This window comes from Achromobacter sp. 10T422, from assembly GCF_056394065.1.
Window position 1 is genome coordinate 112106 of record NZ_JBFTHD010000002.1, and the last position, 115343, is coordinate 227448.

At 63.9% G+C, this 115343-nt stretch carries 97 protein-coding genes (2 of these 97 running past the window's edge); 59 read left to right on the forward strand and 38 right to left on the reverse strand.

The genetic code is table 11. From position 1 onward, the window contains the following. The 7 genes from AC1DB0_RS04705 to AC1DB0_RS04735 form a co-directional block, all read left to right on the forward strand. Nucleotides 1-258, forward strand: partial view of a DUF808 domain-containing protein gene (locus AC1DB0_RS04705; protein ID WP_054424209.1) — the end only. 660 nt of this gene lie to the left of the window's left edge; the window shows 258 of its 918 coding nt (coding positions 661-918); its start codon lies off the left edge, out of view; the stop codon is at nt 256-258. A 207-nt stretch (nt 259-465) separates the two neighbouring features. Then, nucleotides 466-1335 carry an alpha/beta hydrolase family protein gene (locus AC1DB0_RS04710; protein WP_054424207.1) on the forward strand — a complete coding sequence of 290 codons (870 nt, stop codon included), beginning with the start codon at nt 466-468 and terminating at the stop codon, nt 1333-1335. A 61-nt stretch (nt 1336-1396) separates the two neighbouring features. After that, nucleotides 1397-2341, forward strand: a complete 945-nt coding sequence (locus AC1DB0_RS04715; protein ID WP_006223711.1) for an ABC transporter permease — start codon at nt 1397-1399, stop codon at nt 2339-2341. Continuing rightward, complete coding sequence (locus tag AC1DB0_RS04720) at nt 2338-3159, forward strand: ABC transporter permease (RefSeq protein WP_054424205.1); 822 nt, start codon at nt 2338-2340, stop codon at nt 3157-3159. The genes AC1DB0_RS04715 and AC1DB0_RS04720 overlap by 4 nt, the downstream gene beginning before the upstream one ends. Then, nucleotides 3156-4811 carry an ABC transporter ATP-binding protein gene (locus AC1DB0_RS04725; RefSeq protein ID WP_476757731.1) on the forward strand — a complete coding sequence of 552 codons (1656 nt, stop codon included), beginning with the start codon at nt 3156-3158 and terminating at the stop codon, nt 4809-4811. The genes AC1DB0_RS04720 and AC1DB0_RS04725 overlap by 4 nt, the downstream gene beginning before the upstream one ends. 83 nt (nt 4812-4894) lie before the next feature. After that, nucleotides 4895-5515, forward strand: a complete 621-nt coding sequence (locus tag AC1DB0_RS04730; RefSeq protein WP_476758613.1) for a GntR family transcriptional regulator — start codon at nt 4895-4897, stop codon at nt 5513-5515. 198 nt (nt 5516-5713) lie between these two features. After that, nucleotides 5714-7267: an ABC transporter substrate-binding protein gene (locus tag AC1DB0_RS04735; RefSeq protein WP_054424199.1), complete on the forward strand. Its 1554-nt coding sequence runs from the start codon at nt 5714-5716 to the stop codon at nt 7265-7267. Nucleotides 7268-8316: 1049 nt separating this feature from the next. On the opposite strand, the gene AC1DB0_RS04740 is transcribed toward AC1DB0_RS04735, so the two are convergent. The 5 genes from AC1DB0_RS04740 to AC1DB0_RS04760 all read right to left on the reverse strand — a co-directional run bounded on the left by AC1DB0_RS04740 (nt 8317) and on the right by AC1DB0_RS04760 (nt 17183). Continuing rightward, nucleotides 8317-9879 (reverse strand): ABC transporter substrate-binding protein, encoded by a 1563-nt coding sequence (locus AC1DB0_RS04740; protein ID WP_054424197.1) that lies wholly within the window; start codon nt 9877-9879, stop codon nt 8317-8319. A 35-nt stretch (nt 9880-9914) separates the two neighbouring features. Then, nucleotides 9915-11051 carry a C45 family autoproteolytic acyltransferase/hydolase gene (locus AC1DB0_RS04745; RefSeq protein ID WP_175169574.1) on the reverse strand — a complete coding sequence of 379 codons (1137 nt, stop codon included), beginning with the start codon at nt 11049-11051 and terminating at the stop codon, nt 9915-9917. Nucleotides 11052-11416: 365 nt separating this feature from the next. Then, entirely contained in the window at nt 11417-12889 is a 1473-nt protein-coding gene (locus tag AC1DB0_RS04750) for an efflux transporter outer membrane subunit (RefSeq protein ID WP_175169579.1), read from the reverse strand. A gap of 2 nt (nt 12890-12891) precedes the next feature. Then, nucleotides 12892-16056, reverse strand: coding sequence for an efflux RND transporter permease subunit (locus AC1DB0_RS04755; RefSeq protein ID WP_476757730.1), 3165 nt, complete (start codon nt 16054-16056; stop codon nt 12892-12894). Continuing rightward, on the reverse strand, nt 16053-17183 hold the full coding sequence (locus tag AC1DB0_RS04760) for an efflux RND transporter periplasmic adaptor subunit (RefSeq protein ID WP_476757729.1): 1131 nt from the start codon (nt 17181-17183) through the stop codon (nt 16053-16055). The genes AC1DB0_RS04755 and AC1DB0_RS04760 overlap by 4 nt, the downstream gene beginning before the upstream one ends. A 138-nt stretch (nt 17184-17321) precedes the next feature. On the opposite strand from AC1DB0_RS04760, the gene AC1DB0_RS04765 reads away from it, so the two are divergent. After that, complete coding sequence (locus AC1DB0_RS04765) at nt 17322-17987, forward strand: TetR/AcrR family transcriptional regulator (protein WP_476757728.1); 666 nt, start codon at nt 17322-17324, stop codon at nt 17985-17987. A gap of 107 nt (nt 17988-18094) precedes the next feature. On the opposite strand, the gene AC1DB0_RS04770 is transcribed toward AC1DB0_RS04765, so the two are convergent. Continuing rightward, a complete protein-coding gene (locus tag AC1DB0_RS04770; RefSeq protein WP_054424185.1) occupies nt 18095-18475 on the reverse strand; it encodes a VOC family protein in 381 nt (126 codons plus the stop codon). A 125-nt stretch (nt 18476-18600) separates the two neighbouring features. Here AC1DB0_RS04770 and AC1DB0_RS04775 point away from each other — a divergent pair, with 125 nt between their 5' ends. The 11 genes from AC1DB0_RS04775 (at nt 18601) to AC1DB0_RS04825 (ending at nt 34520) form a co-directional block, all read left to right on the forward strand. Next, nucleotides 18601-20571, forward strand: a complete 1971-nt coding sequence (locus tag AC1DB0_RS04775; protein WP_054424183.1) for a BCCT family transporter — start codon at nt 18601-18603, stop codon at nt 20569-20571. A gap of 158 nt (nt 20572-20729) precedes the next feature. Continuing rightward, nucleotides 20730-21863, forward strand: coding sequence for an efflux RND transporter periplasmic adaptor subunit (locus tag AC1DB0_RS04780; protein WP_476757727.1), 1134 nt, complete (start codon nt 20730-20732; stop codon nt 21861-21863). A 13-nt stretch (nt 21864-21876) separates the two neighbouring features. Then, nucleotides 21877-24978, forward strand: coding sequence for a MexW/MexI family multidrug efflux RND transporter permease subunit (locus tag AC1DB0_RS04785; RefSeq protein ID WP_476757726.1), 3102 nt, complete (start codon nt 21877-21879; stop codon nt 24976-24978). Nucleotides 24979-24988: 10 nt separating this feature from the next. Continuing rightward, nucleotides 24989-26602 carry an efflux transporter outer membrane subunit gene (locus AC1DB0_RS04790; RefSeq protein ID WP_476757725.1) on the forward strand — a complete coding sequence of 538 codons (1614 nt, stop codon included), beginning with the start codon at nt 24989-24991 and terminating at the stop codon, nt 26600-26602. 57 nt (nt 26603-26659) lie between these two features. Continuing rightward, on the forward strand, nt 26660-27325 hold the full coding sequence (locus AC1DB0_RS04795) for a helix-turn-helix transcriptional regulator (protein ID WP_054424177.1): 666 nt from the start codon (nt 26660-26662) through the stop codon (nt 27323-27325). Next, the gene (locus tag AC1DB0_RS04800; protein ID WP_476757724.1) at nt 27322-28218 is read left to right on the forward strand and encodes a LysR family transcriptional regulator; all 897 of its coding nucleotides are present in this window, start codon (nt 27322-27324) and stop codon (nt 28216-28218) included. Before AC1DB0_RS04795 ends, AC1DB0_RS04800 begins: the two co-directional genes overlap by 4 nt. A 195-nt stretch (nt 28219-28413) precedes the next feature. Further along, nucleotides 28414-29916, forward strand: a complete 1503-nt coding sequence (locus AC1DB0_RS04805) for an ABC transporter substrate-binding protein (RefSeq protein WP_476757723.1) — start codon at nt 28414-28416, stop codon at nt 29914-29916. A 163-nt stretch (nt 29917-30079) separates the two neighbouring features. After that, a complete protein-coding gene (locus tag AC1DB0_RS04810; protein WP_447981183.1) occupies nt 30080-31879 on the forward strand; it encodes a gamma-glutamyltransferase family protein in 1800 nt (599 codons plus the stop codon). A gap of 111 nt (nt 31880-31990) precedes the next feature. Continuing rightward, nucleotides 31991-32965, forward strand: coding sequence for a diacylglycerol/lipid kinase family protein (locus AC1DB0_RS04815; RefSeq protein ID WP_425286139.1), 975 nt, complete (start codon nt 31991-31993; stop codon nt 32963-32965). After that, nucleotides 32962-33756 (forward strand): metallophosphoesterase family protein, encoded by a 795-nt coding sequence (locus tag AC1DB0_RS04820; protein WP_054424169.1) that lies wholly within the window; start codon nt 32962-32964, stop codon nt 33754-33756. Before AC1DB0_RS04815 ends, AC1DB0_RS04820 begins: the two co-directional genes overlap by 4 nt. Beyond that, nucleotides 33753-34520, forward strand: coding sequence for a phosphatase PAP2 family protein (locus tag AC1DB0_RS04825; RefSeq protein ID WP_454668403.1), 768 nt, complete (start codon nt 33753-33755; stop codon nt 34518-34520). The genes AC1DB0_RS04820 and AC1DB0_RS04825 overlap by 4 nt, the downstream gene beginning before the upstream one ends. Here AC1DB0_RS04825 and AC1DB0_RS04830 read toward each other — a convergent pair. From AC1DB0_RS04830 to AC1DB0_RS04840, 3 genes are read right to left on the reverse strand one after another with little or no spacing between them, the layout of a single operon-like run. Continuing rightward, the gene (locus AC1DB0_RS04830; protein WP_054424165.1) at nt 34491-34928 is read right to left on the reverse strand and encodes an NAD(P)-binding domain-containing protein; all 438 of its coding nucleotides are present in this window, start codon (nt 34926-34928) and stop codon (nt 34491-34493) included. The two genes, AC1DB0_RS04825 and AC1DB0_RS04830, sit on opposite strands and share 30 nt — an antisense overlap. Continuing rightward, a complete protein-coding gene (locus tag AC1DB0_RS04835) occupies nt 34925-35368 on the reverse strand; it encodes a PaaI family thioesterase (protein WP_054424163.1) in 444 nt (147 codons plus the stop codon). The genes AC1DB0_RS04830 and AC1DB0_RS04835 overlap by 4 nt, the downstream gene beginning before the upstream one ends. Further along, the gene (locus AC1DB0_RS04840) at nt 35365-35982 is read right to left on the reverse strand and encodes a TetR/AcrR family transcriptional regulator (RefSeq protein WP_342066156.1); all 618 of its coding nucleotides are present in this window, start codon (nt 35980-35982) and stop codon (nt 35365-35367) included. The genes AC1DB0_RS04835 and AC1DB0_RS04840 overlap by 4 nt, the downstream gene beginning before the upstream one ends. A 459-nt stretch (nt 35983-36441) precedes the next feature. Here AC1DB0_RS04840 and AC1DB0_RS04845 point away from each other — a divergent pair, with 459 nt between their 5' ends. The 17 genes from AC1DB0_RS04845 (at nt 36442) to AC1DB0_RS04925 (ending at nt 55532) form a co-directional block, all read left to right on the forward strand. After that, nucleotides 36442-37557, forward strand: coding sequence for a porin (locus AC1DB0_RS04845; protein WP_476757722.1), 1116 nt, complete (start codon nt 36442-36444; stop codon nt 37555-37557). 298 nt (nt 37558-37855) lie between these two features. Further along, nucleotides 37856-38215: an NADH-quinone oxidoreductase subunit A gene (locus tag AC1DB0_RS04850; RefSeq protein ID WP_006217959.1), complete on the forward strand. Its 360-nt coding sequence runs from the start codon at nt 37856-37858 to the stop codon at nt 38213-38215. Between the two features lie 42 nt (nt 38216-38257). Beyond that, nucleotides 38258-38734: a NuoB/complex I 20 kDa subunit family protein gene (locus AC1DB0_RS04855; protein ID WP_476758614.1), complete on the forward strand. Its 477-nt coding sequence runs from the start codon at nt 38258-38260 to the stop codon at nt 38732-38734. 75 nt (nt 38735-38809) lie between these two features. Further along, nucleotides 38810-39436: an NADH-quinone oxidoreductase subunit C gene (locus AC1DB0_RS04860; protein WP_054424158.1), complete on the forward strand. Its 627-nt coding sequence runs from the start codon at nt 38810-38812 to the stop codon at nt 39434-39436. Between the two features lie 3 nt (nt 39437-39439). Continuing rightward, nucleotides 39440-40696 carry an NADH-quinone oxidoreductase subunit D gene (locus tag AC1DB0_RS04865; RefSeq protein ID WP_006217962.1) on the forward strand — a complete coding sequence of 419 codons (1257 nt, stop codon included), beginning with the start codon at nt 39440-39442 and terminating at the stop codon, nt 40694-40696. A gap of 47 nt (nt 40697-40743) precedes the next feature. Continuing rightward, the gene (nuoE, locus tag AC1DB0_RS04870; protein ID WP_006217963.1) at nt 40744-41238 is read left to right on the forward strand and encodes an NADH-quinone oxidoreductase subunit NuoE; all 495 of its coding nucleotides are present in this window, start codon (nt 40744-40746) and stop codon (nt 41236-41238) included. Then, entirely contained in the window at nt 41235-42602 is a 1368-nt protein-coding gene (gene nuoF, locus AC1DB0_RS04875; protein WP_054424156.1) for an NADH-quinone oxidoreductase subunit NuoF, read from the forward strand. Before nuoE ends, nuoF begins: the two co-directional genes overlap by 4 nt. A gap of 15 nt (nt 42603-42617) precedes the next feature. Next, the gene (gene nuoG / locus AC1DB0_RS04880) at nt 42618-44945 is read left to right on the forward strand and encodes an NADH-quinone oxidoreductase subunit NuoG (RefSeq protein WP_476757720.1); all 2328 of its coding nucleotides are present in this window, start codon (nt 42618-42620) and stop codon (nt 44943-44945) included. Then, the gene (gene nuoH, locus AC1DB0_RS04885) at nt 44945-46018 is read left to right on the forward strand and encodes an NADH-quinone oxidoreductase subunit NuoH (protein ID WP_054424153.1); all 1074 of its coding nucleotides are present in this window, start codon (nt 44945-44947) and stop codon (nt 46016-46018) included. The genes nuoG and nuoH overlap by 1 nt, the downstream gene beginning before the upstream one ends. A gap of 21 nt (nt 46019-46039) precedes the next feature. After that, nucleotides 46040-46528, forward strand: coding sequence for an NADH-quinone oxidoreductase subunit NuoI (nuoI, locus tag AC1DB0_RS04890; protein WP_006217967.1), 489 nt, complete (start codon nt 46040-46042; stop codon nt 46526-46528). 17 nt (nt 46529-46545) lie between these two features. Next, a complete protein-coding gene (locus AC1DB0_RS04895; protein WP_100857380.1) occupies nt 46546-47202 on the forward strand; it encodes an NADH-quinone oxidoreductase subunit J in 657 nt (218 codons plus the stop codon). Continuing rightward, on the forward strand, nt 47199-47507 hold the full coding sequence (nuoK, locus tag AC1DB0_RS04900) for an NADH-quinone oxidoreductase subunit NuoK (RefSeq protein ID WP_006217969.1): 309 nt from the start codon (nt 47199-47201) through the stop codon (nt 47505-47507). Before AC1DB0_RS04895 ends, nuoK begins: the two co-directional genes overlap by 4 nt. 17 nt (nt 47508-47524) lie before the next feature. Further along, nucleotides 47525-49573: an NADH-quinone oxidoreductase subunit L gene (gene nuoL / locus AC1DB0_RS04905; RefSeq protein WP_342066157.1), complete on the forward strand. Its 2049-nt coding sequence runs from the start codon at nt 47525-47527 to the stop codon at nt 49571-49573. Continuing rightward, entirely contained in the window at nt 49570-51072 is a 1503-nt protein-coding gene (locus AC1DB0_RS04910; protein WP_054424147.1) for an NADH-quinone oxidoreductase subunit M, read from the forward strand. The genes nuoL and AC1DB0_RS04910 overlap by 4 nt, the downstream gene beginning before the upstream one ends. A gap of 9 nt (nt 51073-51081) precedes the next feature. Continuing rightward, complete coding sequence (gene nuoN, locus AC1DB0_RS04915; RefSeq protein ID WP_054424145.1) at nt 51082-52566, forward strand: NADH-quinone oxidoreductase subunit NuoN; 1485 nt, start codon at nt 51082-51084, stop codon at nt 52564-52566. A 13-nt stretch (nt 52567-52579) separates the two neighbouring features. Next, on the forward strand, nt 52580-52909 hold the full coding sequence (locus tag AC1DB0_RS04920) for a DUF2818 family protein (protein ID WP_054424143.1): 330 nt from the start codon (nt 52580-52582) through the stop codon (nt 52907-52909). A gap of 346 nt (nt 52910-53255) precedes the next feature. After that, nucleotides 53256-55532, forward strand: a complete 2277-nt coding sequence (locus AC1DB0_RS04925) for a TonB-dependent receptor (RefSeq protein WP_476757717.1) — start codon at nt 53256-53258, stop codon at nt 55530-55532. A gap of 72 nt (nt 55533-55604) precedes the next feature. Here the strand turns inward: AC1DB0_RS04925 and serB are convergent, their stop codons facing one another. Both serB and mfd read right to left on the reverse strand, forming a co-directional pair. Then, nucleotides 55605-56462: a phosphoserine phosphatase SerB gene (gene serB / locus AC1DB0_RS04930; protein ID WP_054424138.1), complete on the reverse strand. Its 858-nt coding sequence runs from the start codon at nt 56460-56462 to the stop codon at nt 55605-55607. A gap of 23 nt (nt 56463-56485) precedes the next feature. Beyond that, nucleotides 56486-59950, reverse strand: a complete 3465-nt coding sequence (gene mfd, locus AC1DB0_RS04935) for a transcription-repair coupling factor (protein ID WP_476757716.1) — start codon at nt 59948-59950, stop codon at nt 56486-56488. A 47-nt stretch (nt 59951-59997) separates the two neighbouring features. Between mfd and ispD the strand changes: the two genes are divergently transcribed. The 3 genes from ispD (at nt 59998) to AC1DB0_RS04950 (ending at nt 63446) form a co-directional block, all read left to right on the forward strand. After that, nucleotides 59998-60681, forward strand: a complete 684-nt coding sequence (gene ispD / locus AC1DB0_RS04940) for a 2-C-methyl-D-erythritol 4-phosphate cytidylyltransferase (RefSeq protein WP_054424136.1) — start codon at nt 59998-60000, stop codon at nt 60679-60681. Beyond that, nucleotides 60678-61163, forward strand: coding sequence for a 2-C-methyl-D-erythritol 2,4-cyclodiphosphate synthase (gene ispF, locus AC1DB0_RS04945; protein ID WP_342066161.1), 486 nt, complete (start codon nt 60678-60680; stop codon nt 61161-61163). The genes ispD and ispF overlap by 4 nt, the downstream gene beginning before the upstream one ends. A gap of 138 nt (nt 61164-61301) precedes the next feature. Next, nucleotides 61302-63446, forward strand: a complete 2145-nt coding sequence (locus AC1DB0_RS04950; protein WP_476757715.1) for a DUF4344 domain-containing metallopeptidase — start codon at nt 61302-61304, stop codon at nt 63444-63446. Between the two features lie 106 nt (nt 63447-63552). On the opposite strand, the gene AC1DB0_RS04955 is transcribed toward AC1DB0_RS04950, so the two are convergent. The 4 genes from AC1DB0_RS04955 to risA form a co-directional block, all read right to left on the reverse strand. Beyond that, nucleotides 63553-64071: a carboxymuconolactone decarboxylase family protein gene (locus AC1DB0_RS04955; protein ID WP_006223770.1), complete on the reverse strand. Its 519-nt coding sequence runs from the start codon at nt 64069-64071 to the stop codon at nt 63553-63555. Between the two features lie 74 nt (nt 64072-64145). Next, nucleotides 64146-64694, reverse strand: coding sequence for a peroxiredoxin (locus AC1DB0_RS04960; protein ID WP_006217982.1), 549 nt, complete (start codon nt 64692-64694; stop codon nt 64146-64148). Nucleotides 64695-64753: 59 nt separating this feature from the next. After that, nucleotides 64754-66148, reverse strand: coding sequence for a sensor histidine kinase RisS (gene risS / locus AC1DB0_RS04965; protein WP_054424126.1), 1395 nt, complete (start codon nt 66146-66148; stop codon nt 64754-64756). Between the two features lie 34 nt (nt 66149-66182). Continuing rightward, nucleotides 66183-66917, reverse strand: a complete 735-nt coding sequence (gene risA, locus AC1DB0_RS04970; protein WP_003813882.1) for a response regulator transcription factor RisA — start codon at nt 66915-66917, stop codon at nt 66183-66185. A gap of 131 nt (nt 66918-67048) precedes the next feature. Here risA and tsaB point away from each other — a divergent pair, with 131 nt between their 5' ends. Beyond that, nucleotides 67049-68317 carry a tRNA (adenosine(37)-N6)-threonylcarbamoyltransferase complex dimerization subunit type 1 TsaB gene (gene tsaB, locus AC1DB0_RS04975; RefSeq protein WP_175169591.1) on the forward strand — a complete coding sequence of 423 codons (1269 nt, stop codon included), beginning with the start codon at nt 67049-67051 and terminating at the stop codon, nt 68315-68317. Further along, entirely contained in the window at nt 68314-69414 is a 1101-nt protein-coding gene (locus AC1DB0_RS04980; RefSeq protein WP_476757714.1) for a uracil-DNA glycosylase, read from the forward strand. Before tsaB ends, AC1DB0_RS04980 begins: the two co-directional genes overlap by 4 nt. Before the next feature lie 109 nt (nt 69415-69523). Here the strand turns inward: AC1DB0_RS04980 and lplT are convergent, their stop codons facing one another. Continuing rightward, on the reverse strand, nt 69524-70837 hold the full coding sequence (lplT, locus tag AC1DB0_RS04985; protein ID WP_054424120.1) for a lysophospholipid transporter LplT: 1314 nt from the start codon (nt 70835-70837) through the stop codon (nt 69524-69526). A 264-nt stretch (nt 70838-71101) separates the two neighbouring features. Here lplT and smc point away from each other — a divergent pair, with 264 nt between their 5' ends. From smc to ligA, 3 genes are read left to right on the forward strand one after another with little or no spacing between them, the layout of a single operon-like run. Further along, complete coding sequence (smc, locus tag AC1DB0_RS04990; protein ID WP_054424118.1) at nt 71102-74635, forward strand: chromosome segregation protein SMC; 3534 nt, start codon at nt 71102-71104, stop codon at nt 74633-74635. A gap of 46 nt (nt 74636-74681) precedes the next feature. Then, nucleotides 74682-75764 carry a cell division protein ZipA C-terminal FtsZ-binding domain-containing protein gene (locus AC1DB0_RS04995; protein ID WP_054424117.1) on the forward strand — a complete coding sequence of 361 codons (1083 nt, stop codon included), beginning with the start codon at nt 74682-74684 and terminating at the stop codon, nt 75762-75764. Next, entirely contained in the window at nt 75764-77866 is a 2103-nt protein-coding gene (ligA, locus tag AC1DB0_RS05000; protein WP_454668410.1) for an NAD-dependent DNA ligase LigA, read from the forward strand. The genes AC1DB0_RS04995 and ligA overlap by 1 nt, the downstream gene beginning before the upstream one ends. 229 nt (nt 77867-78095) lie before the next feature. On the opposite strand, the gene AC1DB0_RS05005 is transcribed toward ligA, so the two are convergent. The 4 genes from AC1DB0_RS05005 to msrB all read right to left on the reverse strand — a co-directional run bounded on the left by AC1DB0_RS05005 (nt 78096) and on the right by msrB (nt 80210). Then, nucleotides 78096-78872 carry a peptidylprolyl isomerase gene (locus tag AC1DB0_RS05005; protein WP_054424114.1) on the reverse strand — a complete coding sequence of 259 codons (777 nt, stop codon included), beginning with the start codon at nt 78870-78872 and terminating at the stop codon, nt 78096-78098. Nucleotides 78873-78889: 17 nt separating this feature from the next. After that, a complete protein-coding gene (locus AC1DB0_RS05010; RefSeq protein WP_054424111.1) occupies nt 78890-79159 on the reverse strand; it encodes a BolA family protein in 270 nt (89 codons plus the stop codon). Between the two features lie 76 nt (nt 79160-79235). Then, complete coding sequence (locus AC1DB0_RS05015) at nt 79236-79811, reverse strand: septation protein A (RefSeq protein ID WP_054424109.1); 576 nt, start codon at nt 79809-79811, stop codon at nt 79236-79238. Next, complete coding sequence (msrB, locus tag AC1DB0_RS05020) at nt 79812-80210, reverse strand: peptide-methionine (R)-S-oxide reductase MsrB (RefSeq protein WP_054424108.1); 399 nt, start codon at nt 80208-80210, stop codon at nt 79812-79814. A gap of 52 nt (nt 80211-80262) precedes the next feature. Here msrB and AC1DB0_RS05025 point away from each other — a divergent pair, with 52 nt between their 5' ends. The 7 genes from AC1DB0_RS05025 (at nt 80263) to AC1DB0_RS05055 (ending at nt 87448) form a co-directional block, all read left to right on the forward strand. After that, complete coding sequence (locus AC1DB0_RS05025) at nt 80263-80940, forward strand: energy-coupling factor ABC transporter ATP-binding protein (protein WP_054424106.1); 678 nt, start codon at nt 80263-80265, stop codon at nt 80938-80940. After that, nucleotides 80937-81533, forward strand: a complete 597-nt coding sequence (locus AC1DB0_RS05030; RefSeq protein ID WP_054424104.1) for an energy-coupling factor transporter transmembrane component T family protein — start codon at nt 80937-80939, stop codon at nt 81531-81533. Before AC1DB0_RS05025 ends, AC1DB0_RS05030 begins: the two co-directional genes overlap by 4 nt. Nucleotides 81534-81572: 39 nt before the next feature. Then, entirely contained in the window at nt 81573-82130 is a 558-nt protein-coding gene (locus AC1DB0_RS05035; RefSeq protein WP_054424102.1) for a biotin transporter BioY, read from the forward strand. A gap of 349 nt (nt 82131-82479) precedes the next feature. After that, nucleotides 82480-83643, forward strand: a complete 1164-nt coding sequence (locus AC1DB0_RS05040) for an ABC transporter substrate-binding protein (protein WP_054424101.1) — start codon at nt 82480-82482, stop codon at nt 83641-83643. A 165-nt stretch (nt 83644-83808) separates the two neighbouring features. Continuing rightward, on the forward strand, nt 83809-84846 hold the full coding sequence (locus tag AC1DB0_RS05045) for a branched-chain amino acid ABC transporter permease (protein WP_054424099.1): 1038 nt from the start codon (nt 83809-83811) through the stop codon (nt 84844-84846). A gap of 5 nt (nt 84847-84851) precedes the next feature. Continuing rightward, nucleotides 84852-86690, forward strand: a complete 1839-nt coding sequence (locus tag AC1DB0_RS05050; RefSeq protein WP_476757713.1) for a branched-chain amino acid ABC transporter ATP-binding protein/permease — start codon at nt 84852-84854, stop codon at nt 86688-86690. After that, nucleotides 86687-87448, forward strand: coding sequence for an ABC transporter ATP-binding protein (locus AC1DB0_RS05055; RefSeq protein ID WP_476757712.1), 762 nt, complete (start codon nt 86687-86689; stop codon nt 87446-87448). Before AC1DB0_RS05050 ends, AC1DB0_RS05055 begins: the two co-directional genes overlap by 4 nt. 65 nt (nt 87449-87513) lie before the next feature. Here AC1DB0_RS05055 and AC1DB0_RS05060 read toward each other — a convergent pair whose 3' ends face one another. The 14 genes from AC1DB0_RS05060 to fdxA all read right to left on the reverse strand — a co-directional run bounded on the left by AC1DB0_RS05060 (nt 87514) and on the right by fdxA (nt 101408). Continuing rightward, on the reverse strand, nt 87514-87912 hold the full coding sequence (locus tag AC1DB0_RS05060; protein WP_476757711.1) for an ASCH domain-containing protein: 399 nt from the start codon (nt 87910-87912) through the stop codon (nt 87514-87516). Next, a complete protein-coding gene (locus AC1DB0_RS05065; RefSeq protein WP_476757710.1) occupies nt 87909-90104 on the reverse strand; it encodes a phosphocholine-specific phospholipase C in 2196 nt (731 codons plus the stop codon). Before AC1DB0_RS05065 ends, AC1DB0_RS05060 begins: the two co-directional genes overlap by 4 nt. A gap of 75 nt (nt 90105-90179) precedes the next feature. Then, the gene (locus AC1DB0_RS05070) at nt 90180-91025 is read right to left on the reverse strand and encodes a branched-chain amino acid aminotransferase (protein WP_476757709.1); all 846 of its coding nucleotides are present in this window, start codon (nt 91023-91025) and stop codon (nt 90180-90182) included. Between the two features lie 142 nt (nt 91026-91167). Continuing rightward, entirely contained in the window at nt 91168-92211 is a 1044-nt protein-coding gene (locus AC1DB0_RS05075) for an ABC transporter substrate-binding protein (protein WP_454668412.1), read from the reverse strand. A gap of 121 nt (nt 92212-92332) precedes the next feature. Continuing rightward, a complete protein-coding gene (locus AC1DB0_RS05080; protein WP_346552961.1) occupies nt 92333-93316 on the reverse strand; it encodes a branched-chain amino acid ABC transporter permease in 984 nt (327 codons plus the stop codon). Then, nucleotides 93313-94200: a branched-chain amino acid ABC transporter permease gene (locus AC1DB0_RS05085; protein ID WP_054424084.1), complete on the reverse strand. Its 888-nt coding sequence runs from the start codon at nt 94198-94200 to the stop codon at nt 93313-93315. Before AC1DB0_RS05085 ends, AC1DB0_RS05080 begins: the two co-directional genes overlap by 4 nt. Nucleotides 94201-94297: 97 nt before the next feature. Next, nucleotides 94298-95512, reverse strand: coding sequence for an ABC transporter substrate-binding protein (locus AC1DB0_RS05090; RefSeq protein ID WP_476758615.1), 1215 nt, complete (start codon nt 95510-95512; stop codon nt 94298-94300). Between the two features lie 61 nt (nt 95513-95573). After that, nucleotides 95574-96284: an ABC transporter ATP-binding protein gene (locus AC1DB0_RS05095; protein ID WP_054424080.1), complete on the reverse strand. Its 711-nt coding sequence runs from the start codon at nt 96282-96284 to the stop codon at nt 95574-95576. Next, the gene (locus tag AC1DB0_RS05100; protein WP_054424078.1) at nt 96281-97054 is read right to left on the reverse strand and encodes an ABC transporter ATP-binding protein; all 774 of its coding nucleotides are present in this window, start codon (nt 97052-97054) and stop codon (nt 96281-96283) included. The genes AC1DB0_RS05095 and AC1DB0_RS05100 overlap by 4 nt, the downstream gene beginning before the upstream one ends. 353 nt (nt 97055-97407) lie before the next feature. Next, nucleotides 97408-98043: an endonuclease III gene (nth, locus tag AC1DB0_RS05105; RefSeq protein WP_054424076.1), complete on the reverse strand. Its 636-nt coding sequence runs from the start codon at nt 98041-98043 to the stop codon at nt 97408-97410. After that, complete coding sequence (gene rsxB / locus AC1DB0_RS05110; protein ID WP_476757707.1) at nt 98040-98684, reverse strand: electron transport complex subunit RsxB; 645 nt, start codon at nt 98682-98684, stop codon at nt 98040-98042. The genes nth and rsxB overlap by 4 nt, the downstream gene beginning before the upstream one ends. Before the next feature lie 111 nt (nt 98685-98795). Continuing rightward, on the reverse strand, nt 98796-100022 hold the full coding sequence (locus AC1DB0_RS05115) for a polyhydroxyalkanoate depolymerase (protein WP_054424072.1): 1227 nt from the start codon (nt 100020-100022) through the stop codon (nt 98796-98798). 212 nt (nt 100023-100234) lie between these two features. Continuing rightward, on the reverse strand, nt 100235-101035 hold the full coding sequence (locus tag AC1DB0_RS05120; protein WP_342066170.1) for a ferredoxin--NADP reductase: 801 nt from the start codon (nt 101033-101035) through the stop codon (nt 100235-100237). A 49-nt stretch (nt 101036-101084) separates the two neighbouring features. Further along, on the reverse strand, nt 101085-101408 hold the full coding sequence (fdxA, locus tag AC1DB0_RS05125; protein WP_054424067.1) for a ferredoxin FdxA: 324 nt from the start codon (nt 101406-101408) through the stop codon (nt 101085-101087). Nucleotides 101409-101565: 157 nt separating this feature from the next. Between fdxA and pncB the strand changes: the two genes are divergently transcribed. Together pncB and AC1DB0_RS05135 are read left to right on the forward strand one after the other, a co-directional pair. Beyond that, the gene (gene pncB / locus AC1DB0_RS05130) at nt 101566-102741 is read left to right on the forward strand and encodes a nicotinate phosphoribosyltransferase (RefSeq protein WP_054424065.1); all 1176 of its coding nucleotides are present in this window, start codon (nt 101566-101568) and stop codon (nt 102739-102741) included. Nucleotides 102742-102807: 66 nt separating this feature from the next. Beyond that, on the forward strand, nt 102808-103158 hold the full coding sequence (locus tag AC1DB0_RS05135; protein ID WP_006218017.1) for a RidA family protein: 351 nt from the start codon (nt 102808-102810) through the stop codon (nt 103156-103158). A 91-nt stretch (nt 103159-103249) separates the two neighbouring features. On the opposite strand, the gene AC1DB0_RS05140 is transcribed toward AC1DB0_RS05135, so the two are convergent. Continuing rightward, nucleotides 103250-103759: an NAD(P)H-dependent oxidoreductase gene (locus tag AC1DB0_RS05140; RefSeq protein WP_427951305.1), complete on the reverse strand. Its 510-nt coding sequence runs from the start codon at nt 103757-103759 to the stop codon at nt 103250-103252. Continuing rightward, a complete protein-coding gene (locus AC1DB0_RS05145) occupies nt 103756-104589 on the reverse strand; it encodes a M90 family metallopeptidase (protein ID WP_346552971.1) in 834 nt (277 codons plus the stop codon). Before AC1DB0_RS05145 ends, AC1DB0_RS05140 begins: the two co-directional genes overlap by 4 nt. 105 nt (nt 104590-104694) lie before the next feature. On the opposite strand from AC1DB0_RS05145, the gene AC1DB0_RS05150 reads away from it, so the two are divergent. Further along, entirely contained in the window at nt 104695-107037 is a 2343-nt protein-coding gene (locus AC1DB0_RS05150) for a RelA/SpoT family protein (protein WP_476757706.1), read from the forward strand. A gap of 42 nt (nt 107038-107079) precedes the next feature. Here AC1DB0_RS05150 and AC1DB0_RS05155 read toward each other — a convergent pair whose 3' ends face one another. Beyond that, on the reverse strand, nt 107080-108393 hold the full coding sequence (locus AC1DB0_RS05155; protein ID WP_054424057.1) for an MFS transporter: 1314 nt from the start codon (nt 108391-108393) through the stop codon (nt 107080-107082). Between the two features lie 94 nt (nt 108394-108487). Here AC1DB0_RS05155 and argE point away from each other — a divergent pair, with 94 nt between their 5' ends. The 5 genes from argE to AC1DB0_RS05180 all read left to right on the forward strand — a co-directional run bounded on the left by argE (nt 108488) and on the right by AC1DB0_RS05180 (nt 113597). Next, nucleotides 108488-109681, forward strand: a complete 1194-nt coding sequence (gene argE / locus AC1DB0_RS05160; protein WP_276529725.1) for an acetylornithine deacetylase — start codon at nt 108488-108490, stop codon at nt 109679-109681. A gap of 148 nt (nt 109682-109829) precedes the next feature. Next, nucleotides 109830-111029 (forward strand): tryptophan synthase subunit beta, encoded by a 1200-nt coding sequence (trpB, locus tag AC1DB0_RS05165; protein ID WP_054424698.1) that lies wholly within the window; start codon nt 109830-109832, stop codon nt 111027-111029. 4 nt (nt 111030-111033) lie between these two features. Continuing rightward, a complete protein-coding gene (gene trpA, locus AC1DB0_RS05170; RefSeq protein ID WP_054424056.1) occupies nt 111034-111897 on the forward strand; it encodes a tryptophan synthase subunit alpha in 864 nt (287 codons plus the stop codon). A gap of 36 nt (nt 111898-111933) precedes the next feature. Further along, complete coding sequence (gene accD / locus AC1DB0_RS05175) at nt 111934-112809, forward strand: acetyl-CoA carboxylase, carboxyltransferase subunit beta (RefSeq protein WP_476758616.1); 876 nt, start codon at nt 111934-111936, stop codon at nt 112807-112809. Between the two features lie 239 nt (nt 112810-113048). Continuing rightward, nucleotides 113049-113597 carry an acyloxyacyl hydrolase gene (locus tag AC1DB0_RS05180; RefSeq protein ID WP_054424052.1) on the forward strand — a complete coding sequence of 183 codons (549 nt, stop codon included), beginning with the start codon at nt 113049-113051 and terminating at the stop codon, nt 113595-113597. Between the two features lie 131 nt (nt 113598-113728). Here AC1DB0_RS05180 and AC1DB0_RS05185 read toward each other — a convergent pair whose 3' ends face one another. Beyond that, nucleotides 113729-115343, reverse strand: the 3' portion of a protein-coding gene (locus tag AC1DB0_RS05185; protein WP_476757705.1) for an Rne/Rng family ribonuclease. It continues 1517 nt past the right edge of the window; 1615 of the gene's 3132 nt are visible here — the last part of the coding sequence; its start codon lies beyond the right edge, outside the window; the stop codon is at nt 113729-113731.

Genomic DNA, 115343 nt, shown 5'->3' on the forward strand with positions numbered 1-115343 from the left:
GTGGGGGCGGCGCCTTATTTGATGAAGACCCTGTCGGTCGTTGGCACTGCCGCCATGTTCATGGTGGGCGGCGCCATCCTGACCCACGGCATCGCGCCGGTGCATGCCGCCATCGAACACGCCGCCGCCGCGGTGGGCGGGGGCAGCGTGGTGCAAGCGTTGACGTCCACCGTGCTCAACGCTTTGTTCGGCATCGTGGCGGGCGCCGTGGTGCTGGGCGTGGTTAGCGTGGCCAAACGGCTGTTCAAGAAAGGCTGACGTTTCGGGCGGCCACCCTTTCCGGGTGGCCCTGCCATCAATACATTTGTCTGCATCCGGTTGGCGCATCCCGCCAGCCTAGGGAATCCCCTGCCTTGTTGCGTCGAAACCGCTGCGCCTAAAATTGGCGCCAATTTATGTGATTATTGTTTCGACCACCGGCATCCGCCATGCGTCCGCCCACGCGGCCATGGCAAAGAGGAAATCATGCAGTCCAACGCAGCTATCGCTCTTCAACCCGACGCCGCGCTCGCGCGCGCCATGTACGACCTGGGCCACAGCACCGTCTTCGCAGCCCGCACCGACCCGCGCTTTTCGTATTGCATGTATGTGCCGCCGCATATCGACACCGCCAAGCATCCGATGGAGCTGGTCGTCATCATGCACGGCACTGGCCGTGCCTTTGTGGAATACCGCGACGCGTTCGCTGAATTCGCGCGCTGGAACGATTGCATCGTGCTGTGCCCGCTGTTCCCCGTGGGCCCGCTGGGCGACGGCAACCGCGACGGCTTCAAGCAGCTGCTCGAAGGCAACATCCGCTATGACCACATCCTGCTCGACATGGTCGCGGAAGTGGGCGAGAAGTTCGGCCTGCAATTCAAGAAGTTCGGCCTGTTCGGCTATTCCGGCGGCGGCCAGTTCGTGAACCGCTTTGCCTACCTGCACCCCGAAAGCCTGTGGGCCGTGTCGATCGGCGCGCCGGGTTCGGTGACCTTGCTGGACCCAAGCCAGGATTGGTGGGTGGGCGTGCGCGATGCCGAAACCCGCTTCGGCAAGGGCGTGGACATTGAAGCCCTCAAGCAAGTGGCCGTGCACATGATTGTGGGCAAAGCCGACCTGGAAACCTGGGAAATCACCCACCGCGAAGGCGGCAAGTTCTTCATGCCGGGCGCCAATGACGCCGGCAAGACGCGCCCCGAACGCCTGGAGTCGCTGCGCCGTTCGTTCGAAGCGGCAGGCGTGAAGGCGGTGCTGGATGTTGTGGATAACGTGCCGCACGATGGTCTGAAATGCGTGGGCCAGGTGCAGGACTTCCTGGCGGACGCGCTGCGCAAGTTGCGACATGCGAAAAATTGATATCGCTGAAGGCGGACGCCACGCGTTGCCGTGCGTCCGCGTTCAGGAATAGGAGAGGGCCATGCTGCGTTTTGCGCTATCCCGAATTGTCATGGCCGTGCCGACGCTGCTGATTGTGGCGGTGGCGGTGTTCGTGATGATCCGGCTGATTCCGGGCGATCCCGCCCAACTGCTGCTGGGCGACCTGGCCACGCCGGCCGCACTGGCCGACCTGCGTGCGCGCCTGGGGCTCGACCAGACCTGGCTGACCCAGTTCGGCATCTGGTTCGGCAACATGCTGCACGGCGATCTGGGGTCGTCCATCAACACCGGCCAGCCCGTGCTGCCGCTGGTGTGGGACCGCTTCCTGATCAGCGGGCGCGTGGTGCTGGTGGCGGTGCTGTTCGCCGCGCTGGTCGCTGTGCCGGCTGGCATGATCGCCGCCTGGAAGCAGAACAAATGGCCCGACCTGTTTCTGGTCGGCTCGGCCACGCTGCTGGTGTCCATCCCGACCTTCTGGCTGGGTCTGCTGCTGCTGATCTTCTTTGGCCTGAAGCTGCAATGGCTGCCGGTCGTGGGTTATGTGTCGATCGGTGAAGACTGGAAGGCGGGCCTGCTGTATCTGGCCATGCCGATCCTGACGCTGTTCCTGCACGAAATCGGCGTGCTGATGCGCATGGCGCGCGCAAGCACGCTGGAAGTGCTGCGGCTGGACTACATCACCCATGCGCGCGCCAAGGGCCTGTCCGAATCGGCCGTGCTGATGCGCCACGCATTTCGCAACGCGTTCGGCCCGACCTGGACGCTGATCGGTCTGGTGCTGGGCAACCTGCTGGGCGGCATCGCGGTGGTGGAAACGGTGTTCACGATTCCCGGGCTGGGACGCTTGCTGGTGGATTCGATCTTCGCCCGCGACTACCCCGTCATCCAGGGCTGCCTGCTGTTCGTGGGCGTGGTCTACGTGATCGTGAACCTGCTGATCGACCTGTGCTATCCCATCTTCGACCCGAGAGTGACCGCCGAATGAAAAAGCGAATCGCAGCTAACGCGCTCCTGGGCGGCCTGATCGTGGGGGCGATGCTCATCGCGGCGATCATGGGCGCCTTCTGGACGCCGCATGACCCGCTCAAAATCAACTTCATCGCGCGCTTGAAACCGCCCGGCGGAGACTTCCTGCTGGGCACCGACGAGTTTGGCCGCGACGAGTTGTCGCGGCTGTTGGCCGGGGCATCCAGCAGCGTCTGGATCAGCTTGCTGACGGTGACGTTCGCCATCGTCGCCGGCACCGCCATCGGCACGCTCACCGGTTTCGTGCGCGGCTGGACCGACCGCATCATCATGGCCTTCAACAATGCGCTGCTGGCGTTTCCCGGCCTGCTGCTGGCGTTGGGTCTGCTGGCGGTGGTGGGCGCCAACAAGTACGGCATCATCCTGGCGCTGGGCCTGGCCTACACGCCGTCGGTGACGCGCATCGTGCGGGGCACGGTGCTGTCTTTGCGTGAAAAAGAGTTCATCGAATCGTCTCGCGTGCTGGGCAATTCCGAGCTCTACACCATGTTCCGGCATGTGCTGCCCAACTGCGTGGCACCGCTGACGGTGCTGGCCACGTCCATGTTCGGCTGGGTGATCCTGGCGGAAAGCGCGCTGTCGTTCCTGGGCCTGGGCGTGCCGCCACCCGCACCGACGTGGGGCAACATGCTGGCCGCCGCGCGTCCGTTCATGGCGCAGGCGTCGTACCTATCCATTCTTCCCGGCCTGGCCATTGCGCTCGCGCTGCTGGGGATCAACCTGCTGGGCGATGCGGTCCGAGACCGTCTCGATCCCCGCATGAGGGGCGTGCAATGAGCGCACTGGTATCCGTATCGAACCTGAGCCTGACCGTGGGCGCGGGCGGCCGCGAGATCGTCAGCGGCGTGTCGTTTGACGTGGCGCCGGGCGAAATGGTTGGCATCGTGGGCGAATCCGGCAGCGGCAAGACGCAGGCCGCCCGCGCCATCATGGGCCTGACCCCGGCGCCGCTGGTGGTGGCGGGCGGGGCCATCCGGCTCGAAGGCGTCGACGTGACGAAGGCCGAGCCGGCCGTGCTGCGCAAGCTGCGCGGTGCGCGCATCGGCATGGTGTTCCAGGAACCCATGACGTCGTTGAACCCGTCCATGCCGATCGGCCGCCAGCTGGACGAAGGCCTGAAGCTGCACCGCAGGGACTTGTCCACGGCCCAGCGCCGCGAACGCATTCTTGAGATGCTGCGCCGCGTGGGCATTCGCGATCCGAAGGGGGCGATGGACGCCTGGCCGCACGAGTTCTCGGGCGGCATGCGCCAGCGCATGATGCTGGCCTCGGTGATGTTGCTGGAGCCGGCGCTGTTGATTGCCGATGAACCCACCACCGCGCTCGACGCCGTGGTGCAGCGCGACGTGCTGGAACTGATGGTGGACCTGACGCGCGAACACCACACGGCCGTGCTGATGATCAGCCACGATTTGCCGATGGTGGCGCGATACACGGAGCGCATGGTGGTGATGCAGCACGGCAAGGTGCTGGAAACCGGCACCACCGCCGGCATTCTGGAACGGCCGCAGCATCCCTACACGCGCAAGCTGCTGGACGCGATGCCGCGCCGCCTGCCCGCCCGCAAGTTGACGCAGGACGCGCCCATTGTCGAGGTCAAGAACCTGGTGGTGGACTACGCCGGCCACCAGCGCCTGTTTTCGCGCACTGGCGCCAAGCGCGCTTTGAACGGTATCGACCTGCACGTCAAACCGCGCGAGGTGGTGGCGGTGGTGGGCGGCTCGGGCTCGGGCAAGACCACACTCGGCCGCGCCATTGCCGGCCTGCTGGCGCCCACGTCCGGCCAGATTCTGTTCCGTGGCCAGCCTGTCAGCCGCAAATCGGCCGCGTGGCGCGACTACCGCCTGAACTGCCAGATGGTGTTCCAGGACCCGTATTCGTCGCTGGACCCGCGCATGACCATTGGCCAGCTTGTGGGCGAAGGCCTGCGGATGATGCAAGACATGCCATCGGCCGACAAGCGCCGCCGCGTGGACGAGGTGCTGGCGGAAGTGGGCCTGGGCTCTGAATACGCCAAGCGTTTTCCGCATGAGATGTCTGGCGGGCAGCGTCAGCGCGTGGCGATTGCGCGCGCTATCGTGCGCCGGCCGGCGTTCGTGATTGCCGATGAGCCGGTGTCCGCCCTGGACGTTACCGTGCGGGCGCAGGTGCTGGACCTGTTCGCTGACTTGCAGGAACGGCACGGCTTTTCGTGCCTGTTCATCAGCCACGACCTGGGCGTGGTGGAGCAGGTGGCTGACCGGGTGGTGGTGATGCGTGACGGCGGCATCGTCGAGCAAGGGTCGCGTGACGCGGTGTTCGACCGCCCGCAAGAGGACTACACGCGCAGCCTGTTGTCGGCGATTCCGGCCTTGGAATCCACAGAAACCGGAGGCGTGCGCTTGCGTTGGCGTTTGGATGGCATGGAACCTCTGCGGGCCACGGCATGAGGGCAGGGGGGGAACCCCCTGCATTCGGCGCAGGAAGTTATGCCTAAAATACGCGCTTTGGAATTGATTGATGGGAGTGGTCCATGCCGAAACCGGCAGCGACGCAACCTGGCCTGGTTGACCGCATTGCCCATGATATTCAGTCGGGCGTGTATGGTCCCGGCGCCTGGTTGAAACAGATCGACCTGCAAGAGCGCTACGACGCCAAGCGTCTGGACGTCAGGCGGGCGCTAGACCAGTTGGCCGCCAAGCGGCTGATTGCGCACATTCCGAACCGGGGCTATCACGTGTACGCGATGGACCCGGATCAGCATTTGCAGATCCGGGATATCCGCATCCTGCTTGAAACGGGCGCGGCGGCTGACCTGATGCCCAACGTTACGGCGGCCAAGGTCCGTGCGCTGCGCACGTTGGCGGAACGTTTCGTCAAGCTGCTGCAAKACGGCACCTTGCTGGAGCAATACGAGGTCAACCTGGCCTTTCACGCAAGCATGTACGACCTGTGCGGCAACCGCGAGCTGGCGGCGCTGATCCAGGAGATGCGTGCGCGCGGCCCGGCGGCCCCGGCCAAGGAATGGGTGACTCGGTCCCGCATCGAGATTTCGGCGCGCGAACACTTCGATATGGTCGATGCGCTGGAAGCGCGCGATGTGAAGCAGCTGCAAAAAATCATCGCGCAACACGTTGGGCAAGACATTTCCTGACACTGACGCTGATGTTCTGATCTCGCGATTCACATCGCCTGCGCGGCGGCCTTCTGCAAAGAGGCCGCCGCGATGCATTTGTGCGTCGGGTTCAGGGATACCCCGTATGGCGGCGTGCGGTGGAGCCGCCATAATTAGCAGCTTATTTTGGCGCCAATATACGCGTGGAATCTGCGCCGCACGCCGGGGAGTCTTTACATGCACCACCACTTTGTTCCCAGAGCGCTTGCGCTCTCCCTGGCGCTTGCCGCCGTCGCCGCGCCGGTTCATGCCGCGGTGTTGACGGTGGCCCAACCGGCCGACATCCGCTCGACCAACCCCGGCGTCAACCGCGACAACACAACCGACGGCGTGGTGCTCAATATCGTCGAAGGCCTGGTCGGCTACCGTGAGAACGGCACGGTTGGCCCCTTGCTGGCCAAGTCGGTTGCCTTGTCGGACGACGGCCTGACCTACACCTTCACACTGCGCGACGGCGTGAAGTTCCACAACGGCGCCACGCTGACGTCCGCCGATGTGCTGTGGAACTGGCAGCGCTACATGGACCCAAAAACCGATTGGCGTTGCCGCAGCGACTTCGACGGGCGCAATGGCCTGAAGGTGACCGACGTGTCGGCGCCGGATGCCAAGACCGTGGTGATGAAGGTGGACCGCAAGTCGGCGGTGTTCCTGGATTCGCTGGCGCGCACCGACTGCGGAATGACCGCCATCATCGCCAAGGAGTCGGTGGCGGCAGACGGTTCGTGGATCAAGCCGATCGGCACCGGCCCGTTCCAGTTCAAGGACTGGAAGCGTGGCGAGTACACGCTGCTGTCGGCGTTCAAGGATTACGTGTCACCCGAAGGCGACAAGCCGGACGGTTACGTGGGCTCGAAGCGCCCGCTGGTGGACGAGGTGAAGTTCCTGGTGGTGCCGGACCCGTCAACGTCCAAGGCCGGCCTCATGTCGGGCGCAATCGACGCCAGCCAGATCACCAACACGGATGTAGGCGAACTGAAAAGCGCCAAGAACCTGACCGTCTTCAGCCCGCATGACGCCGTCAAGCACGTGTTGCTGTTCCAGACGCAAGACCCGGTGCTGAAGAACGTGAAGGTGCGCCAGGCCATCGCGGCGGCATTGGACATCCCGCAAGTCGTGGCCGCTGCGTCCGAGGGCCTGGGTCAGCTGAACAACTCCGCCGTCCACGCGGGATCGGCCTATTACAAAGACGCCGAAAAGCGCGGCTACAAGTACGATCCGGCGCGCGCGCAGCAGTTGCTGAAGGAAGCGGGCTACAAGGGCGAACCCATCGTCATCTACGCAAACAAGCGCGCGCATGTGCCGAGCTACCAGGTCGCCGTGATTGCACAGGCGATGATGCAGTCGGTGGGCATCAACGCGAAGATCGAAGTGCTGGAATGGGCGACCCAGCTGGACCGCTACAACACTGGCAAGTACCAGATCAGCTCGTTCTCCTTCTCGTCCCGCCTGGACCCGTCGCTGAGCTTTGAACAGTTTTCTGGCGACAAGGAAAAGCAGCCGCGCAAGGTCTGGGATGATCCCGCCGCGCAGAAGCTGATCGATGAAAGCTTCCTGGAGTCAGACCCGGTGAAGCGTCAGGCGCTGTTTGATCAACTGCACGCGTTGATGCTGGAACAGGCGCCGATGCTGATGCTGTACAACGGCGCAGATGCGTGGGCGAGTAATAAGCGAGTGAAGGGCTTTTCGGTGTGGGAGGGGAAGCCGAGAGTTTGGGAGACAGAGGTTCGGTAGGTTTTTTGCTTTTGTTTGAGTGGGTTCTGTTGACGCCTGTGGGGTCGGTGGCCTGGGGTGCGCGGGGCAACGATTGCGGTCCGGAGCCTTCGCTCCGGACTGCCCCTGCCTCATCCTCGTACGCCTTCGGCTCCCTACGGATTCCGTTGGGCTTATCGACGCCCCGCCCACCCCAGGCCACCGACCCCACAGGCTGCGTCAGTTGAATGCGACGTCAGCGGGGGCGAGTGCTGTTCTTAGGGTTCTACTCGCCGGCGGAGTGGTGGGAATGATCTTGCGGGGCCCGCTCCATGCCGGCCGCGCGGGCGGCCTTGTGGAGCTTACGCGCGGCGGAGCGCTGTCGCGGTGTGCGCTTCGCGTGTGGCTGCGTTGTTCAGTTTTTTTGCGCGCGTCTTGGGATGATTGGCTGTACGAAATTCATCATTCCCCCACGCATGATGACCGCACTTGAACCCAAGTGCGGTGTCATTTCCCATCCTACGAATGACGGCCGGCACTTGAACCCCGGTGCGTGGCGCGCAATGGGTCGGCATGCGCAAGACAGTGCGCGCTGCGCGCCACCTTTCTCCCCCCCAAAAGCGGCGGGGGGCCCCTTAGCAACCAGCTCTACAAATTCGCGAAAGCGGCCACCGCCCAAACGCCCACAAACGCGTAAGCCGAGTAAGGCCGCCCGCGCGGCCGCCACTCGGCGGGCCCCGCAGCACTCGTGACTAAGGCACACCCTAGCAGCGCAACGACCCAAGACAACGGCAGCCCGTCGGCGCGGTGGCCCTGACTGCGTGCAACCTCGATGCGCCCGAGGGAATCTGAAGGAACCCGCCGAAGGCGGGTGACGAAGATGACGAAGGGGAAGTCCGGAGCGAAGGCTCCGGACCGCAATCGTGGGCGCGCGCAGTCAGGGCCACTGCGACGATGGGCGACCTACAAAGATCAACGGCCTAGCCGCCAGAACTGCGTCGCCTTCCGAAAGCAACATTCCCCAAAGCACATTCCCCAAAAGCAACATTCCCCAGAGCAACATCCCAGCAAACTGCCACCCCAGCAAAACCTCACCCCCCGACCCGTTCCACCTCCCACGCCCGCGGCTTCTTCACCGCCCACGGCTGATATCCCTTCACGTCGCTTCGATAAGCCCCGATATCCAGCCCGTTATAAAGCGGAATACTCGGCACGTCCGCCAGGAACAGCTTATGCAGCTGATCAAACGACGCCTGCCGCTTCGCATGATCCGTATCGACGGACGCCGCTTCCACCAGCTTCAACGCTTCCGCGCTATCCCAGATCTTGCGCGGCTGCTTGGTCTTGTCGCCCGTCACCATCTCGTAATTCAGCGCCGCGTCCAGGCGGGCGGAATAGGGGAACGTCATCATCTGGTACGTGCCCGCGTTATAGCGGTCCAGCTGCGTCGCCCATTCCACCACCGACAACTGCGCATTGATCCCCACCGATTGCAGCATCGCCTGCACAATCACCGCCGAGTTGTACGACTGCGGGTAGCGCTTCGTTGTCAGGATCGTCAGCGCCTGGCCCTTGTAGCCCGCTTCCTTCAGCAACGCCTGCGTGCGGGCAGGGTCGTACTCCCAGCCCTGCTTCTGCGCCGCGTCATGGTAGGGCGACACCAGCGGCACGATGGAATTGTTGGGCTGCGCCAGGCCTTCGGTGACGGCCGCAGCCAGCTGCTTGTAGTCGATCGCGTGGGCCAGGGCCTGGCGCATCTTCGGACTCGACAGCACTGGGTCTTTCGTTTGCAGCAACAGCGCCGTCATGCTCATCACCGGCGCATACGCCACCTTCACGTTCGGCGTGCCTTGCAACACCGGCACGTCGTTGTTCGAGACGTCTTCGATGATGTCGATGTTTCCGCGCTGCAACGCCGCCTTTGCGGTGGAGTCGTCCGGCACGATCATGAAGCGCACTTCATCCACCAACGGGCGCTTGGAGCCGGTGTAGCCGTCGCGCTTGCCGTCCAGGTTGGAATAACCCGCATACTTCGTCAGGCGGATGTATTCGCCGCGTTTCCACTCGGCCAGTTCAAACGGGCCAGTGCCGATGGGTTTGATCCACGCACCGTCCGCGCCCACGGAATCCTTGGACAGAATGCCCGTGCCGCCGCAATCCGTGCGTGCCAACGACGCCAGGAACAGGCTGCTGGGTTTTTCCAGGTGATAGACGACCGTGTGCGCATCAGGCGCTTCCACGCCGGTGACCTTGACCGTGCCGCGGCCATCGAACTCGCTGGCGCAACGCCAGCCGGAGTTGGCGCCGGTGTAGTGTTGCCACGTCCACAGGACGTCGGCGGAGGTCATGGGCTTGCCGTTGTGGAACTTGATGCCGTCGCGCAGCGTGAACGTGTAGGTCTTGCCGTCTGCGCTGATGTCGATGGACTTGGCCAGCAGCGGGCGCACTTCGGCGTCTTCGCCATAGGCGACCAGCCCTTCCACAATGTGCAGTACCACCGCGTCGCTGTTGCTGTCGCGGTTGACGCCGGGCTCGGTCGAGCGGATGTCGGCGGTAAGCGAAATGCGCAGCGGCGGGGCCGATTGTGCAATAGCCGCGCCGGCCATGCCGGCAAGCGCCAGCGCAACCGCGGCGCTCAATTGATGGACTTTCATTGATACTTCCTTGGGTTGCGCGGACGCGGTGCCGATCAGGCGGCGGTCAGCAGTTCAGGTTCGGCGGTCAGGCTGTAGCGCGTGAACGTGCGGTTCAGTGCGGGCAGCGGCGCCACTTCCATCAAACCGGCGGCGGGTTCCATCACGACCATGGCAACCGTGGCCGACAGATTGTCGTGGCTGCCGGGACGCGGCGGGCGGCAGACGGAATAGGGGGCACCGAAGTCGTCGAACAGCGCGTGTTTCAAGTCCTCGCGCGTCAGCTGCGTTTTCTCGTTCAGCAGGCGGCGCACGCGCCAGTCGCGGTAGGCGCTTTCCGGCGTGCTGGCCCGCCCAGTATCGCGCAGCTTGCTCAACGCCACTTCACTGACCCAGTGGTTCGCGTGCACGATCAGGTCGTCGTTGCCCGGGTAGATCGGGAAGGCTTCGTCGGTGGTGCACTCGTAGTCCACGCCAAAGCCCGCGGCCATGCCCAGCATGATGTTGTTCGAGCAGGACTTGGGCGTCGTGGCGACCGCCTTGATGGCCAGCGCGAAATGCTGCTGCTCAAGCACCTTGCGGCGGATCAGCGACAGCGGCACGCCCAGTTGGCGGAAGTCGCGGTCAGACTCCAGGTAGTTGGCGGTGATGGACACGCCCGCGCTGTTCAAGCCGCTGCGGGCCAGGCCGCCGGCTTCCACAAACGTCAGGATGTCCGGGCCGTTGTCGTTGCGCACGCGCAGCACGATGGCGGTCTCGGCGCACTCGGCGCGCCAGTCCCAGTTCTGGCCATGGATCAGGTTGCCGTTGGCCGAACGCGTGGGCAGGATCAGGGCGCCGGTGCAGCCGTCGCCAGGTTCCAGCTCGGCGGCCTTTTTCTTTTCGGCGCGGGCCTTGGCGACGACTTCGGTGCGGGCGTTCACCATCACGATGTCTTCAAACGGCACGTCGGCGCCGGCCGCGATGCCGCGCATTTCTTCCAGATAGTGCGGCGCGAAGTTTTCGATCTCGCGGGCGAAGTGGGCGATCAGCTGGGTGCGCGCCATGGCGTCGTAACCCAGGTCGACCAGCGTCTGGCCATACATCGCTGCGCTCTTGCGCACGCGGTCGGCGGCTTGCTGGCCGTAGGAGCGGCCGCGGGCTTCGGGCGTGCCGGAAACCGATACGAAGGGGAATTGCGTGATCTGGGTCATGGACGGGAAAGCGGCGCCGCGCGCCGTATAGTCGGAAGAGGAGTCAAACTTTCAAAAATGTTAGCTTATTTTGGCGCCAATATTGCTCAGGGTTTACCCAGATGCGACTGCCGCTCCCCACTTCAGCCCCTGGCAATGGGCCTCAATACCATCGCGCAAGACTAGACCACGGCGCTATTGCAGCCGGCCGCCCGCCGAATCGAATCTCTGGGCCTGGCCTCACGCATCAAAGCGCAGGCATCAAAGCGCAGGCATCAAAGAACAGGCATCAAAGAACAGGCATCAAAGAACAGGCATCAAAGAACAGGCCCCCGCACCGTAAGCGCGGGGGCCTGTGTTCCAGCCGATGGATCGATAAGGGCGCGTCAGGGCTGCTGCGCGGCCACCTCCGGCGCACGGGTGGGCGACCCCATGGCCTGGAACAGCGCCGCCGTTTCGGTCAGGCGCGCATTGGCGTATTGCAGTTCGCGCAAGCGCGCCGCCACGTAATGCTGTTCCGCCGCGTACTCGGTGTAGGGCGCCAGCGCGCCCAGGCGCACGCGGCTGGCCGTGTTGCGATACGACTGCTCGGCCGCGCGCCGCGACGATTCGGCTGACGCCAGCGCTTGCCCGTCGGCATCCAGCCGGGCCAGGGTGTCGGCCACATCCTTGAACGCGGTCAGCACGGTCTGCTTGTATTGCAGCACCGAGGCCTCGTAGCGTTCCTTCGCCGCGCGCCGTTCCGCCAGCAATGCGCCGCCATGGAAGATGGGCTGGGTGAGCGATGCGCCGATCGCCCAGATCGAGCCCGCGCCCGATAGCGCAGCGGGCCAGCTGAAGCCCCCTTTGCCCATCGAGGCTGACAGCGACAGGCTGGGAAACAGCTGTGCGGTGGCCACGCCCACATCGGCCGCGGCCGCCTGCACCACGGCGTCGGCGACCAGTACGTCCGGGCGCGAGGCCAGCAATTCAGACGGCACGACTACCGGCACCTGCGCCGGCACGGCCAGCATGCTGAAGGGCAGATCGTCCGGCGCCTGATCGGGGCTGCGGCCCAGCAGCACGGCCAGCGCATGGCGTGTGGCTTGCCATTGCGCGCGCAAGCCGGGCAGCGATGCCTCAAGCGTGGCGGCATCCTGGTCGGCGCTCAGCGCATCGTTTTGCGAGGCGGACCCCAATTCGTACCGCCGTTGGGTATCACGCGCCACCTGCCGCAACAGCACCACCTGCTTTTCCGTCAGCGCCACGCGTTCGGCAAGCGACGCCGAGGTGATGGCGCCTGTGACGATGTTGCCGGCCAGCGAGCGCCGTGCGGACTCCAGCTGGAATGCCTGCTGCTCCACCTGCGCCGCCAGCGACGCATTGGCAAAGCGCGCCGCGCCGAACAAGTCCAGGTCATAGCTGGCCTGGATCTGGCCGGTGAACACGTTGTAAAGCGCGGTGGGCTGCGGCAGGTTGGGCATGGTCAGCGCGCGATTGCGCGTGGCGTTCGCGCCCGCATCCACCGACGGCAGCAGCGACGAATTCACCTGCCCGCGCAACTGTTCGCGCGCGCCCGCCAGATTGTGTTCGGCCGCCGCCAGGTTGGGGCTGTTGGCCAGGCCTTCTTCCACCAGCGCATTCAGCGCATCAGAGCCATAGCGCTTCCACCATTCGGGCACGGGCCGCGCGCCGCGCTCAAAGCGTTGCGCCACGCCGCCTGCCGACGCGCTGGCCTCGGGCGTGGCTTGCGCGCCGTACTGGGCGGGGGACGCTACCGCAGGCGGTTTGCTGTCGGGGGCAAACGCGCAAGCGCTTAGCGCCAGCAGCAGGGGCAATACGAGCGGCAGCTTCGCTGCGCGAATTGGAGGGGTCTTCATCATCAGGCTCCTCGTTCCAGCGTGTCGCCAGCGTTGGCGCCGGGCGGCACGCCTTCGGGTTCGTCGCGCTCGTCATGGCGCACGCGGAACCAGGCGGCATACAGCGCGGGCAGGAAGAACAGCGTCAGCACCGTGGCGCTGGTGATGCCGCCCATCAGTGCGGTGGCCATGGGGCCGAAGAAGTTGCTGCGCAACAGCGGAATCAGCGCCAGCACGGCGGCGGCAGCCGTCAGCACAATGGGGCGGAACCGCCGCGCCGTGGCCCCCACAATCGCGTCCACGCGCTTGTGGCCGTTCAGGATGTCTTGCTCGATCTGGTCCACCAGAATCACCGAGTTGCGCATGATGATGCCGAACATCGCTATCACCCCCAGCATGGCGACAAAGCCGAACGGTTTGCCAAACAGCAGCAGCGCAGCCACCACCCCGATCAGGCCCAGCGGCGCGGTCAGCACCACCATCATCACGCGGGCGAAGCTTTGCAACTGCACCATCAGCAAGGTCAGCACCGCCACGGCCATCAACGGCATCTGCGCGTTGATCGACGCCTGGCCCTTGGCGCTTTCTTCCACCGGGCCGCCGACTTCAATGCGGTACCCCACCGGCAATTCGGCGCGAAGGGCGTTCAACTTCTTGTCGATGGCGTGCGTGACGTCGATGCCTTGCGCGCCGCTGGTCACGTCCGCCTGCACCGTGATGGTCGGCTGGCGGTCGCGTTCCCAGATGACGCCGTACTCCAGGCCATAGCGCACGTGCCCCAGGCTGCCCAGCGGCACCGGGCCGTTGGCCGTGGGCATGGACAGCGTCGCCACGCGTGCGGGGTCGATGCGTTCGTTTTGCGGCGCGCGCAGGCTGACGTTGATCAGCTTGTCGCGCTCGCGGTACTGCGTCACGGTGTAGCCCGACAGCGTCATCGCCAGGAAATCCGAGATGTCGCGGGTGCTGATGCCTTGCTCGCGCGCCTTCTGCTGGTCGATCTCAAAGCGCACCGAGCGCTCAGAAGGTTCATCCCAGTCGAACTGCACGTTCACCGAGCGGGTATCGGCGCGGACTTCGGCGGCCACTTTCTCCGCCACCGCGCGCACGTCCGAGATCTTGTCGCCGCTGACGCGGAACTGCACCTGATAGCCAACGGGCGGCCCGTTTTCCAGGCGCGACAAGCGGGTGCGCACGGCCGGGAACTGTTCGCGCAGCATCGGCGTGAGCCACTGCGCAAGCTTTTCGCGGTCTTCCACCGAATGGGCGGTGATGACCAGTTGTGCAAAGTTCGGCGTGGCCAGTTGCTGGTCCAGCGGCAGATAAAAGCGCGGTGCGCCGGTGCCGACGAAGCTGACCGAATGATCGATCTCGGGCCGGCCTTCCAGCGCGTTCTCCAGGCGTTCCACCTGCCGCAGCGTGGCGGCAAACGACGCGCCTTCCTGCAAGCGCACATCCACCAGCAGCTCGGTGCGGTCCGAGCTGGGGAAGAATTGTTGCGGCACCAGCTTGAAGCCAGCCATCGACACGACAAAGATCAGTACCGTGCCCGCCAGCACCCAGTAGCGGCGGTCCACGCACCACGACACCCAGCCGCGCAGGCGCTGATAGAACCGGGTGTTGTAGATATCGTGTTCGTGGTCGTCGGGCAGATGCGCTTCGCGCTTGCGTTCGGGCAGCAGGCGGTAACCCAGCAGCGGGATCAACACCACGGCGGCAAACCAGGACGTGATCAGCGCAATGGCCGACACCTGGAAAATGGAACGCGTGTATTCCCCGGTGCTGGACTTGGCCAGCGCAATCGGCAGGAAACCCGCCACGGTGACGAGCGTGCCGGTCAGCATGGGGAAGGCGGTGCTGGTGTAGGCGTAGGCCGCCGCGCGGGCGCGGCTCCATCCTTGTTCCAGCTTCACCGACATCATTTCCACGGCGATGATGGCGTCGTCCACCAGCAGGCCCAGCGCCAGCACCAAGGTGCCCAGCGACACCTTGTGCAAGCCGATGCCGAACATATCCATGAACAGCGCCGTGACGGCCAGCACCACGGGAATGGAAATTACCACCACCATGCCGGTGCGCAAGCCTAACGACACCAAGCTCACGATCAGCACGATGGCAACCGCTTCGGCCACGGAACGCAGGAAGTCATCCACCGAATGCGATACCGCCTGCGGCATGCTGGACACTTCCGTCAGCGTGAGTCCAGCCGGCAATTGCGCCTTCAGTTTTTCGAACGTCGTGCCCAATGACTTGCCCAGCCGCACCACGTCCTGGCCCGGCTGCATGGTGATKCCGATGCCCAGCACGGGCTTGCCGCCGACGCGCATCTGGTCCACGGGCGGGTCTTCATAGCCACGGTGGATCGTTGCAATATCGCCCAGCCGGATCGACTTGCCGTTCACGCGGATCAAGGTATCCGCCAGCGCGCGGCTGTTCTCGTATTGCCCGGTGGGACGCACGAAGATGCGGTCGTCGGCGGTGGTCAGCGTGCCAGCGGCGGACACGGCGTTCTGCGTGTTGATCGCCTGCGCAATCTGCTGCGGCGTCACGTCCAGCCCGGTCAGCTGCGTATTGGAAATTTCAATGTAGAGGTGCTCGGCCTGATCGGCGAAGTAATCAACCTTGGCCACGCCCGGCACGCGCAGCAGCACGGTGCGCAGCTTGTCCGCGTAGTCATGCAGCTGCGCTGGCGAAAAACCGTCGCCGTGCAAGGTGTAGATGTTGGTGTAGACGTCGCCGAATTCGTCATTGAAGAACGGGCCTTGCACGCCTTGCGGCAAGGTGGCCTGGATGTCGCCCACCTTTTTGCGGATTTGATACCACTGCTCGGCCACGGTGCTGGCCGGCGCCGAATCCTTCATGGTGTAGAAGATCAGCGACTCGCCCGGCCGCGAATAGCTGCGCAGGAAATCCGTGTTGGCGGTTTCCTGCAGCTTCTTGCCGATGCGGTCGGTGACCTGCTCTTGCACCTGTTGCGCGGTGGCGCCGGGCCACAGTGTCTTAACGACCATGACGCGGAAGGTGAAGGGCGGGTCTTCCGACTGCGCCAGCTTGGAATACGACAGCACGCCGAACAGCGTCACCAACGTGATGATGAAGATCACCAGCGGCTGGTGCCGCAGCGCCCACGCCGACAGGTTGAACTTGCCTTCGTCGTGGTGCTGGCCCGGGCCTTGATCCGCGGCGCTCATGACGCGAAGTCCTCGGGGTGCAGCGGCGCCACGGGCCGAACCTTTTCGCCCGCCGACACGGTGTGCACGCCTTGCCAGACCACGCGTTCGCCGGCCTTGACGCCACCGGACAGCGTGACGGTGCGCGCGTCATAGCGCAGCACTTCGACGCGGCGCAGTTCCAGCGTGTTGGCCTCGGGCTTGACGACCCAGACGGCCGGGGCCTTGGCGTCATGGAACAAGGCGGTGGCCGGCACGGTATAGGTCTCAACGTCGGCGGCGCTGCGGTTGTCGAAACTGATGTTGGCCGTCATGCCCAGCCGCACGTCCGGCGACGGCGATTCCAGCGTGAGCTTGACGCGGTAGGTGCGGCTTTGCGGGTCCGCTGCGGGGGCGATTTCCCGCAGCACGCCGGTGAAGGTCTTGCCGCGCAGCGGGCCCAGCGTGACGCTGGCGCGTTGGCCAACGGCAAGCCCCGCCAGCACGCTTTCGGGCACGTCGCAAATAGCGTCAATGTCACCCGACCAGGCCAATTGATAGACGGGCGTGCCGGCGGCCACGTTCTGGCCCGTGTCGGCTTGTTCGGCCGTGATCAGGCCGGCGTGGTCGGCATGCAGCGTGGTGTATTTCAGCTGGTCGGCGGATAGCGCGGCCTCTTGCGCCGCCTGGTCGCGCTGCGCCAGCGCCGAGGCGTAGGCGTTGCGGGTCTGCTCCAGCTGGTTTGCCGCGATCAGGTTTTCGCGCGCCTGGGCGCGGTCGCGGTCCAGTTGTTGGCGGGCGTATTCCAGCTGATGCTGCGCAGCGCTTAATTGCGCCTTCGCGGCGGCGGCGTTCTTGGTGGCGTCGGCCGGGTCCAGCTTGGCCACGACTTGCCCCGGCGTGACGGTGTCGCCCAGCCGGACGAGCCGTTCGGTGATCTTGCCGCCCACGCGGAACGACAGTGGCGTGCTGTAGCGCGCCTGCACTTCGCCGGGCAAGGTCCAGGCCGGCAGGCGTTCATCGGCTTTGGCGGGCATGGCGACGACGGGCCGGGGCGCGGGCGGGGGCGCTTCGTTGCGGCCGCAGGCGGAAACGGCCAATGCCAAAGCCAACGCGGCGGGCAGCGCCAGACGGCGCGTCCAGCCGGGCTTGGAAGTAGAACAATTCACGAAACACCTCGCGGCGCGGGAAGGCAATAGAAGGAAGAGCCAACGCAAGTCAGACTCAATACGGCCTGGATTCTAATGCGGTTATGTATTCGGATACAACCCTGTATTTGAAATGTGAGCCAGTGCTAAACTCGCGCCATGTCGAAAATCCGCCTTACCCGCGAGCAAAGCCGAGACCAGACGCGCCAGCGCCTGCTCGACGCTGCGCAATCGGTTTTTCTCAGCAAGGGCTTTGTGGCCGCCAGCGTCGAAGACATCGCCGAACTGGCGGGCTATACACGCGGGGCCTTCTATTCCAACTTCAGCAGCAAGTCCGAACTGTTCCTGCAATTGCTCCGGCGCGATCACGAAAAAGTGATGGGCGATATGCGCGCCATCTTCGAAGACGGCGAATCGCGGCCCGAGATGGAAGCGCGCGTGCTGGCGTACTACAGCACGCACCATCGCGAAAACGACTGTTTTTTGCTCTGGATGGAAGGCAAGCTGCAAGCGGCGCGCGACCCGGAATTCCGCGTGGGCTTTACCGACTGCCTGCGCGAACTTCGCGCCGCCACCACCGAGTACGTGCGTCAGTTTTCCGCCCATGTGGGCACGCCGCTGCCGCTGCCCGCTGAGCAATTGGCAGTGGGTCTGCTGGCGCTATCGGACGGCATGCAGTTCAGCTATGCCTTTGATCCGCAAGGCGTCAGCCTGGAAATGACCGAGGCGGTGCTGGCGGGATTCTTCCGCCGCGTCGTGTTCGGCGACCCGGCGCCTGACGCGCCGCCGGCATTGCCCAAACCCGCTAATGGCGCTGGCCAATAACGCCGGCCGACAGCGCGCCGCCAAAAGCGCCGGCCAATAACGCCGGCCGACAGCGCCCGCCAACAACGCTGGCCAATAGCGCCCGCCAATAACGCCGGCCTAGGCATCTAGCCCAGCAATTCCGAAATCTCAATCAGGTTCAGGTCCGGGTCCCGCAAATACACCGAGCGGATCTTCCCCGTGGCGCCCGTGCGCGCAACCGGGCCTTCGATGATCGTCGCGCCCGCCTGATTCAACTGCGTAATCACGTCATCCAGCGGCCGGTCGGCGATAAAGCACAAGTCCAGCGCGCCCGGCACCGGCAGGTGCGCCTTGGGCTCGAACTCATGGCCGCGCACGTGCAGGTTGATCTTCTGATTGCCAAAGCGCAGCGCCTGGCGGCCTGCGCCGAAGGTTTCCAGCCGCATGCCCAGGATGCGGGTATAGAAATCCACCGTGGCTTCGGGGTCGGTGCAGGTCAAAACCAGATGGTCCAGGTGATCGATCATGCGCATCTCCACGTAATCAGATTGTCAGCTGTGCGGTGGCCGTGATAGTAATACCTGCGGCGTGCAGCCAGACTAAGGGGGGCCTGCGCCGCAATTCTCAACCCTTGGGCGAAAGGAGAGGCTGCATGTCTTCAGAAACCCGGCCATCGACCATCAATCGGCCTGTATTTTTTCCGGCCGCCATCTTCACGCTGCTGCTCGTGGGGTTTGCAATTCTTGCGCCCAAGTCGGCGCAGAGCCTGTTCGAATCCATGCAAGGCTGGATTCTAGGCAACGCCAGCTGGTTCTACATTCTGGTCGTGGCGATCATCTTGTTGGCCGTGGTGTTCCTGGCGGTCAGCCGGTACGGCGACATCAAGCTCGGGCCGGATCACAGCGAACCCGACTATCGCAATTTCACGTGGTTCGCGATGCTGTTTTCCGCCGGCATGGGCATTGGCCTGATGTTCTTCGGCGTGGCTGAACCCGTCATGCACTTCATGTCGCCGCCGGTAGGCGAGGGCGGCACCGCCATCGCCGCACGCGAAGCCATGAAGATCACGTTCTTCCATTGGGGCCTGCACGCGTGGGCGATCTACGCGGTGGTCGCGCTGATCCTGGCGTTCTTCAGCTATCGCCACGGGCTGCCGCTGACGCTGCGTTCCGCGTTGTATCCGCTGATTGGCAACCGCATCCATGGGCCGATCGGACACGCCGTCGACATCTTCGCCATCATCGGCACGGTGCTGGGCGTGGCGACGTCGCTGGGCCTGGGCGTGGCGCAGATCAACAGCGGCTTGAATCATCTGTTCGGCATTCCGGTTGGGGTGACGACGCAGATCATCCTGGTCATCGTCACCTGCGGGCTGGCCACGCTGTCGGTCGCCAGCGGCCTGGACAAGGGCATCCGCATCCTGTCCGAAACCAATCTGGTGCTGGCGGCCGTGCTGCTGCTGTTTGTGCTGGTCGTGGGCCCCACCGTGTTCCTGTTCCAGACCTTTGTGCAGAACACCGGCGCGTACCTGTCTGACATCGTCAACAAGACCTTCAACCTGTATGCCTACGAGCCCACCGACTGGATCGGCGGCTGGACGCTCTTTTATTGGGGCTGGTGGATTGCGTGGTCGCCCTTTGTGGGCCTGTTCATCGCGCGCATTTCGCGTGGGCGCACCATCCGCGAATTCGTCACCGGCGTGCTGCTGGTGCCGGCCGGCTTCACCCTGTTCTGGATGACGGTGTTTGGCGACACGGCGATCCACATGATCCTGGTGGACAAGGTGCAAGGGTTTGCCGAGGTCGTCGAAGCCGACTCATCGTTAGCGCTGTTCGCCTTTCTTGAGCAGCTGCCATGGAGCGGCGTGTTGTCGATGGTTGCGATTGCGATGGTGGCGGTGTTCTTTGTCACGTCGGCCGACTCAGGCGCGCTGGTGGTAGACCTGCTGGCCTCTGGCGGATCAGACCGCACCCCCGTGTGGCAGCGCATTTTCTGGTCGGTGCTGATGGGGGCGGTGGCCATCGCACTGTTGCTGGCCGATGGCTTGACCGCCTTGCAGACAGCCACCATCGCCAGTGCGCTGCCGTTCTCCATCATCCTGCTGCTGTCTTTATGGGGGCTGTTCAAGGCGTTGAAGCTGGACGCGACCAAGCGCGGCATCCGGTATCAATCCCTGACCTTGTCGCGCCCGGCGCGCGGCGGCCAGTCTTGGGAGCGCCGCCTGCGCAACATGGTCATGATGCCGCGCCGCTCCCATGTGCTGCGCTTCATCAGCGATGTGGTGCGGCCGGCGCTGGAAGACGTGGCTGACGAATTGCGCAAGCAAGGCTACGCCGTTGTGGTCCGTGAAAATGAAGACGACGGCAGCGCCATCCTTGAGGTCTCGCACGGCGAGCATCTGGACTTTTCGTACGCCGTGCAGCCCGAAGCCTTCGTGCGTCCCAGCCTGACGCCCGAAGAGGCGGCCGACGAAGAAGAGCGCAAGTACTTCCGCGCCGAAGTCCATCTGCGCGAAGGCGGGCAGGATTACGACATCATGGGCTGGAGCCGCGACGCGGTCATTGGCGACATCCTGGACCAGTACGAACGCCATCGCCATTACCTGCACATGGTCCGCACCTGAATCCGCATCCCTTCCCCCCCGAAACCGCCCGCTTGCCCGGGCGGTTTTTTTTGGCCGATAGCCCCGCTCTATTTCCTGCATTGATTAAGCCGCTTTGACGGAATTGTCGGAATCAAGGATTATCCAAGACTATTCTTGGATAAATAAGAGAGCGAATCATGAAGGCGAAATCTGGGGCATGGGCGGCGGGCGCTGTCGTGCTGGTGCTGGCAGTGGGGGGCGGGCTGGTCTGGAAGTTCGGCGGCGCATCACAAGCGGGCGGCTGGGCGATGCCGCCGGCAAAAGTTGCCGTGGCGCCGGCCGTACGGGCGGACTTTCCCATGGCGCTGTCGGGCATCGGTTCGCTGGAAGCCACGCGCCAGGTGCTGGTGCCGGCCGAAGTGGATGGCCGCGTCACGCAGATTCTGTTCACCGCAGGAGAGCGGGTGCAGGCTGGCCAGTTGCTGGTGCAGATGAATGACGCGCCCGAACAGGGCGAGCTGGCACGGCTTCAGGCGCAGGCGCGCAACGCCCGCACTCTGCTGGAGCGCACGCGCCGGCTGCTGCCGCAACAGGCGGCCACGCGTGAACAGCTGGACCAGGCGCAGGCCGATTACGACCAGGCCGCCGCCGACATCAAGCGAGTGCAGGCGCTGATCGAGCAAAAGCGGGTGAAGGCGCCGTTCGATGGCGTGCTGGGTGTGCGCCGGGTCAATCTGGGCCAGTTCGCCAAGGCGGGCGACGCCTTGGTGTCCTTGACCGACGCGTCGACCTTGTACGCCAACATCACGCTGCCCGAGCAGGCGCTGGGCGCGCTGCGCGCTGGCCAGCCCGTTACGGTGACGGTGGACGCCCACGCCGGACGCGAATTCGCCGGCACGGTATCCACGGTCGAGCCGCAGGTGGACCCGGGTTCGCGCACGGTGCGCGTGCAGGCCACCTTGCCGAACGCCGACGGGGCGCTCGCCGCCGGCATGTACGCCCAGGGCCGCATCAGCTTGCCCGACCGCCCCAACGTGATCACCGTGCCGGAAACCGCCGTCAGCTATAGCGCCTATGGCGATTCCGTGTACGTGCTGACGCCGCCCAAGCCGGGCGAGGACAAGGCCGCGGCCACCGTGCGCCAGGCCTACGTGAAGACCGCCGAGCGCGTGCGCGGCCGGGTCGTCGTGGCCGAAGGGCTGAACGCGGGCGACCAGGTCGTGACGTCCGGCCAGCTGCGCCTGCATAACGGCGCCGCCGTCGAGGTCATTGCCGCTGACACGGTTGCGCTGGGCGCCCCGCAACAAGCCGTGGCGCAAGCCCAGCAATAAGGCGGAGACAAGCATGAGATTCACCGATCTTTTCGTACGCCGTCCGGTGCTGGCGCTGGTGGTCAGCACGCTGATTCTGCTGCTGGGCATCAAGGCGCTGAGCGGTCTGCCCGTGCGGCAGTACCCGCTGACCGAAAGCACCACCATCACCATCACCACCCAATACCCGGGCGCATCGCCTGACCTGATGCAAGGCTTCGTCACGCAACCCATCGCGCAATCGGTGGCCACGGTGGAGGGCATCGACTACCTGTCGTCGTCGTCCACGCAGGGGCGCAGCGTGATCACGGTGCGCATGAAGCTGAACGCCGATTCCAACAAGGCCATGACCGAGGTCATGGCCAAGGTCAACGAGGTCAAGTACCGCTTGCCGCAGGATGTGTACGACCCGGTGCTGGTCAAGTCCGCCGGCGAGGCAACCGCCGTGGCCTATGTGGGCTTTTCCAGCACGACGCTGTCGCTGGCGGCGCTGACCGATTACCTGTCGCGCGTGGTGCAGCCGCAGTTGTCGTCCATTGATGGCGTGGCCAGCGTGGAACTCTATGGCGGCCAGAAGCTGGCCATGCGCGTATGGCTGGACCCCAACCGCATGGCCGCGCGCGGTATCTCCGCGGGCGAACTGGCCCAGGCGCTGCGCGACAACAACGTGCAAGCCGCACCGGGCCAGGCCAAGGGCCTGTACGTGGTGTCCAACATCCAGGTCAACACCGACCTGGTGAACGTGGCGGAATTCCGCGACCTGGTGGTCAAGCGTGATGGCGACGCCATCGTGCGGCTGGGCGACGTGGCCACTGTTGAACTGGGCGCGGCATCCACCGATTCCAGCGGCCTGATGGACGGCGAACCCGCCGTTTATTTCGGCCTGAACGCGACGCCTGTGGGCAACCCGCTGGTCATCGTCAAACGCCTGCAAGAGCTGGTGCCCAACATCAAGCAGAACCTGCCGCCCGGCACCAGTGTGCAAGTGCCGTTCGAGCTGGCCCGCTTCATCAGCGCGTCTATCGACGGCGTGATGCAAACCTTGCTGGAAGCCATTGCCATCGTGGTGGTGGTGATCTTCCTGTGCCTGGGGTCGTTGCGCGCCGTGCTGATTCCGGTGGTCACCATTCCGCTGTCGATGCTGGGCGGGGCGGCCATCATGGCGCTGTTTGGCTTCAGCGTAAACCTCTTGACCTTGCTGGCGATGGTGCTGGCCATTGGCTTGGTGGTGGATGACGCCATCGTGGTGGTGGAAAACGTGCACCGGCATATTGAAGAGGGCAAGTCGCCGGTGCGCGCCGCGCTGATCGGTGCGCGCGAAGTGGCAGGGCCGGTGATCGCCATGACGATCACGCTGGCCGCCGTCTACGCGCCCATCGGGCTGATGGGCGGGTTGACCGGGTCGCTGTTCAAGGAATTCGCGTTCACGCTGGCAGGCGCCGTGGTGGTGTCGGGCGTGATCGCCTTGACGTTGTCGCCGGTAATGAGCTCGTTCCTGCTGAACCATCGCCTGTCGGACGGCTGGATGGCGCGTCGGGCTGAACACTTCTTCGGGCGTCTGGGCGAGGCCTATGGCCGGGTGCTGGACGTGTCCCTGCATCATCGTTGGGTGACCGGGCTGATTGCGGTGGCGGTGCTGGTGAGCCTGCCGTTCCTGTACAACGCGGCGCAGCGCGAGTTGGCGCCGGTTGAAGACCAGTCCACGGTGCTCACCGCGATCAAGTCGCCGCAGCACGCCAACATCGACTATGTCGAGAAGTTCGGCAAGAAGTGGGACGACGTGATGAAGACCTTGCCCGAGCAAAAGGGGCGCTGGCTGATCAACGGATCAGATGGCGTGTCCAACAGCATCGGCGGGGTGGACTTCGTGGACTGGCACGAGCGCAAACGCAACGCCGACGAGATCCAGGCCGACATGCAGGCTATGGCCAACCAGGTCGAAGGCAGCAACATCTTCGCCTTCCAGTTGCCGTCGTTGCCGGGTTCCACGGGCGGCCTGCCCGTGCAGATGGTGCTGATGAGCGCGGCGGATTACCCCGTCGTCTACGAGGCCATGGAAAACCTGAAGAAGGCGGCGCGTGAAAGCGGCCTGTTCATGGTGGTGGACAGCGATCTGGACTACAACAACCCGGTCGTGCAGCTGAAGGTGGACCGCGCCAAGGCCAACAGCCTGGGCGTCACCATGAAAGACATTGGCGACACACTGGCCGTGCTGGTGGGCGAGAACTACATCAACCGCTTCGGCATGGACGGCCGTTCGTACGACGTGATTCCGCAAAGCCTGCGCGAGCAGCGCATCTCGCCGGCATCGCTGGCGCAGTTCCACGTCAAGAGCGCGACGGGGGCGCAAGTGCCGCTGTCCAACCTGGTGACGGTGTCGATGGGCGTGGAGCCTAATTCCTTGACGCAGTTCAATCAGCTGAACGCGGCCACCTTCCAGGCCATTCCGATGCCCGGCGTCACCATGGGCGACGCGGTGCAGTTCCTGACGCGTCAGGCCCAGCAGTTGCCCGCCGGCTTCAGCTACGACTGGCAATCGGATGCGCGCCAGTTCAGCCAGGAAGGCTCGGCGCTGATGATCACCTTCATCTTCGCCATCATCGTGATCTATCTGGTGCTGGCCGCGCAGTACGAAAGCCTGCGCGACCCGTTCATCATCCTGGTCAGCGTGCCCATGTCGATCTGCGGCGCGCTGATTCCGCTGGCGCTGGGCATGGCCACCGTCAACATCTACACGCAGATCGGTCTGGTGACCTTGATTGGCCTGATCAGCAAGCACGGCATTTTGATGGTGGAGTTCGCTAACGAAATGCAGGTCAGCCATGGGCTGGACCGCCGCGCCGCCATGGAGCAGGCCGCCCGCATCCGCCTGCGCCCCATTCTGATGACGACGGCGGCCATGGTGATGGGGCTGATCCCCTTGCTGTTCGCCACCGGCGCGGGCGCGCATAGCCGCTATAGCTTGGGCTTGGTCATCGTGGTGGGCCTGCTGGTGGGCACCTTGTTCACGCTGTTCGTGCTGCCCACCGTCTATACCGTTTTCGCGCGCGACCACCGCGCGGCCAACGACACGCCGCGTGCTCGCGAGCTGGCGGCGGCGCAGGCCGAAGACGCCCGCGCGGCCGCGTCGCATTAAGGAACCGATCATGAATCAACGTCAATACGTCTTGGACCAACACGTCTCGGGTCACCACTTCTTAGGCCGCCACTTCTTGGGTCATCACGTCTTGGGTCGCCACTTCTTGGGCCGCCACGTCTTGGGCCGTCAATTCTCGGGTCAACACTCGTGGTTCCGCGCGGCCACCGTGCTGCTGGCCGCGCTTGCCCTGGCCGGTTGCGCCGTCGGCCCTGACTATCAAAAGCCGCAAGCGGCCACCGTTGCGCTGGCCAGCCCCGAACAGGCCCTGTTCTCTACCGACCAGTTGCAGCGCGACTGGTGGCGGCAGTTGCAAGACCCGCAGCTGGACCGGCTGATTGATCTGGCGCTGTCCCGCAACCACAATATCCGCATCGCGCAAGCTCGCTTAGCCGAGTCGCGCGCGGTGCTGGACGAAAAAGAACTCGACCAGTTGCCGGCCGTGACGCTGGATGGCCGCTACGAACGCAGCTTGTCGCAGGCCAATGCCGGTACGGCAGGGCAGCGCAATCTGGCGCAGAGTTATCGGGCGGGTTTTGACGCTACCTGGGAACTGGACCTGTTCGGCCGTCTGCGCCGGGCAGCCGAAGGCGCCGCGGCGCGCAGTGAAGCGCAAGCGGCGGACCTGGCTCAGGCCCGCATCGTGGTGGCGGCCGAAGTCGCCCGCAATTACTTCGAACTGCGCGGCGCTGAACAGCGCTTGGCCGTCGCGCGCGCCAATCTGGACAGTCAGCGCGACAGTCTGCGCGTCACGCAGGCCATGGTGACGGCGGGCCGGGGCGACGAAGGCGACCTGGCCAGCGCGCGGGCCGAACTGGAAACTGTGCAGGCCAGCGTGCCGGTGCAAGTCGCGGCCAGGCGGCTGGCGCTGTACCGCATCGCGGTACTGGCTGGGATGCGGCCGGTGGAACTGGGCGAGCTGGACGCCGGCAAGCCGCTGGCGCCGTTGACCGCCAAGTTACCCATCGGCGATGTGGGCGCGCTGCTGTCTCGCCGCCCGGACATCCTGGCCGCCGAACGGTCGATGGCGGCAGCCAATGCGGACGTGGGCGTGGCGACGGCCGAGCTTTATCCGCGTATCGACCTGGGCGGTTTCTTGGGCTTCGTTGCGCTGCGTGGGGCGGATTTCGGTTCAAGTTCGAGCCGGGCCTTCAGCGTTGCCTCTGGCGTGAACTGGCCGGCGTTTCATTTGCCGACGGCGCTTGCCAGAAAGCGGGGAGCGGTTGCGCGTTCCGACGGCGAAGTGGCGCGCTACGAGCAGACCGTGCTGCGCGCGGTGGAAGAACTGGAGTCGGCGCTGACCGAGTTCGGCCAGACGCAGCAGCGCTTGGGCAGCCTGGCGCAGGCCGCCGCGTACAGCGGGCGCGCGGCGGAACTGGCGCAGTTGCGCTATCGCGAAGGCAGCGCCCCGTATTTGACGGTGCTGGACGCGCAGCGTACGCTTTTGCGCGCCCAGGACGCCGTGGCGGTGGCGGAAACGGATTCCTATACGCGTCTGATAGCGCTCTATAAGGCGCTGGGCGGCGGATGGGAAGCCGATCCCAATACCAACCCCAGCGTCAACCCAGATGCCAATCCAGGTGCCAACCCAGATGCCAACCCGGAGCCCGCCGCCGCAGGCTGACCGCCGGCCCCGGTTCGTGGCACCATAGCCAAATTGCCCAGGAGTTTCGTTATCGCCATGTCCGACAGCCTGTCCCAACCCGTCACCTGGATGCCGCATCAGCCGGCCGACCGCGTGCTCATGACCTTGAAGACACGCGGCCCGCAGTCCATCGCCGTCATCGCCAAGGCCATGGACGTGACGGCCGAGGCCGTCCGCCAGCAGATGACGCGGCTGCATGCGGATGGGCTGGTCGACTCCGAAAGCCACAGCGCGGGCCGTGGCCGGCCCACGCAGATCTGGTTTCTGACGGAAGCGGGCCACGGCCGTTTTCCGGACACCCACGCCGAAATGACCGTGCAGATGATCGGTGCGGTGCGTCAGGTGTTTGGCGACGAGGGCGTGGAAAAGCTGATCCAGGTGCGCGAAACCGCCATGCTGAATAGCTACCACCAGGCGATGCTGGGCGCGAGCGATCTGAAGGCGCGCCTGGAACGTCTGGTGCAGGTGCGTTCGTCCGAAGGCTATATGGCCGAACTGCGCCAGGACGGCGATGAATTCGTCTTCATTGAAAACCACTGCCCGATCTGTTCGGCGGCCAAGGCCTGTATGGGCTTTTGCCGCAGCGAGCTGGAACTGTTCCGCCAGGTGCTGGGCGAAGACGTGCAAGTGGCTCGCGAAGAACACATTCTGGCGGGCGCGCGGCGCTGCGCGTATCGCGTGCGTGAGCAGCCGCGCGCATGACGCTCAAGCAACTCGAAGCCTTCTACTGGGCCGCCACCTGCGCCAGCTTTGCCGTGGCGGCCGAGCGGCTGCATCTGTCGGTGTCGTCCTTGTCCAAGCGCATCACCGAGCTTGAAGACGCGTTGGGCCAGCCGCTGTTTGACCGCAGCGGCCACAAGGCCGCGCTGACGGACGCCGGCCAGCGGCTGGTGCCGCAGGCGCGTGAACTGCTGGCCGCGGCCGATCAGGTGCGCGCGTCCATGACCCAAACGCCGGGCTTGCGCGGCCGCTGCCGCTTTGGCGTGGGCGAGCTCACTGCGCTGACGTGGCTGCCGCGCCTGATCGGCGCCGTGCGCGCGGCGTATCCCGACCTGGTGCTGGAGCCGTATGTGGATATCGGCCAGGTGCTGGAGCAGCGAGTGGCGGACGGCGAACTGGATTTTGCGGTGATCGCGGGGCGTTCGTCGCGCGCGAACATTGCCTCGACGCCGATCGGCGAAGCCCGCTTTGCCTGGGCGGCGTCGCCGTCCGTGCTGGACGAGGAAACCCGCATGACACCGTCGTTGCTGGCCCGCCTGCCGCTGGTGACGCTGCCGGCCGGCGCAGGCACGACGCGCATCATCGACGACTGGCTGGCCGGGCGCGACGCTGCTGGCGAGCGCTTGTGCTGCAACAACTGGGGCGCCATTGTCGGCATGCTGATTGAAGGCACGGGCGTTGGGCTGCTGCCCAGCCATTGGGCCGACGCGCTGGCGGCCGAGGGCAGTTTGCGGGTATTGCAGGGCGAACCCGAACTGGCCGCCTTGCCGTATTCCTTCCAGTACCGCCGCGACGACCACCGCGCGCTTGTCGCCTTGTTGCGTGACGCCGTGGCCTCGGCGGTGGACTTTTCGGCGCCTTGCCGGCTGCCCTAAGGTTCTCGACCCCAGGCCCGAACCCGAACCCGGCTCCGTCTCCGGCCCGGGGAATCCCAACCCCAGCCCCAGACCCGCCCGCGTCCGCAAGGCGGCCAATGCTCGCCGGAATTTAGCGCCGCGACAGCTTGCGCTCTATACAATCGCCGCGCGCCTGGCGCAGAATCCAACAAGATGCATAGACGGAGATCATTCATGCGTAAACTTTGCCTCGCCATGGCTATGGCGGGAATGCTGGCTAGCGGCCTGGCGCAAGCCCAGTCGACCCTGAAAATCGGTTTGCAGGACGACCCGGACGTGCTGGACCCCGTGCGTGCGCGCACCTTCGTGGGCCGCATCGTCTTCGCTTCCTTGTGCGACAAGCTGGTCGACATTACGCCTGACCTGAAGATCGTGCCGCAGCTGGCGCAGTCCTGGACGATCAGCCCGGACAACAAATCGCTGACGTTCAAGCTGCGCACCGATGCCGTCTTCCATGACGGCACGCCGGTCAACGCCGCCGCCGTCAAAGCCAACCTGGACCGCGCCCGCACGCTGCCGGACAGCAACCGCAAGAGTGAACTGGCCACCGTCGCCAGCGTGGACGCGCCGGACGAGCACACCGTTGTGCTGAACCTGGCCGAGCCGGACGCCTCGCTGCTGTCGCAGCTGTCGGATCGCGCCGGCATGATGATGTCGCCCGCTGCCTTCGACAAGGACCCGGGCGGCAAACCCGTTTGCTCGGGCCCGTACCAATTCAAGGAGCGCGTGCAGAACGATCGCATCGTGCTCGAGAAGTTTCCTAAATACTGGGACGCCGGCAACTATCACTTTGACCGCCTGGTCTTCACCCCGATTCCCGACAACACCGTGCGCCTGAACAACCTGCGCGCGGGCGACCTGGACATCATCGAACGCGTGGCCCCCAGCGACGCCAAGGCCGTGAAGGACGATCGCAACCTGCGTCTGGCGCCGGTGACGGGCCTGGGCTTCCAATCGATCTCGGTCAATCTGGGCAATGGCGCACGCGCCAACAACCCGCTGGCCAAAGACAAGCGCGTGCGTCAGGCGCTGGATCTGGCGATCGACCGCGACGTGCTGAACCAAGTGATCGGCGAAGGCATGTTCCAGCCGGCCTACCAACCCTTCCCGCCCGCCAGCTTCGCCTACAACACCGCTTTCGAGCACAAGGGCCGCGACCCGAAGAAGGCGCAGGCGCTGTTGAAGGAAGCCGGTTACGACCGCGTGAAGTTCGAGATCACGTTCGGCAACAACACCACCATGCAGCAAGTGTTTGAGCTGGTGCAGGCCATGGGCGCCGAAGCCGGATTCGACATCACCCTGCGTCCGGTCGAGTTCGCGTCGCTGCAATCGTCGCTGGCGCGCGGTGACTTCGAAGTGGGCCAGAGCGGCTGGTCGGGCCGTGTCGACCCCAGTGGCAACATCCACCAGTACATCAGCTGCAAGGGCAACCTGAACGACGGCAAGTTCTGCGACGCCGGTGTCGACAAGCTCTTGAACGACGCCCGCGCCGAAGCCGATAACGCCAAGCGGCGCGCCATGTATGACCAGGTGCTGACGGCAATGCAGGACCAGCGCCCGATCGTCTACCTGTTCTATCTGCCGTGGACCTTTGGCGTGCAGAAGAAGGTGGAAGGCTTCGTGCCGTACCCCGACGGCCTGATCCGCCTGAAGGGCGTGACGGTCGCCAAGAAATAGAGGAAGGACCACCCCCTACCCGCTTACGCGGGCCCCCTTGAGGGGGGGGCGGCACACCCGGACCGGCGGAGCCGGCTCCGCGGTGCCCCCACTTTGGGAGGGGCGCTCGCACGGGATGGGCGGATTCTGGGGGCTTCGCTTAGACAACCCTATTGGATGATTCATGTTTACGACTCGCCCGGAAATTCTTGGCACCTTTGGTGTCGTGACCTCCACCCATTGGCTGGCCAGCGCGGCCGGCATGTCGCTGCTGGAACGCGGCGGCAATGCGTTTGACGCGTGCGCGGCGTCGGCCTTCGTGCTGCAAGTGGTTGAACCGCACCTGGTTGGCCCGGCTGGCGAAGTGCCGGCCGTGTTCTATTCGGCGCGTACCGGCAAGGTGGAAGTGCTGTGCGGCCAGGGCACGACCCCGGCCGCCGCCACGCTGGAGCGTTACCGCGCCGAAGGGCTGAAGCTGATCCCTGGCAACGGGTTGTTGGCCACGGTGATTCCGGGCGCATTTGATGCATGGATGCTGCTGCTGCGCGACCACGGCACGATGCGCGTGCGCGATGTGCTGGAACCCGCCATCTATTACGCCGAGCATGGCCACGCGCTGATGCCGCGCATCTCCAACACCATCGCCGGGTTGAAGGACTTTTTCGAAACGCATTGGCCGACGACGGCGCAGGTTTACGTGCCGGGAGGCAAGGTGCCAGAAGCGCGCAAGCTGTTCCGCAACCCGGCGCTGGCCCGCACCTGGACCCGCGTGTTGAAGGAAGCCGAGAGCGTGGGCGCTGACCGCGAACGCCAGATTGAAGCGGCGCGCGACGCGTTCTACCGGGGCTTCATCGCCGATGAGATCGACAAGTTCGCGCGCAACACCGACGTCATGGACGAAAGCGGCGCCACCCATCGTGGCGTCATCACGGCGGACGATCTGGCGGGCTGGTCGGCCAGCTACGACACGCCGCTGACCTACGACTATCACGGCTACACCGTGGCCAAGGCGGGCGCCTGGAGCCAGGGGCCGGTCTTTTTGCAAACGCTGGCGTTGCTTAAGGGCATGGACCTGGCGGGCGTCGGCCCGAACAGTGTGGAATTCATCCACCGTGTCACCGAGGCCATGAAGCTGGCGTTTGCCGACCGCGAGGCGTATTACGGCGATCCGGCGTTCATCGACGTGCCGCTGGCGCATCTGCTGTCTGACGCGTACAACGCGGAACGCCGCGCCCTGATCGGCGAAACCGCGTCTCATGATTTGTTGCCGGGCCAGGTGCCGGGCTTTGAGGCGCAAGTGGCGCGTGTGATGGACACGCTGGAGCGCTTGTCCAAGGTGTCGGCGCCGGGCAGCGCGACGAACGAGCCCACGCTGGCGGACATGCGCGCGTCTGCCAAGCGCGGCGACACCACTCACGTGGACGTTATCGACCGTTGGGGCAACATGATTTCAGCGACGCCGTCGGGCGGCTGGTTCCAGTCGTCGCCAGTGATTCCGGAATTGGGCTTTGGCTTGAATACCCGCGCCCAGATGTTCTGGCTGGAAGAGGGGCTGCCCGGCACGCTGGCCCCCGGCAAGCGTCCGCGCACCACGCTGACGCCGTCGCTGGCGCTGCGCGATGGCAAACCCTACCTGGCGTTCGGCACGCCGGGCGGCGACCAGCAAGAGCAATGGCAATTGCTGTTCTTCCTGCGCCATGTGCACCATGGCTTGAACTTGCAGGAAGCCATCGACCTGCCGATGTCGCACACCATGCATTTCCCCACGTCGTTCTATCCGCGTGACCGCAAGCCGGGTCATCTGGCGGTAGAGGCCAGCTTTGGCGCCGATGTGATCGAGGGCTTGCGCCAGCGCGGCCATCAAATCGAAGAGGTGCCGGAATGGTCGGTGGGCCGTCTGACGGCCGCCTCGCGGGATGAAGACGGGCTGTTGCATGCCGCGGCCACGCCGCGTCTGATGCAGGCGTACGCGATCGGCCGCTAAGGCTTGGCGGGACTCGCCGGTGTGCGCGGCCGTGGGGCTGCGGGCATCGGCGGCGCCCGGGCGGACGATGCCGCCTTGCGGCGTTTTGCCGGCATGGGCTATCTTTCTTCCATGACGTCATCCCAGCAGCGCCCGGTAAACGGAGCGCAATCCCTCACGGGACAAGAGCCACTTTTCATCGTCCTCAACACCGGATCGGGGCGCGGCGACGCGCAGGTCCTGCAGGACACCATCCGCCGTATCCTCGACGAGGCGGGCCGGCGATACACGCTGATGCCGGTGGACGACCCGTCCAAACTCACCGAAACCGCGCAGGCTGCGGTCAAGCGCGCGCAGGACGAGCAGGGCGTGGTGATTGCCGCAGGCGGTGACGGCACGCTCAATGCAGTGGCGGGCACCGTGCTGGGCAAGGGCGTGCCGTTCGGCATCCTGCCCCAAGGCACATTCAATTATTTCGGTCGCAGCTACGGCATCTCGCAAGATACCGAGGTGGCGTTGCGGGGTTTCCTGCAAGGCCATTTGCGGCCGGTGCAGGTGGGCCAGCTCAACGGGCGGCTGTTCCTGGTCAACGCCAGCCTGGGCCTGTATCCCACGCTGCTTGAAGACCGCGAGGCCTACAAGCAGCGCTTCGGCCGCAGCCGTTTGGTGGCGCTGTGGTCGGGTGTGGTGACCTTGCTGCGCGCGCCGCGCCAGCTGCGGCTGCAACTGGAAACCGAGGGTCGCTCGCGCGAGCTGCGCACACCCACGCTGGTGGTGGGCAACAACAAGCTTCAGCTTGAGCATGTGGGCATCGAATCCGATGAGCTGGACCGCAACCGCCTGGTCGCCATGACCGTCAAACCGGTAGGCACGCTGGCGCTGTATGGATTGCTGGTGCGCGGCCTGTTCAGCCGGCTGGGTGAAGCCGAACACGTCATCAGCTTCGGGTTTGATCGCCTGACGGTGGGTATACGCGGGCGAAAGCGCGTCAAGGTCGCGATGGACGGCGAAATTTCGTGGATGAACACCCCGCTGGAATTCAAGGTGTCTCCCGAGCCGTTGCCGCTGGTGGTGCCGGCGGACTCGCAATACCTGGACCGCTCATGACGCGCATCCTGCAATTTTCCGACACGCATTTCGGCACGGAACGCAAACCTGTCGTCGAAGCCGCGCTGGACTTGGCGCGCTCATTGAACCCTGATCTGGTCGTGCTTAGCGGCGACATCACGCAGCGCGCGCGGCGCGCGCAATTTGCCGCGGCCCGCAAGTTCATCGAACGCCTGTCGCTGCCGGTGCTGGCCGTGCCCGGCAACCACGACATCCCGCTGTTCAATGTGTTTGCGCGCGCGCTCAACCCCTATGGCAATTACAAGCGGGCGTTGGGTGCGGTGCTGGAGCCGGTGTTTGAAACCCCGGGCCTGCTGGCGATCGGCGTGAACACCACGCGGCCCCGCCGCCGCAAGGACGGCGAGATTTCCGATACGCAGATCGCTCGCGTCGCGCAGCGTTTGCGTCAGGCGCGGCCGGGCCAGTTGCGCATCGTGGTCGCGCATCACCCCGTGCGCGCCAAAGTCGAATCCGACCTGTCCAACCTGCTGATCGGCCGCGAGCGCGCGCTGGCGGCTTGGGCGCAGGCAGGCGTCGACTTGATTCTGGGTGGCCATATTCATCTGCCGTATGTGCTGCCGCTGAGCGCGGCGGGCCAGCCCGCGGGCTGGATCGTGCAGGCGGGCACGACCTGCTCGCGCCGTGTGCGGGGCAGCGTGCCCAATTCGGTCAACGTTATCCGCTGCGAAGAAGAGGGCGGCCAGCAGGTATGCCAGGTCGAGCGGTGGGATTACGCCGAGGGCACGCACGCGTTTGCGCCGGTCGACAAGACGCTGGTGGCGGGTTCATGAACGATGTGTATGCGGCGTGGGCGTCGGCCCATGCCTTGGAATTGTTCATCGGACTGCCCCTGGTTACGGGCGCGGCGGCCGTGTTTGTCATGCGCGCGTATGTCGGCAGCTCGCGGCGAGGGCGCGCGGTGATCAGCATCGCCGGGGTGGGTGTGTTGTTGCTGGTGTTTCTGGCATTGGCTGCCGCTGTGCGCAGCCAGGGCGGCATCGTGGCGTTTGACGGCGCGCTGGCTGACGCGCTGAGCATGTCGATGAGTTCATCGTTGCTGTGGGTGCTGTCCTGGTTCACCTATCTGGGAGACCGCAATTTTCTGACGGTGCTGAGCGTAGGGATGACGCTGTACCTGCTGTGGACGGGATGGTGGCGGCTGGCGGCGTTCTGCGCCATCGCCACGGGGGTTGGGGGCGCGCTGAACTGGGTGCTCAAGCACACCTTCGAGCGCGTTCGGCCAGAGCATGATCACGGTTATGCCGCCGTGGCGGGCTGGAGCTTTCCCAGCGGTCACGCCTCGGCTGCGATGGCCGTGTACGGCACGGCCTGCTATCTGGTGTGGCGGCTGGCGCCGGCGCCGTGGCGCACGCCATGTGTGGCGGTCTTCGCCGCGTTGATCATGGCGGTGGGCCTGAGCCGCATCCTGCTGCAAGTGCATTTCGCCAGCGATGTGGTGGCGGGCTTCGCTGTCAGCCTTGCCTGGCTGGCGATCTGCGTGGCGGTGGCTGAGCGCTGGTGGCCGTCAGGCCGGGCAGAGCAAGAGCCGCAATAGCCGCCGTTGGCCGCCGCTGGCGTCTTCGTCGGTCAAGCCAGGGATGCTGGTGTAGCGCCCGCCCGCGCCGGTAATCGCCTGGTCCAGCCGGTGCGCCCGCTCGGGCGGCGGCGGGGCCAGGTCCACGATCAGCTTGCCGGACACGGGCGCCGTTACCTCGCCGTCGCTGAAGCGCTCAAGTGTGCGGTCGATCTCGCGTTCACGCGGCAAGGCCAGCACGATGGTGTCCGATTCCGCCAGGGCTTCACGCGCTGATGTGGCCAAGGTGGCCGAGCCGCGAAAATCTTCGCAGCGTTCGGGGTCGATGTCGTACAGGGTCAACGCGATGTCCGGCTCGGCCTCAAGCAGACGGCGGGCGGCCAGCGTGCCGGTCTCACCCATTCCCACGATGCTGATGCGCGGGCTCATAGCTTTGGCACGGACCACGTGCTCACGATATGGGCCAGCGGCTCGTCGGAGCCTTCGCCGGTCAGGATGACTTCACCGGCGGACAAGCGGCCCACCTTCAGCAGCCGTGCGTCGGCGTAGATGGCGCCGGCCGGGCTCTTGCGCAGAAAGTTGATGGTCAGGCTGGCCGTGACGGCATGGGCCTGGCCCGTAGCGCCCACCACGGCGGCGTACATCGTCAGGTCCGCCAGGCCCATCAGCATGGGGCCCGCGACGATGCCTCCCAGGCGCTGATGCGCATCTCGGGCGGGCAACACGGCGCGTGCCGTGCCGCGGCCGATGCGCACGACGTCGATGCCCAGCAGCAGCGAGAAGGGGTGTTGGTCAGCCAGCAGGATGTGGAAGTCGGCCAGGCTGATCAGCGGTGCATCAGCGTCGGTGGCTAAAGCGGTGGCAGTCATCGTTGCTCCAGGGCAAGGCAGTAGTGGTCGAGCAAGGTGTCGGCCTGCTGGCCGAGCGACTTCAGCCGATGGGTATGCAACAGCAGCAGCAAGCCCATCAGGTAGGTGAACAGGTTCATCTGCTCGACGGCTGCGGTGGCGGCGTCCCAGCCCTTGGTGCGCGCCAGCGCCACGCCCATCAGGTCAACGCATTGCTGCAGGCGGGCATTGAGCTTTTCGTCCATGTCCCGGCCCAGGCCTCGCGGGCCCAGGCCCTGAAACAGATACATACCCAGCGAGAAGTCGGTCCGGCGCTGGGCGTAGTAACCAAAGAAGGCGTGGATGGCGCGGCGCGCGGCGGTGGGCGCATCGCCCGCAGTGGCCGCTTCGCCCAAATGGGCGTGCAGCCGTTGCAGTGATTCGTCCAGCAGCGCGCCGTAAATCGTTTCCTTGCCCGCAAACCAAGGGTAGATTGCGCCTGTGGTGCAGCCGGCTTCCTTGGCGATGGCCCGGATCGTGGTCTTTTCCAGCCCATCGCGTTCGAAAACCCGAACCGCGGCGTCCAACACCATCTGGCGGCGCAAGGCATTCAGTCTTTCGTTGCGCGCGTTGCGGTCGGCGGGGGAGGAGGGCATGGATGGGACGAAGTCGTCTGAATTGAGTCAGATCATATCGACGATTTTTCTAAATAACAATGTTATTGACTGCCCGCAAAGCCGGGTCGTTTGCAGTCTGCCAACAACGTAAGTCCCACGGGTTTCAGGGTGAAAGACGGGGCGAAGCCGGCACGAAAGGCACCTGAAAGATCGCGTCCAAACCCCCGTCGATAATTGGGGGCAGGGCTGAAAGTCGCATGGATACGTGCTTGCCTGTTTTGCTTAGGGTTAGCCCTAGCAGCTTTGGCGCCGCATCCCTGCGATGTTGCAAGATCCCAACAGGGGTGCCTTAAACCAGCACTTTTCTGATGCCGACCATAGCCAGTCCCCGCGATTTTTGATGCAATAGCGTCAACTTCCCTTCGCGGAGTTAGGGGGGCGGCAGGCTGGTTTGCTGGATTGCTGCTCTTGTCACTCAAATCAACGGAGATTTCTTAAATGAAAAAGACTCTGCTCGCTGCCGCCCTGCTCGCCGGTTTCGCCGGTGTCGCCCAGGCAGAAACGTCTGTCACCCTGTACGGCATCATCGACACGGGCCTCGGCTACAACAAGATCAGCGGTGCTGCGAACGATGCCGTGAACGGCAGCCGTTTCGGCTTGATCAACGGCGTCCAGAACGGTTCGCGCTGGGGTCTGCGTGGCTCGGAAGACCTGGGTGACGGCCTGCGCGCTGTTTTCCAACTGGAATCGGGTTTCAACTCCAGTAACGGCAACTCCGCTCAAGGCGGCCGCCTGTTCGGTCGTCAAGCCACCGTCGGTCTGGCCAGCGACAGCTGGGGCCAACTGGACTTCGGTCGCCAAACCAACATCGCGTCGAAGTACTTCGGCTCGATCGATCCGTTCGGCGCTGGCTTCGGTCAAGCTAACATCGGCGTGGCTCTGAGCGCCGCCAACACGAACCGCTACGACAACATGGTCATGTATCAGACCCCGTCGTTCAGCGGCTTCCAGTTCGGCGTCGGCTACTCGTTCAACGTGAACGACACCAACGCTGCTCAAACCGGCTTCAAGACCGCCGACAACACCCGCGCCATCACGACCGGTCTGCGCTACGTCAACGGCCCCCTGAACGTCGCCCTGACGTACGACCAACTGAACGCCTCGAACAAGCTGTCGTCGGCTTCGGTTGACGCCACCCCGCGTCAGTACGCCATCGGCGGTTCGTACGACTTCGAAGTCGTGAAGCTGGCTTTGGCCTACGCTCGCACGACCGACGGCTGGTTCGCTGGCCAAGGCGTCGACACCAACCTGGGCAGCATCAACTTCGGCGCCAACGCCTTTGCTGATGGCTTCAAGGCCAACTCGTACATGGTCGGCCTGTCCGCCCCGATCGGCGGCGCAAGCAGCCTGTTCGGTTCGTGGCAAATGGTTGACCCCAGCAACAACAAGTTGACCGGCGGCGATGAGTCGACCCAAGTCTACTCGCTGGGCTACACCTACGACCTGTCCAAGCGCACCAACCTGTACGCCTACGGTTCGTACGCCAAGAACTACGCCTTCGTGGACGACCTGAAGTCGACCGCCGTCGGCGTCGGTATCCGCCACCGCTTCTAATCCAATGCAGGGCGCAAGCCCTGTCTGGATTCAAAGCGCAAGCGAACGAACGGGCTGCGGCTCGTTCGTATAAAGCCACCCTTCGGGGTGGCTTTTTTTCGTGCTTTTGTGTGTTTTTTATCGTCGCGCTGCGGCTTGTTGGCCAAGTCCTGTATGCTTCGGGTTCTGTCTCCGAAAACTGCGATTGTTCCATTTGAGGAATGCAGTCTTTCACCCGCTATTCAAGCTACAGAGTTCAGCCGGAAGTAACCGCGCGAATGCTACAATCCTAAGGTTTGCGCATTTGACGGACGCCTGAATGAACCTGCAACAGTATTTTCCCGTCCTGCTGTTTATCGTAGTGGCCACCCTTATCGGGTTCGCGCTTCTAACGGCCGGCTCCCTCCTTGGCCCGCGGCGTCCCTACGCTGAGAAGCTGTCGCCCTATGAGTGCGGCTTCGAAGCGTTTGAAGACGCTCGCATGAAGTTTGACGTGCGCTACTACCTGGTGGCGATTCTGTTCATTCTTTTCGACCTGGAAATCGCGTTCCTGTTCCCGTGGGCCATCGCCCAAGGCACAGTCGGGCTCGTCGGTTTCTGGACGGTCATGGTTTTCCTAGCCGTGTTGACCGTCGGCTTCATCTACGAATGGAAAAAGGGCGCGCTGGACTGGGAATAAGCCCCATCGGGTTTTTTTCACAGCTCGCTATCAGAGACGAATATGGCTATAGACGRCATTCTCAAGCAAGGGTTCATCACAACCAGCGCCGACAAGTTCCTTAATTGGGCGAAGACCGGCTCCATGTGGCCCATGACCTTCGGTCTGGCCTGTTGCGCGGTTGAGATGATGCACGCGGGCGCGGCCCGTTATGACCTGGACCAGTTCGGCATCATCTTCCGACCCAGTCCGCGTCAGTCCGATCTGATGATCGTCGCTGGCACGCTGTGCAACAAGATGGCGCCGGCGCTGCGCAAGGTCTACGACCAGATGCCCGAGCCGCGTTGGGTCGTTTCCATGGGCTCCTGTGCCAATGGCGGCGGCTACTACCACTACTCGTATTCGGTAGTTCGTGGCTGCGACCGCATCGTACCGGTAGACGTCTACGTGCCGGGCTGCCCGCCCACGGCCGAGGCGCTGGTCTACGGCTTGCTGCAAATGCAGAACAAGATCCGTCTGACCAACACGATTGCGCGCTGAGCGTTCGCCCGTCTGCGGCAGTCCTTGCCGCCGGCGCTCTCGAAACCAGCGTATCGGTTCACCTAAGCGTACAAGATGATGACCAGGCTCGAAACCCTGAAAAACAATTTGCAGACCACCCTCGGCGCGGATATCGCGCTGACCGAGGCGTTGGGCGAGCTGACGCTCGAAGTGCCCGCGCAGCAGTGGTTCTCCGTCTGCAACAAGCTGCGCACCGAAGCCGGTCTGCGCTTTGAAACCTGTATCGACCTCTGTGGCGTCGACTACCTGACCTGGGGCAACGGCACGCGCCAACTGCCCGAAGAGTCCAACGTCAAGGTGCACCGCGCGCGCTTCGCCGTCGTGATCCACCTGCTGTCGATCGAGAACAACTGGCGCCTGCGTGTCCGCACCTGGGCCGCCGACGACGAATTCCCGATCGTCGCGTCGCTGATGGAATGCTGGCCGGCTGTGGGCTGGTTCGAGCGCGAAGCGTTCGACCTGTACGGCATCGTCTTTGAAGGCCACCCCGACTTGCGCCGCATCCTGACCGACTACGGTTTCATCGGCCATCCGTTCCGCAAGGACTTCCCGCTGTCGGGCACCGTCGAAATGCGTTACGACCCCGAACAACGGCGCGTCATTTACCAGCCGGTCACGATCGATCCGCGCGAGATCACTCCGCGCGTGGTCCGCGAAGACTCCTACGGCTTGGGGCGTTAAATCATGGCAGAAATCAAGAACTACACGCTTAACTTCGGTCCTCAGCATCCGGCCGCGCACGGTGTGTTGCGCCTGGTGCTGGAGCTGGACGGCGAAGTCATCCAACGCGCCGACCCGCACATCGGCCTGTTGCACCGCGCCACCGAAAAGCTGGCCGAGCACAAGACCTACATCCAGGCGCTGCCCTACATGGACCGCCTGGACTACGTGTCCATGATGTGCAACGAGCACGCCTACGTCATGGCCATCGAAAAGCTGCTGGGCGTTGAAGCCCCGCTGCGCGCGCAGTACATCCGCGTGATGTTCGACGAAATCACGCGTCTGCTGAACCACCTGATGTCGCTGGGTTCGCACGCACTCGACGTGGGCGCCATGGCGGTGTTCCTGTACGCCTTCCGTGAACGCGAAGACCTGATGGACTGCTACGAAGCGGTCTCGGGCGCGCGCATGCACGCGGCCTACTACCGCCCGGGCGGCGTCTACCGTGACCTGCCGGACACGATGCCGCAGTACGGCGACACCAGCAAGTACCGCGGCGACAAAGAAATGCGCATCATGAATGACGCGCGTTCGGGCTCGCTGCTGGATTTCATCGAAGACTTCACCAACCGCTTCCCGGCCTGCGTCGACGAGTACGAAACGCTGCTCACCGACAACCGCATCTGGAAGCAGCGTCTGGTGGGCATCGGCGTGGTTGATCCTGACCGCGCCAAGGCGCTGGGTTTCACCGGCCCGATGCTGCGTGGCTCGGGCGTGGCCTGGGACTTGCGCAAGACGCAGCCCTACGAAGTCTACGACCTGCTCGATTTCGACATCCCCGTGGGTGTCAACGGCGACTGCTACGACCGCTACCTGGTCCGCATCGCCGAAATGCGTGAAAGTAATCGCATCATCCGCCAGTGCGTGGAATGGCTGCGCAACAACCCGGGTCCGGTCATGATCGAGAATCACAAGATCGCCCCGCCCAAGCGCACCGCCATGAAGACCAACATGGAAGAGCTGATTCATCACTTCAAGCTCTTCACCGAAGGTTTCCACGTGCCCCCGGGCGAGGCGTATGCCTCGGTGGAGCACCCCAAGGGCGAGTTCGGCATCTATCTGGTGTCGGACGGCGCCAACAAGCCTTACCGCCTGAAGATTCGGGCCCCCGGCTTTGTCCACCTGCAATCGCTGGATGAAATGTCGCGCGGTCACATGATCGCCGACGCCGTCACCATCATTGGTACGCAGGACATCGTTTTCGGCGAGATCGATCGCTGATCCGCCCAGACAGTCACGAGCACGCCCGCATAACCCGGATTCAAACTATGCTGCTTTCCGAACAGGCCTACCAGAAAATCGACCGAGAACTCGCGAAGTTCCCGGCCGACCAGCGGCAGTCCGCCATCATGGCCTCGCTTGCCATCGCGCAAGAAGAGAAGGGCTGGTTGGCTACCGAAACCATTGAAGATGTGGCCAATTACATTGGCGTCCCGCCCATTGCGGTGCAGGAAGTCGCCACGTTCTACAACATGTTCGACGTCAAGCCCGTCGGCAAGAACAAAATCGCCGTCTGCACGAACTTGCCCTGTGCTTTGCGCGATGGCGATCGTGCCGGCGAATACCTCAAGCGCAAGCTGGGTGTCGACTATCGTCAAACCACCGCCGACGGCCAGTTCACGCTGGTGGAAGGCGAATGCATGGGCGCTTGCGGCGATTCCCCCGTGCTGATCGTGAACAACAAGCATATGTGCGTGCGCATGACCGACGAGAAGCTGGACGCGCTGGTCGCGGCCCTCAAGGTGCAAGGAGAGTCGGCATGAACGCGCCCGACCTGTACAAGCAGTTCGCGCAGGGGCTCGACCCCAACCCGCTGAACGACGTGTCCAATTCGATGTGCCTGCACGGCCGCCACATCACGCCGCAGATCATGGCTGATGTCGACGGCGCCAACTGGCGCCTCGAAGAGTACGTCAAGCGCGGCGGCTACGAAGCCCTGAAGAAGATCCTGACCACCGGCATGAAGCCGGAAGACGTGATCGCCGAAGTCAAGGCGTCGGGTCTGCGCGGCCGTGGCGGCGCGGGCTTCCCGACCGGCCTGAAGTGGAGCTTCATGCCGCGCGCGTTCCCGGGCCAGAAGTACCTGGTCTGCAACTCGGACGAAGGCGAGCCCGGCACGTTCAAGGACCGCGACATCCTGCGCTTCAATCCGCACATCGTGATTGAAGGCATGGCGATCGCGGCCTACGCCATGGGCATCAGCGTCGGCTACAACTACATCCACGGCGAAATCTTCGAAGTGTATGAACGCTTCGAAGAAGCGTTGGAAGAAGCGCGCGCCGCAGGCTTCCTGGGCGACAAGATCCTGGGTTCGGACTACAGCTTCCAGCTGCACGCGTTCCACGGCTACGGCGCCTACATCTGTGGCGAAGAAACCGCGCTGCTGGAATCGCTGGAAGGCAAGAAGGGCCAACCGCGCTTCAAGCCGCCGTTCCCGGCCAGCTTTGGCCTGTACGGCAAGCCCACCACGATCAACAACACGGAAACGTTCGCGGCCGTGCCGTGGATCATCCGCAACGGCGGCCAGGCTTACCTGGAAGTCGGCAAGCCGAACAACGGCGGCACCAAGCTGTTCTCGATCACCGGCGACGTCGAACGCCCCGGCAACTACGAGATTCCGCTGGGCACCCCGTTCTCGACCCTGCTGGAACTGGCGGGCGGCATGCGCGGCGGCAAGAAACTGAAGGCCGTGATCCCTGGCGGGTCCAGCGCTCCGGTGCTGCCGGCCGACATCATCATGGAATGCACGATGGACTATGACTCCATCGCCAAGGCCGGCTCGATGCTCGGTTCTGGCGCGGTGATCGTCATGGACGAAACGCGCTGCATGGTGAAGTCGCTCTTGCGCCTGTCGTACTTCTATTTCGAGGAAAGCTGCGGCCAGTGCACGCCGTGCCGCGAAGGCACCGGCTGGCTCTACCGCATGGTGCATCGCATTGAAAACGGTCACGGCCGTCCGGAAGATCTGGACTTGCTGGACAACGTGGCAGGCAACATCATGGGCCGCACCATTTGCGCCCTGGGTGACGCCGCCGCCATGCCCGTCCGTGGCTTCCTCAAGCATTTTCGCGACGAATTCGCGCACCACATCGAGCATAAGTCTTGTGTGGTCCCGCAATATCTGTAGGTCTCAGGAACAGCAATGGTTGAACTAACCGTCGACGGCAATCAGGTCGAAGTGCCCGAAGGCAGCATGGTCATGCATGCCGCTCAGAAAGTCGGGCTTTACGTGCCGCATTTCTGCTACCACAAGAAACTGTCCATCGCGGCCAACTGCCGGATGTGCCTGGTTGAAGTGGAAAAAGCGCCCAAGGCGCTGCCCGCCTGCGCCACGCCCGTGACCAACGGCATGGTCGTCCACACCTGCTCTGAGAAGGCTCGCGCCGCTCAGAAGTCGGTGATGGAATTCTTGCTCATCAATCACCCCCTCGACTGCCCGATCTGCGATCAGGGCGGCGAATGCCAGCTGCAGGATCTGGCCGTGGGTTACGGTGGCTCTTCCTCGCGTTACCAAGAGGAAAAGCGCGTCGTCTTCCACAAGGATCTGGGCCCGCTGGTTTCCGCCGAGGAAATGAGCCGCTGCATCCACTGCACCCGCTGCGTGCGCTTCGGCCAGGAAATTGCCGGCGTCATGGAGCTCGGCATGCTGGGCCGTGGCGAACACTCCGAGATCACGACGTTTGTCGGCCGCTCGATCGAGTCCGAACTGTCGGGCAACATGATCGACATCTGTCCGGTGGGCGCGCTGACCTCCAAGCCCTTCCGCTACAGCGCCCGCACCTGGGAACTGGCCCGCCGCCGTTCGGTCAGCCCGCACGACAGCCTGGGCGCCAACCTGGTGGTCCAGGTCAAGGGCGACCGCGTCATGCGCGTGGTGCCGTTCGAAGACGAAGCCGTCAACGAATGCTGGATCAGCGACCGCGACCGCTTCTCGTACGAAGGCCTGAACAGCGACGACCGCCTGACCGCCCCGATGATCAAGGGCACCGACGGCAAGTGGCAGGAAGCCTCGTGGGCTGACGCGCTGCAAGCCGTGGCCCAAGGCCTGTCGCGCGTTCGCGACAGCTTCGGCGCTGGCCAGATCGGCGCGCTGGCGTCGGAATACGCCACCACCGAAGAATATGCGCTGCTGGGCCGCCTGGTCCGTGCGCTGGGTTCCGAGAACATCGACTTCCGCCTGCGCCAGACCGACCCGGCTTTCGATGCCGCGTTGACCGGTGCGCCGTGGCTGGGCATGCCCATCGCTGAACTCGACAACCTGGACCGCGTCCTGGTCGTCGGCTCGTTCCTGCGCAAGGATCACCCGCTGATGGCGCAACGTCTGCGTCAAGCCGCCAAGCGCGGCACGCAGATCCTGATGGTCGACAGCGCCGCTGACGATCCTCTGATGCCCATCGCCGCCCGCATCACCGTGGCGCCGTCTGAGCTGCCGCGCGCGCTGGCCGAAGTGGCCGTCGCCCTGGCGCAAGCCAAGGAACAGGCCGTGCCGGCCGAATTCGCTTCGGTCACCCCGGGTGAAAACGCCAAGATCATCGCAGCCAGCCTGGCTTCCGGCGCCAACACCGCCGTGCTGCTGGGTAACCTGGCCGTGGCCAGCGCCCAAGCCTCGACGCTGGCCGCCAACGGCCGCGCCGTGGCGAACCTGGCCGGTGGCAAGTTCGGCTTCCTGACTTCCGGCGGCAACACCGTCGGCGGTTATCTGGCTGGCGCCGTTCCGGGCAAGGGCGGCAAAACCGCCGCGGCCATGCTGGCCGAGCCGCTGAAGGCCTACATCGTGCTGCACGCCGAGCCGCTGCTGGATGCCGACAACGGCCAGCAAGCCATCGCCGCGCTGCGTGGCGCGCAATTCGCCGTGGCCCTGACGCCTTACCGTTCGGCCGCCGCCGAATGGGCCGACGTCATGCTGCCGGTGTCGCCGTTCACTGAAACCTCCGGCACCTTCGTCAACGCGCAAGGCCTGGCCCAGAGCTTCAAGGGTACGGTCACGCCGTTGGGTCAGACGCGTCCGGGCTGGAAGGTCCTGCGCGTGCTGGGCAACGTCCTGCATTTGGCCGGCTTTGACGATGAAACGTCGGAATCCGTCCGCGACGCCGCGCTGGCGGGTGGCATCGAAGGCCGCCTGTCCAACGACGTCAAGGCGCCGTTGGGTCTGGGTCAAGCCGCAACGGGCCTGGAACGCGTGGCCGACGTGCCGATCTACCGCACCGACGCCATGGTTCGCCGTTCCGAGCCGCTGCAAGCCTCCCCGGCCTCGAAGAAGCCCGCCGCCGCCATGAACGGCCTTACGCTCACCAGCCTTGGCCTGACGGCCGGCGTCAAGGTGCGCGTGACGGGTGCTGAAGGCGCCGTCGAGCTCGAAACCGTGCAGGATGATGCCGTGGCCGATCGCGCCGTGCGCATTTCCGCAGCCTTTGAAAACACCGCAGCCCTGGGTGGCGCATTCGGTCAACTCAGCGTGGAGCGTGCCTGATGGAATGGCTTAATGTTCTTGAGAGCCACGGGCAGGCATTGCTGGGCCCGACGGTCTGGATGGTCCTCTGGACCCTCATCAAGATTGTGATCATCGCCGTGCCGATCATTCTGTGCGTTGCGTACCTGACGTACTGGGAACGCAAGATGATTGGCGCCATGCACGTGCGCGTCGGTCCGAACCGTGTCGGTTTCAAGGGGCTGTTGCAGCCGTTTGCCGACGTGTTCAAGCTGCTGACGAAGGAAGTCATCGTTCCCAGCGAAGCCAACAAGGTGCTGTTCGTCGTGGCCCCCGTGGTCACGCTGATGCCCGCGCTGGCCGCCTGGGCCGTGGTTCCCTTCGGTCCTGATGTCGTGCTGGCCAACGTCAACGCCGGCCTGCTGTACATCATGGCCATCACGTCGATCGGCGTGTATGGCGTGATCGTGGCGGGCTGGGCGTCGAACTCCAAGTACGCGTTCCTGGGCGCGCTGCGCGCTTCGGCACAGATGCTGTCCTACGAACTGGCCATCGGCTTCGTGCTCGTCACGGTGCTGCTGGTGTCGGGCAGCCTGAACATGTCCGAGATCGTCAACGTCCAGAACCGCGGCTGGTTTGCCGACAAGGGCCTGACGTTCATGTCCTGGAACTGGCTGCCGCTGTTGCCGCTGTTCGTGATCTACGTCGTGGCGATCGTGGCGGAAACCAACCGCCACCCGTTCGACGTCGTCGAAGGCGAATCGGAAATCGTGGCCGGCCACATGGTCGAGTACTCGGGTATGGCTTTCGCCCTGTTCTTCCTGGGTGAATACGCCAACATGATCTTGCTGTCCTGCATGGCGTCGATCATGTTCCTGGGCGGCTGGGCTTCCCCGATCGACATCGCGCCGCTGACCTGGATTCCGGGTTGGATCTGGCTGGGTCTGAAGACGTTCGTTGTGGTCTCGTTGTTTGTGTGGTTCCGCGCATCGTTCCCGCGCTACCGCTATGACCAGATCATGCGTTTGGGTTGGAAAATCTTCATCCCACTGACCGGCGTTTGGCTGGTCGTGGTGGCGATCTGGATGCAGACGCCCTGGAACATTTGGCGCTAAGCCGCCAGGCAGAGGCAGGATATGGAAGCGATCAAAGATTTCTTCGGCAGCCTGATGCTGACCGAGTTGCTCAAGGGCATGCGCCTGACGGGCAAGTACTTTTTCAAGCGCAAGGTCACCTTGCGCTATCCGCAGGAAAAGACGCCCACGTCGGCGCGATTCCGCGGCCTGCACGCATTGCGCCGCTACCCCAACGGGGAAGAGCGTTGCATCGCGTGCAAGCTGTGTGAAGCCGTGTGCCCGGCCTTGGCGATCACCATCGAATCGGACCAGCGTGAGGACGGCACCCGCCGCACCACGCGTTACGACATCGATCTGACCAAGTGCATTTTCTGCGGCTTCTGTGAGGAAAGCTGCCCCGTGGACTCGATCGTGGAAACCCATATCCACGAATACCACGGTGAAAAGCGCGGCGACCTGTATTTCACCAAAGACATGCTGCTCGCCGTGGGCGACCGCTACGAAGCCGACATCGCCCGCCGCCGGGCCGACGACGCTCCTTACCGTTGAAGCCCAGGGTCTGATCCATGACTTTTACCACTGTCCTTTTCTACATACTGGCCGCCGTGCTGGTGATCGCGGCGTTCCGCGTGATCACCGCGCGCAGTCCGGTCACCGCTGTTCTGCACTTGATCCTGGCATTCTCCAACGCAGCCATGCTGTGGATGCTGCTGGGCGCTGAGTTCCTGGCGTTGCTGCTGGTGCTGGTGTACGTGGGCGCCGTGATGGTGCTCTTCCTTTTCGTCGTGATGATGCTGGACATCCGCATGGACACCATGCGCCAGGGCATGAAGACCTACCTGCCGCTCGGCCTGGTGATCGGTCTGGTGCTGGTGCTGGAAATGTCGTTCGTGCTGGGTTCCACCTGGTACGGTTCGGGTCCGCAAGCCCCGGTTGCTGGCGACTACAACAACGCCCGCGCACTCGGCGAAGTCATGTACACGCAGTACGTCTACGCCATTGAAGTGGGCGCTGCGCTGCTGCTGGTGGGCATGGTCGCCGCGATTGCGCTGACGCTGCGCCGCCGCCGCGACGTGAAGTACAACGACCCGGTTGCCGCCGTTCGCGTCCGTTCGAAGGACCGCTTCCGCATGGTGAACATGCCCGCCCAGAGCGAGCGCGCCCAAGCCAAGCGTGACGCTTCGTCCGGCGCCGCCGCCGCGCCCCAAGGAGAAAAACAATGACGCTGACGCTGGCTCACTATCTGATCCTAGGAGCGATCCTGTTCGCCATCGGGATCTTCGGCATCTTCCTGAACCGCCGCAACCTGATCATTCTCTTGATGTCCATCGAGCTCGTGCTCCTGGCCGTCAACATGAACTTCGTGGCGTTCTCCAGCTGGTTCGGCGATACCGCCGGCCAGGTGTTCGTGTTCTTCATCCTGACCGTGGCCGCCGCTGAAGCGGCGATCGGCCTGGCCATCCTGGTGCTGCTGTTCCGCAACCTGAACACGATCAACGTTGACGAACTCGATCGCCTGAAGGGCTGACGGGGTATTGGAAGAAAATGTCTAGCTCACCCAATCTCTACTTGCTCATCGCGCTGGCACCGCTGGCCGGAGCAATTCTCGCGGGCCTTTTCGGCACCGGGTTCCTGGGCCGTCCTATCGGCCGCCGCGCGTCCCACGTCATCACGATCCTGGGCGTGCTCATCTCCGCCATCGGTTCGGTGGTGGTGCTGGGCGACGTGCTGAACGGCCTGCGCTTTGACGGCGCGGTCTACACCTGGAGCCTCATCGGCCAGACCAAGCTGGAAATCGGCTTCCTGATCGATCCGCTGTCGGCCATGATGATGGTCGTGGTGACGTCCGTGTCGCTGATGGTGCACATCTACACCATCGGCTACATGGCGGATGACCCCGGCTACCAGCGCTTCTTCTCGTACATCTCGCTGTTCACGTTCTCCATGCTGATGCTGGTGATGTCGAACAACATGGTGCAGCTGTTCTTCGGCTGGGAAGCGGTGGGTCTGGTGTCGTACCTGCTGATCGGTTTCTGGTACACCCGCCCGACGGCGATCTTCGCCAACATGAAGGCATTCCTGATCAACCGCGTCGGTGACTTCGGCTTCGTGCTGGGTATTGGCCTGTTGTTCGCGTACGCCGGCACGATGCACTACGGCGAAGTCTTCGCCCAAGCCGACAAGCTGGCCGCGATGACCCTGCCGGGCTCTGACTGGATGCTGCTGACGGTGGCGTGTATCTGCCTGTTCATCGGCGCCATGGGCAAATCGGCCCAGGTTCCGCTGCACGCCTGGCTGCCTGACTCGATGGAAGGCCCGACCCCGATCTCTGCGCTGATCCACGCCGCCACCATGGTGACGGCCGGTATCTTCATGGTTGCCCGCTTCTCGCCGCTGTTCGAACTGTCGGACGTGGCGCTGTCGTTCATCATCGTGATCGGTGCCATCGGCGCGCTGTTCCTGGGCATCCTGGGCATCATCCAGACGGACATCAAGCGCGTTGTCGCGTACTCCACGCTGTCGCAGCTGGGCTACATGACCGTCGCGCTGGGCGCTTCCGCCTACTCGGTGGCCATTTTCCACCTGATGACCCACGCGTTCTTCAAGGCGCTGCTGTTCCTGGGCGCGGGTTCGGTCATCATCGGCATGCACCACGACCAGGACATCCGCAACATGGGCGGCCTGCGCAAGTACATGCCCATCACCTGGATCACCTTCCTGTTGGGCACGCTGGCGCTGGTTGGCACGCCGTTCTTCTCGGGTTTCTACTCGAAGGAAAACATCATCGAAGCCGCCGGCCACGCTAACGTCTGGGGCGCAAGCTTCGCGTACTACGCCGTGCTGATCGGTGTGTTCGTGACGTCGCTGTACTCGTTCCGCGTGTACTTCCTGGTCTTCCACGGCAAGGAACGCTTTGACACCAGCGACCATGGTCACGGCCATGGTCACGACGATCATGCCCATGACGACCACGGTCACGGTCACGATGATCACGGCCACGGCCATCATGGCGGCAAGCCGCATGAGTCGCCCTGGGTGGTGACGCTGCCGCTGATCCTGCTGGCGATTCCGTCGGTGCTGGTTGGCGCCTGGGCGGTTGACCCGATGCTGTTCGGCAAGTTCTTCAACGGCGTGATCACGGTGCTGCCGCAGCATCCGGCCATGCACGAGCTGCAAGAAGAGTGGCACGGCTGGGTCGCCTATGGCCTGCATGCCTTCCAGACCCTGCCGTTCTGGCTGGTTGTGGCGGGTTTCGTTATCGCCTGGTACTGCTACCTGATCAATCCCAAGGTTCCGGCCGCGATCAAGTCCAGCCTGTCTGGCGTGAACAAGGTGCTTGAGAACAAGTACTACGTGGATTGGGTCAACGAGCAGATCATCGCTCGCGGCCTGCGCGCCCTGGGCCGTGGCCTGTGGAATACCGGCGACCGCGGCATCATCGATGGCCTGCTGGTCAACGGTAGCGCCCGCGTGGTGGGCTGGGTGGCTGCGGTCAGCCGCCACCTGCAGTCCGGCTTCATCTATCACTACGCGTTCGCGATGATCATCGGCATCATGGCGCTGGTGACTTTCTTTGTGCTGATTCCCCAATGATGGCAAGCGAGATGGCATCCAACACTTTCCCCTGGCTCACGCTTGCGATCTTTGTCCCGATCGTATTCGGCCTGCTGGTGCTGGCGGTGGGCCGTGACGATCGTCGCGGCCTGACGCGCGGCCTGTCGCTCGTCGGCGCCGTCGCCGGTTTCCTCGTCACGATTCCGCTGTACACCGGTTTTGACAACACCACGGCCGCCATGCAGTTCGTGGAGAAGACTTCCTGGATTGAAGCCTTCAACGTCAATTACCACCTGGGCATCGACGGCATTTCGCTGTGGTTCGTCCTCCTGACCGCGTTCATCACCATCATCGTGGTGCTGGCCGGCTGGGAAGTCATCACCAGCCGCGTGGCGCAATACATGGCCGCCTTCCTGATCCTGTCGGGTCTGATGGTGGGCGTGTTCGCCGCGCTGGACGGCATGCTGTTCTACGTGTTCTTCGAAGCGACGCTGATCCCGATGTACATCATCATCGGGGCGTGGGGCGGCGATAACCGTATCTACGCGGCATTCAAGTTCTTCCTGTACACGCTGATGGGTTCCTTGTTGACCCTGGTCGCGTTCATCTACCTGTGGCACGCATCGGGTGGTTCGTTCGACATCCTGACCTGGCACAAGGTCAAGCTGGGCCAGACCGAGCAGATCCTGATCTTTGTGGCGCTGCTGGCGGCTTTTGCGGTGAAGGTGCCGATGTGGCCGGTTCACACGTGGTTGCCGGACGTTCACGTTGAAGCGCCCACGGGCGGCTCCATCGTGCTGGCTGCGATCATGCTGAAGCTGGGCGCCTATGGTTTCCTGCGCTTCTCGCTGCCGATCACGCCGGACGCTTCGCACAGCCTGGCTGGCCTGATGATCACGCTGTCGCTCATCGCGGTGATCTACATCGGCCTGGTGGCGATCATCCAGGAAGACATGAAGAAGCTGGTGGCTTATTCGTCCGTGGCCCACATGGGTTTCGTGACGCTGGGCTTCTTCATCTTCAACACGGCCGGCGTCGAAGGCGCCATCGTGCAGATGATCTCCCACGGCTTCGTGTCGGGCGCCATGTTCATGTGTATCGGCGTGCTCTATGACCGCATGCACTCGCGCCGCATCGCCGATTACGGTGGTGTGGTCAACGTGATGCCGCGCTTTGCGACCTTCTTCATCCTGTTCTCGATGGCCAACAGCGGCCTGCCGGCCACCAGCGGTTTCGTCGGCGAGTTCATGGTGATCATGGGCGCCGTCGAGCACAACTTCTGGATCGGCCTGTTGGCGGCTACCGCCCTGATCCTGGGTGCTTCGTATTCGCTGTGGATGGTCAAGCGTGTGGTCCTGGGCGACATCGCCAATGACCACGTCCGCGAGCTGACCGATATCAACCGCCGCGAATTTGTGATTCTTGGCGTGATGGCGATCGCCGTGTTGTACATGGGGATCTATCCCAAGCCCTTCACCGACGTGATGCACGTGTCGGTAGAGGCCCTGCTGCAACACGTTGCCGTCTCGAAACTGTAAGACAAGACAATGATGCAATCCCAAATCGATTTCGCCCTGGCGACACCGGAAATCCTTCTGCTGGTTTCCGGCCTGGCTATCCTGCTCGTCGACGCGGTCAGCAATCACCCCGAGCGCAAGCCGACGTTCCTGCTGACCATGCTGGTGTTGGGCGTGCTGACCGTCGTGTCGGCCGTGCAATGGAAGAACGGCGTTGCGGGCGCGACCTTCAACGGCCTGTACGTCACCGACGAACTGTCGCACCTGCTGAAGATCGCCTCCTACATCGCGGTGGGCGCCACGCTCGTTTACGGCCGCGTTTATGCGCAAGTCCGTGACATGCTCAAGGGCGGCGAACTCTACGTCCTGACGCTGTTCGCGCTGCTGGGCCAGATGGTCATGATTTCCTCCGGGAACCTGATCTCCATCTACCTGGGCCTGGAACTGATGTCGCTGGCGCTGTACGCGCTGATCGCATTGCGCCGTGATGACGTCGTCGCCACCGAAGCCGCCATGAAGTACTTCGTGCTGGGCGCGTTGGCGTCGGGCTTCCTGCTGTACGGCATGTCGATGGTTTACGGCGCTACGGGTCACCTGGACCTGGCTGAAGTGTCTAAGGTCATCGCCGCTGGCAAGGCCGAGAAGATGGCGCTGGTGTTCGGCATCGTGTTCCTGGTGTCGGGCCTGGCGTTCAAGCTGGGCGCCGTGCCGTTCCACATGTGGGTGCCGGACGTCTACCAGGGGTCGCCGACTGCGGTCACGCTGATCCTGGGCGGTGCGCCCAAGCTGGCGGCCTTCGCCATCACGCTGCGTCTGCTGGTGGACGGCCTGCATGGTCTGGCCGCCGACTGGCAGCCGATGCTGATGATCCTGGCCGTGCTGTCGTTGGCCATCGGTAACCTGACCGCCATCGCGCAAACCAACTTCAAGCGCATGCTGGCTTACTCGACCATCTCGCACATGGGCTTCGTGCTCTTGGGCCTGATGTCGGGTTCGGTCGCGGGCAAGCCGGAACTGTCGTCCGCCGCCTATGGCGCGTCGCTGTTCTACATGCTGACCTACGTGCTGACCACGCTGGCAAGCTTCGGCATCATCCTGCTGCTGTCGCGCCAAGGTTTCGAGTGCGAGCACATCGACGACCTGAAGGGCCTGAACCGCCGCAGCCCGTGGCATGCCGCCATCGTGCTGCTGCTGATGTTCTCGCTGGCCGGCATTCCGCCGCTGGTGGGCTTCTACGCCAAGCTGGCCGTGTTGCAAGCGCTGATCAGCGCGGGCCACGTGACGCTGGCCGTGGTGGCAGTGCTGTTCTCGCTGATCGGCGCGTTCTACTACCTGCGTGTCGTCAAGGTCGTGTACTTCGACGAGCCGGCTGCCAATGCCGCCCCGATCGTCGCCACCTGCGGTCAACGCGGCCTGCTGTCGATCAACGGCGCCATGATGCTGGTGCTGGGCCTGTTGCCCGGTGGCTTGATGGCACTGTGCGTACAGGCGATTCGTTCGTCGCTGAGCCTGTAAGCGGAACACAGCCATGAACCAGACGCTGGCGGTATGGCTGTTGATTGCGCTGGCTTTGGTCAGCGCAAACCTCCCGTTCCTGACGGAGCGGGTGTTCGCCGTATTGCCCTGGAAGCAGGGCGGGGCGGAAGCGGTCAAACCGTTCTGGATGCGTCTGGTTGAAGTGCTGGTGTTCTACGCCATCGTTGGCGCGCTGGGCTTTGCGTTTGAATCCACGCTGGGAAATCGCTTTTCCCAGACCTGGGAGTTCTACGCCATCACCTTGAGCTTGTTCCTGGTGTTGGCGTATCCCGGCTTTGTGTACCGCTATCTGTTCAAACGCCACCCACGCTTGCGCGCCTGAAGGCCCGCCAACGCGTCAAACGCCCCGTCTGGGGCGTTTTTCTTTTTGGGCCGTGGAAAGTGATGCGCCGGACCTCGCCCTGCGTAGCGGGGGATTCAAGTGGCTTTCCGAGGCGTCCCTGATTGGCTGCATTAACGAAGGCGCGACCCCGGGTGGCAATGTATCCGGCACCATTAAATATCGACATAAGCCGCTATATATAACGATCGTCGCCGATCAAGTGTTGTTTTTTCATCTTTTCAACGCGTTGATTGCTTTCATTCAGGTTTCATTCAGCGGCCAGGATCAAAATCGCAACCGGTAAAAAAACAAGAATCGTTGCTATTTACGTTCTGGAGAAGCTGGTTTGAAGCCCCAAGATTCGTATTCCCTGAATACGCTCACTACCTCGCTGGCCGCTGCCATCGCCGCGCCCGCTCTGTTCATCAGCCCCTACGCTGCCGCCCAAACCGCTGACGCCGGCGTGACGCAACTGTCGCCGGTTCGCGTGGAAGGCGAAGGCTCGGCCTACCAGACCACGACCGTTCCGTCGCCGAAGATGACGGCGCCGCTGTTGGATACGCCGCGCACCGTGCAGGTGGTGCCTAAGCAGGTGATCCAGGATCAGGCGGCATCGACTTTGCAGGACGTGCTGCGTAACTCGCCGGGCATTACGTTCGGTGCGGGCGAAGGCGGCCGCCCGGGCGGCGACTTGCCGATCATTCGTGGCCAGAACTCGGCGGGCAGCTTGTTCCTGGACGGCATTCGCGACTCCAGCACGCAAGTGCGCGACACCTTCAACCTTGAGCAGGTGGAAGTGATCAAGGGGCCGGATTCGGTCTATGCCGGCCGCGGCGGCGCGGGCGGCAGCATCAATATGATCAGCAAGACGCCCAAGGCGACGGACTTCACCGAAGCCACCGCGCAGATCGGTACGGACAACAACTACCGCGCCACGATCGACAGCAACTGGCGCCTGGACGAAAAGGCGGCATTCCGCTTGAACGTCATGGGCAACAAGGGTGATGTGGCTGGCCGCGACAACGCCGTGGATTTTGAACGTTGGGGCGTGGCGCCGTCGTTGATGCTGGGCGTGGGTACGCCGACCCGCATCACGCTCAGCTACTACCACTACCAAGACGACAGCATGCCGGATTACTCCATCCCGTATGACCTGAAGACGGGCCAGCCGGTGACGGAAACGATGGGCGTCAGCCGCAAGACGTTCTACGGCCTGACGGGCCGCGACTTCATGAAGACGCGTGATGATGTTGCCACCGTCGACTTCCAGCACGACTTCTCAGACAAGCTGCAACTGCGCAACGTGACCCGCTACGGCCGTGGCACGACGGACTTCGCCGCGACCAACCCGGACGATAGCAAGGGCAACGTGGCCAACGGCCTGGTGTACCGCGCGTTGAAGTCGGGCTACTACGTGACCAAGAGCTTCGCGAATCAGACCGATCTGACGGGCGAGTTCGACACCGGCAGCCTGAAGCACACGTTCGATCTGGGCTTCGAATACAGCAACATCAAGCAGAACAAAGACGGCTACACCGAAACCGGCGTGCCCTCGGGCGGCAGCAATTGCGTGACCGCCACGACGAATGGCCGCAACACCTACGCCAACCCGGCGTTGTGCGCCTCGTTGTGGAACCCGGACCCCGGCACCGACTACCCCGGCACCCTGCAACGCAATAACAACCCGGCGCGCTACAACACCGACACGGTGGCGGTCTACGGCTTTGACACCATCAAGTTCAACGAACAATGGCAAGCCAGCGTTGGCGCCCGTTGGGACAACTATCGCACCAGCGGCAGCAACATCGCCGCTGGCCGCAGCGATCCGGCAGGCACGCCCTCGTTCTACAGCACCAGCCGCGAAGACAGCCTGTTCAACTACCAGTTGGGCCTGGCCTACAAGCCGCTGCCCAATGGCACGATCTACGCTACCTACGGCACGTCGTCCACGCCGTCGGCCATCGCCGCAGGCGCGATCAGCGACGCGACATCGCTGTCCACCTCGTCGCTTGCGCCTGAAAAGAGCCGCACGGTGGAAGTGGGCACCAAGTGGCAGGTCTTCGAAGACCGGCTGACGCTGTCCGCCGCAGCGTTCCACGACACGCGCAAGAACACCAGCGTGGCCGTGTCCGCCACCGAAGTGGCGCAAGTGGGCGAGGCCAAGGTGCGCGGCATCGAACTGGGCTTCTCGGGCAGCATCACGCCCAAGTGGAACGTGTTCGGCGGCTACACCTTCATGGACAGCGAAATGACCAAGGGCGCCTACAACAGCGGCGCCGTCGGCCAGGACCTGCCCAATACCCCGCGTAACGCCTTCAGCCTGTGGACCACCTACAAGGTGCTGCCCAAGCTGACGGTGGGCGGCGGCGCTTACTACGTCGACAAGGTGTACGGCAATTCAGACGCCACGAAAAACGCCGACGGTACGCCCAAGGCGCGCTGGGTGCCGTCGTACTGGCGCTTTGACGCCATGGCGGCCTACGAATTCAACGACCACTTCTCGGCACAGTTGAACGTGCTGAACCTGTTCGACGAAACGTACTACACGAAGGCCTACGCCGCGCACTACGCGGCGCTGGGCACCGGACGCGCGGCATTGCTGTCGCTGAAGGTCCGGTATTGATCTGAAGCGGGAATGAAAAAGCCACCTGAGCAAGGTGGCTTTTTTTTGCTCGCGGGAAACGCGATCGGCAGATCAGCTTTCGAACCAGTTCAGCACGCCGTCCAAGCCCGTCACGTTCAGCGCGAAACGTGTCTGTTCCCGTACCAGCGGCTTGGCGTGATACGCCACCGGGAAGCCCGCGGCGCCCAGCATCAGCAAGTCGTTTGCGCCGTCGCCCATGGCGATGATCTGTTCCTTCGTGGCGCCGTGCGTGCGGGCGAATTCTCGTAGGTAGACCGCCTTGGCTTGCGCGTCGAGAATGTCGCCGACGACGTTGCCGGTCAACAGGCCGTTGTCGATTTCCAGCGTGTTGGCGTGCGCGCTGTCCAGATTCAGGCGTTCGCGCAGACGGTCCGTGAAGAAGGTGAAGCCGCCGGAGACCAGCAGCACCTTGATGCCGGCGGCCTGGGCCGTGCTGATCAAACGTTCTGCGCCGGGGTTCAGGCGCAGCTTTTCCACATAGACCTGTTCCAGCGCTTCGGCCGGGACGCCCTTGAGCAGGGCCACGCGGCGGCGCAGGCTTTCGGCGAAGTCTTTGATTTCGCCGCGCATGGCGGCTTCGGTGATCTCGGACACTTTGTCTTTGACGCCCACCACGCCCGCGATTTCATCGATGCACTCGATGTTGATCAGCGTGGAATCCATGTCCATCGCCAGGACCTTGCAGTCAGACAGCTTCAGGCCGGCGGGCACGAAGGCCACGTCGACGCCATTGTTGTTGGCCCAGGCCACGACTTCGGCTTGCGTCAAGGCGTCGTGCTGCACGTCGAGCAGGCGCGCGGCGGTGTTGCTGATGCGCGCCACGCCCTGGGCCTGAGCCAGCGCGGCCAGCTGCTCGGCCTGTTCGATGCGCAGGCCGGGAGATTGAACGACAAGGTGATGGGTAGTCATAAGCAGTAGAAGAGTGGCTTGGATTACTTCAGAGCGCGCAGCACGGCGCGCACGGCGTCAGCGCGGGCGGGAATTTGCGCCGCCTTGATCTCAACCCGCAATTTATCCTGTCCGGCCAGTTTGATGTTGCGCTGGCGCTGCACGAGTTCGATGATCTTGGCCGGGTCGACCGAGGTCTTTGCCCCGAACTGCATCAAGGCCTGCGTTTCGCTGGCGTCGATCTTCACGATGCCCAGCGGCTGGGCGGCCAGGCGCAGGCGGTGCGTGGTCAGCAGTGTCTGCGCGGCTTCGGGCAGCTTGCCGAAGCGGTCGATCAGTTCTTCCTGGATGTGGATCAGATCATCTTCGTCGGCGGCGTGGGCCAGGCGTTTGTAGATACCCAGGCGCGCATGCACGTCGGCGCAATAGTCCGACGGCAGCAGCGCGGGCGCGTGCAGATTGACTTCGCAGGCCAGGTTGAAAGGCGCGTCCAGGTCGGGTTCTTCGCCGGCGCGCAGCGCGCGCACCGCTTCGTTGAGCATCTCGTTGTACATCGAGAAACCCACTTCCTGGATGTTGCCCGACTGCGAATCGCCCAGCACTTCACCCGTGCCGCGAATTTCCAGGTCGTGCATGGCCAGGTAGAAACCGGAACCCAGTTCCTCCATGGCCTGAATCGCTTCCAGGCGCTTCTTCGCGTTGGTGGTGATGGCGTCTTCGCCCGGCGTCAGCAGGTAGGCGTAGGCCTGGTGGTGCGAACGCCCGACGCGGCCGCGCAGCTGGTGCAGCTGCGCCAGCCCGAAGCGGTCGGCGCGGTGGATCACGATCGTGTTGGCGCTGGGCACGTCAATGCCCGTCTCGATGATGGTGGTGCACAGCAGCACGTTATAGCGCTGCTGATAGAAGCCCTTCATCACCTGTTCCAGCTCGCGCTCGGGCATCTGGCCGTGAGCGACCGCGATGCGGGCTTCGGGCACCAGCTCTTCCAGCCGCGCGCGACGGTTGTGGATGGTCTCGACTTCGTTGTGCAGGAAGTAGCACTGCCCGCCGCGCTTGAGTTCGCGCAGCAGGGCTTCGCGCAGCGTGCTGCCGTCTTCGCGGCGCACGAAGGTTTTGATGGCCAGGCGCTTCTGCGGCGCAGTGGCGATCACGGAGAAGTCGCGTATGCCTTCCAGCGACATGCCCAGCGTGCGTGGAATGGGCGTGGCGGTCAGCGTCAGCACGTCGACCTCGGCGCGCAGCGACTTCAGCGCTTCCTTCTGGCGCACGCCGAAGCGGTGTTCTTCGTCGATGATGACCAGTCCCAGACGTTTGAATTTCACATCTTTGGACAGAATCTTGTGCGTGCCGATGACAATATCCACGCGGCCGTCATTGATGCCTTCGATGGCGGCGGCGACTTCCTTGGCCGAACGGAAGCGCGACAGCTCCACGACTCGCACGGGCCAGTCGGCGAAGCGGTCGGAGAAGGTCTGGGCGTGTTGTTCGGCCAGCAGCGTAGTAGGGCAGAGCAGGGCGACCTGTTTGCCGTTGGCCACCGCCAGGAAGGCGGCGCGCAGCGCGACTTCGGTTTTGCCGAAACCCACATCGCCGCAGACCAGGCGGTCCATCGGACGGCCGGAGGTCATGTCGGCAAGCACGGCTTCAATGGCGGCGGCCTGGTCGGCCGTTTCTTCAAAGCCGAAGCCTTCGGCAAACGCCTGGTAGTCGTTCAGCGGCAGATTGAAGGCAAAACCTTCACGCGCGGCGCGTTGCGCATACAAGGCCAAGAGTTCGGCGGCGGTGTCACGCACCTGTTTGGCGGCCTTGCGGCGGGCCTTGTCCCATTGGCCGGAACCCAGCTGGTGCAGCGGCGCGGCTTCCGGATCGGCGCCGCTGTAGCGGGCGATCACGTGCAGCTGCGACACCGGCACATACAGCGTGCTGCCGTTGGCGTATTCAAGATGAAGAAACTCCATCTCGCCTTCGCCCATGTCCATGTTGACCAGGCCGTGATAGCGGCCGATGCCGTGCTGCGCATGGACGACGGGGTCGCCCGCGCGCAGTTCGGACAGGTCGCGCACCATGGCCTCGACGTTGCTCGCGCGTTCCTGGTCGCGCTTGCCGCGCCGGCCGGTGGTGGCCAGGCCCGGGTACAAGTCGTTTTCGGTCAGGAAGGCCAGGTTGGCCTGGGGCAGCCCGAAGCCGGTCGTCAGCGGCGCGGCGACGATGCCGAAATTGGCATCCGACGCGAGGAACGCTTCGATGGTGTCCGGCTGCGCATCCGGCGTGACGCCATATTCATTCAGCATCTGCACCAGGGTTTCGCGGCGGCCGGCGGAGTCCGCGCAAAGCAGCACGCGGGTCTGGCGCGTTTGCACCAGCGCGCGCAGCTTGGCGATCGGGTCGTCGGAACGGCGCGCGATGCTGACGTCCGGCACGGCGCGGAAATCAGGATGCGGCTCGCCTGCCGACAGCGACAGGCGGCGGAATTCCTTGAGCCGGGTGTAGAGCGTTTCGCTGTCCAGGAATAGGGCGGACGGGGGCAGCACGGGGCGTTCGCGGTCGCTCTTCAGGAAGCTGTAGCGGCTGGTCGTGTCCTGATTGAAGCGCTGGATGGCGTCGTCGATGTCGCCAACCGTGACGGTGACCGTGCCCGCCGTCAGATAGTCAAACAAGGTCGCCGTCTCTTCAAAGAAGAGCGGCAGGTAGTACTCGACGCCAGCAAACGGGATGCCGTTGCCGATGTCTTTATAGGGCAGGGCGCGCGAGGGGTCGCCTTCGAAGATTTCACGGAAACGCGCGCGAAAGCGCGTGCGCGAGTCCTCGTCCATCGGGAATTCGCGGCCCGGCAGCAACTGGACTTCGCGCACCGGGTACAGGCTGCGCTGCGTGTCCACGTCAAAGCTGCGGATGGTTTCGATCTCGTCGTCGAACAGGTCCAGCCGGTAGGGCACGACCGAGCCCATCGGGAACAGGTCGATCAGCCCGCCGCGCAGGCAGAATTCGCCGGGCGCGGTCACCTGCGTGACGTGGTTGTAGTTGGCCAGCGTCAGCTGCGCGCGCAGGGCGGCTTCATTCAGCTTGTCTTTTTGCTTGAACGAAAACGTGTAGGCCGCCAGGAACGAAGGCGGCGCCAGCCGGTAGAGCGCGGTGGTGATCGGCACCGTCAGCACGTCCACCGTCTTCATCATCAGCGAATGCAGCGTGTGCAGACGCTCCGAGATCAAGTCCTGGTGCGGCGAGAACGCGTCGTAGGGCAGCGTTTCCCAGTCAGGCAGCTGGCGCACACGCAGGTCCGGGGCGAATAGCTGAATTTCTTCTGCCAGGCGCTGGGCCTCGAGCGGTTCGGCCGTCAGGATGACCAGCGGCGCGGACGCCTGCCTGGCCAGATCCGCCAGCAGCCAAGCGTCTCCCGAGCCCGGCGGACGGGGTTGCGCATAGCGCGCGCCGGGTTTCAGCGCGGACAGAGTCGGGGCGGTCGCGGGGACCGGCGGCGCGGCGGTGATAGGAGAAGTGAGGGTGGGCATCAGGGTGGAAGCAGGCATCAAGCGGAAGATTATAAAATCACCGCACCATGTCTGACTCAATCATTGCAATCGTTCCCGCGGCGGGCGTCGGCGCCCGCGCCAGCCATCCCGGCGCGGAGCCCGTGCCGAAACAATATCGTCCATTGGCCGGACAGCCCATGTTGCGCCACGCGGTACAGGCGTTGCTGGCCGACGACCGTGTTTCCCAGGTGCGCGTGGCCGTGACGCCGGGCGACGGCTGGGTGGATGCGGCGCTGGCCGGCCTGCCGCGCACGGTGTGGCGGGCCTGCGGCGGGGCGACTCGCGCGGATACCGTCGAAGGCGCCTTGGCCGACAGCGGCGTGGCGGATGACGTTTGGGTGCTGGTCCATGATGCGGCGCGCCCCGGTTTGCCCGCGGCCGCGCTGCGCCGCCTGATCGACGCCTGCCTGGCGGACCCCGTGGGCGGCTTGCTGGCGCTGCCGGTTGCCGACACCGTCAAAGGCGGCCACGACCGGGTCGAGCGCACGCTGGATCGCAATGGCTTGTGGCTGGCGCAAACGCCGCAGATGTTTCGGGCCGGCGTGCTGCGCGATGCGCTGACGGCGGCCTCCGTAAATGGCGTGACCGTCACTGACGAGGCCTCGGCCCTGGAAGCGGCCGGGTATGCGCCATTGCTGGTTCCCGGCGCCTTGCGCAATTTCAAGGTGACGTGGCCGGATGATTTCGAACTGATGGAAAAATGGTTATGAGCATTCCTTTTCGCGTCGGGCAGGGCTTTGACGTACACGCCTTGGTCGAAGGCCGCCCGCTGATTATCGGCGGCGTCACGATTCCCCACACGCATGGCTTGCTGGGGCATTCCGACGCGGACGTGCTGCTGCATGCGATCACCGACGCCCTGTTGGGCGCCGCAGGGCTGGGTGATATCGGCCGCCATTTCCCGGATACGGACCCGGCCTTCAAGGGCGCCGACAGCCGCGTGCTGCTGCGCGAAGCCATGGCGCGCGTGCGCAAGGCAGGTTGGACGCCGGTGAACATCGACGCCACGATTCACGCGCAAGCGCCCAAGATCGGCCCGCATGCGCCGGCCATGGTGGCGAACATCGCCGCTGACCTCGGCTTGGCAGAGACCGAGATCAACATCAAGGCCAAGACGAACGAAGGCTTGGGGTATCTGGGCCGCAAGGAAGGCATTGCGGCCACGGTCGTAGCGCTACTGGCTCGCACGTAAACCTGACCACGTTCCGACGCTAATGCAATGAAATTCCATTGCATTTACTTTGCTATACATCTTTAACAAATAAATAAGCGGGTCGGATTGATCTGGAATATTCTGCGCACCTCAATCTGCCTACATAGAGAAATTCAGATGCGTTTACGTGGCGTCGCCCTGTTTTCGGTCCTTGTTGCTGCGGCGTCGCCCGCGCACGCTGAGTTTGAACAACAGCTGGGACCCCTGGCAGGCGCCGTCAGACAGCAGATGCTGCAAGGCTGGACCGCCGCCGTGCAGGATGGCTGGTTCACGTTGCGCAATCCGGCCACTGCCGGGAGTGAACAAACGCTTTATCTTTCTGTGGGACCCGCGCCTGAACAGGGCCGCGTGACCGACGTGAATGTGGTCGTCAATTCGCAGAACCCGAAGGCGTCGATTGGCGTGGCGCTGAATAATCGCGCGAAGAAAAGCCTGTGCCTGATCGAGATTACGGCGGACAAGAGCACGATTCTGTTCTGTCTTGAAGGCCAGAACCGTCGCGATATCGCAACGGTTCCCAATCTGGCGAAGCTGGATGGCTCGGACCGCATCAAGGTGGTCGAATTGCCGGGCGCGGCCCGCTTCATCGTGAACGGCAAGATCATTGGCGACGTCACGGATTCGTCCGCGGTGGGCGGCGACATCGGCATCATGGCCTACGACGTCGGCACGTTCGGGATTGCGGATTTTTCGATCAATACCGACCTGGCTCCCCGCCAAGGCGCGCCCGCGCAGCAAGGCAGCGGCTTGCCCCCGCGCAGTGGCGCCACGGCGCCGGCGCCTGCCGGCTTGCCTCCACGTGGTGGCAGTGGTGGTGGCGCCAGCGCGCCGCAGACCAAGCCCGCACCCGCACCCGCCAGCTCCGACAACTCGGGCTTGCCGGGTGCAGGTCCATACCCCCGGTTTGGCGGCGATACGCTGCGTATCGTGTCGGTGTACATCGGCATCATGCGCAGCATTTTCATGCATGAATTCGGCCATGCGCTGATCGGCGAACTGGAACTGCCGTCGACCGGCGCCGAAGAAGACGCGGTCGATATCTACGCGGCGCTGCAGATCGTTGAGCCGACGATGTACCCGTCGAACGACAAAGACGTGAACACCATGGCGCGCGATGCCGCGACCTACGCCGCCTTGCAGTGGTATTACAGCGGCAAGGTGGCGGAAAGCCGGGGCGCGTCGGAAACGTCGGCCTGGCAAGACGAGCACACGGGCGACCTGAAGCGCTTTCGCAACATGCTGTGCATCATGTACGGCGGCAACCCGTCGGTGTTCGAATCGGTGGCCAAGCACGTGGGGCTGGAAGACCGCACCAAGGCGCGTTGCGCTGATGAATTCAACAAGCAGAACCGTGCGTGGCGCAGAATCCTGGCGCCGCACACCCGTGTCGGCACCTGGTCGCCCGACGGGCAGCAGCCGGCCAATGCGCCCGGTGCGCCGGTCAACGTCACCTTCGAGCGGTCGTCCCGCAAGATCGGCAATCTGTTCGCGAACAATCTTTCCGAAGCCATCAGCAACAACATCAAGTTGCTTGGGCAAACCTATGTGCTGCCCCGGCCGGTGAACGTGGTGTTCAAGGACTGCGGCAAGCTCAACGCCTGGTACAACCCGCGCGAAGGCTCGATCACCATGTGCTATGAGCTGATCGAAAACATTGCGGTGATGATTTCCGACATCGAAATGGGCACGGTGGGCGGTGAAGTGGCAGCCAAGGATGGCGGGCGCGCGCCGCAGCAGCAACCCCAACAGCAACCCCAGCAGCAGCCCCGGCAGTCGTCGCCGGGTCAGGGCATGCCGCCTAGCCCCATTGATGAGCTGGCAGACATGGGCGTGCCGCCTACGTCGCTGCTATTCGCCGCGCCGTATAAGGGCCCGACGCCGAACCAGATTTTCCGCGCCAAGCTGGTTACCACGGGCGACCTGGTTGGCATGATCAAGAACGACAAGAATCTGGTGATCGTAGACACCAGCGGACTCGCTGACACGCTGCCTATTTCCTATCCGCTGCCGGATGCGGGCTCGGATGGCAGCGTCACGGATCAGCTGCAAAGTGCGCTGGATTCCTGGCTGTTGAAAAAAGCGAACAATAACCGCGGTGCGTCAGTGGTGTTCGTGGGCGCCGGCATGAACGACCGTTCGTCCTACAACGCGGCATTGCGCGCCGGTTCGCTCGGCTGGTCCGCCTATTGGTATCGCGGCGGTGTTCAAGCCTGGGTCTCGAACGGCTTGCCGACCACCTCGGATATGGCGAAGAAGAACTAAGCTCGGGTTCCAGGCGGTTTTGCCAAACGCTTGCTCCAACGCTTTCCAAACAAAAACCCGCCTGTTTGCACAGGCGGGTTTTTTATTCGCAGGCAGCTTGGGCGGCTTACTTGCCTTGGGCAGCCAGCGCCAGCGCGGCGGCGTTGACCACGGCGGCGATACGGCCAGCGTCGCGCAGCTGTTCGGTCGACAGGCCGTCGTTCTTCAGGTTTTCATAGTGCGAGGCCACGCAGAAATGGCACTTGCCGATGATGGACGCCACCAGCGCAAACAGTTCGAAGCGCTTTTTCTCTACGCCGCCATGCGTGGCGTAGGCGTTCATGCGCAGCTGGGCCGGCAGGCTTTTCAGGTTGGCGTCGCCCGTCATTTCGACGTAGGGATACCAGGTGTTGTTCATGCCCATCAGCGCCGAGGCGGTCAGCGCGGCATTCGCGTCGCCTTCCGACAGGCCACTCTTGAAGGCTTCAACCAGCACCGGGCTGCGCGCGGCGTAAGCGGCGGACAGGGCGGCGCCGACGGCGTCTTCAGGCGCAAGCGTCGAACGGGCAATGACGGCGTCCAGATTCAGGCGGATGTCCTTGGCCCAATCCGGTAGCTGTTCCTTAATGGTCGTAAGAAATTCCATAGTTTTTACCTATAATCTAGAGCAATTAAAGCCCAGCGCCGGGCCTGCAAGCAGACCCTTGGCCGGGCTGGAAATTACAGCGTAGCGCCGCCAACCGTACGGTTGCACGGGCACAGCTCATCGGTTTGCAGACCGTCGAGCAGACGCAGAACTTCTTCCGGGTTACGGCCGACGTTCAGGTTGTTCACCGAAACGTGCTGGATCGTGTTGTCCGGATCAACGATGAACGTGGCGCGCAGAGCAACGCCAGCACCCTTTTCACGGACGCCCAGTTGGTCGATCAGGGCACCGGTGGTGTCGCCGAATTGGTAGTGACCCAGCTTGTTCAGGTCCGGGTGCTCACGGCGCCATGCCAGCTTGACGAATTCGTTGTCGGTGGAGCCGCCCAGCAGGACAGCGTCGCGGTCTTCGAAATCCTTGGCCAGCTTGTTGAAGCCGACGATTTCGGTCGGGCACACAAACGTGAAGTCTTTCGGGTAGAAGTAGATCACCTTCCACTTGCCGGGGAACGAGCTTTCGGTGATGTCTTCAAACGCCGACACGCCATTTTCTTCGTGCTGGTTGAAGCCGGGCTTTACGCCGGTGACCTTGAAAGGCTCGAGTTTGTCGCCAACAGTTTTCATGTTTACTCCCAGTAGTTGTTGGTGGAGATAAGGCAGTGCCTTAAACCATAAATTCTACGCTATGGATTATCGTTGTCTAATTGATAATTCCTAAACTTGGCTTTGGGTAACTCTATCCGCGCGGTCAGTCCGCCGCCTTCCCGAGGCAGCATCCGCAGCGCGCCGCCCACGTGCTTGAGCAGGCGTTCGACGATGGCCAGACCCAGGCCCGCGCCGCTGACGCCAGTGCGAGCCGCCTCGCCACGCGAGAAGGGCCGCAGCAGGCGATCCACATCTTCGGGGGCGATGCCGGGGCCGCGGTCGGAAACCTCGATCACGATCATCGCGCCCTCAGCTTGCAGTGTCATGACCAAATGCGCCATGCCATCGCTGGAACGGCCATAACGGCGGGCGTTCTCGATCAGGTTGCTGACCACGCGCTTCAAGTCCAGCGCCGTGATGCGCGCACGCAGGCCCGGTTCCAGAGACGCGTCGAGCTCGCCGCCCAGCGACGCCGTGTGGCTGCGTTCGCGTTCGTAGAGCTCGGCCAGGACGGCGGAAATATCGGTTGCCAACTGCGGCAACGTGCCCGCCGGGCGCGCGTACTCCATCAGTTGCCCGATGCTGTGGTCGATCTGGCCAAGGTCTTCGTCGATGGCCTGGCGGGCGTCTTCCGACACGCCGCTGAGTTCGATTTCCAACCGCATTCGTGCAAGCGGAGTTCGCAAGTCGTGTGAGATCCCCGCCAGCATGAGCTCCCGGTCGGCCTCGGCTTGCCGCAGATCTTTGGCCATCCGGTTGAAGGAGGCGTTCAGGTCGCGGATTTCAAGCGGGCCTTGTTCGGGCAGCGCCGCCGGCGTTTCGCCGCGCGAAAGCACTTGCGCCGCGCGCGCCAGCCGCGACAAGGGCCGGTTCACGAAGCCCACGCTGACCGCCGCACCGACAAGGGAAAGCAGCAACGCGGTCGCGCCCCATCCCAGCCATTCGATCCCGCCCGTCAACCCGATCTGCTCGCGCTCGAACACCAGCCAATACAGATCTTTTTCAATCTGGAAGCTGACCCAGAACCCAGGCACCTGATTCACGCCCCAGGCAATTTGAGTTTCCGGGCCGAAGCGCGTGCGGATGTGCTGGGCAACGCGTTGCCAGTAGTCGTCGTCGGGGAGGGCTTCGGCAAAGTCGGTGACTTCGCGCGGGTAGACCTGGATGCCTTCGTTGGTGGCCAGGTCCAGCAGGAGCTTGCTGCGTTCGCCGTTATGCGAGTAGATCAGCGCCGTGCGTGTGATATTGACGGCCGTGATCACCCGCTGCGCCATTTGATTGGCGCGCGGCCCCAGCTCCATGCTGAAGAAGACTTGTAGCCACGCCCCCAGGCTCACCAGCATCAGCGCGGCGAGCAACAGGAACGTGCGGCCGAACAAGCCGAGCCGCAAACGTGAAGTCAAGTTCCTGAAGGTTCTGCGCAAGCGGGGCACGAGGCTGCGCTCCTGCCCGGGGCGGGCGAGCCGATCAGCTACCACCGTCCGGCACAAACACGTATCCGAGACCCCAAACGGTCTGGATGAACACGGGCTTGGACGGATTGGGTTCGATCAATTTGCGCAGGCGCGAGATCTGAACGTCGAGGCTGCGATCGAAAGCTTCGTATTCGCGGCCACGCGCCAGCTCCATGAGCTTGTCGCGAGACAGGGGAATCTTCGGATGGCGCGCAAATACCTTGAGCACCGAGAATTCACCAGTCGTGATCGGCACTTGTTCACCGTTGCGCGTGAGCGTGCGGGTGGACAAGTTCAGCACGTACGGGCCGAAGGCGATGGACTCGTTTTCCTGGCTGGGAGCGCCAGGATGTTCCTCGGTACCGCGGCGGCGCAGGATCGCGTTGATCCGTGCCAGCAGTTCCCGGGGGTTGAAGGGTTTGGACAGGTAATCGTCCGCGCCCATCTCCAGGCCCACGATGCGGTCGATTTCTTCCGCCTTGGCCGTGAGCATGATGATGGGGGTATTGTCGTGGCCACCGCGCAGCCGGCGGCAGATGGACAAGCCATCTTCGCCGGGCAGCATCAGATCCAGCACAAGCAGATCAAAATGCTCGCGTTGCCAGAGTTTGCCCATCTCTTTGGCGTCTTCGGCAACGAAAACGTTGAATCCCTGCTCGGACAAATACCGGCGCAGCAAATCGCGCAAGCGCGGATCATCGTCGACGACGAGGATTTTTCGGGTGGGGGTGGTGTTTTGCGTATTCATGGCCGGAAATGTAACAGTGACAAGAACCAGCGGCTAGTGGGCGTTCACAAGATATTACACATTGCGAACCATGGTTGAAATCCCCCTTACAACCGGGGGCAGAGCCGCCGTATTTCGTACAATCTGCATCTATGGAACTAAACCTGCTGGCTTTGGAAACGTCTTCGTCCCGTTGTGGGGTGGCCCTTTTGCGGGCGGTCGATGGCCGTCTGGTGGTCAGTACCCGCGAACACGAGGGGTCTCAGGAGCATGCGGAACGCCTCTTGCCGATGGCAAATGAGTTGTTGGCGGAGTCTGGATTGGCTCCGGCCGCCCTGCATGCCGTGGCGTTTGGCCAGGGGCCGGGCGGCTTTACGGGCCTGCGCGTGGCCTGCGGCGTTGCCCAGGGCATGGGGCTAGGTTTAGGTATACCCGTTTTGCCCGTGGTGTCGCATCAGGCAGTGGCTGCGCAGGTGGCCGAGGCCAGCCCCGATGACGCGATTGTCGTGGCGTTGGACGCCCGCATGAACGAGGTCTATCTGGCCGTTTATCGGCAAACGGCCGCCACCGAAGGCGAGCCCGCCTGGGAGGTCTTGCAGCCGCCCTTGCTGATTGCCGCAGCAGAGGTCGTGCCCTGGACCGCGCATCACCTGGCGAACTGGTCGGCGCAAGCCGGCCGGCCATTGCAGCCGGTGCTGGCGGGAGACGCCTGGGACGCCTACGCTGCCGAGATGGAATTTCCCGATTTATGGCGGCGCGCCTCGGATGTGCTGCGCCCCGAAGCCGCAAGCGTGGCCCGTCTGGCGCGCCAAGGTTGGCTGCGAGGCGAAGCCCTGCCGCCGGAGCAGGCCGCGCCGCTCTACGTGCGAGACAAAGTCGCCTTCACCACCGCCGAGCGCATGCGTGGAGAAGGGGGCAATCCGAAGGCCCAGCCGTCGCTGGCGCCGGGCTTGAATCTGGCGCCGCAAGTGCTCACCGAGTCGGACCTGGACGAGGTCGTGGCGCTGGAAGCTCATGTGCAGGCCTTTCCCTGGACACGCGGCAATTTCGCGGATGCGCTGGCCACCGGTTACGGGGCGTGGGTGCTGCGCCGCGAAGGCAAGGTCGCGGGGTTCTGCATCCTGATGTTTGCCCCGGACGTCGCGCATCTGTTGGTGATCGCGGTTGCCAAGGAGCTGCATCGCCAAGGCTTGGGCGGCGTGCTGCTCGACTGGTGCGAGCAGCAGGCGCGCGAGCGTGGTCTTGAGGGCGTGCTGCTGGAAGTGCGGCCGTCGAATACATCGGCCGTCGCCTTCTACAAGCGGCACGGCTATTTGCAAATTGGCGTGCGCCGGGGCTATTACCCGGCGGAGAAGGGCACGCGTGAAGACGCGTTGGTGATGCAGAAGCGGTTCGCCGCMGTGACAGAGGTGGCGGCATGACGTTGCCGAACGCCGCCGCGCCCCGCGTCAATCCCCTGCAGCGAATATGGCTGCGCGAGATCGGCATGGAACGCCTGTGGCTGCGCCCGGCGCCAGCCGCGCCGCGGCCTGCCGGTACGCCGCAAGCGCTTGTTTCCAAACCGGTTTTGCCGGCTACAGGGCTGGGTTCCACGCCGGGTTTTACGCCGGGTTCTACTCCCGGTTCGGCTCCCGGTTCTACTCCGGGTTCTATTCCCACTTCTACGCACGGTTCTACGTCCGGTTCCACCCCCGGTTTTGCCCCCGCTTCCGCAGTGCCGGAAATGGAGGCTGTGCCGGTCCAGAGCGTTGCAGCCGAGCCCATCGTGGCCCAGGCGGCCCAGGCACAACCCCCCGCCCCCCGCCCCGCCGAACGAACCAGCGAACGCGCCAATGGGCGGCCGGGTATTCCCGCGTCCATCCTGAACCGCACTGGGCCGCCGCCGCGTCCCGTGCCCAAGACGGCCGAAGAAGAAGCCGTCGAAGCGCCGCGTATTCCGGTTGCCGAAGCGGTCAAGAACGCCAATCTGGATGAACTGCGTGAGCAGGTGGTGGCCTGCACGGCCTGTGGGCTGTGCCAGGGGCGCCGCCACGCGGTGTTTGGTCATGGGGCGACCCCTACCCGTTGGCTGGTCGTGGGCGAAGCGCCTGGCGAGCAAGAAGACCGTCAGGGGCATCCGTTCGTGGGCCGTTCCGGTCAATTGCTGGACGCGATGCTGGCCGCTGTCGGGATGAGCCGCGATACGGACGTTTTCATCACCAACGTCATCAAATGCCGTCCGCCGGGCAACCGCAATCCCAAGCCCGAGGAAATCGCCTCGTGCAGCCCGTACCTGATGCGGCAGATTGCGCTGCTCAAGCCTGAGCGCATCCTGGTGCTGGGGCGGTTCGCCGCGCAGACGCTGCTGGGCACGGACGCCACAATCGGCAGCCTGCGCGGCCGCGTGCACGCGTTGAAGACGGACGAGGGCGGGGAAATCCCGGTCATCGTCAGCTACCACCCCGCGTATCTGCTGCGCAGCCCGTCCGAGAAGGCGCGTGCCTGGCAAGACCTGAAGCTGGCCTCGCGCATGGTCTGACCGCCGTCGCGGCCGTCATGGGTAGCGCTATGGGCGCCCATGAACCGCCAAAAAGCTGCCAATAAAAAACCGGGCCCTGAGCCCGGTTTTTTATTGGCAGATCAAGCGCTTAGTGTGATGAATCGAGCGCTCGGCCGTGGCCTTCCTGGCCGATCTGGTCGTGCAGGTCGGGGTTGGCCTCCAAGTTGCGCTTGCTCCAGCGCATGAACACCACCATCAGCACGGCGACAACGGTGCCGAAGATCACGATGATGATGTTGATGGGCAGTTGCAGCCAGAGCAGCAGCGTGTACATCGCCACCATCAGCAGGATGTTCAACTGTTCGTTGAAGTTCTGGACGGCAATCGAATGGCCCGCCGACAGCAGCACGTGGCCGCGATGCTGCAGCAGCGCGTTCATGGGCACCACGAAGAAGCCCGCCAGGCCGCCGGTGAGCAGCAGCAGCAGGTAGACGCTCCACGGCGAGTACACCAACGGCATCAGCAGCACGACCAGCCCCATGGCGGCGCCCACCGGCAGCACGGCCAGGGCGCGGCGCAGCGGAATCCGGCCCGCCAGGATCGACCCCACGACCGTGCCCAAGGCCGCCACGCCCATCAGCATCGACGCCTTGTCCAGCTGATAGCCCAGGTGGCTGCGGCCCCATTCGATCACGATCAGTTGCAGCGTGGCGCCCGCGCCCCAGAAGAGCGTGGTGACGGCCAGCGATATCTGGCCCAGCTTGTCTTTCCACAGCACGCGAACGTAGCCCCAGAACGTGCGGATCAGGCGCACCGGGTTCTTTTGCTGCGGCGGATAGCGCACGTGGGTGCGCGGAATCATCAGATTGCACAGGGCCGCCAGCAGGTAGACGAAGGCGATCACCAGAATGGCCGCTTCGGCGGGCGTGTGCACCAGGTTGCCGATGAACGAATGGCTGAGCAGCGCGGTGGACACCGACGACGAAATAAGCAGCCCGCCCAGCACCGTGCCCAGAATGATGGAGAAAACCGTCAGGCCTTCGATCCAACTATTGCCCTTGACCAGCATGTGCGGGGGCAGCATCTCGGTGACGATGCCGTACTTGGCGGGCGAATAGGCGGCCGCGCCGATGCCGACGACCGCGTAGGCCGCGCACACCAGATAGGTTTGGTATTCGGGGGCGACGCCGATGCTGGCGTACGAGAACATCAGCAGGCAGCCGGCGACTTTCAGGGCGTTGGTGGAGAACATCACGCGGCCCTTGGGGAAGGAGTCGGCCAGGGCGCCAACAAAGGCCGCCAGGACCACGTAGGCCAGTGCGAACGACCATTTCATCATGGGCGCCAGCCAGTCAGGGCCGTGCAGCTCCTGTATCAAGGCGATGGCTGCGATGAACAGCGCATTGTCCGCCAATGACGAGAAGGCCTGCGCGGCCATGACCAGATAGAAACCACGTTTCAAGAATGTCCCCGTTCTTTGGCCTGAGCCCGGCCAGTCCGCGTGAAAATTATGTGTCGTGCCAAAAAGTGTCAGGGAGTATAGCCGGTGGCTGGAACGGCACCATTGCGCGTTTGCCCGCGGGTTGACCGTTGCTGACGTTTAGGGACAGACTGCCTGCGGTATCATACGACCCATATGTGAGCCGGCCCTTGATGGGCCGGTTTGCAATCTATGCGGCAGGTCCGTTAACGCCTTTCGTTCAACCCACCCCGTCGTCATCGTACTGTGCGTCTCACTCAGCTAAAACTCGCCGGCTTCAAGTCCTTCGTTGATCCCACCGTGATCCCCGTGCCCAGCCAATTGGTGGGCGTGGTGGGTCCCAATGGCTGCGGGAAATCGAACATCATTGACGCCGTGCGCTGGGTGCTTGGCGAGGCCAAGGCCTCGGAACTGCGCGGCGAGTCCATGCAGGACGTCATTTTCAACGGCTCCGGCAACCGCAAGCCTGCGGCGCGGGCCTCGGTGGAAATGGTGTTCGACAACAGCGAAGGGCGCGCTGCCGGCCAATGGAGCACCTACGCCGAAATCGCCGTGCGCCGCGTGTTGACCCGCGACGGCACCAGCAGCTACTTCGTCAATAACCAGCAAGTCCGCCGCCGCGACATCCACGACATCTTCCTGGGCACTGGCCTGGGCGCACGTGGGTACGCCATCATCGGGCAGGGCATGATCAACCGCCTGATCGAGGCGCGCCCTGAAGAACTGCGGGTGTTTTTGGAAGAAGCGGCTGGGGTGTCGCGCTACAAAGAACGCCGCCGCGAGACCGAAAACCGGCTGTCCGACACGCGCGAAAACCTGACCCGCGTGGAAGACATTCTGCGCGAGCTGAACAGCCAGCTGGAAAAGCTTGAGGCGCAGGCCGAAGTGGCCACGCGCTATCGCGAATTGCAAGCCGACGGCGAAAAGAAGCAGCATTCCCTGTGGTTCCTGAAGGAAACCGGGGCGCGCGAAGAGCGCGCCAAGAAAGCCCAGGAAATGGCCCAGGCCCAAAACGAGCTCGAATCCGCCATTGCCGGCCTGCGGGCAGGCGAGGCCGCGCTGGAATCCCGGCGCCAGGCTCACTATGCGGCCAGCGACGCCGTCCACACTGCGCAAGGCGCGCTGTACGAAGCCAACGCCCAGGTCAGCCGCCTGGAAGCCGAAATCCGCCATGTGGTGGATTCGCGCAACCGCTTGCAGTCCCGCCGCGACCAGCTTCAGCAGCAGATCGCGGAATGGACCAGCCAGCGCGAGCACTGCACCGAACAGATCGCCCAGGCCGAAGACGACCTGGCCGCCGCCGCCGCCCGCACGGAAGAAGCGCGCGCCACGGCGGAAGACGCGCAGGCGGGCTTGCCCTCGGTCGAGCAGCGCGTGCGCGAAGCCGCGTCCGGGCGCGACGAGATGCGCGCCGCCCTGGCCCGCGTCGAACAGAACCTGGCGCTGGTTGCACAGACCCAGCGCGACGCCGATCGCCAAATGCAGGTCCTGGAGCAGCGCCGCGAGCGCTTGCAGCAGGAACTGCGCGAATTGCACGCCCCGGACCCCGTCCGCCTGGAGCAACTGGCCGGCGACCGCCTGGCCGGCGAAGACCAGTTGGAAGAAGCCCAGGAAGAACTGGCCACGCTGGAAGGCCGTGTGCCGGAAGCGGATGCCGAGCGCAGCCGCGCCCAGGCCGCCGCCCAGACCGACGCCCAGAATCTGGCGCGTCTGGAAGCCCGTCTGTCCGCGCTGGTGAAGTTGCAGGAAGACGTGCAGAAGCAGGGGGCGCTGGAACCCTGGCTGGCCAAGCACGAGCTCGCCGGGCTGTCGCGCCTGTGGCAGAAGCTGCATGTTGAGCCGGGCTGGGAAACCGCCCTGGAATCCGCGCTGCGCGAACGCATGGCGTCGATGGAAGTGCGCAACCTGGACTGGGCCCGCGCCTTCGCTGAAGACGCGCCGCCCGCCCGGCTGGCGTTCTACCAATTGCCCGTGGCGGCCCCGACGCCGCCCGCGCCGGCCGGCCTGACGCCGCTGGCCAGCTTGCTGCGCATCACCGACCCTGACCTGCGCACGTTGCTGAATGACTGGCTGGCGGGTATTTACACCGCCACCGATGTGACGCAGGCCCTGGCCATGCGCGCAACCTTGCCCGCCGGCAGCGCCTGCGTGGTCAAGGCCGGCCACCTGATCGACGCGCACAGCGTGCGTTTCTACGCGCCTGATTCCGAACAAGCCGGCCTGCTGGCGCGCCAGCAGGAAATCGAAAACCTGCAACGCGAGATCAAGGCGCAGCAACTGATCGCCGATCAGGCGCGCGCCGCCGTTGCCCGTGCCGAAGCCGCCTGGCAGCAAGTGTCCCAGGCCATCGCCCCGGCGCGCACGCGCGTGGCCGAAGTCACGCGCCGGGTGCACGACATCCAGCTGGAGCACTCGCGGCTGCAACAGCAAGCCGAGCAATCCGGCGAACGCGCGTCGCGCTTGCGCCAGGACTTGGAAGAAATCAAGGTTCAGGAAGAAGACCTGCGCGCCACACGCGAAGAGGCCGAAGCCCGCTTCGAGACGCTGGACGAAGAACTGGCCGAACATCAATCCCGTTTTGCCGACGCCGAAATCGACGGCGAAACGCTGGCCGCCCAGGCCGAAGCCGCCCGCACGCGTCTGCGTGAACTGGAGCGCGCCGCGCAGGAAGCAGAATTTGCCGAGCGCGGCATCCAGGTCCGCATCACCGACTTGCAGCGTAATCAGCAATTGGCCGCCGACCAGAGCCAGCGCGGCTCGGTCGAACTCGAACAACTGATGGGCGACCTGGTTGAACTGGATGCGTCCGCTTCCCAGGCCGGCCTGCAAGATGCGCTGGAAGCGCGCGCCGAGCGCGAGGAAGCGTTGTCGCGCGCGCGCCAGGAAATGGAAAATCTGGCCGCCTTGCTGCGCGGCGCCGACGAAGACCGGCAGCAGCAAGAGCAGACGCTGGAACCGCGCCGTGCGCGCATCATGGAATTGCAGTTGCAGGAACAGGCGGCCCGTCTGGCCGAAGAGCAGTTCACCGAACAGCTGAACGCGCGTGAAGTCGACCGCGAAGCGCTGGCTCAATATTTGGCCAATCAGCCCGACGAATGGCGCCGCGCCAGCTGGTTGCAGCAGGAAGTGGGGCGTATCTCACGCCAGATCGAATCGCTGGGTTCGGTCAACCTGGCGGCGCTGGACGAATTGAACACGTCGCGCGAACGCAAGGGCTTCCTGGATTCGCAAAACCAAGACTTGATGACCGCCATCGAGACCCTGGAAGACGCCATCCGCAAGATCGACCGCGAAACCCGCGAGCTGCTGCAAGAGACGTTCAACGTCGTGAACGGCCACTTCGGCGAACTCTTCCCCAAGCTCTTTGGCGGGGGCGAGGCCAAGCTCAGCATGACCGGCGAAGAAATTCTCGACGCGGGCGTGCAGGTGATGGCTCAGCCACCCGGCAAGCGCAACAGCACGATTCACCTCTTGTCCGGCGGCGAAAAAGCGCTGACCGCGACTGCGCTGGTGTTCGCGCTGTTCAAACTGAATCCGGCGCCGTTCTGCTTGCTGGACGAAGTGGACGCGCCGCTGGACGACGCCAACACCGAACGCTACGCCAACCTGGTCGCCAACATGAGCGAGCAAACCCAATTCTTGTTCATTTCGCATAACAAGATCGCCATGCAGATGGCCAAGCAACTGATTGGTGTAACCATGCAAGAGCAAGGGGTTTCGCGTATCGTTGCGGTAGACATAGATTCGGCCGTGCAAATGATGGCCTCCGAAGCGGCATAACCCCCAATATTTAGAATGGCGCCGCCCCCCGGCGCGGGATTTACACATGAGTGATTTGCAGATTGGGCTGATCGCCCTGGGCGTCTTGCTGATACTGCTGGTGCTGGGATTCAACTGGTGGCAGGATCGGCGCGTCCGGCGCAAGATGCAGAGCCATTTCCCCACCTCTGAACAAGATCCGTTGCTGGGTGCTGGCGCAGGCGCTGCGGCCGGTACGGCGGCAGCGGCCGCCACGGCCACGACCCGTCGCGAACCCGGCATGGGTGGCGACGCGCCGCGCGCGCCCGGCCAGCCCGCCCCGGTTGATCCGGGCAGCGACGCCGACGACGCCGAAGAACCCGATCCCGCTTGCGAAGTGGTCATCGAAATCAATTTCGCCGAACCCGTGCGGGGCGCGGATCTGCTGCCCTACATGCAAAGCCTGCGCCACGTGGGCCGCAAGCCCATGCGCGTCTTCGCCGAAACTGACCAGCGCCGCCATCGTGCGCGCGTGCATGCCGGCGAGTCGTATGCGTCCATGCAATTGGCCGTGTTGCTGGCCAACCGCAGCGGCCCGCTGACCGCCATCGAATGGTCGCAGGCCTGGGCGCGCGCCCAAGACATGGCCGAACGCTTCGACGCCACCATCGAAGGCCCGGACCAGCAAGCTGTGCTGGAGCAGGGCGCCCGCCTGGACGACACCTGCGCCGCGCTGGATACCCAGGTTGGCCTGACCTTGATGCTGGGCGCGGCCCAACCCGCCGCCGAAGTGCTGGCCGTTGCCCGCGATTCCGGCTTCGTGTCTGATGGCAACCGCCTGGCCTGGCCTGCTGAAAATGGCGTCACCCGCTTCACCTTGTCGCGCGCCGACGGCGCCGCGTTCGACGCGGGCATGGGCGGCGTTGAGCGCCTGTACCTGCTGCTGGATGTGCCGTGCGCACCCGCCGACACCCGCGCCTTTGGCCGCATGGTCGATGTGGGCCGCGACCTGGCCTCGCGCTTGCGCGCTGAACTGGTCGATGACCAGGGCAAGCCGCTGGCCGATGGGTCGGAAACGGTCATCGACGAACGGCTGCAAGTGCTGTTCGAACAGCTCGAGCAAGCGGGCCTGCCCGCCGGAAGCGAGCGTGCTCAACGGGTGTTTGCTTAATGAGCAGCAAGTCCGAAGCGGAAAGTCCGGCCCAAACCGCAGCGCGCCTGCGGGCCGAACTTGAGCAGCACAACGTCCGCTATTACGTCTACGACGAGCCGTCGGTCTCGGATGCCGAGTACGACGGCCTGATGCGCCAGCTTGAAGCCCTTGAGGCCGAGCACCCTGAACTGGTTACGCCCGAATCGCCCACGCAACGCGTGGGCGCGGCGCCTGTGTCCGCCTTCGGCAGCGTGCGTCACGCCGTGCCGATGCTGTCGCTGAATAACGCGTTCGACGAAGAAGAAGTTGCGGCCTTCGACCGCCGCGTGACGGATACGCTGCGCGGCGCAGGCATGTTGGGTCCGGCGCAGCAAGCCGATTACTTCTGTGAGCTGAAGCTGGACGGGCTGGCGATCAGCCTGCGCTATGAGGATGGCCGTCTGGTGCAGGCCGCCACCCGCGGCGACGGCCAGACGGGCGAAGACGTTACGTCCAACATCCGCACGATCAAGGCGATTCCGCTGCAGCTGAAGGGCGCAGCCCCCAAGGTGCTGGAAGTGCGCGGCGAAGTGCTGATGAACCGCGCCGACTTCGAAAAGCTGAACGTGGCCCAGGCCAAGCGCGACGAGAAAGTCTTCGTCAATCCGCGCAACGCCGCGGCCGGCAGCTTGCGCCAGCTTGATCCCCGCATCACCGCCAAGCGGCCGTTGCGATTCTTCGCCTACGGTTGGGGCGAGGTGCAGGGCCTGCCTGGCACGCAGAACGGTCTCTTCGACGAAGCCTCGGCAGGCGCGGGGCAAGCGTCGCAGTTGCCCGAGAAGTCGCACGGCGCGATGCTGGCCTGGCTGCATGAGCTGGGCTTGCCGGTCAACCTGATGCATAACCATCGCGCGACGGGCGCTGAAGGCCTGATGGCCTTCTACGCCAAGGTCGGCGCGCTGCGTGCGTCCTTGCCTTACGACATCGACGGCGTGGTCTACAAAGTGGATTCGCTGCCCGCCCAGAAGGTGTTGGGCTTTGTGGCGCGCGCTCCGCGCTTCGCGCTGGCGCACAAGTTCGCCGCCGAAGAAGCCACCACGACCCTGTTGGATATTGAAGTGCAGGTGGGCCGCACGGGCGCCATCACCCCGGTCGCGCGGCTGAAGCCCGTGTTCGTGGGCGGCGTCACCGTCACCAACGCTACGCTACACAACGAAGACGAGATCCGCCGCAAGGATGTACGCAAGGGCGATACGGTCATCGTGCGCCGTGCGGGCGACGTGATTCCCGAAGTGCTGGGGCCGGTGCTGGAAAAGCGGCCCGACGACGCGCAGGAATTCGTCATGCCCACGGCCTGCCCGGTCTGCGGGTCGGCCATCGAACGGCTGGAAGACGAAACCATCGCCCGTTGCACCGGCGGCCTGTTCTGCGGCGCGCAGCGCAAGCAGACGCTGTGGCACGCCGCCAGCCGCAAGGCGCTGGACATCGAAGGGCTGGGCGAAAAGCTGGTGGACCAATTGGTCGACAGCGGCCGTGTGAAAACGCTGGCTGACCTGTACAGCCTGCGTCCGCTGGAGCTGGTGGGGCTGGACCGCATGGGCCAGAAATCTGCCGACAACCTGGTGGCCGCTATCGACAAGGCGCGCGAACCCGGTCTGAACCGCCTGCTGTTCGCGCTGGGCATTCGTCATGTGGGCGAAACCACAGCGCGCGACGTGGCGCGGCATTTCGGCAGCATTGACGCCATCATGGATGCCGACGAAGAGGCCTTGTCGTCGGTGCCAGACGTGGGGCCGGTTGTGGCCGCATCCATCCGCCGCTTCTTTGCCGAACAGCACAACCGCGACGTGATCGAGCAGTTGAAGGCGCAAGGCGTGAATCCCGTTGCCGAGGCTGCGCCGCAAGACACGACGCTGGCGGGCAAGACCTTTGTGCTGACTGGCACGCTGCCCAACTGGACGCGCGAAGAAGCGTCCATGCACATCCAGGCGGCGGGCGGCAAAGTCAGCGGTTCGGTGTCCAAGAAGACAGCCTATCTGGTGGCAGGCACTGAGGCGGGCAGCAAGCTCACCAAGGCGCAGGAACTGGGCGTGACCGTGTTGGACGAAGATGCATTGAAGGAACTGCTGGGCATGTCGTAGCCGGGGTGGGTCAACGGAAGTTGATCGCCCGGCAAAAGATCACCCGCCGGTAGATCTGCCCGCCAGTAGATTCGCCCGCCAGTAGATCAACCCGCCAGTAGATCAGCCCGCAAAACAAAAAAGCTGTACGCCCTTGGGCGCACAGCTTTTTTTTGGCCCTGAACGTACGATCTGCACGGGCAAAAAAAAACTGCCCGCATCGGCGGGCAGTTTTGGGTCTGGCGCAGGCTTACTGAATCTTGGCCTTGTCGCGCAGTTGCTTCTGGTAGTCGGCCAGGGTTTGCTGGCGCAGCATTTCTTCCAGTTGCGGACGCACTTGATCCAGCGGCGGGAATTCCACCGGGCGGGTGTCCTCAACCTTGATGATGTGCCAGCCGAATTGGGTTTGGACCGGCTTGTCCACCAGTTCGCCCTTCTTCAGCTGAGTCACGGCTTGCGCGAACGGCTGGACGTAGTTGGTCGGGGGAGCCCAACCCAGATCGCCACCCTTTTCGGCGCTGCCGGGGTCCTTCGAGTTCTTCTTGGCCAGATCGTCGAACTTGTTCTTGTTGCTCTTGATCTGAGCCAGCAGGTCATTGGCCGTCTTCTCGTCTTCGACGAGGATATGACGGACCTTGTATTCCATCTTGCCGGCTTGTTCCTTCTTGATCTTCTCGTATTCCGCCGTGACCTTGGCGTCCGACACCGGGTTCTTGGCCAGGTAGTCGGCCATCAGGGCGCGGACCAGGATGCCTTGGCGGGCCAGTTCGATCTCGGTCTGAACGTCGGCCTGCTTGGCGATGCCGCTGGATTCAGCAGCTTGCACGAAGATTTGGCGGTTGATCATTTCCTGCTTGACCTGTTCGCGCAGTTGCGGCGAATCGGTCGCGCCTTGGCTGACCAGCAGCTTGACGAATTGATCCAAATTCTTTTGCGGAATGGCCTTGCCGTTAACGGTGGCCACGTTCTGCGCGAAAGCAGGCACGGCGATGACGCAGGCCGCAGCCAGCATGACGATGCGTTTCATGAATATCCTTTTACTTTCTATTTGGGAGCCTGGGCATCTAGCGCAAGCGCATGAATCGGATAGGGGATCAAATCTTGCAAATGATGATACACCAGCCTATGGCGCGCCACGGCGGAGAGCCCTGCAAAGCAAGGCGCCACGATGTGCACGCGATAATGGCCGGCGCCGTTTTTACTGCCTTCGTGGCCGGCATGCAAATGCGAGTCGTCCAGAATGTCCAAAGTGAGGGGTTCCAGGGCGGCTAGGCGCTCCCGGATCAGGGCGATGCGATCGGTGGTGTCTGACATGGCGGCAATATGAAAGTTCCGGCGCGCGCAGCCGGTTTAGCGCGCGCGCCGAGGGTTTATTAGGCCGTCTGGCGGATCAGGGCTTGGTCGGCGGGGTGCCGGAGCCGGCGTTTTCGTCCGTCTGGATGTGCTTGCCCAGCCACACTGACTGGCCAATCACAAAGACGACCATCAGGCCCATCAGGCCAAATGCCTTGAAGCTCACCCATTGCGATTCGGTGAAGTGGCCGGAAAATGCCACATACAGATTCAGCGCGCCGGCGACGAGGAAGAAGGCTGCCCACACCAGGTTCAGCTTGTCCCAGGCGGCGTCAGGCAACTGGATCTGCTTTTCCATCAGGCGGCGGATCAGGTTGCGGCCAAACAGCAGGCGGGCAAACAGCAGCGCGCCGCCAAACATCCAATACAGCACGGTGGGCTTCCACTTGATGAAGACGTCGCTGTGCAGCCAGATTGTGGCGCCGCCAAAGACCAGGATCACCGTGAGGTTGATCCAGTGCATGGCTTCGGTGGCGCGGCCTGTTGCCTTCAGCCAGATAATCTGCAGCACGGCCGCCGCCATGGCGACGCCCGTGGCGATGAAGATGTCCGTGTACCGATAGGCAATGAAGAACAGGAACAGCGGGAACAGGTCGAACAGAAACTTCTTCATTCAGTCTTCTATGGGTTCAAACGTCATCGACAGGGAATTGATGCAATAGCGCAGCCCGGTGGGCTCCGGGCCGTCGGGGAAGACGTGTCCCAGATGCGAGTCGCAGACGTTGCACAGCACTTCGGTGCGCACCATGCCGTGGCTGACGTCGCGTTCTTCGCGAACCAGTTCCGGGTCCAGCGCCTGGAAGTAGCTGGGCCAGCCACAGCCGGCGTCGAATTTGGTGTCGGATGCGAACAGCGCCGTGCCACAGCCTACGCAGCGGTAGATGCCCGGCGTGGTCGTATTCCAGTAACGCCCGGTGAACGCGCGTTCGGTACCCTTTTGGCGGGTGACCACGTATTCTTCGGGGGAAAGTTGTGCACGCCATTCGGCGTCGGTTTTGCGTACTTTTTCCATATCAGCTCTTGGAGTCCCGATGCCCGAAATGGTTCGGGCATAATTCCGCCCCATGTTAATCGAGTTTGACCAGGCGGTAGTGGCTACGCCCCAGGCGGAAGTGTTGCGCGGGGTGAGCGTAACCCTGGCCGAACGCCGCATCGGCATCGTCGGCCCCAATGGTGCTGGAAAGAGCACGCTGGCCCGGCTGATCAATGGTCTGGTGCTGCCCTCAGCGGGAAGCGTCCGGGTAAATGGGCTGGATACCCGGCACGATTTGAAAGCCGTGCGCCGCCAGGTTGGATTCGTTTTTCAAAATCCCGAAAATCAGATTGTCTTTCCCATCGTGCGGGAAGACCTGGCGTTTGGCCTGAAAAATCTGGAACGGGACAAGGCGCTGCGAGAAACGCGCATCGATGCCCAACTGGGCGCGTTGGGCGTGGGGCATCTGGCCGATCGCACCAGCCACACGCTGTCGGGCGGTGAACGCCAACTGGTGGCGCTGGCGGCTGTTCTGGTCATGGAACCGGCGTTGATTGTCTTTGACGAGCCCACCACGCAACTGGACTTGCGCAACCGAAATCGCGTGCGCCGCGCCATTGCCGAGCTGCCGCACGATGCCATCGTCGTCAGCCATGATCTGGAACTGCTGGAAGATTTCGACCGTGTGCTGGTTGTGCGTGACGGCGGCATCGCCGCTGACGACGCGCCGGCTGCCGCCCTGCGCTGGTACCGGGAGCACTGCGCATGATGGAGCCGCTATACGTCGCCGGCCGGTCGCCGCTGCACCGGCTGCCGGCGTGGCTGAAGCTGGCCGCGCTGGTCGCGGCTGGGGCGGGGCTGTTCGTGCTGCGCGACCCGCGCTGGCTGGCCCTGGCGTTTGCGCTGGCGGCGATCCTCGTCTGGTCCACGGGCGTTACGGCGCGTGCCGTCTGGCGCCAGGTGCGCGGGCTGCTCTGGGTGCTGCTGGCGGTGGGTCTGTTTACGGGATGGTTTCAGGGCTGGATTGACGCGCTGGCCGTCCTGTTGCGCGTGGGCGCCATGGTGGGCCTGGCGCTGGCCGTCACGCTGGCGACTCGGACGTCCGACCTGATCGACGTCTGCGAACGTGTGCTGAAACCGTTGGAACGCATTGGCCTGGTGGATGCCGGCAAGGTAGCGCTGGCGCTAGCCCTGGCCTTGCGCTTCGTGCCAGAAATCTGGCGAAATTTTCAGGAAATCCGTGAAGCCCAAGCCGCTCGCGGCCTGGGCGCGCACCCCGTCGCCCTGATCGTGCCCCTGATCGTGCTGACCCTGAAGCGCGCTCAGGAAGTGGCCGAAGCCATCGATGCGCGCAGCCCCTGACGGCGGCGTGCTCGTTTTGACCCTCTGGAAGGTAAGACCATGAAATCCAATAACACCGTGCTGATCGCGCTGTTCGCGGCGTTGATCGTCGTCTTGAGCCTGATGCCGCCGATTCCGCTGCCCGGCATCCCGGTGCCGATCACGCTGCAGACGCTGGGCGCCATGCTGGCTGGCGCGATGCTGGGGCCTGTGCGCGGCGCGCTGGCTTGCCTGCTTTATCTGGTGCTGGCGGCTATCGGCCTGCCGGTATTGCCTGGCGGCCGCGGCGGCTTGGGCGCGTTTCTCGGCCCGACGGGCGGCTTTTTGATTGGCATGGTGGTGGGCGCTTTTGTCACGGGCTGGCTGGCGCGTGTGCTGGCGGGCCGCGCAACGGGCACGTGGGCAAAGCTCGTGGGCTACGTGGTGGCCTGCATCGTGGGCGGCATCGTCGTGGTCTACGCCTTTGGCGTGCCGTGGCTGGCCTCGGTCACCAAGATGGGCTTGCCCAAGGCGGCCACGGCGGTGGCGGTGTTCTTGCCGGGCGATCTGGTGAAAGCCGTGGTGGCCGCGTGGGTGGCGTCCCGGGTGGAGCGCGTCTGGCCGATGCTGGGCCGCTAGGACCTGGCGCCTAGCCGCTGACGCCTAACGGCTAACGGCTAACGGCTAACCGCCGGTGTCATTCGTGCGGTGACAGGACCGTAACCGGCGGCCCGACCTGTTTAGGGCATGCTGCGCACGTCCAAGGGAATCCCCCAACTGACGCGCCAAAAGTTTTTCTAGTACAAGTTCGCCATTAACGAATGCGTTTGCTGAGACAAGGTTTCTGTAGCACATCAGGGATTTACCGGAGTTGCGCGTCGTCATCTGATACTGTTTTAACCCTATAATATTTTTTTCTGTATAACTTTAACTAGGCTCGCTTCGCCTCAATCGAGGCACATAAGAGCCACCACAGGAGACAAAAAATATGCGCAAGCACTTCGGCTTGTCCGCGGCGGCTGCCGCCTTCGCCCTGGCTCTGCCGCTCCTGGCGAGCGCTCAGGTCAAAGTCGGCGTGACGGTGTCCAGCACCGGCCCCGCTGCATCGCTGGGTATTCCCGAGCGCAATACCGTGGCGCTGCTGCCCAAGGAAGTGGCCGGCCAGAAGATCGAATGGATCGTCCTGGACGACGCCACCGACACCACGCAAGCCGTCAAGAACTCGCGCAAGCTGGCCTCCGACGACAAGGTCGATGTGCTGATCGGCACGTCCGTCACGCCGGGCTCGCTGGCCATGGTCGACGTGGCCGCCGAAGCCAAAGTGCCGATGATCAGCGTGGCCGCCAGCGCCAAGATCGTCGAACCGGTTGATGACAAGCGCCGCTGGGTCTTCAAGACCCCGCAGAACGACGCCCTGATGGCTGGCGCCCTGGCTGACGCCATGGCCAAGTCCAAGGTCAAGACGCTGGGCTTCATCGGCTTTGCCGACGCGTACGGCGACGGCTGGCTCGACGTGATGCAAAAGGCCGCCAAGGCCAAGGGCATTGAAATCGTCGCCATCGAAAAATACAGCCGCACCGACACCAGCGTGACGGGCCAGGTGCTCAAGCTGGTCGGCGCAAAGCCGGACGCCATCCTGATCGCCGGCGCGGGCACCCCGTCCGCCTTGCCGCAAAAGGAACTGAAGGCTCGCAACTTCGGCGGCACCATCTATCAAACCCACGGCGCCGCCAACAACGACGTGCTGCGCGTGTGCGGCAAGGATTGCGACGGCATGTACCTGCCGGCCGGTCCGCTGCTGGTCGCCGCCCAATTGCCGGATAGCAACCCGGTGAAGAAGTCGGCCCTGGCCTACGTTGAAACCTACGAGAAGGCCAACGGCGCCGGCTCCACCAACACGTTCGGCGGCCACATGTGGGACGCCGGTCAACTGGTTGTGGCAGCATTGCCGGTTGCGCTGAAGACCGGCGCCAAGCCGGGCACGCCGGAATTCCGCGCCGCCATGCGCGACGCGCTGGAAGGCGTGAAGGATCTGGCCGCCTCGCAAGGCGTGTTCAACATGTCGCCCACCGACCACGCTGGCTTTGACGAGCGTTCGCGCGTCATCGTCAAGGTTGAAGGCGGCAAGTGGGTCTACCAGCCCGGCCTGTAATTCCCCAGGATTGCCCGATCCACGGGTGCAGAACGCAAGGCGGCGCCATTCCATAGCGCCTGTCTTGCGGCACCTGAGCAATGCTTCGCACCGGCCTATCCGGCCGGTGTGTCGTATCAGTGTTCCGGGTGGGGTCGGAACACCAAGAATCAATAAGGTTGTTAGATGGATTCCTCTATTGCGCTGATCCTGCTGCAAGACGGTGTCGTCAACGGCGCCATCTATGCCCTCCTGGGCATGGCTCTGGTGCTGGTTTTCGCCGTTACGCGCGTCATTTTCATTCCCCAGGGCGAGTTCGTGGCGTTTGGCGCCCTGACGCTCGCCATGCTCGTGGATGGCAAGGTGCCCGGCACCGCCTATCTGCTGCCGCTGCTGGGCGTGGTCTGCCTCGCGCTTGAGCTGCTGCGCGCCGTGCGCACCCGCAGCTTTGCGGGCGTACCCAAATCACTGATCACCTGTATCGTTCTGCCGCTGGCTCTGCTGTGGCTGACGAAGAGCTACACCGGTCCCGACAACTCGCTGTGGCTGAACATGCTGCTGACGCTGTTGCTCGTGATCCCGATGGGCCCGATGGTCTATCGCATCGTCTATCAGCCTTTGGCCGAAGCCACCGTGCTGGTGCTGCTGATCGTCTCGGTTGCCGTGCACTTCGCGCTGACGGGTCTGGCGCTGGTGTTCTTTGGCGCGGAAGGCTGGCGCACGCCGGCATTCGTCAGCGGGCAGGTGGATCTGGGCTTCATGGTCTGGTCCGCGCAAAGCCTGTTCGTGGTGGCAACCTGCGCGCTGCTCATCATTGCGCTGTGGCTGTTCTTCGGCAAGACGCTGTATGGCCGCGCGCTGCGCGCCACCGCCGTCAACCGCCGCGGTGCGCGTCTGGTGGGCATCAGCACCACGATGTCGGGCAGCCTGACGTTCACGCTGGCCACCGCCATCGGCGCGATGTCCGGCATGCTGATCGCACCGATCACCACCGTGTATTACGACACCGGCTTCCTGATTGGCCTGAAGGGCTTTGTGGGCGCCATCATCGGCGGCCTGGCCAGCTACCCCGTGGCGGCCGCCGGCTCGCTGCTGGTGGGCGTGCTGGAATCCTTCTCGTCCTTCTGGGCCAGCGCCTATAAGGAAGTGATCGTCTTTACCTTGATTATCCCGGTTCTGGTCTGGCGTTCGTTCAGCACCCATCACGTGGACGAAGAGGAATAAACGTCATGAACCGCATTCTGCTTGTCGTATTTCTTGTCGTCCTGGCGGGCCTGCCATTGGTGCCGGTCACGCCCGAGTTCTGGGTGACGCAACTGAATTACATCGGTCTGGCCAGCCTGGTTGTGCTGGGTCTGGTGCTGCTGACCGGCGTGGGTGGCCTGACGTCGTTCGGCCAGGCCGCGTTTGTGGGTCTGGGCGCCTACACCACCGCATTCCTGACCACGCAGTACGACGTGTCGCCGTGGCTGGCCTTGCCGGCCGGCCTGATCCTGACCGCCGTCGTGGCCTATCTGCTGGGCGCGCTCACCTTGCGCCTGTCGGGCCACTACCTGCCGCTGGGCACCATCGCCTGGGGCCTGTCGCTGTACTTCCTGTTCGGCAATATCGACTGGCTGGGCAAGCACGACGGCATCGCCGGCATTGAACCCATCAGCATCTTCGGGATGTCGCTGGCCAACGGCCGCCACATTTATTACCTGATCTGGGTGTTCGTGCTGTTGGCGCTGTGGGCAACCCGCAATCTGCTGAACTCGCGTCCGGGGCGCGCCATCCGCGCGCTGAAAAGCGGCGCGGGCATGGCCGAATCGATGGGCGTGAACACCGCTGCGTACAAGGTTGTGATCTTCGTGTGGGCGGCGTTGCTGGCGTGCATTTCGGGCTGGCTCTACGCGCACATGCAGCGCGCCGTCAGCCCCAGCCCCTTCGGCGTGAACTACGGTATTGAATACCTGTTCATGGCGGTAGTGGGCGGTGCGGGCTATGTCTGGGGCGCATTGCTCGGTTCCAGCGTCATCCTGGTGCTGAAAGACCAGTTGCAGAACTGGCTGCCCAAGCTGCTGGACACCAACGCCAACTTCGAGATGATCGTCTTCGGCGTGATGCTGATCCTGATGCTGCAATACGCCCGCAACGGCCTGTGGCCGATTCTGGCGGGCTGGTGGGGCAGCATCACGGGCGCTGATGGTTCGCGCCGTAATCTGGCGCCGCCCGCGCCCGCACCGGCGTTGCCGACGCGCGCACGTCCGCAAGCGGGTCAGGTGGTGCTGGAAGTGGACGCCATCCGCAAGGAGTTCGGCGGTCTGGTTGCCGTCAATGACATCACCTTCAAGGTCAGCTCCGGCGAGATCATGGGCTTGATCGGTCCCAACGGCGCCGGCAAGAGCACGACCTTCAACCTGATCAGCGGCGTGTTGCCGGTGACGCGCGGCCAAGTCACGTTCATGGGCCAGCGCATCGACAATCGTTCGGCGCGCGAGATCGCCAAGCTGGGCGTGGGCCGCACGTTCCAACACGTGCAGCTGCTGCCGGGCATGACCGTGCTGGAGAACGTGGCGTTGGGCGCGCACTTGCGCTCGGACGTCGGCGTGCTGGCTGGCGCCTTGCACTCGGACCGCGCCCGCGAAGCACAGTTGTTGCACGAGGCCGCCGAGCAGATCAAGCGCGTGGGCCTGGGTGAATACCTGTACGAACAGGCGGGCAATCTGGCGCTGGGCCAGCAACGCATTCTGGAAATCGCGCGCGCCTTGGCGTCTGATCCGGTGCTGCTGTTGCTGGACGAACCTGCCGCCGGCCTGCGCTACAAAGAAAAGCAAGACCTGGCGCGGGTGCTGGAGCAGCTGCGCGCGGAAGGCATGAGCATTCTGCTGGTCGAACACGATATGGATTTTGTGATGCGCCTGACCAACCACCTGGTGGTGATGGATTTCGGCACCAAGCTGGCCGAAGGCGTGCCAGCCGACGTGCAAAAGAACCCGGCGGTGTTGGAAGCCTATCTGGGCGGCATCGACGACGACCTGCCCGAAGCGGATCAGGCCAAGCCCGTGTCGGCAGGAGGTGTGCAATGAGCGCGACGCAAACGCCCGTTCTTGAAGTCAGCAATCTGTCGGCCCGCTACGGCAAGGTTGGCGCGCTGGTCGGCGCCACGCTGACCGTGCCTGCCGGCAGCATCGTGACGGTGATCGGCGCCAACGGCGCCGGCAAATCCACCATGCTGAACGCCATGATGGGGTCCTTGCCCCAAACCGGCCATGCGGCTGGCACTGTGCAGTACGCGGGCACCGATGTGTCCACCTGGCAGGTCGAGCGCCGTGTGGCGGCCGGCATGTCGCTGGTGCCGGAACGCCGCGAACTGTTCGGCACCATGTCCGTGGAAGACAACCTGCTGCTGGGCGGCTTTCGCCGCTACCGTGCCCGCGAGGCCGGCTGGCGCGACACGTTGAACGAAGTGTTCGACCTGTTCCCGCGCTTGCGCGAACGCCGTGCGCAACAGGCCGGCACGTTGTCGGGCGGTGAACGCCAGATGCTGGCGGTGGGCCGCGCGCTGATGGCCAAGCCCACCTTGCTGATGCTGGATGAACCCAGCCTTGGCTTGGCGCCGCGTATCGTGCGCGAGATCTTCCACATCATCGCGCGCCTGCGCGAGACGGGTGTGGCGATTCTGCTGGTCGAACAAAACGCCCGCGCGGCATTGCAAGTGGCCGACTACGGCTACGTGCTGGAAACCGGCGAGGTCATTCTCCATGGCCCGGCACGTGAGCTGGCGGGTGACCCGAAAGTCATCGAAAGCTATCTCGGCCTGGGCAAGGGCGCGGACAAGGACTGACGCGACGCGCATCCGTCCTTTCCAAATAAAAACCGGGCGCCGCCCGGTTTTTTATCGCTTGAAGACTATCGCTTGAAGACTTCCACCACGCGAAAGCGCTCACACGCCAGCATCATGTCTGGCGCATAGCCGCCGTTGCGGTCGAAGTAGGCAATGTGCGCATCGCGCCAGACATCAAAAGGGCCTTCGCCTTCTGCCAGCGCAAACGCCTCGTCCACCTGGTCAAAGCGCTGGATCAACACGCTGGTGGTTTCGATGACGCAGGCCGGGCGGCCCTGGCCGTCCAGCACCACATCGCGCCGGCCAGCCTGGGGCACGGGTTCGTTGTCGTCGAAATGGGCGAGCGCGCCGCAGGTGGCCGTTTTGGTGCCGGCCAGTACCAGCGCCAGCAATTCGTCGGCCAGCGCGGGGGAGTCGCCAAACTGGAAGGTCACGGCATCTTCATAGGGGGCGGGCGGTTTCATGCCAACGGTGTCCATTGCAAGATCAGTTCCTGACCCATCGCGGGGTCGGAGGTGGATGGGGCGCCGGTTTCGATGCGCCCGGCGAACCGGCGCGACCACGCGGGAGCGTCATTATCGCGCACCGTAACGTCGTACCAGCCGCCGGTGCGTGTCATGTCCCAGGACAGGTCAACGGACGCGCCGGGCGCCAACGCCGTGTCGGCTTGCTGCGGGTGCTCATACGCATTGGCGGCCATGCGGAACGTGCGCGATTGCGTTCCCGGGTTGTGTACCGACAGCCGCAAGGATGCACCCGGTTTGTCATAGGCGGCGATGACTTCAAGCTGCGGGGTGGCGGGGGGGCTCATGGCCGTGGCATCCATAGCGTGGCTGACAGGGGTGGTAACCGCAGCACCCGTGTAATGCCGGTGAAAGCCATTCGGCCCCAGCACCCAAAGGTCGTAGCGGCCGTCGTCCTCCGAGGTCAGCCATTGGCCTTCCAGCTGTTTTCCGGCCCCGACCGTATAACGGCGCGGGCCGCGTTCCAGATGCAGGCGGTCATAGACGTGCAGCACCGCGCCTGCCGCGCCAACATTCTCACATTGCAGCGTGACTTGTTCACCGTCGACGCGCGCATGCACGTGCAGCGCATAGGGCAGCGCGCGCGATGGCCGGGTGCCGGGCGCTTGGCGCGCAAGGCCAGGCTCGGCGGGCGCGGGCGGAACGACGGTGCCGGGTAACGCCGACGCTTGCGCCGCACGTTCGGACGTGGCGGGAAACGCGCGCAGCAAGTCGGCGCCGTCGGGGTTCGCGAAATCGAAGATCGACGTCAGGTCACCACATACCGCGCGCCGCCACGGCGAAATGTTCGTCTCTGCCACGCCAAAGCGCTGCTCAACAAAGCGCAACACCGAGGTGTGATCGAACACCTGCGAGTTGACCCAGCCGCCTTTGGTCCACGGCGACAGCACGTACATCGGCACGCGTGGCCCCAGCCCATAAACCCCATGCAGATGCGCCGGCGTGTCGTCTTTTTCCACGCCGGTGATGATCTCGTGATATTCGCCCCGCGTGTCCACGGTGGACGCGCCCGCCATGGCACCCGAGGCGTCGCGCGATGGCGGCGCAGGCGGCGGCATGTGGTCGAAGAAGCCGTCGTTCTCGTCGAACATCAGCAGCAGGACGGTCTTGCTCCAGACCTCGGGGTTGGCCGTCAATGCATCCAGCACGCGCGCGGTGTAGTCGGCGCCTTGCGCTGGGCTGGACGGGCTGGGATGTTCCGAGCCCGCCTTGGTGGCGCATATCCATGTCACTTGCGGCAGCGTGCCATCCAGCACGTCTTGCCGCAGCATGTCCAGATCGCGCGTCGTCAGCGCCTTGTCTTTCAGCGCCGCGAGCGACCCCGGTGCGCCTTGGTAAGCATCGCGATACGCTTTGAACCCGGCCGTGGGATTCAGCGAATAGTTGTCCGCCATGTTTTGGTAGATGCGCCAGCTGACGCCAGCGGCTTCCAGCCGTTCGGGATAGGTCGTCCACGTGTAGGCGCGGGCGGGGTCACCGCCCTTGAGCTTGTTGTAGACGTTGCCCAGCGCCGGGCCGTTGCCTCGCCCCTCGCCATCGTTGGTGCCGCTCCATACGAACAGCCGGTTCGTGTTGGTGCCGCCCGTGAACGAACAGTGATAGGCGTCACACACCGTGAAGGCGCGTGCCATTGCGTACTGGAAGGGCATGTCGGCGTCGGTGTAGTACGCCATCGAATGATTTTTCTTGGCGGCAGGCCACTGGCCCATGCGGCCTGCGTCCCAGGCGTCTTGCGCGTTGGACCAGGTATGCGGTGTGCTGGCGATGCGCAAGGTCTCGAAGGCTTCGCGCGTGTCCAGGTGATAGGGCAGCACGCTGCGCGGAGCGCCTTCGTCAGGCTTGTCGTTGTATTGCGCCCAGACGGTGCGATGCCGATAGTCGGGGCTGTCCGGCACCGGAATCGGAAAGCGGTCGCCGAAGCCTCGTACCCCGGCGAGCCCGCCGAAGTAATGATCGAACGACCGGTTTTCCTGCATGAAGATCACGATGTGTTCAACATCGCGGATCGTGCCGGTGCGGTGGTTGGCGGGGATGGCAAGCGCCCGCCGAATCGAGGCGGGCAAGAACGCCAGCGCGCTGCCGGCGCCTGCCAGGGATGCGCTCGTGCGCAGGAAATCGCGTCTGCTGTGCATGGCTCTACCTTGCGGTGCGAAGCCGATAGCGTACGCGGGTTTCCCTTTTTTTTCGCTGACAGCGCCGGGCTGTTTTTACTTGCGGCCCGTGCTTTCCGCGTAGTCCATGTACAGCTTGTGCGCGCGGCGCGCCATCGGGCCGTATTCCAGCACGCGGTCTTCCACGCGGTTCACATGGACCACCTTGCCGTAGTTGCCGGACGAGAACACTTCGTCGGCTTCTTCGACATCGGCGCGGGTCAGGCTGCGCTCTTGCATTTCAACGCCATCGGCCTTCAGCAGCGCCAGCACGCGGCGGCGCGTGATGCCGTTCAGGAACGTGCCGTTATCAACCGGCGTGGACACCACGCCGTTCTTGGCGAGCCACAAATTGCTGGTGGCGAATTCCGCGATGTTGCCCGCGCCGTCCAGCATGATGGCGTTGTCGAAACCCTTTTCGGCGGCTTCGCGGATGGCGCGCTGGCCATTGGGGTACAGGCAGGAGGCCTTGGCGTCGGTGGGCGCCATGTTCGGCCACGACCGAGCAAAGCTCGAGAAGCAGGCCGAGAAACCTTGTTCGCCCGGCATCGGCACCTTGAACACGTGCAGCACGAATTGCGTCTTATCGGCATCCGGCAACAGGAAGCCGTCGGCGCAATAGAACATCGGCTTGATGTAGAGCTCGGTGCCTTCAGGGAATTTGGCCACGGCTTCCAGGCACAGCTTCTGGATCGTTTCCCAATCGATCTGCGGCTTCATCAGCATCTTTTCAGCCGAACGCACAACGCGCTGGCAGTGCAGGTCCAGGTCAGGCGTCAGGCCGCGGAAAGCGCGCGCGCCGTCGAAGACCATGCTGGCCATCCAGAAGGCGTGGTCGGCGGGGCCGAGCAGTTTGGGGTTTTCGGTGGTCCAGTGACCGTTGTGCCAATACAGGGCGTCCATGCTTATCTTCCTTCACTTGTGTGGGGTGACGCAGCCGGGGCAATACCGAGGCATTACCGGGGCGGCGCCGAAACGTCAGGATACATGAGGCGGCGGGCAAGGTTGGCGCGCCATCGCACGTCATTCGCACGTCATTCGTGCGTCAATCACGGGCCAATGCGGCCTGCACACGATCAGCGGCATCTGCTGGCATCCATTGCCGCCAGACGGGGCCGTACTGCTTCAGGAAGTAGCGTGCGGCGTCTTCGGGTTCTTTGCCTTCTGTTTCCAGCCAGCCCAAGGTGGCGTTGATAGCGTCATCCGGCACGGTCAGCTTGCTGAGGAATTCCGCGATCTTGGGCGCGTCCTTTGCAAACGCCGCGTTCACGCCGGTCACGACCGGATTGGGCTTGAACTCCGTGGCGACGGGGTTGGCGCATTTGGGATCGGTCATGCAGGTGTAGGCCGTCTGGTCGAAGGCGGGCAGTTCCAGTTTCACCAGGTCCAGCGCACCCACCAGCGACGTGGGCGTCCAGTAATAGAAAACGATATCGCGCTTGCGCTTGTAGGCCGACACGATGGCCGCCTTTTGCGCCGCGCCGGAACCGGGGGCGAAAAGCGAATAGTCCTTGTCCAGCTTCAGCGCACGTAGCAGGTTGTCGTTCAAGGTGCCGCAGGCCCAGCCGGCGGGGCAGCCGTAGATGCGGCCGCGTCCCGGTTCCTCGGGGTCGGCGAACACGTCTTTCATGCGCGCCAGGTCGGCGGCAGACTTCAATTCAGGATGGCGTTCGACGGTATAGCGCGGCACGTACCAGCCTTCGCCCGCGTCATACACATGGCCCACGCCCAGCACCTTGCCGCTGGCCAGGGCCTTTTTCCAGGCGCCTTCGATCTGGCCAGGCCAGACTTCGGGCGTGACATCCACATCGCCGCGTTGCAGTGCGGCCAGCATCGGCAGCGTTTCACCGATTTCGACGGTGGTCTTGCAGCCGTAGCCGTGTTCCAGCACATAGCGTTCGATGCCCGCCAACACCAGGTTGGACTCCCAGTTCAGCCCGCTGAAGCGGACGGGGCGGTTGACTTCACAAGTGGGGGTTGCCGAAGGGCTTGCTGCCGGGCTGGCGGCATTCGCGGCGGGAGCAGCAAGCAGCGCCGCGGCCAGGGCCAAAGCGGCAGAGACGGGGGCGAGCGGATGCGGGTTGCGCATGGTCAGGCACCTGTTGGATTGGGTGCGTTTTATTGTACGGGCGCTTGTGGCGGCCCTAATGCAAACGGGGCCGCATGATGCGGCCCCGTCCGGGTGACAAGCAGGGTCAGGCGGAATGCGGTCAGGCGCGGGCGGCGCGCCGGCGGTCGATGAAGGCGCCGACTTCGCCCACGATGCCGCGCCGGAAGGCCAGCACGCAGATGACGAAGATCAGGCCGATCACGATGGTGACCGATTCGCCCAGGCGCAGGAACCATTCCACGCCGGTCAGGTTGGCCATCATCTGGCCGAAGTCGCCCACCTTGTTCTCAAGCAGCACCACGATGAAGGCGCCGAGGATGGGGCCGGTCAAGGTGCCCAGCCCGCCGATCAGCGTCATCAGAATGACAAGCCCGGACATCTGCCAGGTGGCGTCCGACAAGGTGGCCGACACGAACACCAGCGTCTTGGTGGCGCCGGCAAGCCCGGCCAGCGCGGCCGACAGCACGAAGGCCAGCAGCTTGAAGCGGTCGACGTCATAACCCAGCGAGACCGCACGCGGCTCGTTCTCGCGCAGCGCTTGCAGCACTTGTCCGAACGGCGAATTCACCGTGCGCCAGATGATGAAGTAGCCCAGCACGAAAATGCCCATCACCACGTAGTACAGGTTGATGTCCTTGGACAAATCCAGCATGCCCAGCAAGGTGCCGCGCGGCACGCTTTGCAGGCCGTCTTCGCCGCCGGTGAACTTGGCTTGCAGGAAGAAGAAGAACACCATCTGCGCCAGCGCCAGCGTGATCATCGCGAAGTAGATGCCGCTGCGGCGAATGGCGATGGCGCCCATCGCCAGCCCCAGCAACGCCGCCACGCCCACGCCGAACAGCAGGCCGATCTCGGTCGGAAAGCCCCACACCTTCATCGCGTGCCCGGCCGCGTAGGCCGCGCTGCCCAGGAAGGCGGCGTGCCCGAACGACAAGAGCCCGGTAAAGCCCAAGAGCAGGTTGAATGCGCAGGCAAAGAGCGCGTAGCACATGATCTTCATGGCGAAGATCGGGTACACCCCCAGGAAGGGGAGAGCGGCCACCACGACGGCCAGTACCGCATAGCCCAGGAATTGACGATTCATTTTTCTTTTCCGAACAGCCCGGCCGGGCGGATCAACAGAACGATGGCCATGATGATGAACACCACGGTGCTGGACGCTTCGGGCCAGAACACCTTGGTCAGTCCTTCAATCACGCCCAGGCCCAACCCGGTCACGATGGCGCCCATGATGGACCCCATGCCCCCGATCACGACCACGGCGAACACGACGATGATGAGGTTGGACCCCATCAGCGGCGAAATCTGCAAAACGGGCGCAGCCAGCACACCCGCAAAGCCGGCCAGCGCCACGCCGAAACCGTAGGTCAGCGTGATCATGCGCGGCACGTTCACGCCAAAGGCTTCAACCAGGCGCGGGTTCTCGGTGCCAGCGCGCAGCAGGGCGCCCAGGCGAGTGCGTTCAATGACGAACCAGGTCGCCAGGCAGACCACCACCGACGCCGCCACGACCCAGCCGCGATAGTTCGGCAGAATCATGAAGCCCAGGTTGGTCGCGCCACGCAGCGCTTCGGGGGTCGGGTAAGGTTGCCCCGATACGCCGTAGAAGCTGCGGAACAGGCCTTCGATCAGCAAGGTCAGGCCGAAGGTCAGCAGCAGCCCATAAAGGTGATCAAGCTTGTACAGATGCTTGAGCAATAGTTTTTCGATCAGTATGCCGAACAGCCCCACGACCAGCGGCGCCAGGATCAGCATGATCCAGTAGTTCAACCCCAGGTACGACAGCCCCATCCAGGCGATGAACGCGCCCAGCATGTAGAGCGCGCCGTGCGCGAAGTTGATGACGTTCAGCAGCCCGAAGATCACGGCAAGCCCGAGCGACAACATGGCATAGAAGGAACCGTTGACCAGGCCCAGTAATAGCTGGCCGAACAAGGCCTGTATAGGGATGCCGAAAAGGTCAGTCATCTTGTGAAAATCCTGCGCGTACGGATGGAAGCGAGCAAATTCAAGGTGCGGCCGCGGCCCGCGCCGGGCAGCACCTTGGGGTCACATGAGCCGGGAATTATTTCTTGACCAGCTTGCAGGTGGACTCGGACAGCTTGGTGTAGACCTCGTCGCCAGGCAGCGTGGCCACGACCTTGTAGTAGTCCCACGGGCCCTTGGATTCGGCCGGGGTCTTCACTTGCATCAGGTACATGTCATGGACCATGCGGCCGTCTTCGCGCACATAGCCGCCTTGGGTGAAGAAGTCGTTGATCTTGTTCGACTTCATCCACTTGATGACGGTGTCGGCGTCGTCCGTGCCCGTTGCCTTCACGGCGTTCAGGTAGAACATCGTCGACGAGTAGTCGCCCGCTTGCAGCATCGACGGCTTGCGGCCGACCTTGGCTTCAAACTTCTTGGCCCAGGCGCGCGAGGCGTCGGATTGATCCCAGTACCAGCCGTCGGTCAKGTACATGCCTTGCGTGGCTTGCAGGCCCAGCGAGTGCACGTCGTTGATGAACACGAGCAGGCCGGCCATCTTCATCGTCTTGGTCACGCCGAATTCATTGGCGGCCTTGATGGTGTTGATGGTGTCGCCACCCGCGTTGGCCATGCCCAGGATCTGCGCCTTGGAGGCTTGCGCTTGCAACAGGAAGGACGAGAAGTCCGATGCGCCCAGCGGTGCGCGCACCTGGCCCTTGATCTCGCCGCCGGCAGCCTTCACAACGGCCATGGTGTCGCGTTCCAGCGCGTGGCCGAAGGCGTAGTCGGCCGTCAGGAAGAACCAGCTCTTGCCGCCGTCCTTCACCACCGCCGAACCGGTGCCGCGCGCTAGCGCCACGGTGTCGTAGGCGTAGTGGACGGTGTAGGGCGAACATTGCGCGTTGGTCAGGTCGGATGCGCCCGCGCCCACAGCGATGAACGGCTTTTTCTTTTCAGCCGCCACGGCCGCCATGGCCAGGCTGGTGGCCGAGTTCGTGCCCGCAACAATGACGTCGACCTTCTGCTGGTCGAACCATTCGCGTGCGCGCGCCGACGCCACGTCGGCCTTGTTCTGGTGGTCGGCCGAGACAACTTCGATCTTCTTGCCGTTGATGGTGCCGCCGGCGTCTTCGATCGCCATGCGGATCGCGTCCAGACCAGCCTTGCCGTCGATGTCGGAATACACGCCCGACATGTCGGTGATGAAGCCGATGCGGATGACATCGTCGGAGATACCTTGTGCGTGGGCGGTTGCCCCTGCAAATCCCAGGCCCGCCATGGCCAGTGCAGCAGTGATGGTGTGCAGCTTCATGGGATGACTCCTCTTCCCTACGGTGTAGTGTTGCCGGGGGTCCGGCGGATGACAGGTTGTTTTAGACGCCCAACAATTCGTTGAGCGTGTCCTGTTTTTCTGAAAGTTCTGCGGCCTCGAAATGCTCGACGATCTGACCGTGCTCCATGACATAGAAGCGGTCAGCCAGCGGAGCCGCGAAGCGGAAGTTCTGCTCGACCATGACGATCGTGTAGCCGCGCTGCTTCAGCGTCTTGATCATGCGGGCAAGCGCCTGCACGATGACGGGCGCCAGGCCTTCGGAGATTTCGTCCAGCAGCAGCAAATTGGCGCCGGTGCGCAGAATGCGCGCCACGGCCAGCATCTGTTGTTCGCCGCCCGACAAGCGTGTGCCCGGTGAATTCCGGCGCTCTTGCAGGTTGGGGAACATGTCGTAGATTTCGGCCAGCGACATGCCGCCGCCCAGCGAACCCACGACCGGCGGCAGCAGCAGATTTTCTTCGCAAGACAGGCTGGCGAAGATGCCGCGTTCTTCGGGGCAATAGCCCACGCCCAGGTGGGCGATTTTGTAGGTGGGCAGGTCGATGGCTTCGGTGCCGTGAATGCGCACCGAGCCCTTGCGGGAACCCGTCAGCCCGAGAATCGCGCGCAACGTCGTGGTGCGGCCGGCGCCATTGCGGCCCAGCAGCGTGACGACTTCACCTTGCCCCACGCGCATATCCACGCCGTGCAGGATGTGCGATTCCCCGTACCAGGCTTGCAAGCCTGAAATTTCCAGTGCCGGGGTGCTCATGCGTGCGCTCCTTGAAGTTCGCCGTCGGTGGTGCCCATGTACGCCTGCATCACGGCCGGATGGCGGGAGACTTCGGCGTACGTGCCTTCGGCCAGCACCGAGCCGCGCGCGAGCACGGTGATGGTGTTGGCGATGGAGGACACGACGTTCATGTTGTGTTCCACCATCAGGATCGTGCGCCCGGCGCTGACGCGCTTGATCAGCTGCGTGACGCGGTCCACGTCTTCGTGGCCCATGCCCTGCGTGGGCTCGTCCAGCAGCATCAGTTCGGGTTCCATCGCCAGCGTGGTGGCGATTTCCAGCGCGCGCTTGCGGCCATACGGCAGATTCACCGTGGTCTCGTTCGCAAAGGCGCCCAGGTCCACCTGTTCAAGCAGCGCGCGCGCCGGCTCGTTCAAGGACGCCAGCCGCTTGTCGCTTTGCCAGAAGTGAAACGACAGCCCCGTCTTGCGCTGCAAGCCGATGCGCACGTTCTCAAGGACGGTCAGGTGTGGGAATACCGCCGAAATCTGGAACGAGCGAATCACGCCACGCCGCGCAATCTGCGCGGGGCGCTCGCCGGTAATGTCGATACCGTTGAACTTGATGGTTCCCGACGTGGGAGATAAGAACTTGGTAAGCAGGTTGAAGCATGTGGTCTTGCCCGCGCCGTTAGGCCCGATCAAGGCATGAATCTCGCCTCGCTTGATACGCAAATCGACCCCATTGACCGCGACGAATCCGCGGAACTCCTTGGTGAGGCCTTTTGTCTCCAGGATTGTGTCATCCATGTCCGCTGCACCAGCGTTGTATTTATATGGTCTCTGCCTGCCGTCGTTGCGACAGACCCCCGCGGGGTCAGAAAACCAGAGATGTCTCGTAGTTTTCTGATGAGTTGCCGGCGAGTATGCGGACCTCTTTATCAAAATTCCATGAGGGTTTTACATAGGTTTTGCAGTGCGGAAAGGTCAATTGTCGGCAGGCCGACAATACACGCCGCGCAAGGCGGGAAAACCCTTTTCCATGCGCAATGCATTGCAGCAAATACGCGTTGATTCTTATCAATTGATCAAACAAATTCAGCGAGGGAAAACCCCGGTTTTCCGCTCGCTGAAATCACAATGCCCTATTTGGACCGCAGGGTTTACGCGGGTGTTTTTTGTTTGAATTCACACAGATCGGAAATGCCGCATTGGGGGCACTTCGGTTTGCGCGCCACGCAGATGTAGCGGCCATGCAGGATCAGCCAGTGATGAGCGTCCTGGATATATTCGCGCGGGATGAATTTCACGAGCTTGTCTTCCACTTCAAGCACGTTCTTGCCTGGCGCGATACCGGTGCGGTTCGACACGCGAAAGATATGCGTATCCACCGCCATCGTGGGCTGGCCGAATGCGGTGTTGAGCACGACGTTGGCCGTCTTGCGGCCCACGCCCGGTAGCGATTCCAATGCCTCGCGCGTTTGCGGCACTTCGCCGCCGTGATGCTCAAGCAAGATCCGACAGGTGGCGATCGTGTTCTTGGCTTTGGTGCGGTACAGCCCGATGGTCTTGATGTAATCGGACAAGCCTTCTTCGCCCAGCGCCAGCAACGCTTCGGGCGTGCCGTATTGCGGGAAGAATTTACGCGTGGCGATGTTGACTGACTTGTCGGTGGCCTGCGCCGACAACAGCACCGCGATCAGCAACTGGAACGGCGTGTCGTATTCCAGTTCGGTCGTGGGGTTCGGGTTGGCCGCTTGCAGGCGGGCGAAGATCTCACGGCGTTTGGCTGCGTTCATGACTGCGTCGGATTACGGCGGGCCCGGGCGCGGGCCAGCGCGGATTCAATGGCGGAGCGCTTGCGGTCTTCGCTTTGCGCGTCGTCGGTAGCGGGCGGGGGCGCACTTGCGGCGGCGGGTGTCTCTGGCGCCATCAGGCGGGCGTTGTCGGCAGCCAGGCGTTCGGCTCGCGCCTGGTGGCTGCGATGCCGCTGGCGGCTGATGGTGGCGTCTTCTGCGGTCCATGCGCGGCCGGCAGGCACCATTTGAATACAGTCCACCGGACAAGGCGCCACGCACAGATCACAGCCCGTGCACCAATCGGCCAGCACGGTATGCATGTGTTTGTTGGCGCCCACGATCGCGTCGACCGGACAGGCCTGGATGCACAGCGTACAGCCGATGCAGTGCGATTCATCGATGCGGGCAACCAGCAGCGGGCCGGGTTCGCCGCGCTCAAGGTCCAGCGGCAGGGCGGGGGTTTGCAGCAGGGCGGACAGCGCGGCGATGCCGTCGTCGCCACCGGGCGGGCAGCGGTTGATCGGCGCTGAGCCGTCCGTGATGGCGTCGGCATAAGGCCGGCAGCCGTCATAGCCGCACTTGGTGCATTGCGTCTGGGGCAGCAAGGCGTCGATGCGGTCGGCAAGTGAGCGACAGGACATGTAAGGCCAATAAAAGAAAAGGGGCCACGCGGGCCCCGTGAAATACGGATCAGGCTTGAGGTGGCGCGGGCCAGGCCCGCGCGTCACCTGCCGGACGGCGCTGTGCCGTCGTCAAGCCGATTGCCGGATGAATTCGGCAATTTTAGGACAGATCATTTCGCGCCAGCGGCGGCCCGAGAAAATGCCGTAGTGGCCGCAGTTCGGCGCCGTGTAGTGCGACTTGCGCTCGGCCGGAATGTTCTTGCACAGCTTGATGGCCGCACGCGTCTGGCCCTGGCCCGAGATATCGTCCAGCTCGCCTTCAATGGTGAAGAGCGCAACCTTCTTGATGTCGGCGGGGCGCACGGTCTGGCCGTCGACTTCCCACGTGCCGCTGGGCAGCGCGAAGTCCTGGAACACCATGCGGATCGTGTCCAGATAGAACTCGGCCGGCATGTCCAGCACTGCGTTGTATTCGTCGTAGAAGCGGCGGTGCGCTTCGGCGTCGCTGTCGTCGCCGCGCAGCAAGTCCAGGTAGAACTCGTAGTGCGACTTCATGTGGCGGTCGGGGTTCATGGCCATGAACCCGGCGTGCTGCAGGAAGCCGGGGTAGACCTTGCGGCCCGCGCCCGGGTAACGCGGCGGCACCGGGTGGATCACCTGGCTTTCAAACCACGAATAGGGCTTGGTGGTGGCCAGGCGGTTCACCTGCGTGGGCGACTGGCGCGGGTCGATGGGGCCGCCCATCATGACCATGCTGCGCGGCTGGCAGGGGTCATTGGCGGTGGCCATCAGCGACACGGCGGCCAGCACCGGCACGGTGGGCTGGCAGACCGAAATCACGTGCACGTCCGGGCCCAGGTGGCGGATGAAATCCTGCACGTAGCGCACGTAGTCGTTCAGATGGAACGGGCCGGCGGCTAGCGGCACCATGCGGGCGTCGACCCAATCAGTGACATAAACGTCATGGTTGGGCAGCAGGGCGCGCACGGTGTCGCGCAGCAAGGTCGCATGGTGGCCCGACAGCGGGGCAACCAGCAGCACTTTGGGGTCATCGCGGCCGGCGAGGCGCACGTCGCGGTGAAAGTGCACCAGGCGGCAGAAGGGCTTGTCCAACGCCAGCGCTTCGGTCACGCGAACGGACTTGCCGTTGATCTCGGTGGTGGGAAGATTCCAGGCGGGTTTCTGGTATTCCTTGCCGATACGCGTCATCAGCTCGTACCCCGCGGCCATCTGGCGGGAAATCGGGGTGTAAGCGAGGGGACTGTAGGGACTGGAGAACAGCTGAGAACCGGCATCCGTGAATGCAGCGAACGGAGTCAGGAAGGCGCGCTGCATTTCGTGCAATTGGTACAGCATTTGGAGGATGTCCTTCTGGGTCGAGCGTGTGCCCCGATTATTGCGCCGAGGACTAAAGATATATCCAATCAGCCTAAAGAAACTGCGGCAAACACCGGGATTCTGTTGCTAAAAAGAGACCCGTCATCCCCTTAGGCACCAGTTTAGGGCGTTTTTTTGCCCAGCATAGAGACCAAAGGGAGGATTTATGCACTAGGCCGGCCAGTGCGGGATCACCAGTAATTTTCTACTGCCAGGTTGCCGGGAATGCCCCGGCGGCCCGGCTTGAAACCGCGTTCGCCCAGCAGCTTGCGAGCGTCTGCCAGCATGTCGGGGTTGCCGCAAAGCATGATCTTCGCCTGCTCCGGGTCCAGCGGCAGCCCGGCCAGCTGCTCTAGCCGGCCATCGGCGATCAGCGTGGTCAGGCGCTCTTGCGGCATGCCGGGCAGTGCTTCGCGGGTGGCGATGGGCAGGTAGATGAGCTTTTGCGGATCTGCCGCAAACACCTCGGCCAGTTCCGGCCGCGCGCCCCAGGATTCGATTTCTTCGCGATAGGCTAGCTCCGCCACGGTGCGCACGCCGTGCACCAGAATGATGCGGCGATAGGCGCGCCATGTGGCGGGGTCGCGCAGCAGCGACAGGTAGGCCGACAGGCCGGTGCCGGAAGCCAAAAGCCACAGGTCGCCGCCGGGCGCGAAGCGTTCCAGCGTCAGGAAACCGTAGGGCGTTTTTTCGACGTACAAAGCATCGCCGGGGCGCAATTGCGCCATGCGCGGGCTGAACAGGCCGTCGGGAACCACGATGGAATAGAACTCCAGCCCGGACTCGTGCGGGGCGGACACCATCGAGTAGGCGCGCCACAGGGTGGGCGGGCCGTCGGGATCATCAGCCCCGGGTAAACCGACCCGGGCGAACTGGCCCGGCAGGAACGTATACGCGTCGTCGCGCGTTACGCGCAATGAGAACAGCTTGTCGGGCACCCAGGTGTGGATCTGAGTGACAGTTTGGCGCGTGTATTTGGAGTCGTCGGTCATCGGGGCATCGCACGAAACCGGCCGCCAGGCGGCAGCCGGCTATCGCGGATTATTTTTCCAGGAATTGCAGCTTGTCCTGCTTGCCGTTCCAGTCGTCGGCGTCCGGCAGGGGCTTCTTGGCGCGGCTGATGCTGGCGAACTCGGGCGAGAGCTCAGCGTTCAGCGCGATGAAATTCAGTTGGTCTTGCGGCACGTCTTCTTCGGCGTAGATCGCATTGGCCGGGCATTCCGGGATGCAGACGGCGCAGTCGATGCATTCGTCGGGATCGATCACGAGGAAGTTCGGACCCTCACGAAAACAGTCCACCGGGCACACATCAACGCAATCGGTGTACTTGCACTTAATACAGTTTTCGGTGACAACGTGGGTCATTCAGGAACTCCGGGATCGGCGGCATTTGTGTCTTGTTGGGCGGATTTTACCCAATGCGCGCCCGATGTGCCGGTAATACCCGTATTGACTTCGTGGCCCATGGCCCTGAACCCCCGGTTCTCTATGCTATGGTGTCGCGAAACCGATACGCGCAATCATGATAATCACTTCGCTGCTCGACACCGATCTGTATAAATTCAGCATGATGCAGGTGGTACTGCATCAGTTCCCCGCTGCACAGGTCGAGTACCGTTACAAGTGCCGCACCGTTGGGGCCGATCTGCGCCCCTACTTGGATGAAATCCGCGAAGAAGTGCACCAGCTGTGCCAGCTGCGCTTCACCCAGGATGAGCTGGATTATCTGGGCGGCTTGCGCTTCATCAAGAGCGACTTCGTCGACTTTCTTGGCCTGTTCCATCTGCCCGAGCGCTGCATCCACATCACTGAAGGCGATGCGCCGGGCGAGATCGCCATTGAAGTGAAAGGCCCGTGGCTGCACACAATTCTCTTCGAGATCCCGGTGCTGGCCATCGTCAACGAGGTCTACTTCCGCAACACGCGCAAGAACCCCGATTGGGAAGAAGGCCGCCAGCGTCTGCAATCCAAGATGCACCTGGTGCTGGACGACCCGGCGCTGGCCGATTTCCGCGTGGCTGAATACGGCACGCGCCGCCGCTTCTCCAAGGTCTGGCACCAGGAAGTGGTGTCCACCATGAAGGCCCAGATGGGCGAGCATTTTGCAGGCACCAGCAACGTGTTGCTGGCCAAGCAGCATGAAGTGCTGCCGCTGGGCACGATGGGCCACGAATACTTGCAGGCTTGCCAGGCGCTGGGGCCGCGGTTGCGGGATTCGCAGGTGTTTGCGCTGGAAGTCTGGGCCAAGGAATACCGGGGCGACCTCGGCATTGCGCTGTCGGACGTCTACGGCATGGACGCGTTCCTGCGCGACTTCGACATGTATTTCTGCAAGCTCTTTGACGGCGCCCGCCACGATTCCGGCGACCCCTTCGTCTGGGGCGAACGCTTGCTTGAGCACTACCGCAAGAACCGCGTGGACCCGCGCGCGAAGACGCTGGTGTTCTCGGATTCGCTGACCTTCCCGCGCGCAATCGAGCTGGCCCGCCAGTTCTCGGGCCGCTGCAAGGTGTCTTTCGGCATCGGCACGAACCTGACCAACGACCTGGGCCACGAACCATTGCAGATCGTCATGAAAATGGTCCGCTGCAATGGCCAGCCGGTGGCCAAGGTGTCTGATGCGCCAGAAAAAACCATGTGCGACGACCCCGCCTATCTGGCGTATCTGCGCCAGGTGTTTCAGTTGCCTCCCGCCTGAGGGCGGCTCGGGGTAAATTGCTGGTTTCCAGTTTCATCAACCCAACTCGACTCTAGGGGAATATTCATGAGCAGCATCAAGCGCTTCCACGTCGCCAAGCGCCTGTCGGACATGGCCGTGTACAACGGTGTCGCGTACCTGGCAGGCCAGGTGCCGGACGACGCCAAGCTGGACATCACCGGCCAGACCGAGCAAGTGCTGGCGACGATCGATCGCCTGCTGGCCGAAGCCGGCACCGACAAGACCAAGATCCTGATGGCCCAGATCTACGTGGCCAACATCAAGGAATTCGACGGCATGAACAAGGCATGGGACGCCTGGGTCGCTGACGGCAATTCGCCTCCGCGCGCCACGGTTGAAGCCCGCCTGGCCAACCCGGATTTCAAGGTCGAGATCATTGTGACGGCCGCTATCTAAGCGACTGCCGCCCGCAAGTGAAAAGCCCTTCGGCATGCCGAAGGGCTTTTTCTTTGGGCCTTGCACGCGCCTGTGCCAACGCGAAGGGGCGTTATTCCCCCATCAACAGCGTTGCCGCCAGCAGGCCGCCCAAGGCGTCGCAGCGCGAGAGTTCCGCCGCCGGCACCGTTTTTTCCGCCATGATCTGTTCGGGCGTCTGAGCACCCAGATTCACGATCAATGCAGGCGCCACCGCGCTCAGCCGCCATCCGGTGCAAATCCGTTCCACCTGCCGCGCGGCGCCCGTGCCATCGCTGCCGGCGCTGATCGCGCAGGCGTAGGGCAAGCCCTGAATGCGGTCGAGCACGGCGTAGTAGTTGCGATCAAAAAACTCCTTCATCTCGCCGCTCAGGCTTGCCAGGTTTTCGGGCGCGCAGAACAGATAGCCGTGGCTTGCCAGCAAGGCGTCGGCTTCAACATCGGAGGCCCGCAGCAACTTCACGCACAAGGCGTCCGCCAGGTCGAGTTCGGCCGCGGCCGCTTGCGCGCCACGCGCTGCGGCCTCGGCCATTTGCCTTGCCGCGCCGGTGCGCGAATGCCAGACGATCAGCAGTTGCTTCATGCGTAGCGCGCCAAGGTGTCCTGCCGGTAATAGGCCCGCAGCAGGTCATACCATTCGGGCAGCGCCTGCTGCATCGGGAACGGGTCCACGAAGAAGTGTTCGGAGCTGACCGCGAAGAATTCCGCCTCGTCCGTGGCCGCGTACGGGTCCATCGGCAATTGGCCGTACCAGGCGTCGGCTTCTTCGCTTTCGGGGTCCACGTCGCGCGGAATGGCGGCTTCCACGGCATCGAGCGCGGCGATGAAGCGGTCAAGGCTGTCGTCCAACACGCGGCGCCATACCTGTGGTTTCAGATCCGGATGCGCGGCCAGCGACGGCATGCCATCCGCAAAACCGGAACGCAGGTCCAGCTTGTGGGCGAACTCATGGATGACGACATTGAAGCCACCGTCAGACAACTGCGTGTCCTCCCAGGAGAGCACCAGCGGGCCGCCTTCCCATGCTTCGCCCGCCGCATCTTCGATGTACTCGTGAACCACGCCGTCATCGTCCTGGCGCGAACGCGGAATACGGAAGCTAGCCGGATACACGATGATCTCGTCCCAGCCCTCATAGAGCTCAGGCGCGAGGTTCAGGATGGGCAGGCTGGCCTGCGCGGCAATCGACAGCCGCATGAAGTCCGAGACGTCCAGGCCCTGCGCGCCGTTGATGGTCTTGCTGGCCAGCAGCCAGGCCGACCGCGCGAGCAGCTGAGCGGTTTCATCGGCGTTCAACGCCGCCAGGAAAGGGTGGGCATCCAGCACCTGCCGCCACAGTTCGGGCGAGATGCGGGCTTGCATCTCGGCCACTTCGGACGCGCGGGCGCCCCGGCCCTTGAGCCAGCGCAACATAAGCTTGGGTTCCTTCTATATATCGGGATATGGCAGGGGATTCTGAGTGATCAAACCCTAGTGTAGAGTGTCGGGATATCAACCAACCCCAGCACGACGCCCTTCATGTCCGCCCCGCCTGTTATCGATGCGCCTTCGCCTTTTGACGCTTCCTGGCGGCAGGAGGTAGGAGCGGGCCTGGACGCCGATGGCCTGGCGCTGATTGACCGGGCCGTCGCCTGGGCCATCCCGCGCTTTGAAGGCCAGCACGCGCTGACCGGCGAGCCGTTGGCCAGCCACGGCGCCGGCGTCGTCCGCATCCTGGCGGCCCTGCATACCGACGCCGCCACGCGCGCCGCCGCGCTGCTGGCCGCCTTGCCCACCGACTTGATGGCGCCCGCGCCCGCCTTGCGCAACGACCCCGTCGCCACCGCCTTCGGCGCCGAAGTGGCGCGGCTGGTGCAAGGCACGCGCGCCCTGTTGCGGCTGGGCGTGGTGGCCCGCCAAGCCAGCGACGCCGAAGCCGAAAGCGGTTCGCAAAAGGAAATGCAGCGCAAGATGCTGCTGGCCATGGCGGCCGACCTGCGCATCGTGCTGATGCGCTTGGCCTCGCGGCTGCGCACCTTGCGTTGGCACGCGGAAAGCAAGGCGCCATGCTCGACCGGGTTCGCGCAGGAAACGCTGGATCTGTATGCGCCGCTGGCAAACCGGCTGGGCATCTGGCAGATCAAATGGGAAATGGAAGACCTGGCGTTTCGCTTCCTGGAGCCCGACCGCTACAAGCAAATTGCCCGTTTGCTGGAAGAAAAGCGGGTTGAGCGCGAAGCCTTCATTGCGGGCGCCATCGAGCGCATGCAAACGGCGTTGGCCAAGAGCGGCATCGACGCCGAAGTCAGCGGCCGGCCCAAGCACATCTACAGCATCTGGAACAAGATGCGTGTCAAGCGCCTGGACTTCTCGCAGATGTATGACCTGCGCGCGCTGCGCGTCATCGTCGAAGACGTGCGTGCCTGTTATACGGCGTTGGGGCTGGTGCACGAAATGTGGACGCCGCTGTCCGACGAGTTCGATGACTACATCTCGCGGCCCAAGCCCAACGGCTATCGCTCTCTGCATACCGTGGTGGCGGACGATGACGGCCGCCCATTCGAAGTGCAGATTCGCACGCGCGAGATGCATCAGTTCGCCGAATACGGTATGGCCGCGCACTGGCGCTACAAGGAAGCCGGCGCGAAGGGCGGCCAGGTTGCGGCCTCTAGTGAATACGACCGCCAACTGGCGTGGATGCGCCAGCTGCTGGCCTGGAACAGCGACGTCGAAGGCGGCGCAGAGCCGGGGCAGGCGTCGGGACTCGAGTCCGGAAACGCGTCGGGCCAAGAGGCTGGCAAGCCCGGGGGCAAAGCGGAATCCGGCAAAAGCGCCTCGGGCAAGCCGGGGTCCAGCAAGAATCGCAATGCGGTGAAGGCGCCCGCGCACACAGACGAACGCATCTACGTGCTGACGCCGCAAGCGCGCGTGATCGAGCTGCCCGCAGGCGCCACGCCGGTGGACTTCGCCTATCACCTGCACACGGACCTGGGCCACCGCTGCCGCGGCGCGCGTGTCGACGGGCAGATGGTGCCGCTGCAAACGCACTTGTCGACCGGGCAGACCGTGGAGATCATCTCCGCCAAGTCGGGCGGGCCTTCGCGCGACTGGCTCAATCCCCAGTTGGGGTTCCTTGCTAGCCCGCGGGCGCGCGCCAAGGTGCGCATGTGGTTCAACGCCATTGAATTGCAGCAACGCATCACCCAAGGCCAGGCCTTGGTTGAAAAAGAATTGCAGCGGCTGGGCAAGACGGCCGTCAATCTGGAACAGCTGGCGCAAAACCTGGGCTTTGCGCGCGCCGACGACCTGTACGTTGCGGCGGCCAAGGAAGAGTTCAGCCTGCGCCAGATCGACAGTGTTTTCCAGCAGCCCGGTCCCGCGGTGGAACCCCAGCCTGCCGCGTTGCGCAACGCCAGCGCGGGCAGCGCCGAGAAAAGCGGCAAGAGCGGCGTGCTGGTGGTGGGGGTGGGTTCGCTGCTGACGCAGTTGGCGCGCTGCTGCCGCCCCGCGCCGCCCGACGCCATTGCGGGCTTCGTCACGCGGGGGCGCGGCGTGTCGATTCATCGCAGCGACTGCCACAGCTATCTGGCCTTGGCCGCGCGCGAACCCGAGCGCGTCATTGAAGTGGCCTGGGGCGAAACCTCAGACACGTTCTATCCGGTGGACGTCAGCGTGCGCGCGCACGACCGTCCCGGTCTGTTGCGCGACCTGTCCGAAGTTTTTGCGCGGCTGCGCCTGAACGTGGTGGGGGTGAATACGCAGAGCAAGCAGTCGCTGGCTCATATGGTGTTCACGGTGGAGGTGCGCGGGGGCGAATCGCTCGCCCGTGCGCTGGACGCCTTGGCCGAAGTGGCGGGCGTGTCCTCGGCAACGCGCCGGTAGGACGAAAACCCCCAGGGCCAGGCGGCCGTGGGGGTTCAAGCTTTAGTGGTCCAGTTGCTCGTGCGCGCGTTCGCGCATGAAGAACGCGGCAATCAGGCCCAGCGCCACGCCGAACATCACGTAGTAGGCCGGCGCCATCGGCGAACCGGTGGTCTTGATCAGCCACGTCACGATGAACTGCGCGAAACCGCCGAAGATCATCACGGCCACGTTATAGGCAAGCGACAAGCCCACGGAACGTACGCGTGCCGGGAACAATTCCGCCATCACCGTGCTGAACACGCCGAAGAAGGCCGACACGAAGAAGCACACGACGATCTGCACCGTCAGCAGGCGGCCGATCGACGGGGCGTCCGACAGCCAGTAGTACAGCGGATACAGCACGATCAGGTAGCCGATCAGCGAACTGATCACCAGCGGACGGCGGCCGATGCGGTCGGACCATGCGCCCATGAACGGCGTCATCAGCACCATCAGCGCCGCGCCCGCCATCTGCACCATGAAGGTTTCCTTCATCGGCAGCTTCAGGATTTGCGTGGAGTACGTCACCAGATACGTGAAGGTGATGTAGATGGACACCGTGGCGGTCACGACCAGGCCCACGCCGATCATCGTTTCACGCGTGTGGGTCTTGACCATCTGAACCAGGCTCAGGCGCTGCACTTCACCGCGCGCGGCGGCTTGGCGGTCTTCTTCCTGCATCTTCTTGAAGACGTCGGTTTCGTCGACGTTCTTGCGGATATAGATGGCGATGGGAACAATGACCAGGCCGAAGGCGAACGGAATGCGCCAGGCCCAGGCGGCGATCTGTTCTTGCGTGAAGAACTCGGTGATCAGCGTGCCGCAAGCCGCGCCGATCAGCAGCGCCAGCATCTGGCCGGCCATCTGCCACGAGCCGTAGAAGCCGCGTTTGCCGTTGGGGGCCATTTCAATTAGCAGCGCCGTCGACGTGCCGAATTCACCGCCCGCCGAGAAACCCTGCAACAGGCGCGCGATCAGGATGAAGATCGGGGCCAGGATGCCGGCGGCGTGGTACGTCGGGGCAACCGTGATCAGCGCGATGGACACCGCCATCAGCGAGGTCACCATCACCATCGCGGCCTTGCGGCCTTTTTTGTCGCCGTACATGCCCAGGATGATGCCGCCCACGGGGCGCATGAAGAAACCGACGCCGAAGATGGCGGTCGTCATCAGGATGGCGTTGAGTTCGCTGCCCGGCAGGTTGGGGTCGGTGGGAAAGAAGAGCTTCGCGATGATCGGCGTCATGAACGCGAACACCAGGAAGTCATACCATTCGAGGGCGTTGCCTATCACTGCGGCCACGATGTTGCGTGTGGGAACTGCTTTGTGCTGCACGGTTTCTCCTTGGGGGTGTTATTCCAATCCGGGCGACATTCTAGGCGCTTAACCCGTGAACAGTGCCGGGCGCCGTCCGAGACGTGGGCGCTTCCTGGCTTTACACTTCTGTTTTTCCCAAAAGCAGAGAAGTCACATGAACGCGCGCACCTGGCTGGAAACGCTGGTGGGTTTCGACACCACCAGCCGCAATTCCAATCTTGCCCTGATCGAAACCGTCCGCGATTGGCTCAAGGGCCAGGGCGTCGATGCGTGGCTGGCGCACAATCCCGAGCGCACCAAGGCCAACCTGTTCGCCACGTTGCCGGCGCAAGACGGCAACCAGCAGGGCGGTATCGTCCTGTCGGGCCACACTGACGTGGTGCCCGTGGATGGCCAGGATTGGGCCTCGGACCCGTTCAAGCTCATCGAAAAAGACGGCCTGCTGTATGGCCGCGGCGCGTGCGACATGAAGGGTTTCATCGCCGGCTCGCTGGCGTTGGTGCCGGAATTTCTGGCCATGCCGCGCAAGAAACCGATCCACCTGGCCTTCTCGTATGACGAAGAAGTGGGCTGCGCGGGCGCGCCCTACATGCTGGCCGATCTGCTGGAACGCGGCATCCGCCCCGAAGGCTGCGTCGTGGGTGAGCCCACGGGCATGCAGGTGGTGGTGGCCCACAAGGGCATCAACCTGTTCCGCTGCAAGGTGCACGGCAAGGCGGCGCATTCGTCCTTGACCCCGCGCGGCTGCAACGCCATCGAGTACGCCGCCCGCCTGATCTGCCGCATTCGCGACCTGGCCGACAGCTTCAAGGCCAACGGCCCGTATGACCAGTTCTACGACGTGCCTTTCTCCACGATGACCACCAACCAGATCCGTGGCGGCATCGCGGTCAACACCATCCCAGAGCTGTGCGAATTCACCTACGAATTCCGCAACCTGCCGGGCATGCAGCCCGATGAGATCCAGGCAGAAGTTGAAAAATACGTGCGCGATGAGCTCTTGCCGCGCATGAAGTCCGAGTTCGACGGCGCGTCCATCGAAATCGAAACGGGCGCCGCGGCCCCCGCGCTGGAAGCGTCGGAAGAAGCCGCCATCACCCAGCTGGTGCGCGCGCTGACCGAAGACCGCACCACCCGCAAGGTGGCGTATGGCACCGAAGCCGGTTTGTTCCAGGGCATCGGCATTCCGACGGTCGTTTGCGGCCCCGGCCATATCGAACAGGCCCACAAGCCCAACGAATATGTCGCCGTGGACCAAATGGCGTCGTGCGAGACCTTCCTGCGCCGCCTGGGCCAATCGCTGTAATTCACGCCAAGTGGCGTTAAGGGCTATCCGGGCGCGGCCGGGGCTGGGGGCTTCCCGCCCCGGCCGCGCCCGGGTCAGGTAAAATGTCGGGTTGCAAACCGGATTTGCGGCCGGCAGTGGTCTGTCGCGATACCGGGGGAGATGCTTGGTGAAACCTTACGACTTTCCGGATGCCAAGGGCCATTTTGGTCCCTATGGCGGTGTTTTCGTGGCGGAAACGCTGATGCACGCGCTCGACGAGCTGCGCGCAGCCTATGACCATTACCGTGTCGATCCCGCCTTCCTGGAAGAGTTCAACTACGAACTCAAGCATTTTGTCGGCCGGCCCAGCCCGGTCTACCATGCCCGCCGATGGTCCGAGATGCTGGGCGGCGCCCAGATCTGGTTCAAGCGCGAAGACCTGAACCACACCGGCGCGCACAAGGTCAACAACTGCATTGGCCAGGCGCTGCTCGCCAAGCGCATGGGCAAGCCGCGCGTCATCGCGGAAACCGGCGCTGGCCAGCACGGCGTGGCTACGGCCACGGTGGCGGCCCGCTACGGCATGGAATGCGTCGTCTACATGGGCAGCGAAGATATCCGCCGCCAAGCGTCGAACGTTTACCGCATGAAGCTGCTGGGCGCCACGGTGGTGCCGGTCACTTCCGGTTCGCGCACCCTGAAAGACGCGCTGAACGAAGCCATGCGCGACTGGGTCACCAACATCGAAAACACGTTCTACATCATTGGCACGGTGGCGGGTCCCGACCCCTATCCCCGCATGGTGCGAGATTTCCAGACCGTCATCGGCAACGAATGCCTGACGCAGATGCCGGAAGCCATCGGCCGCCAGCCCGACTACGTCGTGGCGGCAGTGGGCGGCGGCTCCAACGCCATGGGCATCTTCCATCCCTACATCCCCTACGAAGACGTGCGCCTGATTGGCGTCGAAGCGGCGGGCGAGGGCATGGACAGCGGCAAGCACGCCGCATCGCTGGCCGCGGGCCAGGTGGGCGTGCTGCACGGCAACCGCACCTATGTCATGCAGGACGCCGACGGCCAGGTCCAGGAAACGCATTCCGTTTCCGCTGGCCTGGATTACCCCGGCGTGGGTCCCGAACATGCCTGGCTGAAAGACTCGGGCCGCGCGGAATACGTGGGGATCACCGACGATGAGGCCCTGAAGGCGTTTCACGACTGCTGCCGCATCGAAGGCATCATGCCGGCGCTTGAGTCCTCGCACGCCATCGCGCAAGCGGTGAAGATGGCCGCCACGCTGCCGCGCGACGCGATCATCCTGGTCAACTTGTCGGGCCGTGGCGACAAAGACATGCATACCGTCGCCGAACGTGCCGGTATCGAGCTCTAACACCATGACAACTCGCATTGATCGTATTGCTGCCGCTTTCGCGCGCGCCGCCGAATCCGGTCGCGCCGCAGCGCTGATTCCCTATATCGCGGCGGGCGATCCTTCGCCCGCGGCCACCGTACCCCTGATGCACGCGCTGGTCGACGCCGGCGCCGATGTCATCGAGCTTGGCGTGCCGTTTTCCGATCCCATGGCCGACGGCCCTGTGATCCAACGCGCCGCCGATCGCGCCATCGCGCAGGGCGTGGGCCTGGCCCGGGTGCTGGAGCTGGTGGCAGAATTCCGCCAGCAGGACACCACCACGCCGGTGGTGTTGATGGGCTACGCCAACCCGATCGAACGCATGGGCCAGACGGCATTCGCCGTCAACGCCGAGCGTGCCGGGGTGGATGGCGTGCTGGTCGTCGATTACCCGCCCGAAGAAGTCATCGAATTCGCCGGCACGCTGGGCGAACACGGCATTGCCCCGATTTTCCTGCTGGCTCCCACCTCCACCGAAGACCGCATCAAGGCCGTGGCGGACGTGGCGCGCGGCTACGTGTATTACGTGTCGCTCAAGGGCGTCACGGGCGCGGGCTCGCTGAACACCGACGACGTGGCTGAACGCGTTGCCGTCATCCGCCGCCATATCCGCGACATCCCGGTTGGCGTGGGCTTTGGCATCCGCGACGCCGAAAGCGCCCAACGCGTGGCGCGCGTGGCGGACGCGGTCGTCATCGGCAGCAAATTGATTGAAACGATGGAGCAGGCGGCGGCGAATGCCCCGGCTGACCAGAAAACCGACGCAGCAGTCACCGCCGCCGGCGGCTGGCTGCGCACCATCCGGCAAGCGCTGGATCAAGTCAAACGAGACGACGCGTCGGCCTGAGCGGCCCGGCGCGACCTCTAACGGGATGAAATAACAATGAGCTGGATCGAAAAACTCCTGCCTCCTCGCATCAATAAAACCAGCGACAGCGGCGCCCGCCGCGTTCCCGAAGGCCTTTGGGTGAAATGCCCGTCGTGCGAATCGGTGCTGTACAGCGAAGACTTGGCGGCCAATCTGCACGTGTGCCCCAAGTGCGACCATCACATGCGCATCGGCGCGCGCGCCCGCATTGATTCGCTGCTCGACATGGAAGGCCGCGTTGAAATCGGCCAGACCACGCGCTCAGTCGACACGCTGAAGTTCAAGGACACCCGCAAGTATCCCGAACGCCTGCAAGAGGCCGTCAAGCAAACCGGTGAAACCGATGCGCTGGTGGTCATGAGCGGTTCCATTCGCGGCGTGCCGGCCACCTTGGCCTGCTTCGAATTCGAATTCATGGGCGGTTCCATGGGCTCGGTGGTGGGTGAKCGCTTTGCGCGCGGCGCCCAGGCTGCCCTGGACAACAAGACGCCGTTCATCTGTGTGGCGGCCTCGGGTGGCGCGCGCATGCAGGAAAGCCTGCTGTCGTTGATGCAGATGGCCAAGACGAACGCCATGCTGACCCGCTTGTCGGCGGCCGGCCTGCCGTTCATCAGCGTGCTGACCGACCCCACCATGGGCGGCGTGTCAGCCAGCTTCGCCTTCATGGGCGACGTGGTCATCGCCGAGCCCAAGGCGCTGATCGGCTTCGCCGGCCCGCGCGTGATCGAACAGACCGTGCGCGAGAAGCTGCCTGAAGGCTTCCAGCGCGCTGAATTCCTGCTGCAGAAGGGCGCGATCGACATGGTCATTGACCGTCGCCAGCTGCGCGAGGAAATCGCGCGTCTGCTCGCGTTGCTGACCAACCAGCCGGCGGATGTCGTGACGGCCTGAGGCCTTTCGCGTCTGCTGTAAAAACATGCCGCCGTCAGGCCATTGTCTGACGGCGGCATTTGCTTTGGCGACGCTAGTGCGTGTTACCCGGGACGGCCAGAGGGTGTTTCGAGTGTGACCATGCTTTTCGGAACAGTGTTTTCCACAGATATTTGTTGCCATATTGCGACAATCGTCGAGCTATCCGACCCGGATTTTGATATGTTGCCAACTAGTCCAGAAATCCACGGAGTTACCTGATGCTGTCGACCAAAAAGAAAATGCTCACGCGCCTTGTCGGTTTGGCTTTGGCCGGCGCTGCAACGCTTGCAAGCGCCCAATCCTCAACCGGCACGCAAGGCGGCGTCAGTCTGCACTACGGCATTGGCGACCACTACAAGCGCCTGACGCTGAACTACGAGACCCCGTCCGTGTGGACGTATCAATTCGGTGGCAACTGGGGCCGCCTGGACCTCACGCCCGAACTGGGTGCGTCCTACTGGCAGGCCGATGGCTCGCGTTCGCCGGGCCATGTCTGGCAGCTCAACGCCATTCCGATGTTCCGTTGGTGGACGGGTGAACGTTTCTACCTCGAGGCCGGTATCGGCGCCACGTTGTTCTCCAGCACGCGTTTTGCTGACGAAAACATCAGCACCGCCTTCCAGTTTGGTGACCACGTTGGCTTGGGCTTTCTGCTGACCCCGAACAACCGCATTGGCGTGCGCTATTCGCACTTCTCCAACGCCAGCATCAAGCGTCCGAACCCGGGTTTGGATCTGGTGCAGCTGACTTATACGTACCAGTTCTGATCGCAGGCGGTTCAATGCTGAAAGCCCTCGCAACTGCGAGGGCTTTTTTTATTGCGCGCTGACAGCATCGCCCGTCGCGTCCAAAAAAAAGCCCCCGTCGTGTGGACGGGGGCTTTTTCGTGCCGAGCGGCTTAGTGGCGCGTTTCGACTTGAACCAGAGGTTCGTTCGACACTTGCGCGACCGGCTTGCGCTCGCGGCCCAGGCGGGTCGGCGAGTGCGCGGCGGCGATGCGCAGTTGCGTCTGAGCGTGACGGTCGGGGTCGGTTTCAACCCACTTCAGGCCGGCAGCGTTGACGACGTCATGCAGCGCCTGAGCCTTGGCGGACGGCGTAGCGGCCGGCACCACGATCGGCTGTTGCGCTTGCGTCGGCGCGGCAGGGGCCGGGGCAGCAGGAGCTACGGCAGCCGGTGCTGCGGCAGCCGGAGCTTCAGCGACCGGAGCTTCGGCGACCGGAGCTTCGGCGACCGGAGCGGCCGGCGCCGTCACGACGGGTTCCGCAGCGGCGTGAGCCGGTGCTTCAACCGGCGCGGCAGGCACGGACACCTGGCTGGCGGGTTCAACGGCCACAGGTTGCGTGACGTCGCGAGCGGCGGTTTGCACGGGTTCGGCCTTGGGGGCTTCAGCGGCAACTTGCACGGGCTCGGCCTTGGGCGCTTCGACGGCGGCTTGTTCGGCGGCCGGTTGGGCTTCAATGACCTGCGCTTCCGTTACCTTGGTTTCAACAACCTGGACCGGAGCGGCCGGGGCGGCTTCAGCCTGTGCCGGAGCGGCGTCGATCTGGGCGGCTTGCACCGGAGCGGGCGCGGCAGCTTCGGCGGGCGCGGCTTCGGCGGCTACGCCTTCAGCCTGTTCGCCAGCGTCGTCATCCGAACCGTCTTCCAGTTGCTCGTCGCTGCCTGCCAGACCTGCTTCATCCTGGCTGCGGCGGCCACGACGGCTGCGGCGGCGGCGGCGCTTGCGTTCGGGATCGGCAGCACCTTCTGCGCCTTCAGCGGTCGGGAAGCCATCGGTTTGGTCGGCGGCATCGGCGTCGGCTGCGGCTTCAGTGGCGGGCTTGGTGTCGGGCAGGGCGGTCGCAACGGACTGCGCCAGCGCGGCGACCATGCTTTCCTGTTCGCTCATCGGCGCATCGGACTGGCCTTCTTCACGGCGGTTGCGGCCACGGCCACGACGGCGGTTACGGCCAGCGCCGGTGTCCTCGCCATTGGCCAGATCAGCCTGGTCGGGGCGGTTCGACGCCAGAGCCGTTTGGGCGGTCTGGTTGTCGCGGTCGCCACGAGCCTCGTTGCGGTTGTTGCGGTCGCCGCGTTCCTGGCGCTCGCCTTCGGGACGGCGGTTGCCACGGACGTGATGACGGCCGCCTTCGCTGCCCTCGGCGCCTTCACCGCGCGCTTCGCCACGGCGGTTGCCACGGTTGCGGTCCGAACCATGGCGTTCGCCACGGCGTTCCTGGCCGTCATGGCCGGCACGGCCCTTGCCACGGCCGGAAGCGGCGCGCTTGGCGCTGTCTTCCTGAGCGGCGGGCGTTGCGGGCTTGGCGGTATCGGCATTGCCGGTCAGCCAGCCAACCAGGCGCTTGAACAAGCCACCCAAGCCACCGGCGGCGGCCGGCGCTGCCGGTGCGGCAACAGGAGCTGCCGGCGTCGACACGGGAGCCGGCTGCGAGGGCGTGATGCCCTTGACCAGCGCTTCCGGACGAGCCTTGATTTCGCTTTCGCGGGGCTGCCAGGGCGCGTTCGTGGCC

Excerpts from the sequence above, each read along its gene's own strand:
- AC1DB0_RS04710 (WP_054424207.1), top strand. The coding sequence starts at position 466 with ATGCAGTCCAACGCAGCTATCGCTCTTCAACCCGACGCCGCGCTCGCG.
- AC1DB0_RS04715 (WP_006223711.1), top strand. The coding sequence starts at position 1,397 with ATGCTGCGTTTTGCGCTATCCCGAATTGTCATGGCCGTGCCGACGCTG.
- AC1DB0_RS04720 (WP_054424205.1), top strand. The coding sequence starts at position 2,338 with ATGAAAAAGCGAATCGCAGCTAACGCGCTCCTGGGCGGCCTGATCGTG.
- AC1DB0_RS04725 (WP_476757731.1), top strand. The coding sequence starts at position 3,156 with ATGAGCGCACTGGTATCCGTATCGAACCTGAGCCTGACCGTGGGCGCG.
- AC1DB0_RS04735 (WP_054424199.1), top strand. The coding sequence starts at position 5,714 with ATGCACCACCACTTTGTTCCCAGAGCGCTTGCGCTCTCCCTGGCGCTT.
- AC1DB0_RS04740 (WP_054424197.1), bottom strand. The coding sequence starts at position 9,879 with ATGAAAGTCCATCAATTGAGCGCCGCGGTTGCGCTGGCGCTTGCCGGC.
- AC1DB0_RS04745 (WP_175169574.1), bottom strand. The coding sequence starts at position 11,051 with ATGACCCAGATCACGCAATTCCCCTTCGTATCGGTTTCCGGCACGCCC.
- AC1DB0_RS04750 (WP_175169579.1), bottom strand. The coding sequence starts at position 12,889 with ATGAAGACCCCTCCAATTCGCGCAGCGAAGCTGCCGCTCGTATTGCCC.
- AC1DB0_RS04765 (WP_476757728.1), top strand. The coding sequence starts at position 17,322 with ATGTCGAAAATCCGCCTTACCCGCGAGCAAAGCCGAGACCAGACGCGC.
- AC1DB0_RS04770 (WP_054424185.1), bottom strand. The coding sequence starts at position 18,475 with ATGATCGATCACCTGGACCATCTGGTTTTGACCTGCACCGACCCCGAA.
- AC1DB0_RS04775 (WP_054424183.1), top strand. The coding sequence starts at position 18,601 with ATGTCTTCAGAAACCCGGCCATCGACCATCAATCGGCCTGTATTTTTT.
- AC1DB0_RS04780 (WP_476757727.1), top strand. The coding sequence starts at position 20,730 with ATGAAGGCGAAATCTGGGGCATGGGCGGCGGGCGCTGTCGTGCTGGTG.
- AC1DB0_RS04785 (WP_476757726.1), top strand. The coding sequence starts at position 21,877 with ATGAGATTCACCGATCTTTTCGTACGCCGTCCGGTGCTGGCGCTGGTG.
- AC1DB0_RS04790 (WP_476757725.1), top strand. The coding sequence starts at position 24,989 with ATGAATCAACGTCAATACGTCTTGGACCAACACGTCTCGGGTCACCAC.
- AC1DB0_RS04795 (WP_054424177.1), top strand. The coding sequence starts at position 26,660 with ATGTCCGACAGCCTGTCCCAACCCGTCACCTGGATGCCGCATCAGCCG.
- AC1DB0_RS04800 (WP_476757724.1), top strand. The coding sequence starts at position 27,322 with ATGACGCTCAAGCAACTCGAAGCCTTCTACTGGGCCGCCACCTGCGCC.
- AC1DB0_RS04805 (WP_476757723.1), top strand. The coding sequence starts at position 28,414 with ATGCGTAAACTTTGCCTCGCCATGGCTATGGCGGGAATGCTGGCTAGC.
- AC1DB0_RS04810 (WP_447981183.1), top strand. The coding sequence starts at position 30,080 with ATGTTTACGACTCGCCCGGAAATTCTTGGCACCTTTGGTGTCGTGACC.
- AC1DB0_RS04815 (WP_425286139.1), top strand. The coding sequence starts at position 31,991 with ATGACGTCATCCCAGCAGCGCCCGGTAAACGGAGCGCAATCCCTCACG.
- AC1DB0_RS04820 (WP_054424169.1), top strand. The coding sequence starts at position 32,962 with ATGACGCGCATCCTGCAATTTTCCGACACGCATTTCGGCACGGAACGC.
- AC1DB0_RS04825 (WP_454668403.1), top strand. The coding sequence starts at position 33,753 with ATGAACGATGTGTATGCGGCGTGGGCGTCGGCCCATGCCTTGGAATTG.
- AC1DB0_RS04830 (WP_054424165.1), bottom strand. The coding sequence starts at position 34,928 with ATGAGCCCGCGCATCAGCATCGTGGGAATGGGTGAGACCGGCACGCTG.
- AC1DB0_RS04835 (WP_054424163.1), bottom strand. The coding sequence starts at position 35,368 with ATGACTGCCACCGCTTTAGCCACCGACGCTGATGCACCGCTGATCAGC.
- AC1DB0_RS04840 (WP_342066156.1), bottom strand. The coding sequence starts at position 35,982 with ATGCCCTCCTCCCCCGCCGACCGCAACGCGCGCAACGAAAGACTGAAT.
- AC1DB0_RS04845 (WP_476757722.1), top strand. The coding sequence starts at position 36,442 with ATGAAAAAGACTCTGCTCGCTGCCGCCCTGCTCGCCGGTTTCGCCGGT.
- AC1DB0_RS04850 (WP_006217959.1), top strand. The coding sequence starts at position 37,856 with ATGAACCTGCAACAGTATTTTCCCGTCCTGCTGTTTATCGTAGTGGCC.
- AC1DB0_RS04860 (WP_054424158.1), top strand. The coding sequence starts at position 38,810 with ATGATGACCAGGCTCGAAACCCTGAAAAACAATTTGCAGACCACCCTC.
- AC1DB0_RS04865 (WP_006217962.1), top strand. The coding sequence starts at position 39,440 with ATGGCAGAAATCAAGAACTACACGCTTAACTTCGGTCCTCAGCATCCG.
- nuoE (WP_006217963.1), top strand. The coding sequence starts at position 40,744 with ATGCTGCTTTCCGAACAGGCCTACCAGAAAATCGACCGAGAACTCGCG.
- nuoF (WP_054424156.1), top strand. The coding sequence starts at position 41,235 with ATGAACGCGCCCGACCTGTACAAGCAGTTCGCGCAGGGGCTCGACCCC.
- nuoG (WP_476757720.1), top strand. The coding sequence starts at position 42,618 with ATGGTTGAACTAACCGTCGACGGCAATCAGGTCGAAGTGCCCGAAGGC.
- nuoH (WP_054424153.1), top strand. The coding sequence starts at position 44,945 with ATGGAATGGCTTAATGTTCTTGAGAGCCACGGGCAGGCATTGCTGGGC.
- nuoI (WP_006217967.1), top strand. The coding sequence starts at position 46,040 with ATGGAAGCGATCAAAGATTTCTTCGGCAGCCTGATGCTGACCGAGTTG.
- AC1DB0_RS04895 (WP_100857380.1), top strand. The coding sequence starts at position 46,546 with ATGACTTTTACCACTGTCCTTTTCTACATACTGGCCGCCGTGCTGGTG.
- nuoK (WP_006217969.1), top strand. The coding sequence starts at position 47,199 with ATGACGCTGACGCTGGCTCACTATCTGATCCTAGGAGCGATCCTGTTC.
- nuoL (WP_342066157.1), top strand. The coding sequence starts at position 47,525 with ATGTCTAGCTCACCCAATCTCTACTTGCTCATCGCGCTGGCACCGCTG.
- AC1DB0_RS04910 (WP_054424147.1), top strand. The coding sequence starts at position 49,570 with ATGATGGCAAGCGAGATGGCATCCAACACTTTCCCCTGGCTCACGCTT.
- nuoN (WP_054424145.1), top strand. The coding sequence starts at position 51,082 with ATGATGCAATCCCAAATCGATTTCGCCCTGGCGACACCGGAAATCCTT.
- AC1DB0_RS04920 (WP_054424143.1), top strand. The coding sequence starts at position 52,580 with ATGAACCAGACGCTGGCGGTATGGCTGTTGATTGCGCTGGCTTTGGTC.
- serB (WP_054424138.1), bottom strand. The coding sequence starts at position 56,462 with ATGACTACCCATCACCTTGTCGTTCAATCTCCCGGCCTGCGCATCGAA.
- mfd (WP_476757716.1), bottom strand. The coding sequence starts at position 59,950 with ATGCCCACCCTCACTTCTCCTATCACCGCCGCGCCGCCGGTCCCCGCG.
- ispD (WP_054424136.1), top strand. The coding sequence starts at position 59,998 with ATGTCTGACTCAATCATTGCAATCGTTCCCGCGGCGGGCGTCGGCGCC.
- ispF (WP_342066161.1), top strand. The coding sequence starts at position 60,678 with ATGAGCATTCCTTTTCGCGTCGGGCAGGGCTTTGACGTACACGCCTTG.
- AC1DB0_RS04950 (WP_476757715.1), top strand. The coding sequence starts at position 61,302 with ATGCGTTTACGTGGCGTCGCCCTGTTTTCGGTCCTTGTTGCTGCGGCG.
- AC1DB0_RS04955 (WP_006223770.1), bottom strand. The coding sequence starts at position 64,071 with ATGGAATTTCTTACGACCATTAAGGAACAGCTACCGGATTGGGCCAAG.
- AC1DB0_RS04960 (WP_006217982.1), bottom strand. The coding sequence starts at position 64,694 with ATGAAAACTGTTGGCGACAAACTCGAGCCTTTCAAGGTCACCGGCGTA.
- risA (WP_003813882.1), bottom strand. The coding sequence starts at position 66,917 with ATGAATACGCAAAACACCACCCCCACCCGAAAAATCCTCGTCGTCGAC.
- AC1DB0_RS04980 (WP_476757714.1), top strand. The coding sequence starts at position 68,314 with ATGACGTTGCCGAACGCCGCCGCGCCCCGCGTCAATCCCCTGCAGCGA.
- AC1DB0_RS04995 (WP_054424117.1), top strand. The coding sequence starts at position 74,682 with ATGAGTGATTTGCAGATTGGGCTGATCGCCCTGGGCGTCTTGCTGATA.
- ligA (WP_454668410.1), top strand. The coding sequence starts at position 75,764 with ATGAGCAGCAAGTCCGAAGCGGAAAGTCCGGCCCAAACCGCAGCGCGC.
- AC1DB0_RS05005 (WP_054424114.1), bottom strand. The coding sequence starts at position 78,872 with ATGAAACGCATCGTCATGCTGGCTGCGGCCTGCGTCATCGCCGTGCCT.
- AC1DB0_RS05010 (WP_054424111.1), bottom strand. The coding sequence starts at position 79,159 with ATGTCAGACACCACCGATCGCATCGCCCTGATCCGGGAGCGCCTAGCC.
- AC1DB0_RS05015 (WP_054424109.1), bottom strand. The coding sequence starts at position 79,811 with ATGAAGAAGTTTCTGTTCGACCTGTTCCCGCTGTTCCTGTTCTTCATT.
- msrB (WP_054424108.1), bottom strand. The coding sequence starts at position 80,210 with ATGGAAAAAGTACGCAAAACCGACGCCGAATGGCGTGCACAACTTTCC.
- AC1DB0_RS05025 (WP_054424106.1), top strand. The coding sequence starts at position 80,263 with ATGTTAATCGAGTTTGACCAGGCGGTAGTGGCTACGCCCCAGGCGGAA.
- AC1DB0_RS05030 (WP_054424104.1), top strand. The coding sequence starts at position 80,937 with ATGATGGAGCCGCTATACGTCGCCGGCCGGTCGCCGCTGCACCGGCTG.
- AC1DB0_RS05035 (WP_054424102.1), top strand. The coding sequence starts at position 81,573 with ATGAAATCCAATAACACCGTGCTGATCGCGCTGTTCGCGGCGTTGATC.
- AC1DB0_RS05040 (WP_054424101.1), top strand. The coding sequence starts at position 82,480 with ATGCGCAAGCACTTCGGCTTGTCCGCGGCGGCTGCCGCCTTCGCCCTG.
- AC1DB0_RS05045 (WP_054424099.1), top strand. The coding sequence starts at position 83,809 with ATGGATTCCTCTATTGCGCTGATCCTGCTGCAAGACGGTGTCGTCAAC.
- AC1DB0_RS05050 (WP_476757713.1), top strand. The coding sequence starts at position 84,852 with ATGAACCGCATTCTGCTTGTCGTATTTCTTGTCGTCCTGGCGGGCCTG.
- AC1DB0_RS05055 (WP_476757712.1), top strand. The coding sequence starts at position 86,687 with ATGAGCGCGACGCAAACGCCCGTTCTTGAAGTCAGCAATCTGTCGGCC.
- AC1DB0_RS05060 (WP_476757711.1), bottom strand. The coding sequence starts at position 87,912 with ATGAAACCGCCCGCCCCCTATGAAGATGCCGTGACCTTCCAGTTTGGC.
- AC1DB0_RS05065 (WP_476757710.1), bottom strand. The coding sequence starts at position 90,104 with ATGCACAGCAGACGCGATTTCCTGCGCACGAGCGCATCCCTGGCAGGC.
- AC1DB0_RS05070 (WP_476757709.1), bottom strand. The coding sequence starts at position 91,025 with ATGGACGCCCTGTATTGGCACAACGGTCACTGGACCACCGAAAACCCC.
- AC1DB0_RS05075 (WP_454668412.1), bottom strand. The coding sequence starts at position 92,211 with ATGCGCAACCCGCATCCGCTCGCCCCCGTCTCTGCCGCTTTGGCCCTG.
- AC1DB0_RS05080 (WP_346552961.1), bottom strand. The coding sequence starts at position 93,316 with ATGAATCGTCAATTCCTGGGCTATGCGGTACTGGCCGTCGTGGTGGCC.
- AC1DB0_RS05085 (WP_054424084.1), bottom strand. The coding sequence starts at position 94,200 with ATGACTGACCTTTTCGGCATCCCTATACAGGCCTTGTTCGGCCAGCTA.
- AC1DB0_RS05095 (WP_054424080.1), bottom strand. The coding sequence starts at position 96,284 with ATGAGCACCCCGGCACTGGAAATTTCAGGCTTGCAAGCCTGGTACGGG.
- AC1DB0_RS05100 (WP_054424078.1), bottom strand. The coding sequence starts at position 97,054 with ATGGATGACACAATCCTGGAGACAAAAGGCCTCACCAAGGAGTTCCGC.
- nth (WP_054424076.1), bottom strand. The coding sequence starts at position 98,043 with ATGAACGCAGCCAAACGCCGTGAGATCTTCGCCCGCCTGCAAGCGGCC.
- rsxB (WP_476757707.1), bottom strand. The coding sequence starts at position 98,684 with ATGTCCTGTCGCTCACTTGCCGACCGCATCGACGCCTTGCTGCCCCAG.
- AC1DB0_RS05115 (WP_054424072.1), bottom strand. The coding sequence starts at position 100,022 with ATGCTGTACCAATTGCACGAAATGCAGCGCGCCTTCCTGACTCCGTTC.
- AC1DB0_RS05120 (WP_342066170.1), bottom strand. The coding sequence starts at position 101,035 with ATGACCGACGACTCCAAATACACGCGCCAAACTGTCACTCAGATCCAC.
- fdxA (WP_054424067.1), bottom strand. The coding sequence starts at position 101,408 with ATGACCCACGTTGTCACCGAAAACTGTATTAAGTGCAAGTACACCGAT.
- pncB (WP_054424065.1), top strand. The coding sequence starts at position 101,566 with ATGATAATCACTTCGCTGCTCGACACCGATCTGTATAAATTCAGCATG.
- AC1DB0_RS05135 (WP_006218017.1), top strand. The coding sequence starts at position 102,808 with ATGAGCAGCATCAAGCGCTTCCACGTCGCCAAGCGCCTGTCGGACATG.
- AC1DB0_RS05140 (WP_427951305.1), bottom strand. The coding sequence starts at position 103,759 with ATGAAGCAACTGCTGATCGTCTGGCATTCGCGCACCGGCGCGGCAAGG.
- AC1DB0_RS05145 (WP_346552971.1), bottom strand. The coding sequence starts at position 104,589 with ATGTTGCGCTGGCTCAAGGGCCGGGGCGCCCGCGCGTCCGAAGTGGCC.
- AC1DB0_RS05150 (WP_476757706.1), top strand. The coding sequence starts at position 104,695 with ATGTCCGCCCCGCCTGTTATCGATGCGCCTTCGCCTTTTGACGCTTCC.
- trpA (WP_054424056.1), top strand. The coding sequence starts at position 111,034 with ATGACAACTCGCATTGATCGTATTGCTGCCGCTTTCGCGCGCGCCGCC.
- AC1DB0_RS05180 (WP_054424052.1), top strand. The coding sequence starts at position 113,049 with ATGCTGTCGACCAAAAAGAAAATGCTCACGCGCCTTGTCGGTTTGGCT.